Source organism: Flavobacterium sp. LC2016-23 (genome assembly GCF_009674775.1).
Classification (GTDB): domain Bacteria; phylum Bacteroidota; class Bacteroidia; order Flavobacteriales; family Flavobacteriaceae; genus Flavobacterium.
This window is the reverse complement of the sequence record NZ_WKKE01000010.1, coordinates 1-115343: the sequence shown is the minus strand read 5'-3', so window position 1 is coordinate 115343 and position 115343 is coordinate 1. Positions and strand designations below refer to the sequence as shown.

The window sequence follows — 115343 nt, the reverse complement described above, 5'->3', positions numbered from 1 at the left end:
AAATAGGCGCTACTGTATAATCAATCACTTCAGTCTGCGTAATCTGACAGGCTTTGGCAATGGCCTGATCGGTATTTTCGACCATTAATTCTTCACCAAAAACATTAATATGATGCTTGGTTCTTCCCGTCACGCGAATTCGGTAAGGGTTTAAAGATGTAAAACGGACCGTATCTCCAATTAAATAGCGCCATAAACCGGAATTAGTGGTAATGACAATAGCGTAGTTCTTGTTCAGTTCAACATCAGCCAGACGAATTACTTTCTGGTTTGGAGTTCCAAAAGTATCCATTGAAATAAATTCGTAGAAAATTCCATAATCCAGCATTAATAACAAATCGCTTGAGTTATTCAGGTCCTGAATGGCAAAAAAGCCTTCTGAAGCATTGTATATTTCGTAATATTTGAAATCTTTGCTGGGTAATATTTTTTTGTATTGTTCTTTGTAGGGAGAAAAACTTACGCCTCCATGAAAATAGACTTCAAGATTGGGCCAGATTTCCAATAAGCTTTCTTTTCCGGTATTTTCCAGCACTTTATTCATTAGTACCAGCATCCAGGAAGGAACTCCGGCAAAACTGGTTACATTTTCGTTTTTTGTTTCATTGATAATTGCAGCAATTTTAGCTTCCCATTCACTCATCAGGGAAGTTTTATTACTTGGCGTGCTGCTAAATTCAGCCCAGATGGGCATGTTTTCAATCAAAATGGCAGAAAGATCCCCAAAGAAAGTATTGTTGTTTTCATAAATCTGAGAGCTTCCGCCCAAGCGAAGACTTTTTCCCAAAAACAATTCAGAATCCTCATTATTGTTCAGGTATAAACAAAGTAAATCTTTACTTCCTTTATAGTGACAATCTTCCAGAGCCTCCGTGCTTACCGGTATAAATTTACTTTTGGCATTCGTAGTTCCGCTTGATTTGGCAAACCATTTGATCGGGGTTTCCCAAAAAACACCCTGTTCGCCCTGACGTGTTCGCTCAATCAGAGGTTGTAACTCTTCGTAAGTAGCAATAGGCACTCTTTCAGCAAAAGTCTGATACGAGTTGATGGATGAAAATTCATATTGTTTCCCAATAATCGTATTTTCAGAAGCGGTCAGTAAGTTATGCAGCAATTCTTCCTGAACTTCATTCGGATATTTTAGAAAGAGCTCTATTTGATGAATTCTTTGTTTTAGAACCCAGGATGCAAATGAGTTGATTATGGATAAGGGCATGGGAATTTTAGATTTTAGATTTTAGATTTCCGATTTGGATTAAAAAACAGGAAATTTAAAATTTGAATATCGATATACAAATATTAACTTTGGCGTTGTATCAAAAATAGTGTTTTTTTACAAAAAACAATTTATTTAAGGAAAAGATTACGTTTCAAAATTTAAACTTTTAATAGTAATCTGAAATCTAAAATCAGCAATTCAAAAATCAAATGACATACCAGGGAGTACTTACCAAAATGCAGACAGAAATCGGAAATCCTATCCAGTATTACCTGGTTTTTGAAGACAGTTTTCTCAATATGAATCAATTATTAAATAAAGAAATTGATATCAATTTTGTCGGTTACCAATGTTTGAATTGCAATAAAAAAAAGAAAATATTCAGACAGGGTTTTTGTTATGATTGCTTTTATTCCAGCCCGGCCGTTGGCGACTGGATTATGAGACCCGAATTAAGTACCGCGCATTTAGGAATTGCAGATCGTGATTTAGAATATGAACAAAAGGTGCAATTGCAGCCTCATATTGTGTACTTGGCGGTAGCAAGTGAAATAAAAGTCGGGGTAACACGCAAAACACAGGTTCCAACCCGGTGGATCGATCAGGGAGCGAGTCAGGCCATCGCAATTGTTGAGGTTCCGAATCGGTATTTGGCAGGAATCACCGAGGTTGCCTTGAAAAGTCACTATACGGATAAAACCAATTGGCGAAAAATGCTTCAGAATGAAACAGAGACTTTTGATTTAATTAAAGAAAAAGAAAAAGTGGAAAGTTTAATTCCGGCAGAAGCTAAGGAATATTTTTATAGCCAAAAGAATGATGTATATGAATTGCAGTATCCAGTTTTAAATTTTCCGGCAAAAGTGGCAAGTCTGAACCTTGATAAAACACCATCCTTTAATGGAAAATTAACTGGAATTAAAGGGCAGTATTTGATTTTTGAAAACGGAACGGTTTTTAATATTCGCAGTTCCGAAGGATATGTTGTTACTGTAAACGTCTAGGTTTATGGCTGAATCGTCTGCATTTATAGACTGACGGTATATTGTTTTCCTGTTTATATAATCGTTTTACTATTTTTAAATCGCTTTCAATAAGTTGAGTATGTGAATGTTGATACATTACGTTACAATTTTGTAATAATTACTTATTGAAAGAATCTAATTTTAAGAAAAAAAAGAAACTAGCTTTGAGTTAGTTCAATTATTGATTTTTTTTTCGAATTAAGTGAAGATTTAAGAATGTTAAGCGATTTAATAATATGGGTGTTTTAAAAAATATAAATGTTTTCAGACGCAGTTTAATGCGCAATCTTACTAAGAATATTGGGAAGTCCAATTTTCAGGGGGATATTGTTTTGCTGGATAAAAATGATATTAAAAGAGTTTTAATCTGCAGACCTAATGGAAGATTAGGAAACTTATTATTGATTACACCACTCGTTCAGGAAGTAACAGAGATATTTCCAAATTGTAAAGTCGATTTGTTTGTTAAGGGAACGTTAGCTCCCATAATTTTTCAAAATTATGATGCGATTGAAAAAGTAATCGACCTGCCTAAAAAGCCTTTTAAAGATTTGCTCAAATACGCGAAGGTGTGGATCTCCATAAAAAGGCAAAAATATGATATCGCAATCAATGTCGATCAGAATTCTTCTTCCGGACGCCTGGCAGTGCAGTTCTCTAATGCCAGATATAAATTCTTCGGAGATTCAGACGGAGAAATGCAATCTGTAAAAAAAGATTACGACCACATCGCAAAATATCCGGTATACAATTTCAGAAACTATCTGACCAAACTAGGATTACCGAAAAGCAACAAAATAATAGCTTCTTTAAATCTCAAATTAAGTTTGTCTGAATTCGCGGAAGGCAAAAAGACGCTGAACAGATTGATAATAAACAATTCAAGAAGAACGATCTGTTTATTTACGTATGCCACCGGAACAAAATGTTTGCCGGAAATTTGGTGGGAAGATTTCTATAAAGCGCTAAAAAAGGAATATGCCGACTATAATATAATTGAAGTCTTACCTATCGAGAATGTCTCTCAAATTGGTTTTCAGGCACCCACATTTTACAGTAAAGATATTAGGGAAATAGGAGCATTGATAGCAAATACAGATGTTTTTATAGGAGCTGACAGCGGAATGATGCATTTGGCAAGTTCTGTATATACTCCAACAGTTGGTTTGTTTTCGGTTTCAGAACTTAAAAAATACGAGCCTTACGATAATTGCAGTGTTGGGGTTAATATCATCAAGCATTCCAAAAAAGATTATTTTAAAATACTGAATAAAATTCTCAATAACGGAAAATTGAAAATATATTCAAAAGCAGTTTAAAATAAAAGTAAAACAAAAAAATGTCAATCTATTAGATTGACCTTTTTTTGTTTTTGCTTAATTACTATTTTTTCTTCTTAAACAAACCGTTCAATAAATCACTTGCTTTTTTGGTAGCTTCCTGAGTGTTTTTTTCTTTCTCAGTTGCTGCCGCTTTCGTAGTGTCTTTTGCTTTTGTGTTTTTGTTAATTAAATCCGTAAGTGCAGAAGCCCCTTTTTGAGTCAGTTTCTCTTTTTGCTGCTTTACTAACTGAGTGGTTAAACTGCTCACAGCACTTTTCATATCCGTTGAGATTTTCGGATTGGAAAAATTACCTGTAATCATCGCATTTACCGGAATGTTGTCCAGTTTTGCTGCATCTGCAGGCGACATTTTAGCAATTAAGGCATTGGCTTCAGTTCCTAAATATTTAGCCGGAACATCTAATTTTAAGTTGTAATTCATCGTTTGATCAAAACCATGTGTTCCGCCCACAGTAATTTTAATATCCTGGTATTTAATATCAAATGGTTTTACATTTACCTTTCCGTTGTCAAAAGTCAAGGCCATTTTCAAATCATTTAAGTTCAGTTTACTGGCGTCAAGAAACTTAATATTCGAAGTCAGCGAATTCAATACAGTCGAATTTTTACTGTTTAAGGTAGTCGAAAGCAACTGGCCCAGTAAATCTCCCGAAAGCGATTTTAAATCCGGAGTTAATTCTTTGGCATCTAAATTTCCGTTCAATTTAATCGTTGAATTCAATTTTCCATTGATGATTCCTGCTAAAGGAGCAATTTTTTTCATCATGTCCAGCTGCGTAAAAGTCTGAGCAATATCAACCTGATTGAACCCTAAATTCATATTAAAAGTCGGTACTTTCTCTTTTGTGGAAACAGTACCTGTTAATCCTATTGAGCCTCCGAAAATAGAAGTTTTAAAGTTTTCTAAAGTTGCTTTTTCATCTTTCACAATTAATTTTCCGGATACATCTTTTAGTTTCAGGTTATCATACAAAACAGTTGTTGCTTTTGCATTGATGGTACAATTTAAAAACGCCGGAATTTTCATGGCTTCCGATGGTTTTGCCTCCGTTTTAGTGGTTGCAGGTTCACCTGAAGTCATAAAATCGTCAACGGCAAGTTGGTTGGAACTCATGTTGAAGTTTCCTTTAAGTTCTTGTTTTTTGAACATAAAACCGTAGAAATTTTCCAGTACTCCATTAATACTGATATCACTTTTCCCCGTAGTAGCATCAAATCGTTTCAGGTTGATTGTGCTTGGGTCAAATTGTACCAAAGCCGTGCTGATGTTCATTGATTTGTTGTTTTCATCTGTGTATTTAAAGCCTGACAAACTCATTGTTCCGGCATTTTTGATATTTTCATACTGGCTTTTTTCTACAGAAGCCATATCAAAATTAGTCGTTACATCGGCTTTCAGAATACCGGCCAAAGGTTTGTCAAGTTTGATCGGATACGCTTTGGAAAGATTCGCCAGATTGATCGTTCCTTTTAAGGCGGCATCTACGATAGGATTTACGGTGATGTTTTTCACATTTGCTTTAGCGCTGAAAACATCCTGATCAATTCTGAAAGATAGCTTGTCTAAATTAACGTAGGTGTCATTCAGAATACCGGTTTCATTAATGATTTTAGTGTCAATTACAATATTCTGAACAGACTTTGGTAAGTTCGGATATTGAAAAGAAGCATTGTTGGAAGCAATTGCAATGTTGAATTTCGGTACAGTAGTATCGGTTAATTCGCCTTTTGCAAAACCTGCTACCGTAAAATCTCCTGTGGTTTTTACACCGTCTAAACCGGAAGCATAAGCCGAAGGAATCAATCCAAGGAAATTGGTAAAGGATGAAGTTGGCGTTTTAAATTTCAAATCATAAACCTGACCTTTTTCAACCATCTGAATGAATCCGTCAAATTCTAATGGCAACTGGTTGATTAAAGCTTTGTTTTCTTTAAAAGTATATTTGCTTTTTTCTAAATCAATTCCCAAAACAGCGTCTAAAGTCAGGGATATATTTTTCATGTAATTGATTTTATCCATATCCAGAGAAACTTTAGCTGTGGATTTGGTCACTAAATCAAGTTTTGAATTGGTAAAATCTCCGGTTCCTTCGTGATTTAAACTGTCAATGACCATTCTGATTTTAGAACCCTGATCGATATACCTGAAAGTGAAATTTTCGATCTTATAGTTTTGAATTTTTAAAGCAAGCGGTTTGCCGGCTTCTTCTTTTTCTGTTTTTTCTTTGTCCTTCAATGCAATATCAAAGTTTCCGACACCATCTTTATTAAAAATAATATTGATCAGACCATTTTCAGAACTTATGCCCTGAATGTTCAGCGGTTCGTCTTTTCCTTTAAAAAGTTCTTTGATACTCATCTTCAGGTTTAATTTACCTAACGAAACCAAAGTATCTCCTTCAAAAGGCGCTTTGTTGATGATGACTAGCTTGTCAATTCCAACCGTAGCATTAGGAAAGTTTTTGAACAAACTTAAATCGGCATCTGCAAAACTCACTTTAGCATCTACACTTTCGTTAATAGCTTCTGAAATTTTCGCCTTTATCTGATCTTTGAAAAAATAAGGAATGGCGAAGAGCGCGGCAATAAATACCACGAGGACGATGGCTGTGATTTTTAAAATTTTCTTTAACATAATTAATTATAGATTTGAGGATTAAGGTTCTTAATTGGAATGCTATTCTTGCAAAAATAGACTTTTATAGTGGAGTTTATTTCAAAATTAATATAAAAAACAATAGCCTGCCTTAGATCGAATTTCGATTATGGCAAGCTATCAAAAAAAAATAAATTAATTTTCTATGTTTTTAAAACTTTATGAAAGAGATATCTTTTGTTTTATCTGTTTTGTAATTTTTGGCTAAAATAGAGAAGAGTGGTGGTTAAAGATGTTAAGTACAAATTAACTTTTGGTTAATTAAAATGAAAAATCCGTCTGAGAAAGACCCGGACGGATTTAGGTTGTATGTTTTTATTATTTTATTGAATATTTAATCCGAAAGGTAACATGGCCTGAACTCCTTTTTGTTTTTGAAATCTTTTAACCTGTTCGATAATCATGTAATTTTCTTCACCGATTTCTTCTTTAATAAAAGCCTCTTTGGATTTTGCAAAAGGTAAATTTGATAGTAAATCGTCAAATGATTTTTCGTATTCCGGATAATTCTGGGTACTGTACGATTTTATTTTGGCGATTCTCGCCGCTTCTGCAATAGCATCATTCAGTCCGCCGATTTTATCTACCAAACCAATTTTTATCGCTTCAGAACCGGACCAGACTCTTCCCTGTGCAATGGCATCAACCTGAGCAAAAGTCATTTTTCGACCCTCGGCTACATGCGTTACAAAAGTTTTATAGATGTTTTCTACACCTTCTAATGTAAAGGCTTTGAATTTTTCGTCAATTGGCACAAACGGACTGTAGTTGGCTGAATTTTCGTGTGTTTTTACCTGCTCGGTATTGATCCCTAATTTATTCGCTAAAGGGCTGAAATTTGGTAAAACTCCGAAAACACCGATGGAACCTGTTATGGTATTGCTTTCTGCGAAAATGGTATTCGCATTACAAGCGATATAATAACCTCCTGAAGCGGCATAATTCCCCATAGAAACGACAACTGGTTTTACTTTTTTGGTGATTTCAATTTCTCTCCAGATCAGATCAGAAGTCAGTGCACTTCCTCCAGGGCTGTCGATTCTTAAAACAATAGCTTTTACATCCTCGTTTTTTCGGGCTTCCTGCAAAGAACGGCGCATGGCACCTTCACCAATTACGGTAACATCACCTTCGCCACTCTGAATTTCGCCCTGAGCGTAAATAATGGCAATCTGATCACTTGAAGTGTTTGTCAGTGCTGTTGTGATATTGTTTTGAGTGTAATCTAAAATGGAAATTTTATGATACTCCTCATCGTCTGCCACTTTTAGCTTCTTTTTGATCGCGTCATGATAAACATCCTCATAAGCCACAATGTCAACCAGATGCTGTGCTTTGGCCATTTCGGGAGTTCTGGCTAACAATCCGTCTGCGATTTCGTTTAGTTTCGCTAAAGGAATGTTTCGGCTTTTTGAAATGTCACTCGAAACGGTGGACCAGATCGAATTTAAAAGAGCGGTTACCTGTTCTCTGTTGGCGTCGCTCATTTTGTTTTCCAAAAAGGGTTCAACGGCACTTTTGTATTTTCCATGACGAATCACCTCCATATGGATTCCTGATTTATCCTGAAAATCTTTAAAGAACATAACTTCAGACGAAAGACCTTTGAAGTCTAGGTCTCCGGCAGGGTTTAAATAAACGGTGTTGGCAACAGAGTTTAAATAATATTCTTTTTGCGAATAGGTGTTAGCATAAGCCCATACAAATTTGCCTGATTTCTTGAATTTTTCAAGCGCGTTTCTTAAATCTTTATATTGCGCCAGTCCTAACGATGACTGATCATTTAAGATGGAGATTCCTTTAATATTACTATCCGTTTCGGCAGCTTCAATAGCATGGATCACATCGGTTAAACCAACTCCTTTCTGGTCCGAAAAGACCGTTACCCAGGGATCTTTATATTTTCCTGCGTAATCATTTTTGATTTTCTTCAAATCTAATTCTATCACAGAATCAGCTTTAACAGAAACAGTCTCATCTCCTCCAAAAATGGCACCGATAAGAATTACACCGAAAAAGAATAACATAATGAATACAAAAATACCAATCACTGTGGCAACTACATTTCCTAGAAATTTCATAAAATATATTTTATTAATAAGTATTAAAAAGGGCTGGTTTGTTACAAATATAATTGAAAATATCACATTTATTCTTCTGATAAACAAGATTGTTTTTGGAATATAATACTTTGTTAAAGTGAATTTCAGATGAAAAATACTATTTTTTCCCTTTATCTAAAAATAGTATCTATTAAAATAATGTAATTAATTCTGAAATAGTTTTAGTTAATTTGCATTTATTATGAAATCACAGCATCAGGTCGTATTAGCAATAGGCAGTAATCAGGGAAATCGGTTAGTAAACATCGAAAGTTGTATTCAACTTATACATCAGGAAGTGGGAACTGTCATTAAGGTTTCAAAGCTTTACGAGACGCCTGCCTGGGGTTTTGAAAGTGATGCTTTTTATAATTGTGCGTTGGTGATACACACCAATTCTTCAGCACAAAAAATACTGAATCAGGTTTTAAAAATCGAAAAACAATTAGGACGAATCCGTTTGAATCAGGAAGGTTATCAATCGCGTCTCATTGATGTCGATCTGATTGTATTTGATAACGAAATTATTAAATCGGAGAAACTGGAAATTCCACATCCGTTAATGCAAAACAGGAAATTTGTATTACTCCCGATGAAGGATTTAAAATTAGACTGGAAGCATCCCGTATTTCAAAAAACGATAACCGAACTACTGGCAATTACACCCGATGACAGTCTTTGTACCGTTGTGCAGGATTTAGAAAATCCGTTGCAGGAAATTCCGCTTGAGACCTTTAATTACATCGCCTTTGAAGGAAATATAGGAGCCGGAAAAACGACTTTGGCGCATAAAATTGCTGAAGATTTTAATGCAAAAACCGTTTTGGAACGTTTTGCAGACAATCCGTTTTTACCTAAATTTTATAAAGATCAAAACCGATATGCCTTTCCGCTGGAGATGTCTTTCCTGGCCGACAGATACCAGCAATTATCAGATGACTTAGCGCAGTTTGATTTATTTAAAGATTTTATAGTAGCCGATTACCATATTTTCAAATCATTGATTTTTGCTAAAATTACGCTGGCTGAAGATGAATATCGCTTGTACAGAAACCTGTTTGATATTATTTATAAAGAAATGCAAAAGCCTGATTTGTATGTTTATTTATATCAAAATACAACAAGATTGTTAGAGAACATTAAACGACGCGGCCGTGCTTACGAACAGAATATTTCAGCAGAATATTTAGATAAAATCAATGTTGGATATTTGGATTATATCAAATCCCAAACCGATCTAAACGTTTTGATTATTGACGTTTCCGATCGTGATTTTGTAAAAAAACACGAAGACTATCTTTTTATCCTGAATGAAATTAAAAAGAAAATGGCGTAACTGATTTTTATCTTTTCAAGGTAAAATGACCTCTTATAACAGGTTTCGTATTGTCTATTCTTAAGGCATACCAATAATCGGAAGCGGGTAGAGGAATTTTATTGAAAGTCCCGTCCCAGAACATTTTAGAAGCAGTTAATTCTGTCAGGAGTTTTCCGTAGCGGTCAAAAATAGTGACTTGTGCCTGAGGATAATTTTCCATCCCGTTTACTTCCCAAACATCATTAAAAGTATCATTGTTCGGAGTGAAAAAAGCAGGGAAAACCAGAATAACAAAATCTTGTGTAGTTCCCTCGCAGCCATTTTTCTCCCTGATATAAGCAGTTTGTAATCCACCCGGCACATCGTAAAAGGTATTGGAATCCTGAAAAGTAAACCCGTCAACAGAATATTCATAGTACTCTTCTTCTTTGGCCAGATAAATAGTAGCGGTGGTTCCGTTTGTTTCTATACGGTCAATTTTAGGGATCAGATGTTCCTGAACCGTTATCGTCTTTGTACTTGGACAGTTTTCAGGAGCGGGACTTTTAACTTCAACCGTGTAAGTTCCTCCCGTAATTACTTTGATGGTCTGGGTTGTTGCGCCGGTAGACCATAAATACTCCATTCCGGTAATTCCTGCATCCAGAATTACATCGCGACCCTCACATAACGGAATATCTTTCTCCTCTGTAACTGCAGGTGGGGCATAAATAACAATGTCAACAGGAATACGGGTACTGTTTATGCAGCCATTGTTTGAAGCTTCGGCATAATAGGTCGTATTGGTTGTAATGGTTGGTGTAGAAAAGTTAACACCGGTGTAGATGCTTGTGTTTCCAGTAGCGGTCGTAAACCAGTTTATGGTGCCAATATTAGAACTGGCTTGTAAAGCGACGCTTCCAGGCCCACATCTGGATACGATTGGATTTGTCGTAGTCGGGATATCCGGAGTTGGGTTTACGGTAACCGTAACGGCTTTTCTTTTGGCTTCACAGCCCGGATCAGCATAATAAATTTTCGTGGTATTTAGAATTGGAGTCGTAAAACTGCTGCCTGTTCCTAATGATATTCCGCCTGTAGGAACATCATACCAATTAATGGTTATTCCGGTTGCGGGTGCTGTGGTTATGGTAAAACTTCCCGAATCACAGATAGGCTGCGGCATAATAGGCTGGACTTCCGGAATGGTAATTTTGGTACTGGCGGCAATCTGCAAAGGCAATTCACCCGGCATTCCGCCATATTCCACCACAAATCCTTTCGGTTGATAGGGGTCACCGGAATTTAATGATCCTGTATTTGATAAATCATTCCATGAGCCTTTTATACCAATTCCGGGTTGCGTTACATGGGCATAATCTTCATTTCCTCCCTGGTCGTTAGGCTCGCCGTTATTCCAGAAAGTATAAATCATTTTGGTGCCTGCTTCCGGTCCGGTAACCCATTTCCAGGTGCCTTCGGTTTCGGAATCGCTGCCTCCAATCCAGCCTGTTCCGGATGCCTGTTCGCCAATTAATTGCGCCTCATCAGCAGATAAAATGTTGGCTAAATATCCCTTAAGGCCATAATAAGTACTTACTTCGGCAGCGGTTTTTGCCGCAGTCCAGGTAATGCCAATACTCGGAATAAATAAATAATAATGTTGTGTAGAAGGAAGGTAATTGGCTTGCCCGATGGTAATCGAAAAAGTTCTGGTTCCGGAAGCAGTGGCTGATGAATTCGAAAAAACAACGTCTCTTACAGCCGCTTCAAGATCTGAATATAAAACGTCAACTCCAGTCGGACTTGATAATTTTAATTTTCCGGCAGTAGCATCCCAGCTTGTTACAATTGACGGATGAGATGCGGGATTTGAAAGTTCAAGTTTGTCGAAACCGCCAGAATAACCGGAGGAAACCTGAATATAAAGTGCTTGTGTGCCCGTTTCTGCAGGATCATGATTGATTGTGATACCTGTAACAATGTTTAGTGTGGTTTGAGGGCAGTATGTCTGATCTCCTGAAGCTAAAAGAACGGGCGGGTCAATAGCTGCCAGGTTTCTTTTTGCAGATTTTATAGTGTCTTTTACATCATGTGCGATATTTCTGTTAAAACCATTGGTTTTTCCGCGCGCATCTGATGAATAAAAACTTAAAACAAAAAATATAATAGATATTGTTGCAAAATTGATACTTTTCATTTTATAAAAGTATCAATTTTCTAACGATAAAAAAATATATTTCTATTTCGGCCAGTTTAGCTTCTGAAATAAATCCCAAACTACAATTCCGGCACTTACAGAAATATTTAAGGAATGTTTGGTGCCCAGCTGGGGAATTTCAATACAGCCATCACAAAGGGCAACTGCTTCCTGTGCCACGCCATACACTTCATTTCCAAAAACCAATGCATATTTTTGATCTTTGGTTACTTTAAAATCCTGAAGAAAAACGGCACTTTCAACTTGTTCAATCGCAAGCGTTAAGATGTTTTCTTTTTTAAGATTTTCGATAACTTCCAGTACATTTTCGTGATGTTCCCAGGCTACAGTTTCGGTAGCGCCAAGGGCTGTTTTGTGAATTTCTTTATTGGGAGGAGTAGCTGTAATACCGCACAAGATTATTTTTTCAATTAAAAAAGCATCTGCTGTTCTGAATACAGATCCAATATTGTGTAAACTGCGAATATCATCCAATACTAAAATAAGGGGTGTTTTTTCGGATTCTTTAAAATCTTTAATCGATTTTCGTTCCAGCTCACTATTTTCAAGTTTTCTCATTTGGGTTGAATTCAGGTCATAAAAAAAGCTTCCAAAGATAAGGAAGCTTTTTCAATTATTTTAGATTGTTTTTTCAGATTAGCTTTTTACTGGATCTGGTAAAACAGTACCTTTAATAGTAAGTACTTTTGTTGGTTGTCCTTCAGCATTTGAAGTAACAGTAACCGTTTTTGTAAAAGCACCAACTCTGTCAGTAGCATATTTTACACCAATAATACCTTTAGCACCCGGAGCGATTGGCTCTTTTGGTGTAGTTGGTACAGTACAACCACAAGATCCCTGAGTGTTAGTGATGATAAGTGGTTTAGTTCCGTTGTTTACAAAAACAAATTCACGTTTCCCGTCAGCATTGTGAGCGATGGTTCCGTAGTCAATTGTTTCAGTTTCGAAAGCCATTCCTGCTCCTTCAACTTTAGCTACTTTAGAAGTTGCTTTTTTAGCACTTTGAGCATTAGAAGCTGTAATTCCAGCTACAGCCAACATAGCGAATAAAATTATTTTTTTCATCTTTTATAGAGTCTTTTTTAATTATGAACAAATCTATATAAAATTCTTATATCAGTGCTTAAAAAAATCTTAAAATATTTTAATTTTTGTTGCTCTTCAATATTCCTTCAAAATATTATAAATTCGCTGTCATAAATTTTTCATTTAAAATATAATAATTTGGCAGCGAAAGAGAAAGTGGTGAAGGAAACACCTTTAATGAAACAGTACAATGAAATCAAGAGAAAGTATCCTGATGCCTGTTTGCTTTTCAGAGTAGGTGATTTTTACGAAACCTTTGGAGAAGACGCCATTAGAGCTTCTAAAATTCTGGGCATAACATTGACCAAACGTGGTGCGGGTTCTGAAACCGAAACGGCTTTGGCAGGTTTTCCCCATCATTCGATTAATACCTATTTGCCAAAATTAGTAAAGGCGGGACTTCGTGTGGCAATTTGCGATCAGCTTGAAGATCCGAAAATGACCAAAACCATCGTTAAACGGGGTGTTACCGAACTGGTAACTCCGGGCGTTTCTTTAAACGATGAGGTTTTGCAGTCCAAAACAAACAACTTTCTGGCCTCTGTTTATTTTGCTAAAAATAATATAGGGATTTCTTTTCTGGATGTTTCCACTGGAGAGTTTTTAACGGCTCAGGGAAATGCGGAATATATTGATAAATTATTACAAAACTTTAATCCAAGTGAAGTTCTGGTTCCGAAGAATAATAAAGGTGATTTCAAAGACGCTTTTGGGGATGATTTCCATAGTTTTTATCTGGAAGACTGGATTTACAAGGAAGATTATGCTTTAGAGACGTTAACCAAGCATTTTCAGACGGTTTCCTTAAAAGGATTCGGTGTGGAAGAACTGAAAGAAGGAGTTGTGGCTTCCGGGGCTATTTTGTATTATTTGTCCGAAACGCAGCACAATCGCGTTCAGCATATCACCGCAATTCAGCGTATTGCTGAAGATGCCTACGTCTGGATGGACCGTTTTACCATTCGAAACCTGGAATTGTATCACAGTTACAATCCAAATGCTGTGACACTTTTAGATGTAATTGACAGAACGCTTTCGCCAATGGGAGGGCGTTTGTTAAAACGCTGGCTTGCTTTACCGCTCAAAGACAGTGCTAAAATAAAAGGCCGTCATGATGTTGTTTCCTATCTGAAATCGAATCCGGAGGTTTTGCATACGATTCAGTACCAGATCAAGCAAATTTCAGATCTGGAACGCCTGATTTCGAAAATTGCCACTGGAAAGATTTCACCTCGCGAAATTGTGTATCTGAAAGAATCTTTAGATGCTATTATTCCAATAAAAACCCTGGCGCTCGAAAGTCCGCAGGAAGCCGTAAAGGTAATTGGAGATAGTTTGCATGCTTGTGATTTATTAAGAGAGAAAATCAAAACAACTTTAAACCAGGATGCTCCGGTTGCCATTGCAAAAGGAAATGCTATTGCAAAAGGAATCAGTGAGGAATTAGATGATTTACGGGCCATTTCGACATCCGGAAAAGAATATTTGGAGGGAATTGAAAAAAGAGAGTCGGAGCGAACCGGAATATCTTCTTTGAAAATTTCATTTAATAACGTTTTCGGATATTATATCGAAGTTCGGAATACACATAAAGATAAAGTGCCGTCAGAATGGATTCGTAAACAGACGCTGGTCAACGCAGAGCGTTATATTACGGAAGAATTAAAAGAATACGAAACCAAGATTTTAGGAGCTGAGGAGAAAATCTATAAAATTGAAACCGATCTTTTTGAGCAACTGGTAGCCTGGATTGCCACTTATATCAAGCCGGTTCAGATGAATGCTTATTTGATAGCGCAATTAGACTGTTTGTGTTCGTTTACGCAGCTGGCTGTAGAAAATCAATACGTATGCCCGGAAATCGATGAAACTTTTGAACTGGAAATCAAAAACGGAAGGCACCCGGTAATCGAAAAGCAATTGCCTGTAGGTACACCTTATATTGCTAATGATGTTTTCCTTGACAGGGAAACGCAACAGCTGATTATGATTACAGGACCGAACATGTCGGGTAAGTCGGCTATTTTGAGACAAACAGCCTTGATTGTCCTCTTGGCTCAAATGGGAAGCTTTGTTCCTGCTGACAGTGTCAGAATGGGAATCGTTGATAAGATTTTTACGAGAGTAGGGGCTTCCGATAATATTTCGATGGGAGAATCGACTTTTATGGTCGAAATGAATGAAACGGCTTCTATTCTGAATAATATCTCAGATCGAAGTCTGGTGTTGCTGGATGAGATCGGAAGGGGAACCAGTACCTATGACGGAATATCGATTGCCTGGGCTATTGCCGAATTTTTGCACGAACATCCGTCAAAACCAAAAACGCTGTTTGCAACCCATTATCATGAGTTAAATGAAATGACAGAATCGTTGCCGAGAATTCAGAATTATAATGTTGCCGTAAAAGAATTGAAAGATACGGTTCTTTTTATCCGTAAACTCGTAAAAGGCGGAAGTGCCCATAGTTTTGGAATTCATGTCGCAAAAATGGCCGGAATGCCCCAGATTGTAATTTTAAAAGCGCAGAAGCTATTAAAGAAATTAGAAAAGAACCATTCAAGTGATGCCCTAAACGGAATAAAATCGGCTAATGATGAAATACAAATGAGCTTCTTTAATCTGGATGATCCGCTATTGGAAGAGATAAAAGAAGAGATTATGAGTCTTGATATAAACGCGATCACCCCTGTTGAAGCGCTAATGAAGCTGAATGAGATCAAAAGAATGCTGGTAAAGAAATAATTTTCATATTTAAAGTTTAGGTTATCAGAAGGTTATAAAATAAGTGTAATTTTTTTTCAAAAAACGCTTGTATAACTCAATAAATGTCTTAAATTTGCAACCGCAATACAGAACAAGTCAGGTATTGCGGTTCTTACTAGAATTTGAAACGCGAAAATAGCTCAGTTGGTAGAGCGCGACCTTGCCAAGGTCGAGGTCGCGGGTTCGAGCCCCGTTTTTCGCTCAAAACCATATAATGCTCGGATGGTGAAATTGGTAGACACGCTGGACTTAAAATCCAGTGAACAGCAATGTTCGTGCGGGTTCAAGTCCCGCTCTGAGTACTAAAGCCTCTTCTTTTGAAGAGGCTTTTTTTATTTGTGGAAATTCTGAGTTTCTAAGACGGTAGGGTTCTAAGGGTTTGCTCCAATAACTATGGGGTGTAAATCAGTAATCGAGGATTTAGCAGTCTAAAATCAACAATCTAAAATCAACAATTCTAAATGGGTGCCTTTGTAATCAGTAAAAGATTTAATGATGAATATAAATTTGTTTTTACTTCCAGGAAAGGAAAAGTAATTTTTACAAGTTTGAGTTATGAATTGAAATTTGAATGTGAGGAAGATATTGAGAAATTTAAATTGAGTATAGATCAGGCAAGATTTTTAAAATTTAAAGGCTCTGGAGGCAAGTATTTTTTTAAGCTGATGTTAGGGGAGGTTCATTTCGCAACAAGCCGTAAATACACAACAGAATTGCTTTTGCAGAAAGGAATCAAGGAAATTGTTACTTATGCGTCAAGATCAGAGATTTTGGATTTCTCGTCCAGTGAATCGATTTTTGAGGATGAAGAAGTGGTTGAAGATGAAATGGAATAAAAAAAGAAATTCCAATAAAAAAAATCCAAATTCAAATAGTGTGCAGTTGCTTGTTTTGTAAGAATAATAGGTTTAAAATTCCAAATTCCGGTAATGCAATTTGTGTTGTTGGAATTTGGAATTTTTTTATATTGGAATTTTTTAAATTTTGAGCAAAAAAAAACCATCTCAAGGATGGTTTTAAAATTTTTAGAACTTAGGTTCTAATTATTTTTTTACTTCTTCTACTTTAGCAGCAGCAGAGTCAACTTTAGCAGCAGCAGAATCAACAGTTGCAGCAGCAGAATCAACTACAGCAGCAGCAGAATCAACAGTAACTGCAGTAGAATCTACAGCTTCAGTAGCTGGAGCATCAGCTTTTTTACAAGATACAACAGTTAAAACAGCAACAACAGCTAAACTTAAAAATACTTTTTTCATCTTACTTTATTATAAAAGGTTAATTATTAATTCGTGGCAAAGATATAAATTTTTTAATATGTAAAATATTTTTTTATTTTTTTTTTAAAATATTTTCATTGCTCACGAATATCTTATTTATCAAATAATATGCCAAAATGCTAAAATTATGTTATATTATTGTATTTTTTGTATAAATTATTTTTTGTTGAATATTCAATAAGGAAATTAGCTTTTTTGATTCTCTTCCTGGTGATATATTTTGCTTTTGTTTGATTATTCTGCAGGCATTAAAAGCTAAAATAAGCTCTTTTGAGACGCTTTTTTATAATTTACGACTCAAAACTCAGCTTTTGTTCTTTTGAGTTGTTAAAAAACGATTTTCATAACACAGTCTGTTGCTCCTTTATTGTCCTGAATAAATGACTTGCAAATTTGAGATTTTTCTTTAAAAAACTTTTCATCTGAGGTTAATCGATCCAGGTTTTGTTGCAGCTCCTGTTTGTTGTTAATAACGATGCAGCCTCCAAGTGTAACCAGTTGTGTAGCTTCGGCAAAATGGGAGTAATTCGGGCCAATGATAATTGGAATGCCAAACGTAGCAGGTTCCAGAATGTTGTGAATACCCGGGTTTCCAAATCCGCCTCCAACATAGGCTATCGTTGCATAACTATAGATCTTTGTGAGTAAGCCAACGGTGTCGATGATGAAGACATTGTAAGTGGATAAATCAGCATTTCCTTTTTCGGAAAATAAGATGCTTGATTTTGTGATTTGAGACTTTAGGCTTGCAATTTGATCTGTTTTTATATTATGCGGCGCAATAATGAATTTCAGATTGTCAGAAGACTGATTGATATATTCCGCTAATATTGCTTCGTCTTTAGGCCATGAACTGCCAATAACAATGGTAGTCTGGCTGTTTTTGAAGTCTTCAATAAAATCAAGTGTATTGTCTCTTTCTAAGATGGTATTGACACGATCGAAACGGGTGTCGCCGGAAACAATTACATTGTGGAATCCAATCGCTTCGATTTTTTGTTTTGAACTTTCGTTTTGTACAAAGAAATAAGTGAAAGTCTTCAGTGCTTTTCGGTAAAATCCGCCATACCACTTAAAAAACATCTGGCTATCCCTGAAAATTCCGGAAATCAGATAAGTGGGTGTTTCGTTTTTTTTGAGCTCTTTTAAATAATTAAGCCAAAATTCATATTTAATAAAAAATGCCAGTTCGGGATGTGCTAATTTTAAAAAACGTTTAGCATTCTTTTTGGTATCTAAAGGCAGGTATAAAGTGATATCTGCTACGGTATTGTTTTTACGTACTTCGTATCCGGAAGGAGAAAAAAAGGTAACAATGATTTTGTGTGCGGGATGTTTTTCTTTGATTTTTTCGATAACCGGTAAACCTTGTTCGTACTCTCCAAGGGAGGCGGCATGAAACCAGATGGTTTTGTCTGTAGGTTTTATTTTTTCTTCCAAAATGGTAAAAACATCTTTTCTTCCGTTGATAAAGAGTTTGATTTTCGGACTAAACAGTGCTATAATTTTAAGAAAAAAGGCAGCAATATAAACGGCTAAATTGTATAGAAAAAGCATGTGTGTGATTTTGGTGCTAAAATACGTTTCTTTCGATTATTTTCATTGTTTGAAGGTATTAAATAACTATTTTTGTGCTTCGTTTTGAAGATTGAATTCCGAAAACAAATCTTAAGTTTTAAAATAAAGAAAGATAAATGAAAAAAATTCAAATGGTTGACTTAAAGAGTCAATACGAAAAAATAAAAACAACGGTTGATGCTTCAATTCAGGAAGTTTTAGATACAAATACTTATATAAACGGACCATTGGTTCAGCAGTTTCAAAAAAATCTTGAAAACTATTTAGGGGCGAAACACGTGATCCCTTGTGCCAATGGTACTGATGCCTTGCAGATCGCAATGATGGGGCTTGACTTAAAGCGGGGTGATGAGGTTATTACTGCTGATTTTACCTTTGCAGCTACCGTAGAAGTAATTGCTTTGTTGCAATTAACTCCGGTTTTGGTAGATGTTGATGTTGCCAATATGAACATTGATATTGAAGCGATAAAAAAAGCAATCACACCAAAAACAAAAGCAATTGTTCCGGTACATCTATTTGGTCGTGCAGCAAATATGGACGCCATTATGGAAATTGCCGAAGCACATAATTTATATGTAATCGAAGATAATGCACAGGCAATCGGCGCTGATTATGTTTCTAAATCAGGAGTGAAAAATAAAGTTGGGGTGATAGGTCATGTGGCTGCAACTTCCTTTTTTCCATCTAAAAACTTAGGTTGTTACGGAGATGGCGGAGCAATTTTTACCAATGATGACAAGCTGGCCCATATAATCCGTGGAATCGTAAATCACGGAATGTACGAACGCTACCATCACGATGTAGTAGGGGTAAATTCACGTTTGGACAGTATTCAGGCAGGAGTTTTAAATGCAAAATTACCTTATCTTAATGAATATAATGAGGCGCGTCGTCTGGCGGCAACAAAATACAATGCTGCTTTTGCAGGTCATAAAAACATAATAACACCGGAATTTAATGCCGATGCTAATGATCATGTTTTTCATCAATATGTTTTAAGAATTGTGGATGCAGATCGTAATGCGCTAATGCAGCATTTGCAGGATAAAGCAATTCCATGTGCGATTTATTATCCAATTCCATTGCATTCACAAAAGGCTTATGCAGATGTTCGTTATAAGGAAGAACAATTTCCGGTAACCAATCAATTGGTGAAAGAAGTAATTGCTTTGCCAATGCATACTGAACTTGACGATGAGCAGATTAAATTTATTACAGACAGCGTAATCGAATTTTTAAAATAAATAAAACTAAATTATAAACTATTAGCCATAAAACAACCACAAAATGAAAGTATTAGTAACAGGAGGATTAGGATTTATAGGTTCGCATACTGTAGTCGAATTGCAAAATGAAGGCTTTGAAGTGGTGATAATTGATGATCTTTCTAATTCTTCCGAAAATGTTTTAAAAGGAATTGAGAAAATTACAGGAAAACTGCCACTGTTTGAAAAAATAGATTTGAGAGAAAAAACAGCGGTTCAGGATTTCTTTAAAAAACATGATGATGTTACCGGAGTTATTCATTTTGCGGCTTCAAAGGCAGTTGGTGAAAGTGTTGAAAATCCCTTATTGTATTACGAAAACAACATTGGTACCTTAGTTTATTTATTACAGCAATTGCAACAAAAACCAGAGGCAAGTTTTATTTTTAGTTCTTCTTGTACCGTTTACGGTCAGGCCGAAAAAATGCCAATCACAGAAGATGCACCGGTTCAGGCCGCAATGTCTCCTTACGGAAATACAAAACAGATTGGAGAGGAAATTATCACAGATACTGCTAAAGTGACTAACATAAGTGCTATTTTGTTGCGTTATTTTAATCCGGTTGGTGCGCATTCAAGTACTGAGATTGGTGAATTACCATTAGGAGTTCCTCAAAACCTGGTTCCTTTTATTACACAAACCGGAATGGGATTACGTCAGGAATTATCAGTTTTCGGAAATGACTATCCAACTGAGGATGGAACAGCAGTCCGTGATTATATTCATGTGGTAGACTTAGCAAAAGCACACGTTATAGCGTTGCAGCGTTTGTTGAATAAAAAGAATCTGGCGAAGGTCGAGACTTTTAATTTAGGAACCGGAAAAGGGAGTTCAGTTCTTGAAGTAATCAAAAGTTTTGAAAAAGTAAGTAATACCAAATTACCCTATAAGATTATGCCACGCCGTGAAGGTGATATCACGGAAGCCTATGCTAATACAGACAAAGCAAATAATGTTTTGGGATGGAAAGCACAATTAACATTAGATGAGGCAATGGCCAGCGCCTGGAAATGGGAACAAAAAGTACGATCGTAGAGGAACACAGCAGTGTGTCTTTGCTGCAAACAAAAAATCCCGAATTATAGTAGTATAGTTTGGGATTTTTTATTTAAAAAAGGAATTTAAGTATCATGAAAAAAAGTTTAGATTATAAATTAATTTTTGCCTTAGCGGCCGTTGGAATTGTTTGGGGAACTACCTTTTTAGGAATTAGGGTTGCGGTAGAAACAATTCCGCCATGGTTTGTCACTTCTATACGCCAGGGATTGGCAGGATTGATCGTAATGATCATTTTATTGTTTAAAAAAGAACTGAAATGGATTGGCTGGAAAAATTTAAAACACCAGCTTGTTCCGTCTGTACTAATGATCGTTATTGCTAACGGGTTTACAACTATTGCGGAGCAGAGTTTGCCAAGCGGATTAGCATCTGTAATTAGTGCCATGTCGCCGATACTTATTTTTATAGGCAGTATTTTGTTTGGCTTGCAAAAAGCAAGTTTAAAAGGATTTGTGGGAGTGATTATTGGATTTTCCGGTGTTATTTTTATATTTAAAGACGGACTTCATTCCTTTTTAGATGCCGATTATAAAATAGGAGTACTATTTATGATTCTGGCGATTTTGGCTTGGGCAGCCGGAACAATTTATACCAAAACACATGCTTATAAGTCTAATAATATTGCACTTAATTTGTTTTATCAATTTACAATGGCATCTTGTATTCAGCTTGTTTTGGCTTTTATCTTTTCGCCAAATCCGGATGTAAGCTCATGGAGTTCAGGAAGTATTTTTGCTTCTTTGTATTTATCTGTTTTCGGATCAGTAATTGCATTTTTCTGTTATAATTATGCTTTAAAATGTGTTACGGCAGTACAGGTTTCTATTTTGTCTTATGTTAATACGATTATTGCCGTTTTTTTAGGCTGGCTGCTTTTAAATGAAAAAATTACAGTCGATTTTATCATCGCGACGGTACTTATTATTTTAGGGGTTTTCATTATTAACTATAAAAAGAAAGAGAAGAATCTCGCTTAGATACGCATAGTCACGCCTGGTCCGGTTTCAAAACAAATCCCAAATAATCAATCCAGATTATTTGGGATTTTTTGATTTAACGAAATTGTCGTAAATTCGTTATCTAAAGATGTGGATTATGAATGAGAAGAATGAAAATCAGAAAAATAATAAGGTTGAAGAACCTGCAGTACAATACGAAGTTCAGAAACTAAAATTCAAAGGAATTGATTCTGCGACTTTTGATTTTGATGCCAAATTTGCAAAAGGGTTAACACCTGAGGAATTTAAAGCTGAAATGTCCAAAAGAATAAAAGCATATCCTTGGAAAAAATAATTTTCGAAAATGATGTTCTGGAATATTTTGATGATTTAGTATTTACGCTTTTTAAAAAAGAATATTTTGGTTTTGCTCAATCAGCTCAAAATTATGCTGATAAAATAGTAGATTTTGTAATTTCAGGTATCTCAAGTTTTCCTCACAAGAAAACCCCTGAAACACTACAATATTTAGGTTCACATTATATTTTTTATAAACCCAACCCTAAAACGACCTGGTACATATTTTTTGAAAAAAGGAATCAAAATTACCTGATAACAGGAATTAGTAATAATTACTGTCCTGAAGCTAAAGACCTATAAAAACAAAACCTCATAAATTTGATTTATGAGGTTTTGTTTTGTGTATAGCTTTTCACTGACTACTAAAAATTAAGCATTCGCAGTAACAGCTTCCTTGTCAATTTTGTTAATCAGACCCGCTAAAACTTTTCCTGGTCCGACTTCAGTAAATAAAGTAGCGCCGTCAGCGATCATTTGTTGTACCGATTGCGTCCATTTTACCGGAGCAGTCAATTGAATAATTAAGTTCTTTTTGATTTCGTTTGCATCAGAAACCGCACTTGCTGTTACGTTTTGATATACCGGACAAACAGGTGTAGAGAATGTCGTTGCTTCAATTGCGGCAGCTAATTCTTCTCTTGCTGGTTCCATCATTGGGGAATGAAATGCTCCTCCAACAGGTAAAATCAAAGCGCGTTTTGCTCCGGCAGCTTTCATGGCTTCGCAGGCTTTTTCAACAGCACTTGTTTCTCCCGAAATAACCAATTGCCCGGGACAGTTGTAATTGGCAGCAACCACAACCCCGTCAATAGAAGCGCAAACTTCTTCCACAACATTGTCTGCTAAACCTAAAACAGCAGCCATTGTTGATGGTGTAATTTCGCAGGCTTTTTGCATCGCTAAAGCACGTTGTGAAACTAATTTAAGACCATCTTCAAAAGACAAAGTTCCATTGGCAACCAATGCTGAAAATTCTCCTAAAGAATGTCCCGCCACCATTTCCGGTTTAAAATCTTCACCTAAAGTTTTGGCTAAAATAACCGAATGTAAAAAAACGGCCGGCTGTGTAACTTTTGTTTCTTTCAGTTCTTCGGCAGTGCCTTCAAACATGATATCTGTAATTCTAAAACCTAAAATCTCATTGGCTTTTTCGAATAGTTCTCTGGCTAAAGCCGATGTTTCATATAAGTCTTTGCCCATTCCTGTAAACTGTGCGCCCTGACCCGGAAATACGTATGCTTTCATTTGTCTAATTTAAGATTGAATTTTTTTTAAATTGAAAAATTAGTTTCAATTGAAAGGCAAAAATAGTACTTTTTTAGCTTGTATAATTCTTAAACATATAAATCCATACTAATCTTGAAAATCGGAGATTGAATGAAGTACATAAAGTAATTACAAGCGCAATAATCGGAATGATTCTTAAATCGAAATTTTTCTCGAAGAAAAACTGTGCCACACAATACGTTGCAATTCCCTGGGCAACTGTCAATCCGTAATTTACATACATGGCACCAAAGAAATAACCGGGTTCTTTTTGAAACTTATAGTTACAATGACTGCAGTATTCGTTCATTTTTGGAAAACCGAAATTCAGGAAAATATTCTTGTCTTTGAAAACTTTTCCTTTATGACAATTCGGACATTCATTTTTCAAAATATGGACTAGTGTACTTGACATGATTTTGTTGTTTTTGTTTATACAAAGGTATTTTAGAAACTATTAAAAGTCTTTTTTATATCTTCGCTGATTATAGCACAATAAAGACATTTGTTATGAAAAAATATCCAGTTTATAGTGTTCAAAATTTTAGTTGTAACGATATTCACCGTGATTTCTACGTGAATACTTTTAAGGAGCATCTAAAAAGCCACAGTTTTGTCGAAGAGCCGCATCGGCACGATTCGTATTTGATGGTATTTTTTACAAATGGCTCCGGAATTCATGAAATTGATTTTGATCGTTTTGAAATAAAAAAAGGAAGTTTGTTCGTTTTACAGCCCGGGCAAATGCATCACTGGAGTTTGTCGGAAGATATAGAAGGGTTTGTAATTATTTTTTCGCAGGAACTTTATAATCTGTACTTTGGGCAAAAAAAAATCAATGATTATAACTTTTATAATTCGATTTTGAATAGACCTGAAGTGGTTTTTGAAACAGATGAATTCTCTAAAATATTGCCCTATTTTGGTTTATTGATCCAGGAGATTAATCAAAATAATGAATGGCAATTGGATAAAATGCTCAATTTATTAGATTGCATTCATATCGAAATTGCCCGTAAGTACGGACAAACCTATTCGCATCAGACACATTCCTATAATATAAAAATCAGCGCATTTGAAATACTTTTAGAACAGCATTTTAAAACTCAGAAACTGCCGTCGTTTTATGCGGAACAATTGCATATTACCTTAAAGCATCTGAACAGAATTTGCAATGAAATTTTACAAAAAACAGCCACGGAAGTTATTATGGATCGCGTAATTCTCGAAATAAAAAGAATGCTGACCGATAAACAGTTAGCTGTAAATGAAATCGCCTATGCTGTTGGTTACGAGGATTATTCGTATTTCTCCAGAGTCTTTAAAAAACAAACAGGAATGTCGCCAACGGAGTTTAGAAATATAAAATAAAAAGTCTTCGACTTCGCTCAGGTTGACAATCGTATTTGGTTAGAAGTGAGCTATATGTCAGGCTGAGCGGAGTCGAAGCCCTTTGTTAGAAAGGATTGGTTTTCTCTGTAAATGTTTCGGTAAAAATATAGATTCGTGCTAATTCGTGCAATTCGTGGCAAACCCAAAAAAAGCCTGCACTTTCTAAAAAGTACAGGCTTTTAACCAACCAAATTAAAACCTAATATTCTGATTATGCTTGTTTAGCAAATTGTAATTCAATGTTCAGTTTTACTTCTTCTCCAACTAAAACACCACCAGTTTCAAGAGCAGAGTTCCAGTTTAGTCCCCAGTCTTTACGGTTAATTTTTCCTTCAATACTTAAACCAACTTTTGTATTTCCCCATGGATCAGTCATGATTCCGCTGAAGTCTACCGGAAATGTTACTGATTTAGAAACACCTTTAATAGTTAAGTCTCCGGTGATTTCGTAATCTCCTGCATCAATTTTTTTGAATGAAGAAGATTTGAAAGTTAATTTTGGATTGTTTTCAGCATCAAAAAAATCAGCGCTTCTTAAATGTCCGTCTCTGTCTGCATTAGCAGTATCGATAGAAGCAATATCACCTGAAAATTCAATTGCAGCATTTTCGAAGTCATTGTCTTCTGTAGTAATTGTTGCATCGTAAGTTCCAAATTTTCCTGAAACATTTGTAAACATCATGTGTTTAACTTTAAAACCAATTTCTGAATGTGTTGGGTCAATTGCCCATTTTGTAGTTGCCATAATTTTTATTTTTAAATAATTAATTTCATTTTGATAGGACAAAGTTACGCTGGTAGTGGCGGTATCGCACTTAACCTAGATTAAGAAATGAAAAATCGATAATTTGAAATTTACTTCTTTTGCTGCTAATTGCCGGATGAAGAATGTTTTTTGTTTCCCGCAGATTTTGCAGATGGAGCAGATCTATTTGGTAGAGTTCGTTTATAAATGATCTGCTTATACTGCTAATTTTTTCTAAAAAAATCTATCTAAGCAAGGAATAAAAATCCGCTCAATCTGCAAAATCTGCGAGAGACCTTTTTCATTCGACCTGTTTTTAAATTTAATGACCTTTTTCAAAGTCTCGGGGTGATTTCGTGAAAGCTGTAAAAAAAAAACGATAACAATCTGATAAACAGATTTATTATCGTTTCCTGAAAAAAAAGTATCTGTTGTTTATGAATTAATAGTTCATCGGAATATCCATCAATAAAAATTCCGCATCAGTGTTTGCCTGTATGTTTAAAATGTCCGTCCCTGAAATTCCAACTGCATCGCGAGTGTTTAATTCCTGACCGTTGATTGTGACGTTGCCTTTTAGGACAAAAGCGTAAACGCCGTTTCCTTCTTTTTTAATTTTGTATTCAGCAGTTACTCCGGCATCAAAATTCCCCATGTTAAACCAGGCATCCTGGTGAATCCAAACACCTTCGTCATCTGCATTTGGGGATAGGATTTGAGATAATTTATTATGTCTGTCGGCAACATCCAGCGTGATTTGCTGGTAACGCGGATCTACATTTCTTTTGTTTGGAAACAGCCAGATTTGCAATAATTTAGTTTGTTGGTCTGCATTTGGATTGAACTCACTATGCTGAACACCGGTTCCCGCACTCATCACCTGAATATCGCCATTTTTGATGATTTCGGTATTTCCCATACTGTCTTTGTGTGCTAAATCACCTTCCAACGGAATGGTAATGATTTCCATATTATCGTGAGGATGCGTACCAAAACCCATTCCTCCGGCAATGGTGTCATCGTTCAAAACGCGAAGTGCCCCAAACTGAATTCTGTCCGGATTGTACCAGCTTGCAAAACTAAAACTGTGATAAGCGTTAAGCCATCCGTGATTTGCATTTCCTCTGGTTTCTGCTTTATGTACTACTATATTTTCCATGATCTGTGTGTTTTGTTATTTTATGGTACAAATTTACGACCAACATGGAAGAAAAGCACTTAATGTAGATTAAGAAAAGATTCTGAGGTTCAAAGGAGCTAAGATTCTAAGGTTTTTTTTGAAGCAGAAATTTTGGTTTTCAAAAGGCGTGTAGTCCCGCTATTCGTTTCAATCTTTTGCGCCTCCCGATAGCTATCGGGACGGCACAAAAGGATTTCCACTCCTATCGGGGCTAAATTATAGGTTTTATTTTTTATAAGAAGGTGCAAAGGTTAAAAGTTGCAGAGGTGCAAAGGTTTTACCGTTCAGTTTGTCATCTCGACGAAGGAGAGATCACATTAGAAACTTCGATCCAACGATCTCCAATCTATGTCGAGCCACTTGTGTGATCTCTCCTTCGTCGAGATGACAAGATTGTGTTGAATTATTATTTGAAAGTAAAAAACCTGAATTATTTAATCCTAATCAATTTCCCTTTTCCGACTACTTCATCAAGATAATTTGCAGCTGAACTGTTCTTATCATGCATATAAAACAGAATAGTATCTTTTTGGATCTGATCTTTTGAAATGCTTATAATTAAATCAGTATTTATGAAATTGTCTAATAGTATTTTCTTACCATAAGAGATTTTTCCTTTTGGCAAATACTTGTTATCAAACACAAAAACACTATCCTTAAAAGTAATTTTATCTTTTTGGATGTACAAATTATTGTCTTCTGTTAAGTAGCTATAACGTCCGGTAAGTTTTTCTGTTTCCTGGTTTAAGCTGATAAAAAGCAGCGTTATTATTATAGATAAATATTTCATAATTTTCTAACTGTATTGATTAATAAACTGCTGTACCACAAAATCCGTGTTGTCATGGCGTTTTTTCATTTCCAGCGCAATTGGAGGAGCAGCTCTTTCTAAGCAATCTTTCACGGAGCAGGTTTCGCACGTAACACCAACAATTCGTTTAACAAGAGGTTTTGCTTCAATGAATTTAAATTTCTTTTTCATTGTTGGGTTAATTAAAATTCCAACAGAAATGCTGCGAATATTGTTTTCTACAAAAGGATCTTTCGTAGCCGATGAAAAAACCAGATATTCATTTCCGCTATGCACATAACTGGAAATCTGAGCATCAAAAAAATGAGGTTTGTTTTGCCTGATGGCTTCGTCTATCGTTTTTACCGAAACCCATCTTCTGCAGTAATGCTCATTAGTTTCGTTTGCATGAGGTTCCTGCTGGTTGGTGATGTGTAATTCTTTTTTGATTTGATATACATCAGAGCCAATTCTGTGAGACATTCTCAAAAAGAATAAGTTTTTCAGATGGAAATCTTTAGGCAGTAAGTTGGTCAGTCTCTGATAAAAGGACTCCGGAGAAACTTCAAAACTTTCGATTAATGCTACAAATTCTTCAGGATTTGGTTTTTCATTTTGTAAAAAATCATTGATTTTGCTTACTACCAATTGTCTCGGCAGTAATAAAGCGCCGGCAAAATAAGAAGCATAAAAATTATGTAAAACCTGATCGAAGTTTTCAAATTTAATCCAGCTGAAAGTCAGTAAACGGTCTGAAATTTTCAAGTAATTATAAGCAATTTCTTTTGCCAGGATAAAAGCTTTCTGTGGATGGTCAATTTCTGTTGAAAGTAATAAGGTTTTGCTTTTTGGAACATAAATAGAACGTAAATCTTCCAGCGCTTCCTGATCTGTAAAAGCGATTTCGTTGATGGTATAATCAAATTCCTCTTTAAGAATGGCTTCCAGTTCTTCAATGGTAATTTTAGAATCTAAATTGATCTGAAATGATTTTGAAAAAGCAATCACTTTATCTTCAAGATCTTCAAAATAATTGCTGTGTGCTTCCTGATACGAACGTAATGCGGCTAAAAAGAAACTTTCCCGGCTTAGATTATAGTGTTGTGCGATTTCAATAATGGTACTAATAAACGCATTGACTTTGGCAGGGGCATTGGCAATAATGTCAATTAAATCTGCTTCCTGAATGCCAAAAAGTTCTAATGGAATCTCTTTTAAAATACCTGATTTTAAAATTTCTCCAATCGGAGCGAGATTGTTATCGAGTTTTAAAGACACCATTTGATCGTAAGGAACTTCCAGATGTTCGCACAAAAGCAAAATTTTATCTGTTTTTGGATATTTTTTACCCTTCTCAATTTCGTTTAAGTACGATTTTGAAAGATTTGTCAATTTGGCCAGGCCAAAAAGAGAAAGGTTTTTGTGGGTGCGGACTTGCTTCAGTTTTAACCCGAAGATAAGCTTTATATAGTCTTTTTCGATATCCATAAATCAAATATAGGTATTTAAAAAATAATCGCCAAAAAATTATTTTTAATATTTAGCGAACGTTCGCTTGTTTTGTAAAAAACTTTTTTCTAATATTGTGGTGTAGAAATTATTAGATGGAAAAGTGATTTTAAGTGAATGTCTTTATAAGTCATTAATAGATGAAGTCAAAACCTGTTTAATTAATTAGAAATTAAATTCACAGCTATGAAAAACCAATTAGAGATTACCGGGACGGCAATGGAATTTTTGGCCGGAGAGAACCTTTCTTATCCAAAGATCTGGACAGAAGAAGCAATTGTTTTTATAACCGATTTGCATCGAAAATTCGAATCGCAACGAAAAATATTGTTGTTGCAGCGCGATCAAAAACAAGTTTTGTTTGATCAGGGCGTCATGCCTTCTTTTCCTTCAGAAACCAAAAACGTCAGAGAAAGCAATTGGACAGCTGGAGAAATTCCAAAGGATCTGCTGGACAGAAGAGTAGAGATTACAGGACCTGTGGATCGAAAAATGATCATCAATGCATTGAATTCAGGAGCGAAAACGTTCATGGCCGATTTTGAAGACAGCACTTCTCCGACCTGGCAAAATTTGATGGACGGACAAATGAATTTAATTGATGCCGTAAAAAAGACAATTTCTTATACAGATGCCGCTAAAAATAAAAGTTATCAGTTAAATGAAAGAACCGCGACATTAATCGTTCGCCCAAGAGGATTGCATTTGAATGAAAAACATCTTTTAGTCGAAGGAAAAGAAGTTTCGGGTTCTTTGGTCGATTTTGGATTGTATGTTTTTCATAACCACAAGCAATTATTGGAGAATAACTCCGGGCCGTACTTCTACATTCCGAAATTAGAGCATTATCTGGAAGCCCGCTGGTGGAATACGGTAATCGATTTTACCGAAGATTATTTGAAATTAAAAAGAGGCACCATAAAAGTGACGGTTTTGATTGAAACCATAACCGCAAGTTTTCAGTTGGATGAGATTATTTATGAACTGAAAGAACATATTGTAGGGTTGAATTGCGGGCGTTGGGATTATATTTTTTCCTACATCAAAAAATTCCGCAGAAATCCGAAGTTCATCGTGCCGGATCGCGATCAGGTAAATATGACTTCGCCTTTTATGAATGCCTATTCGAATCTGGTGATTCAGAGATGCCATAAACGTGGAATTCATGCGATAGGCGGTATGGCAGCCCAAATTCCGATTAAGAATAATGAAGACGCCAATGCTGTTGCTTTTGCAAAAGTGAAAACCGATAAAGAGCGCGAGGTTCGAAACGGTCACGACGGAACCTGGGTAGCACATCCGGATTTGGTTGCAATAGCAAAAGAAATTTTTGATAAAGGAATGCCAACTCTAAATCAAATTCATATTAAAAGAGAGCATCGAAAAATCACGGAAGCAGATTTGATTGAACCACCAATCGGAATCATAACGGAAAACGGAGTTCGTAAAAACATCAATGTTGGTGTTTTGTATCTGGCTTCATGGCTCAACGGCCAAGGTGCGGCGGCGTTGCATAATTTGATGGAAGATGCAGCCACTGCCGAAATTTCGAGATCACAATTGTGGCAATGGCTTCAGAATAAAGTGGTGCTGGATAATGACAAACAGTTGAATCTGGCGTATTATCACGAACTGGCTTTGGATGAATTCGATAAAATAAAAACGGAATTAGGCGAAGAGAATTACGAAAAAAGACAATTTCCCCTGGCTGAAAAAGTACTCGAAAGATTAGTGGTAAATACTGATTTTGTTGACTTTTTGACTATTCCTTGTTATAAATACTTGTGATCTCTTTTAACACATAGAATATAATTCTACATAAAATCTGCTCAATCTGCGTCATCTGCGAGCTAAAAATTTGTCTCGCAGATTTTGCAGATCAGGCAGATAAAATGAGGATGAAAAGATCTGCGCAGATCTTTATAATATTATCTATTTAAGTCCAGTTAAAACTGAATACTTATAACTGTGACTGAAAACTATTTTACTTACTAACCAACTTAACTATATTATTTATGAAAACAACAGAAGACAGAATTCAGGAATTGATTAACGATTGGATCACGAACCCAAGATGGAAAGGTGTTGAACGTCCTTACACGGCTACAGAGGTGGTTACACTTCAGGGTTCTTATAAAATTGAGCATTCTATTGCCAAAATGGGAGCGGAGAAATTATGGAGAAAGTTAAAAAGTCAGGATTATGTTGCTGGTTTGGGTGCTTTAACCGGAAATCAGGCGATTCAGGAAGTGGACGCCGGTTTGGAAGCGATTTATTTGAGTGGGTGGCAGGTTGCCGCCGATGCAAATCTGGCGGGAGAAATGTACCCGGATCAATCCCTTTATCCGGTAAATAGTGTGCCTATGGTGGTTAAAAAAATTAATAGCGCCTTATTGCGTGCCGATCAGATTCAGGTGGTAAATGAGGTTGAGGATAAAAAGGATTATCTGGTTCCGATTGTGGCTGATGCCGAAGCCGGATTTGGAGGGAACTTAAATGCTTTCGAATTAATGAAATCGATGATTGAAGCAGGCGCTTCAGGGGTTCACTTTGAAGACCAGTTAAGTTCTGCTAAAAAATGCGGGCATTTAGGTGGGAAGGTTTTGGTACCGACTCAGGAAGCAATCAATAAACTAATAGCAGCGCGTTTGGCCGCAGATGTAATGGGGGTTTCGACTTTAATTGTAGCAAGAACTGATGCCGATGCCGCTAATTTGCTGACCAGTGATGCTGACCCGAGAGATGCCAGATTTATTACCGGTGAAAAAACCAATGAAGGGTTCTTTTATGTAAAAAACGGTATCGATCAGGGAATTGCCAGAGGTTTGAGTTACGCGCCCTATGCTGATTTGATCTGGATGGAAACCAGTAATCCTGATTTGGTGTATGCTAAAAAGTTTGCTGATGCCATGAAAAAAGAATTTCCGGACAAGATGCTGGCGTACAATTGCTCTCCGTCTTTTAACTGGGCTGCAAAATTATCAGTGGCTGAAATGGAAACATTCAGGGAAGATTTGGCTGCCATGGGCTATAAATTCCAATTCATCACTTTGGCAGGTTTTCATGCTTTAAATACGAGCATGTTCGAATTGTCTAAAGCCTATAAAGAGCGGGGTATGGCAGGTTATTCTGAACTGCAGGAAAGAGAATTCGCCTTACAGAAAAATGGATTCAGAGCAGTTAAACATCAGGCTTTTGTGGGAACGTCTTATTTTGATGCCGTTCAGAACACGGTAACGATAGGGAAATCAACCACAACAGCAATGAAACATTCTACTGAGGTAGAGCAATTTTAATTCAATAAAAAAAACCGGTTCTTCATTGAACTGGTTTTTTTTTTGCCACAGATTTAAATGATTAAAAAAAAGGTTGCCACGAATTACACGAATTCACACTAATTTTAATTCAATTTTTGAACCATGTAATTCGTGAAAATTCGTGTAATTCGTGGCGAACAAAAAAAAATATTTTAATCTGTGTGTAAAAATTATTTTTTCAAAAGCCTGGCTTTCATTTTGCTGAAAAATTCAGGCGTAACGCCAATAAACGAAGCGATTTGTTTTTGAGGAACTTTATGTACTAATGTTCCGTATTTGTTGCAAAATTTCTCGAAACGTTCTTCCGCAGGCAGGCTTAAATTATCCATTAGTCGCTGTTGATTGGCGACCAGGGAATTTTCGATCAGAATCCTGAAAAAGCGTTCTAATTTTGGAATCTCAAGATATAATTGTTCCTGATTTTCTTTCGATAATGAAACGACTTCTGCATCTTCTAAAACTTCTATAAAAAGCTGTCCGGGTTTTTGTGAAAAAAAACTGTACATATCACTCATCCACCATCCGGCGCAGGAAAATGCGAGAACATGTTCGACAATATTATCATTGATATTGAAGCTTCTTAAAATTCCGGAATTGACAAAATAGGAATGTTTGCAAACCTGGCCGGAACTTAATAAAATAGTTTTAGCTTTATAAAAAGTCGTTTCTGTTTTCGATAAAAACAGGGCTTGTTCTTCAGGTGTCAGTGAAACATGTTTGGCGATGTTTTCAAGAATTAATTCCATTATTTTTGTTTTACCAAAGTGAATGATGTCGCTTTGAAACGATTGTTTTCTACTTTTCCGGTAACTTCAGCTTTGCGGATGGCATTGCAGAAACCGTCTTTTGCATGCGCATCTCCATGCTCATCAATAGTAGTTCCGTCAACAAAATAGGCTTTTCCATCAATGCGGACCGCTAAATTACAGCCGTTGCCTTTCATTCCAAATTGACATTCGCCACAAGCGGTTTCAACGATCTGAGATTTTTCGGTTGTTTTTTTATCCTGGGCCTGAGTTGCAATTCCAATAAACAGGAATAACATAAATAGTACTTTTTTCATTTTTAAGAATTTACGGTTATTAATTTTGAAGTTGCTTTGGCGCGTTCTGTGACTTCTTCAATTGGAGTTGCCAATGAATCATGACTTAAAACAACACCCATTCGGCGATAGGGTCTTGACGTTGGTTTGCCAAAAATCCTGAAATCGGTTTTAGGTAACGCGGCTACTTTTTCGATTCCGGTAAAGGTTGGATGGGCTGAATCTTCAGAAGCTAAAATTACGGCGCTCGCCCCCGCTTTTTCCAGAGTGATTTCAAAAATGGGCAAGCTTAAAATAGCACGCAAATGCAGTTCGAATTCATTGAAATTCTGAGTGCCGGCTAAAGTCACCATTCCCGTATCGTGCGGGCGGGGCGAAAGTTCAGAGAAATAAACGCCTTCATCAGTCAGGAAAAATTCAACACCAAAAAGGCCCGCGCCTCCGAGTGCTTCGGTAATTTTTTCCGCCATATCCTGCGCTTCGTATAAATCTTTATCTGAAACTTTTGCGGGCTGCCAGCTTTCCTGATAATCACCGCGTTCTTGTCGGTGCCCGATTGGAGCGCAAAAAAGCGTTGGATTGTTATTCTGAGCAATGGTCAGCAGTGTAATCTCCGAATGGAAATTTACAAAAGCTTCTACAATAACCTCAATAACATCACCACGGGAACCTGCAACGGCATATTGCCATGCTTTTTCAATATCACTTTCGGTTTTTATAGTCGATTGTCCTTTTCCGGAAGAAGACATTAAAGGTTTTACAACACACGGAATTCCGACTTCCTGAACGGCTTTTTGCAACTCTTCAGCGGAAGTTGCGTATTGGTATTTGGCTGTTTTAAGTCCAAGTTCTTTTGCAGCTAAGTCGCGAATGGCTTTACGATTCATGGTAAAGTTCGCCGCTTTGGCAGAAGGAACTACGGTAATGCCTTGTTTTTCATAGTCATAAAAACGTTCGGTGCGAATGGCTTCTATTTCGGGAACTATAAAATCGGGTTGGTGTTTGGCTACGATTCGGTCAAGCGCTTCACCATCCAGCATGTTGATGACTTCAAATCCGTGTGCCACCTGCATTGCCGGAGCATTTTCGTAACTGTCAACAGCGATTATGGTTTGTCCGATTCGTTGTGCGGCAATGACAAATTCCTTGCCTAATTCGCCTGAACCGAGGAGTAGTATTTTCATTTTGTTTGATTTAAAGCTTGAGTGTTTTGGCTTGCTTTTACAATTAGTAAACTGCTTAAAAAGGTTAGGATCATTAAAATAAATGATAAAAACAAAATTATCAATATCGAGAATATAATTTGATCTAAAAATTGTGATTGTAATGGAGCAGACATTCCACTTGCAAATTTTCCGATTATATAAATTGTGAAAAGAGTTATTATAAGTTTTGAGCTTACGCCGAATGAAAATTGGGAGCAAGCTTGAAAATAACTGATTTGGTTTAATGAAGGGCTTATTTTTTGGGCTGATTTCCAAAAAAGAAAAACCAGGAATAACGGAAAAAGGATTCCCCAGAAGATAGGATTCCAAAAGGTACCAAAATCAGATATCTGAATGCAAAGATCAATAAAAGAGGTTTTTAAAAATATTAATAATGGAAAAATAGCGCATACCAAAAATCCCGCAATAATTGCATATTTTGTAATGCTGTTTTTTGTTTCCATTTAAAACTAGTTTTGAGAGTAAAGATAAAAAAAATGGAATTTATTCTCACGCAGATTTTGCAGATTCAGCAGATTTTAATTTAACCGCAAAGTACGCAAAGCTTTGTTTTGAAGTAAAAATAAAAAGGTTCGCAAAGGCTTTATAATAAATCTTTGCGAACCTTGCGTAATTCCTAGCGAACTTTGCGGTTAAATACTATTAATGAAAATGATCTTCCTCTATTTCAAATTCAGCATCTTTTTCCCAGATTTCCATTTCGCAGGGTTTGCAGTTGAATTTTAGTTTGTATTCAAGCTCACCTTGTTTTAAAACCAATGGTTCTTTTACTTTAACGCCCATTATATCTTTTTGGTGTATCGGACATTTTTTCAATTCGTATTTGATACAATATTTAGTTGTCATTACACGGGATTTCCCCGGATCCCATTGTAACTCGAATGCTTTTTCGATTTCGGTTACACCGTGACGTTCGTAGAATTTACGTGCGGTTTTGTTTGAAACATTATACATGAAATCTAACTTCGTTTCCGGATATGGATGCGAGGTTTTTACTAATTGATGTTCTTCGCGTTTGTAATTTGCTAAACGAATTTGGGTCAGCTGATCATAAACAGTTCTTCGCATTTCGTTAATTTTCGAAATAGGAAGGAACCAGTTTTGAGAAAACATGATAGTAATTTCATCGGCATTATAAGGAGTGAAACCTGTTTTTGCCAATTGCGTTTTGATGTTTTCTTCAATTGATTCGCCCGTTTTAGTCTGCTCTTTTGCATGTTCTAAATGGACAGTGCTTACATTTCCGTCCTCATCGGTTGCGATTAATTCAAAACCTGTTTCGGTTTCTGTAAGTAGTAGGGTAGTACTCAATTTTCGAACAGCGCTGTCTTCTCTCTCCACAATTTTGATGAAAGCGGCATCGTTGTTACGGTAAATGAAAGTTCCGTCTTTTACTTCTTTTAGAACATTTGGATATATTTTACCGTTTTCGGCTTTGTTTACGTAGATTCCGTCGGCTTCGTTGTTTTCGTTAATGAAACAAAGTCCGTCACCGTTGTTTAGTAATTCACCGTTTTCGATTTCGTAAGCGTTTCCAACAGTTCGAATTAATTTACCAATATATTGTCCTTTTGATTTTGGGCTTTCCCAGGATCCAATACTGTTGTTTCTGTCGTTTACAAAATAATCGGTGTAACCACGATTAAAGGTTCTGTTTAAAGAAGAATCGAAAGTATAGGTACATGTTCCGGAAGAAGCTTTGGTGTATTTATCGCTTCCTGCTCCTTCTAAAAAGCGGTCTAATTTCTGACGTAAAAAGGATACATTATTTTTAACGTAAACTACGTCTTTAAGTCTTCCTTCGATTTTAAAAGAAACAATTCCGGCTTCAATCAAATTCGGAATCTGATCGGAAATATCTAAATCTTTGATCGAAAGTAAGTGACTGTTTTTGATCAGAGTCTCTCCGTTTCCGTCGATTAGGTTATAGGGTAAACGGCAGTTTTGAGCGCAGGAACCACGATTGGCGCTGCGTTCTCCGTTGGCCACACTCATGTAGCAGTTTCCGCTGAACGAGACACATAAAGCTCCGGTCACGAAAAACTCTAATTCAACATCAGCATGATCGTATATTTCTTTGATTTGATGCAGGTTTAATTCGCGTGCTAACACTACACGTTTTATTCCGGCATCTTTCAGGAATTTAATTTTGTCGGCATCACGATTATTGGCCTGTGTACTGGCATGAAGAACAATAGGAGGCAGCTCCATTTCCATGATCGCCATATCCTGAATGATCAGGGCGTCAACACCAATATCATACAATTCGTATATCATTTTGCGACAGGTTTCTAATTCATTGTCGTACAAAATGGTATTCATTACTACAAAAACCTGAGCATTAAACAAGTGTGCATATTGTACCAAAGCAGCAACATCTTCAATAGAATTGTTGGCATTTGATCGTGCTCCAAATTGAGGCGCACCAATATATACAGCATCGGCACCGCTATTTATAGCGGCCATTCCTCCAATTAAATCTTTAGCAGGAGCTAATATTTCGATCTTCTTCTTCATTTCTAAAACTTTAGGCTTTTGTGGTATTCACGGAAAAAAGTCTGCAAAGTTCTTATAAAAAATTCGGGATTACTAATGTTGAAGTGACTTTTTTTGAAATAGTTAACTAATAGGGAAAGATGATATTTAAGAGTGATAATTTTAGCCGCAGTTTTCAGTGTTCAGTCTCAGTTATCAGTCTCAGTGTTCAGAGACTGATAACTGAGACTGATAACGATTCACTACGCAGAGACTGCAAATTTCTTTTTACTTAATTCGAAGTTTTAGTCTAGGGGAAAAGTATATCCCAGAGCAAATACCCCTGATGATTGTTTAGCTGCCGGGTGAAAGTAGCCCGAAATAGCAATTTCAAAATTATTTCTTCGGCCAATGGCTAATCCAATACTAAAAGGAATATGCAATAAGAGGTCGCTTTTGTTAAAATTAACGGCGGGTGTAATGGTTTCGAATTTACCTACTGACGTACCGATACCTCCTTCAATAAAAGGTGCTACCCAGGGAATTGGCGCACAGAGACGAAATTTACCTCCAAGTAAAAAGGCATTAGTTGTTACTTTGTATTGCGGTTGATTTCGTAAATTCTGATTTTTATCAACGGATGTAAACAGGGCTCCCGCGTAAGGACGTATGCTAAGCCATGATTTTAATCCAATGATATATTCTCCCTGAAAATAAAGGCCACCTCCTATGACATCTATTTCATCCTGACTGCCGTAATCTTCAAGGTAATACGAACTGCTTGATGCAAAACCTATTGATGCTTTTATGGCATTGCCCGTTGCCTGGGCCTTTGTTTGGTCAGGAGATAGAATTGTGAGAAGTGTGCAAATAAAAATACTGCGTAAAGTTAATGCCATAAAATTTAGTTTTTCGTTTAGAAATTGGTCGCGACGAAAATAAGATTTATTTTTCAGTTTCGGCCAAAAACAAAAAAACTACCCAGTTTAATAACCGGATAGTTTTTCTTCTCAAAAAAAAGTCCCATTTATTAAGACAATCTTTTCGCTTTAATTTTTGTCAAAGTGTTTTCAATACTGTTCAATTGTTTTGAAATAATAGCAATCTGACTGGTTTCAAGTTCATTTTTCGCCAAAGCAGATTTGTATTTATCGATAGCAGCTTCTTCACCTGTTACACAAGCATTGATGATCGCTTCTGTATCTCCACTTGTGAAGGATGATTTAATATCAATCCAGGCACGGTGTATGGCTCCTAACGGACCTCCACCAGCTGTGTCAGTCGATTTTCCAAGTTTGTTGATTTCGTCTTGTATTTCTACAATAAACAACGCACGTTCGCGGGCATACTCTAAAAAGTCAGTTTTGATTGCAGGACTATCTACGTGTTCTGCAGCATTTGTATAGCCTAGTTTTCCATCTTCAAGGATTGAAACTAATCCTTCTAAGGTATGAACTGCTTCTTTTGTGGTTTCATCTGTATGTATCATAATAAATAATTTTTAATTAATGTATACTACAAAGTTGGGGTTTTATGAAGCGTTCTGTCTTACAGAATTTTAGATGTTATTTATAATATTGTAGAATGGGAATTTTGAAAGTGGGTGTTTATGAAAATAAGATTTCCTTGTTCCCAATTTGGGTTAGGGATAGGAGCGGTATCCTTTTATGAAGTGAAACGAAATAAAAGATATAGCGGATAGCCCGGCCAAAGGCAACCCCAAAAAAAAAGCCTTAGAAAAATCTAAGGCTTTGGTATGTAAAATAGAAGTTTGAATTAAGCCAAAGCTTCTTTGATTCTTTTTAAAGCTTCTTTTAAGATATCGTCGCTTGTAGCGTAAGAGAAACGAATACAATCCGGATTTCCGAAAGCGTCTCCTGTTACTGTTGCTACGTTGGCTTCTGCCAAAAGGTACATCGAAACGTCGTTCGCATTTTTAATTTCAGTACCTCTCAGCGTTTTTCCGAAGAAAGAAGAAACGTCAGGGAAAACATAAAAAGCGCCTTCCGGAACGTTGATTTTTATGCCTGGAATTTCTTTTAAAAGTCCAACTACTAAATCCCTACGCGTGTGGAAAGCCTGAACCATATGATTCAATACGCTTGGATCAGCATCTACAGCCGTAATGGTAGCGCGTTGTGCCACAGAGTTGGCTCCTGAAGTTACTTGTCCCTGAATTTTGGTACATGCTTTTGCAATAAATTCCGGAGCTCCGATGTAACCAATTCTGTATCCTGTCATGGCGAATGCTTTCGCCACTCCGTTTACAGTGATGGTTCTTTCTAACATTCCTGGGATTGAACCGATGCTGCAGAAAGTGCCTGAGAAATTGATATGCTCGTAGATTTCGTCAGCCACTACGTATATATTTGGGTATTTTTCTAAAACTTTTGCCAGCGCTGTTAACTCTTCTCTGCTGTAAACAGATCCGGATGGGTTACAAGGCGAACTGAACCACATCATTTTTGTTTTTGGCGTGATGGCAGCTTCCAGTTGTTCCGGAGTAATTTTGAAATCCGTATCTACAGACGTTGGAACCTCAACCGGAACTCCGCCGGAAAGTTTTACAATTTCGAAGTAAGAAACCCAGTAAGGTGCCGGTAAAATAACCTCGTCACCATCGTTTAACATTACCTGGGCAATGTTGTATAAAGATTGCTTTGCTCCTGTAGAAACTACGATTTGACTTGGTTTGTATTCTAAATTATTATCTCTTTTGAATTTTCTGCAAATTGCTTCTCTTAATTCTAAGTAACCTTCTACCGGTGAATAGGTGCTGTAATTTTCATCTACTGCTTTTTTAACAGCTTCCTTAATAAAGTCAGGAGTATTAAAATCTGGCTCGCCTAAACTTAAACTGATGATGTCTTTTCCCTGTGCTTTTAATTCGCGTGCTAAAGCAGCCATTGCTAAGGTTTGCGAAGTTGCTAAGTTGTTGATTCTGTCCGAAAGAATATGATTCATTATAAAAATTTTGAAGGTCCTTAATTTTCTGCGCTAACTAAGGAAGGTTAATTATTAATAGGTTTTTTTAGTTTTATACGGATAATTCAGGTTTCATTCCAAGATCTTTCAAATGCTTGTAATGCGCAAGTACAGCGCCTCTCATCGTTCTGAATTCGTAATAAGGCAGGTTGCATTCTTTTGCAGTCTGTTTTACAATTTCAGCAATTTTGCTGTAGTGAATGTGACTGATATTTGGAAAAATATGGTGTTCGATCTGATGATTTAAACCTCCTGTAAACCAATTGACAATTCTGTTTTTAGGAGCAAAATTTGCAGTAGTATACAATTGGTGAATGGCCCAGGTGTTTTCCATTTCTCCTTCTTCATTCGGAATCGGATTTGAGGTTTCTTCCACTACGTGTGCCAGCTGAAATACAATACTTAAAATTAATCCTGCGGTATAATGCATTACGAAAAATCCAATAACCACTTTCCACCATGTTACGCCTAAAATCATCGGCAAAGCCATCCATATTAAAACGTATATTATTTTAGTGATTACTAAAACCGTCCATAATTTAGCAGGACTCTGAGGTGTTCCGTAGGATAGTTTTCTTTTCAGATAGTTTTTCATTTGCTTGAAATCGGTTGTTAAGGCCCAATTGAAAGTCAGTAATCCGTATAAGAAAAAAGAATAATAATGTTGAAATTTATGAAAACGATGCCATTCTGCATTTTGTGTAAAACGAATAATTCTTCCGGCATCCAGATCTTCATCATGACCGTGAATATTGGTGTAAGTATGGTGAAGTACATTGTGTTGTACTTGCCAGTTGTGTACGTTTCCGGCTAAGATGTAAATGCTTCCGCCCATGATTTTATTAATCCATGATTTAGAAGAGTACGATCCGTGATTTCCATCGTGCATCACGTTCATTCCAATTCCGGCCATTCCAACTCCCATCAGAATGTTTAATAACAATTGTGCCCAAAAAGGCATGTCAAGTGTTAAGATCAAAAAGTAAGGTGTCAGAAAAATCGCAAAAAGAATAATGGCTTTTAAATGCAGCTTCCAGTTTCCTGTTTTCTGAATGTTATTTTCCTTGAAGTAATTGTTTACTCGTGAGTTAAGGGTTCTGAAGAACTTCAGATTGTCATGCTTGGCAAATGTTGGCGCAGTGTTATTCATAATTAGTTTAAATAGTTCTCAAAGGTAATTATTATAAATTTTCAATTTGCAAAATTGAGTTAAATATTTCAATCGTAAAGTATTACTTTTGTTAAAAAAATAGAGCAATGGATGAGATTCTGAAATATTTTCCTGATTTGACCGATATTCAAATCGAACAATTTCAAAAACTAGACTTTTTATACCACGACTGGAATGAAAAAATCAATGTTATTTCCCGTAAAGATATTGATGCCTTATATACAAAACATATTCTGCATTCCCTTGGAATTGCAAAAATCATGAAGTTTGAACCAGGAGCAACGGTGCTGGATGTTGGAACAGGCGGAGGATTTCCCGGTATTCCGCTGGCGATTCTTTTTCCGGAAACCCGTTTTTATCTGATTGATGTTATTGCTAAAAAAATAAAAGTAGTGCAGGGTGTTGTTGATGCTCTGGAATTAAAAAACGTAAAGGCAGAACAAAAGCGTGCCGAATTGGTAAAAGGTGATTTTGATTTTATTGTAAGTCGCGCCGTAACTAATATGCCCGATTTTGTTTCGTGGATTAAAGACAAAATCAAGAAGCAACACAAACACACTTTGAAAAACGGAATTTTATATCTTAAAGGCGGTGATTTAACAGAAGAATTAAAAGATTTTCCCAAAGCAACTTTATATGATTTGTCGACTATTTTTGAAGATGAATTTTTCGAAACCAAAAAAGTAGTGCATTTGCCTTTGAAGTTTACAGTTTAATTATTGACCGATAAAAATCTTAAGATTTATTAAATTAAAAAGCCGAATTTGATTTACAAATTCGGCTTTTACTATTAGCTTTGAAATTAAACCATACTAAACCTAAGGATAAATTATACCTCTTTTACGGATTGGCTTTTAGATTGAAATTTATCTTAATTTGCTTTCAGTTCTTTAAATTGTTCCGTGTACACATCTTTTACCTCTACTTCAGTATTGTCTTTTAACCTTCGTATTTTATATGATATTGGAGCTGATGAAGAAACTAAATCTGAAGGGGTAGGGGCTTGTAAAAACTTTACAAAGCTATTATAATCGGTTACCTTGCCGCCTAAATCAATGGGTCCTCCCACAATCATAACTTTTATTTTATTTTGTGCAAATAATTTTTTAAACTCTTCGGAGTAGTTTACATCCAGACCAATATCTACAACTTTTAAGGCCACCCCGACAGATGCTTTTACCATTGTGTTATTATAAGACTCATTTTTAGTGGTTTCAATTAGTATATACGCAACACGGCCATAATCTACGTTACTTACATATACGGGTTCGTGTGTTCCAAAATTGTTGGCACTAATATCTCCATCAATCCAATCAGTATAATATTTTGGATCTATAGTCATACTATACAAACGCTGTCTGACTTTTACCATCACATAAGATTTGGTATTAGCGGAACCGCTATTTTGACTATAGCCAAAATTAGCTTTGACTAAACCGCCCAATACATTTACATTTAAATGCGCATCAAGTGCTTTTTTAAAACTGTCTTCAGTTGTAATTTCGTCACTTTGATACTCGTAGTATGTAGGTATAGCATTATAGTCAATAAGATTTTTATTTTTGTTCACTAAAATATTTGTTGCATTTGTTATCTGGCTGTAAGCAGGCAAAATATTTGCGCTAACGGATAGATCACCTCTTAAAGACATAGATAAAGTAACGGGCTTAAATGCGTTTTTTAGCACAAGAGGATCATAAGTTGCATTTATAAAGCTTGATCCGCGTAGAATACTGCCAGGATAGATAACGTCTAAATTTGCTTCGTTTATAATCGAAAGAGGATATAAGGTTGTTTGTTTTTCTACTGTTGTAAGATATACATACTCGTTGTTTCCTGTAGTTGGGTTTAATTCTTGTACTCCTGTTTTTTTTGAGCTGATCGTTTTGTCTGGTTTAGCTGCAAAAGTTACAGGTTGTAAAGAGTTTAAATTGCTTCCTGTGCTGTTTTTAGTATCATCATTGCTGCAGGAAATAAGTAAACCTGTGCCAATTATTAATGCTAAAGTTATTGTGCTTTTCATTTGCTTTTTCATAGTTTGGTTTTTTAAGTTATTATTTTTGAATAAGGTTTAGATTATGATAAGTGATTATGTTATCAGGTTCATGATTTCTTTTTTGTGTTATTTTAAGTTCTGATAATATCCAGTTCGGTACAACCTGAGCGCCTTTTTGCGTATTTACTTTCCCACTAAATGTCATTGCCTTATTGATAGAAATACTTCCATTGTATTTATTTCCGTTATATAATGCTACATATGTATTTTCTTTGGAGTCGCTGTCGGTGAGATATGTATCATTTGTCTGGTCTCCATCGTCTATAGTAAATTCGTAATAACGGCTGTGTTTTGAATTAGAAAAGAGGGTAGAATTATCTGTTTGTTCGTTCCATGTATATACTTCAATTTTTACGGCAGAAAATAGTATTTCCTGAGTAAATCCTGCAACATACTTATTTGCTGACATTTTACGTAATTCGTATTCTTGTGTGAAATTCCCTGGCTTTAAAATGGAAACAAAAAAGGAGGAATTTGGTCTTTTGATGATGATACTATCCGTAGTTTTCTTAATAAGAATATTGTCTTTTGCAGAAGAACCGTCAGCAGAAGCAGCTACTTTTATTTCTTCCTGAAAATTATAGTCCAGTTTATTGTGCTGATGTTTTGTTGCGTCTGTTGTAATTGGTTTAAGGACATATTGTACATCCGGACTAGTGTCAAAATCTTTGATTTTGACATCAAATTTCAGCAGTTCTCCGGTTTGAATATTGCTCCAGTCAATCCTTTCAATGTTTTTAGCTAAAATAAAATCAGCTTTGTGATTTCGAATTTCTGATTCTGAAGGACTTTCATCAGTACAACAAGAAGATAATAGTATTAGATAAATAAAAAATAAGTGTTTTTTCATTTTGTTTGATTTTTCTTGCGAAGAAATAGCTTTTAGTTGTATTTGATAGACCCAAAAAGACATTAAAGTATTAAGATAAGACAAAAGCTAAAATTTGATTTATTACAGGTAATTCGGCATGATTTTTTAAAAAGCAAATAACCCGGAAAACTTATTAATTCTTTCCGGGTTATTTTTTCCAATGTTAGTATTTCTCTGCTTAGAAAAAGCGTTGTCTCTTAGAAGCTTTGTCTTTAACTTTTATTACGGCATTTTCAAGTTCATTATTTCCATTCAAAAGTCTAAAAAATAATCAGGATTAGAAGTTTAAAAATCGCCTGATTATGACAATTTGTTTAATCTGCTTTAATTTTCATCTAAAGAATATTCCGCATTGGATTTTCAATGTAGAATTTACCCATTTACAAACTTTTTCTTTTTGTTGCAAAATGGATTTCTTTCGTAATCTATATTTAAAATAAAATCATTTAAGGCTGATTTTGTTGTCTCATTACAGTAGTCAAACATGGAATCGAAGAAAAATTCACGACAAATGAGTGCTTCACCGGACGAGTCATAAACTGCATCTTCAGAAAATGTAATTTCTGTATTTTGGTTTGGAAATTGAATGATAAGTTTAGAAATTATGCCTTCAAACCATTTGTCAAATTTCTTTTTTTTCGGCGTTACATGTCGTACTAAAAGTACCAATCCTGCCAATTCGCTCTGAAGCATAAAGGATCCTTTTTTGTACAATACATCAATCATCCTGACATTCATAAGCGCAATCCATATCGGGCCGTTTATAAAACCGGAAGCAGGAATGTCTAATTCTGCATCAAACAGAAGGGGTTTGCTGTTTTCAGGGTTTTCAACAGAATACCATAATGTTTCAATACGGTGGCGTATGTCATCAGACATTGTGGTGTATTCTTTAAAATACCAGTAAATCCATTCGAGTAATGAGGCAGTCAGCCCTATTGCGGCTTTGTGACCAATCCTGTTTAGTATTTGGTCGAGTTCTTCATTTCCTTCCAACGGATCCAATAATCCGGACATGATTTTTTCATTCCACTTGTAATCAATGATGTGGTTGATACACTTTGATTTCTGAATTACTTCGGGTGCTTTTTCTAAATTTCTCATATTCATACTCATTTATTAAAATTAATTTCTGTTTCTAAATATTGTATAATCCTGCACAGATGTTTAGTTTTAGAATCAGGGACAAAATTATCCTTAGTAATCTTTTGAATATGTCTGTAAAAGTTTTTAAAATAATAAAATAAGGTTTTTTTTTCTATTATAAATGATTAATATTTAATAAAATAAGAAAAAGATTACTTTTATATCGAAGTTGAAAAGCAAGTAAGAAAATAATTTTAAACAAAAAACCCCGCAAATTTCAAAATGATTGAAACTTACGGGGGTGTATTTATTAGTGTTTTTTTCGAATATTATCCTAAAAACGGGTATCTGTAATCTTCCGGTGTTACAAATGTTTCTTTGATTGTTCTTGGAGAAGCCCAACGCAATAAGTTCAATGCAGAACCTGCTTTGTCGTTAGTTCCTGAGGCTCTTGCCCCGCCAAAAGGCTGCATTCCTACAACAGCTCCTGTTGGTTTATCATTAATGTAGAAGTTACCTGCAGCGTTTTGTAATTTGGTCGTTGCTACTTCAATAGCATAACGATCCTGGCTAAATACTGCTCCGGTTAAAGCATACTCTGAAGTCGTATCAACCAGTTCTAAAGTTTCTTCCCATTTCGCATCTTCGTATACATAAATGGTAATTACAGGTCCGAATAATTCGGTTTCCATTGTAGTGTATTTAGGATTTGTAGTTACAATAACGGTTGGTTCAATAAAGTAACCTACAGATTTATCGTAATTTCCTCCAACAATAATTTCAGCATCAGCATCTTTTTTAGCCTGATCAATATAACTGGCCAATTTATCAAAAGAACCTTCGTGAATTACTGCGGTAATAAAGTTTCCGAAATCTTCCGGAGAACCCATTTTAAAAGATTTTACATCGGCAATTAGTTTTTCTTTAACAGCTGGCCATAAACTTTGCGGAATATAAGCTCTTGAAGCTGCAGAACATTTTTGCCCCTGATATTCAAATGCACCACGGGTAATTCCGGTAGCTACTTGTTTAACGTTAGCGCTTGGGTGTGCAATGATGAAATCTTTACCGCCAGTTTCCCCAACAATTCTTGGGTATGTTTTGTAGTGGTGAATGTTGGCGCCAATTTTAGCCCAGATATCTTTAAATACATGAGTAGAACCTGTAAAGTGAATTCCTGCAAAATCACGACTTGCCAAAACAGTATCGGTAATCATTAAAGCATCACCAAAAACAACGTTGATAACGCCATCAGGAACACCTGCTTCTTTGAAAACCTCGATAATAATTTTTGTAGAAAATACCTGGCTGTCACTTGGTTTCCAGATTACCACGTTACCCATCATAGCTGCACTGGCAGGAAGGTTTGCAGCAATTGCCGTAAAGTTAAAAGGAGTAATGGCGTAAACAAAACCTTCAAGAGGTCTGTATTCTAAACGATTCCAAACCGTAGAATCTGATTTTGGCTGATCGTTGTAAATTTGTGTCATAAATTCTACGTTGTAACGTAAAAAGTCGATCAATTCGCAAGAGGCATCAATTTCTGCCTGATGAATATTTTTAGACTGACCGATCATAGTCGCTGCATTAATGCGGGCTCTGTACGGACCTGCAATAAGTTCTGCTGCTTTTAAAAAGATAGCAGCACGTTGTTCCCATGCCATGTCTGCCCATGCTTTTTTAGATTCAAGAGCATTAGCTATAGCTTTTTCGATATGTTGTTTTTCAGCTAAATGATACGTTCCTACGATATGTTTATGATCGTGAGGAGCTGTGATTGTTTTCGTATTTCCAGTTTTAATCTCTTCACTGCCGATATAGAGAGGAACATCAATTTTAGAGTTCCACATTGCAGTATAAGCTGCCTGAACAGCTGCTTTTTCCGGTGAATTGGGTGCGTATCCTTTTACAGGCTCGTTTACCGCTTTTGGTACATGAAAGAATCCTTTTAGCATGTTATTTAAAATTAGATAATTAGACAATTTAACGGTTAGAAGATTTGATTTGTTACGAATACTCTAACGCTGCACAAAAGTACAAAGGATAAATTAATAATTTGATAGTTTTATGAATAAGATAACTATAAGGAATATAGTTTTAACTAAGATTTAATTTAAAGCAAACGGAGCACACATTCTGAAGGTAGGAACGATGACTTTGAATGTTTTTGTAGTCGTGAAATTAATCATGTTAAAATAGCCTTTCATAGCCCCATAAGGAGAAGATAATAAACAGCCGGAACTATAAGTGTGGTTTTCGCCAGGTTTCAAAACTGGTTTTTTGCCAATAACACCTTCACCGTCAACAACTTCAATGTCATTTAGGGAATCGAAAATTTCCCAGTGACGAGAGGTCAGCTGAACAGAATCTTTACTGTGATTTTCGATTGTTATAACGTAACTAAAGGCAAAATGAATCTTGTAGTTTTTGAAGTAAGTACCTTCAAAACTAGTTAAAACAGATATTTTTATGCCTCGTGTTATCTGAGAAACCATACTAAAGTAGTATATATGTGTGCGTTATAGTTGCAAACTTACGAAAAAAAATCCTTTGACCGAAATCCTTTAACAATGTTTTTAGTTCGTGATATTGACGGAGTTAGCGGTTCCTTTTCCAATAACTCTTTCATAACGATCCGAACTTTGTTTGTAATAAACCAATATGATGTAGTCGTTTTCGGTCTGGTAGAAGTTTCCGTCAATCGCATTTTCGTAATCAATGACTCCTTTTTTATCGGCAATCTGATATTCGAAATTGGTAAACCCCTGTTTGATCATTACCGCTTTTTCATACACCCCTTTATCGGCATTGTAATCCATTTTGTATTCCGGAGTTAAGCTGTAATTGTTAAACATCCCTGTTATGTAAATGTCTTTATTTAATCGGAACGCAGGGGCAGAAAGCGTAAAATAGACCCAGGCATAATCAGCTTCAATCTGGTTATTGGAACCGTTTATGTTTTTAACCACAAAATTTCCGTTTACATCCTGATTCAGCGTATAAATCTGATTGGCTCTTGCCTGATTGGTATACAAATACGAATTGTAAATATCACTGTTAGAACCTACCTTCCCAACATTATTGCTTGCTGACCGGATGTCTTTATTCTCAAAGTATAGGAACTCATTTCCCGCCCAGAACTGTGTTTCTTTATCATACTTGTAAACCAATTGATTGCCAATTGTGTACTGTGGTACAATGTTTTTAATGCTTGTGTTAAAATCACCATTTTGCAGCAAAAGCACTTTTACATTTTGTATAGGTGTCTGAAAAACAATGTCATTGGAGACTATCGAAAAATCAAGATTTTGTTTGTAGTCGATATTGCTGAGGTTTCTTGTTCTTTTTACCTGGGCGGTTACGGTCGAATGTTCTTCATATAAAATAAATTTTCTCGAAAAAACCACTTCTCTATCTTCATTTAGAATTTTCAACATGTAATTGCCTGAAATTCTCAGCTGACTTGTAAACTGGTTAGGGAAAGCAAGTCTGTAATGTGAATAAATCTGAAGGGTATTAAAGGAATTGGAATAGTCGGTAATTCTTTGGTTATCAAACCCACGGATATAATCTGTTTTCGGAATATCGGTTGGTTTCCAGTTGTAATCGCAATGTGTAATATCAAAATAATAATTGGCTTCACTGCCAAATAAATCATCAAATTGTAATTCAAAAGTGGAACCTAATTCAAATATAGGAACAACATTTCCGCCATTCTGAACAAACGAAACCGTTTTAATATTATAAGGAGGCGGAACTTCGTTTTGTACTTCCTGTGCAGTCACCGAAGCAAAAATGAAAAACAAAAGCAGGTTCCGAAACAAAAATTTTGACATCTTATTAGGTTGTAAGATTGTAAATATAAGAATTTATGCCATGTAATGAGAGGTGAGCTGCAATTTATTAAGAACCCAGAATGTATTCCAGATTAGCTTCGATTTCATCATTAATATAGCTTTCTTCCAAAAGGGAATCGGATAACAGCTTTTTGTTTTCCTGCAGTTTTATTATTTTTTCTTCGACTGTGTTTTTCGAAATAAACCGAACCACATTTACTTTATTTAATTGTCCAATTCGATGTGCTCTTCCAACTCCTTGTTTTTCAGCAAAAGGATTCCACCAGGGATCTAAGAACAAAACATAAGAAGCTTTGGTGATGTTCAGTCCGACACCACCTGCTTTGAGCGATATAAAAAATAATAAACGATCTTCTTTTTCCTGAAACAGATTTACCTGACGTTCTCTTTCACTCGCAGGAGTTACGCCTGTAATTTCACAAAATCCGATCTTATTTTCTTTGCACCAATTCGTGTAAAAAGTCAGATTGGTTACAAATGAACTGAAAATGATCGTTTTTTGCCTCTCTTGTACTAAAGTTTCCAGATAATTGGTAACTGCAAGATATTTTCCCGAATCAATTTCGGAATCCTGATCGACCATTTTGGGATGATTGCTCAGCTGCCTTAACTTCATCAGCGTATTGATAATGCTGATTTTATCAGCACCGGATCCATCTGTTTTCAGTAAAAAATTCCGGGCTTTTGATTTTTCTTCTTCATATAATTTTTCCTGTTCAGGGTCCATATCACAATAATAAACCTGTTCTGACAGTTCGGGTAAGTCTTTTAAAACCTGTTCTTTGGTTCTTCTTAAAATATAAGGCTGAATCAGGTTTTTTAACTCAGACAGACTATTCTCGTCCTGCTTTTTCTCAATCGGAGTTTTAAAATTTTCTGCAAAAAAAGCATAAGTACCCAGAATGTCTGGGTTTATAAATTGCATCTGCGACCATAAATCGTCCAGTGAGTTTTCGATAGGCGTGCCACTCAGCGCCATTTTATGAGCCGTATTTATTTTAGTTATGGCTTTGAAAATTTTGGAATTTTTATTTTTAATGTATTGGCTTTCATCCAGAATTAAATAACGGAAATTGTATTTTTCTAAAATTGAAATGTCACGATGCACAATATTGTAACTGGTGAAAATTAAATCTGAAGTTTCTAATCTGCTCACTAATAATTTTCTGTCGTTACCCACATACTGCATTTTTGAAAAATGCGGTGTAAATTTCAAAGCTTCATTATACCAGTTAAAAACCAGTGATGAAGGCAGGACAATCAGGGCTTTCAAAGGTTCTCTCTCAATAACAGTTTCGTTTTGAAACAAATCAAAATTCGTGGTTTTAGTAGTAAATCCTAACTGTTCCTGCACGGCAACCAGTACGGCTAAAGTCTGTAATGTTTTTCCAAGTCCCATATCATCAGCCAGACAAGCGCCTAAATTCGAGTTAAAATGACCTAAAAGCCATTTTACGCCTTCAATTTGATAAGGTCTCAAAGTTGCTTTTAGCAAATCAGAAGCGGTGTATTCTGCTTCGTGAATTACATCGTTCTTGATTTCCGGAATCATATCCAAAGCAGTAAAATTACTTTTGCGCAAAAGAAGATTTCCATCCTCTGTTTTGGCCAGTTTGGCCAGGGAACTATATTTGCTGAGCCATTCCAAAGGAATGAGGAAATAGCTTCCGTCAGGCAGTAAAAAGAGCCTTTCCCTGCTTTTTATATTGGGAATAATTTCACTGAAGCTGATCGTAAAAGTGCCAATGGTAATGATTATTTTAATGTCAAACCAATCTTCTTTTGTCTCCTCTTTTGAAGCTGAAATAGTGTGATTTTGTGTAGTGATTTCTCTACTTTCCAGTTTTAAATTCCGGATGGTAAACCCTAAATTTTCCAGCTCTTCTTTGTGGTTAATAACGAATTGGATATTAAGGTACGGATCCGGATTTTCCAAATCCAAATTCAATCCAAATAACTCATTTTTGATTTTTACTAAACCAATTTCAAGTAATTTGTCTGTATATAAAACTTCATCAGGACTGCGTTTGAACTGAATTATTTTCGGTTCATTGGCAATACTGAAATCAACAAACGAATGTGTTTTCTTTGTTTTGCCGGCATCAAACAAATAGCCATTATAATCAAAATAAAGGTTGAGGTAATAACAGTTTTTGAAAAAATCATAAACAGGCTGAATCGAGCAGGAAACGATTTGATCACGATGTTCGATATCGAAACCATTGGCTTCGATATCTATTTTTTTTGCTATTTGAGGAATAAAATTTTTAAAATAATCATCCACTAATTTTGAAGGTATCTCGATGGATTCCTTCTTTAGGAAAGGGGAAAGTTTTTTAGTGTTAAGCTCTTTTAACTGTCCTAATTTTTTATCGACAATTAACCAGCCCGGCTCATCCAGCAATATATAGATACTGCTGTTTAGTGGTAAAAAAGTGGTTTCGTTTTCTTTTAAAGATAACGTATAGGTAATTCCTTCAGCGTGTTTGTCAAACTGAATTATGGGTTCAAAACAAAGCGGATTTACAGCAACTCTCGAGCGATAAAAATCCTTTTCAGCTCCCATATTAAGCGATAGCGGAAATTGCTCCTGTACAATTAAGATGTAAAATGAATCTAAATTTATTTTTAAATGCTGGCGAATGGCAAAATCAATTTTGGAATCTTTTTGCAGGTCAGCAATTGTTTTTGCCGATTTGATTTTTACACTGAATTTTTTGAAAATAAACTCAGGCTTTAAAGCTTCACAAACCGTTAGTATTTTTTTTGTATTGGAATCTAAATTTTCAAAAACGATTCCAAAGCTCTCCAGTACATCTGGACTTGCTTTTTTATTGAGATACTTAATTTCACTGGTATTTTCAACAATGTAAGCTGTTGGAATATAAGTATTCAGATTTTTGTCAAAACTGATGTCAAAACAAAACTGAAATGATTTTGTAAGATCCAAGGTCACGGTTTAATTCTGTTGGAATTTGGGATTTCTTTACCATATAAGTCATGTAAGGAATTATAAGTTTTTGCTTCAGGCTTAAATGTACGTACATGACTTATATGGTTTTAATAAAAGTCAGATGGTTTAGTTTTCCGGTTTAAAACAGAGTGGAATAATTTCCCCTTTTGCCAGACAATATTTTTCTACCAGTTCGGGTGCGATTTTATTGGTATAATCTTCTTCGATTACGATAAACCCAATATTTCTTAATTTGTCAAAATAATCGCGGCCGTACACACGAACGTGATCGTATTGCCCGAAAATAGCAGCACGTTCTTTTTGATCTGTGATAGAATCATCAGCAAACGTAGTCGCTCTCGATAAATCCTGTGGAATCTGAAGTATGGCCATTCCGCCCGGTTTTAGCACACGATACAATTCCTGCATGGCTTTGGTATCATCGGGAATGTGTTCCAATACGTGATTGCATAAAATCACATCGTATTCGTTATCCTTAAAAGGTAAATTGCAAATATCTGCTTTTACATCTGCCAACGGCGAAAGTAAATCGGTTGTGGTGTAATCCAGATTTTTCTGCTTGCGGAATCTTTTATAAAAAGCCTGTTCCGGAGCAAAATGGAGCACTTTCTTAGGGGCCGTAAAAAAATCGGTCTGGTCGTTTAAGTACAGCCAGAGCAAACGGTGTCTTTCTAATGAAAGTGTGCTTGGCGAAAGTACATTCGGACGCTGCTTGCCATATCCGTAAGGCAAAAACATCCTGAAACTTTTTCCGTCAATCGGATCAGTGTATTTATTTCCTTTTAAGGAGAGCGCCAAAATCGGACGGGCTACGTAACTCAAACGAATTAATAATGGGCGTGGTATTGTGTTAAGTACTAGTTTAAAAAGTTTCTTCATGGGGCGTTTCACGGAGTTTCACAAAGTTAGCACAGAGCTTCACAAAGTGTTTATAAATCTTTTGATGTTGTTTTTTAAAATTTTTGAGTCAAAATTAATAAGAAGCCCTAACGGATAATTACCAAGCTTTAAATAGGTTAAAATTTGGGCAAAATGTACATCTGTAAATGCTTCAACTGTTTTTAATTCAATAACTATTTTGTTTTCGATCAGTAAATCAATTCGATATCCATGATCTAGTTTTATATCTTTATAAATTATGGGTAATGCTTTTTGTTTTTCAACAATCAAACCGGAATTTACAATTTCATAATACAGGCATTCCTGATAAGCGGATTCTAATAAACCGGGTCCAAGTTGTTTATGCACTTCAATTGCTAAACCAATAATTTTATAGCTAATTGCATCTATTTCTTCACGTGATTCCGTGTTCTCTTCATACATTTTACAGGCTTATAAATATTTTTGTGAATCTTGGCGTATATCTTTGTGAATCTCTGCGTAATAATTATAAAACCAACGGCACTTTTCTAAATTCATCCTCTTCAGTGCTTTCGATTCCTAAAGCTTTGTAGATGTAATAGAAAGTCGATAAAATTTCCGGTTTTCCGTCAATCAGGGCAACGTCGTGTTCGAAATGGGCGCTTGGTTTTCCGTCAGCAGTCAGGATTGTCCAGCCGTCTTTTAGCTGTTTGATGTTTCTTGTTCCCATGTTTATCATCGGTTCAATAGCAACTACCATTCCTTCTACGAAAAGTTTACCGCGACCTCGTTTTCCGTAGTTTGGCATCTCCGGTTCTTCGTGCATTTTCTGTCCTAAACCATGACCTACCAATTCGCGAACAACTCCGTAGCCATGAGATTCCGTATATTTTTGAATCGCATTTCCAACATCTTCTACGCGATTCCCGGCCTTAAATTCCCTGATACCAACGTAAAGAGATTCTTTGGTCACTTGTAAAAGCTTTTTAGTTTCCGGAGCAACGTCTCCAATTTCAAAACTATAGGCATGATCTCCGTGATATCCGTTTTTGTAAGCACCGCAATCTACAGAGATAACATCACCGTTTTTTAAAGGGGTATTGTTAGGGATTCCGTGTACGACCTGTGCATTCGGGCTCATACAAAGTGAATTCGGGAAATCATATAAACCTAAGAAACTAGGTGTTGCACCGTGATCACGAATGAATTCTTCGGCTAATTTGTCAAGATATAGTGTGGTAACGCCTTCTTTGATTTCAGAGGCAATCATTCCTAATGTTTTAGATACGATCAAGGCACTTTCGCGCATTAATTCAATTTCTTCACGTGATTTTACAATAATCATAATTTCGGATTTTCAGTTGGCAAAAGTACAATTTTAATATAAATTTTTCGCCACGATTTTCACGAATTACCATGAATTGAATATTAATATAAAAATTGAATTTCAAGAATTGTATTGTATTCAAAATTCACGAATAAAATAATTAGTGATAATTAGTGAAATCTGTGACAACCCTCTTTAATTCTCATTGGTTTCTTAAAAACTCAAAGTCTTTTTGACCTCATATTTGAAAGAAAAAACGTAAATTGGTAGTAAAAACGGTTACAATCATGAAAAATGCTATAGATCACGATATATCAAAAGTAAAAGCTTTAAAGAGAATGAAGAGAAATGCACTGGCACTTTTAGGTGTTGCAGTTCTTTTATTTATCATCGCTATTTATTTTAAAATTCCAATGTTACAGGCCTTTAGCGAAGCAGCAATGGTGGGCGGAATTGCCGACTGGTTTGCTGTCGTTGCTTTGTTTCGCCATCCGCTAGGGATTCCGATTTGGCATACGGCTATCATTCCAACTAAAAAAAATGAGATCGGGGAGAATCTGGGCAATTTTGTTTCAGAAGAATTCCTGAATCGTGAAAAATTAGAAATTAAACTGGAAGAATTCAACTTTGCCACCAAAGCTTCCGATTGGCTGTCGCAGGAGGAACATGCCAATAAAATTGCCGATTTGGTTGTCGTAAACATAATTCCCGGTATTTTGAAAACAATAAAAGATGAAGATGTAAAAAGATTTATACAGGTGCAGTTTGCTGCAAAACTGGAATCCATAAATTTTGGGAACTGGGTCGCGCTGGCGTTGGAACCCTTGCAGAAAGGAAATGTAAAAGAGCAGCTGCTGACCAATCTTCTGGAAGTGATGAGCGGGGAATTAAGTAATAATAAAGATCTCATTCGTAAAAAAGTAAAAGAGTCAACGCCCTTTCTGAGTTTTGGCCTGGCTGATAAAAGTATTTCAGAAGGGGTTTTTAATGGATTGCAGGAGTTTCTGGATGAAGCTAAAAACCCGGAAAGTGCCATCAGGATTAAAATAGACGAATATGTCTACAATTTTCTGGATAAAGTCAAAAACTCCGAAGAAATGAGAGTGAAAATCAATACCATGATTCTGGATTTTGCCGGAAAAAAAGAAGTTCAGGATTATATCAACGGAATTTGGGATGAGATTAAGTTATCCATAACAGCTGATTTGGAAAAAGGAGAGGAGTCTTCTATTAAAAACAATATTTCCGGTCTGATTCAGAGTTTTGGAAACGGACTTAAAGAAGACCAGGTGATGATTGATAAAATCAATAATTTCATCAAAAACGATTTGTTGTCGGTTCTTCTGAACAACAAAAAAGTTATTGGAGATCTGATATCCTCCACAGTAAAAAGCTGGGACGGAAAAGAGGTGTCTGAAAAATTAGAATTGGAAATAGGGAAAGATCTTCAATATATCAGAATCAACGGAACTTTGGTGGGCGGATTAATAGGTATCGTCATTTATAGCGTCGAATGGATGTATCACTATTTTTTGGTTTAATACCTTTATTTCAAGACACGAATGTCCGGCTGAGCGAAGTCGAAGCCCTTTCTGCGTTAGAAGCCGTCGACTTTCCTCAGGGTTACATAACGGAATCATAGAAACAAAAAAGAGACAAATTCTAAAATCTGTCTCTTTTTTTATGCTTCAAAAAGTGTTTTTTACAATAGCGAATGACAAGTCATGGCAGCCGGCTGCTGAATGCCCATTAATTCTAAAATAGTCGGAGCGATATCTCCTAAAACACCATCGTTGATATTTTTCAGTTGTTTGTCAACCAAGATAATAGGCACCGGATTGGTGGTGTGTGCTGTATTTGGGCTTCCGTCAGGATTAATCATGGTTTCGCAATTTCCGTGATCGGCAATAACGATTGTGGTATAATCATTGGCCAAAGCAGCTTCGATAACTCCTTTTACACAGGCATCAACCGCTTCACAGGCCTTGATAGCAGCGCTCATGATTCCGGTATGGCCCACCATGTCACCGTTAGCAAAATTCAGGCAGACAAAATCAACCTCACCTTTATTTAATTCAGGAACAAGCGCGTCTTTTAATTCGAAAGCACTCATCTCAGGCTGTAAATCGTAAGTGGCTACTTTTGGAGAGTTTCTTAAAATTCTTGATTCGCCTTCAAAAGGAGTTTCTCTTCCTCCCGAAAAGAAAAATGTTACGTGTGGGTATTTTTCTGTTTCAGCAATACGAATCTGTTTTTTACCCGCTTTTTCTAAAACTTCACCCAGTGTTTCGGTGATGTTATCTTTATTGTAAACGACTTTTACGTTTTGATACGTTTCATCGTAGTTGGTAAGCGTAACATAGTACAAGTTTATTTTGTGCATGTTTTGCTCGTGAAAGTCTTGTTGCGATAAAGCTTCGGTAAGTTCGCGTCCTCTGTCTGTTCTGAAATTGAAGAAAATGACAACATCACCTTCAACAATAGTTGCCAGGGGTTGTTCCTGCTCATCAACCATTACGATTGGTTCAATGAATTCGTCTGTTACATGATTGGCATAACTGTTCAAAATGCTTGCAACCGCATTGTGAGACGGAGTTCCTTTTGCATTTACCAGCAAATCATAGGCTAGTTTTACACGTTCCCAACGCTTGTCACGATCCATTGAATAATAACGTCCAATGATCGAAGCAATTTTTACCGGAGTATCTTTAATATAATCTTCTAAATCATGAATGTATTTTGCTCCCGATTTCGGGTCAACATCACGACCATCTGTAAAAGCATGAACAAAAACATTTTGTAAGCCATATTCCTGCGAAGCGTCAATTAAGCCGCGTAGGTGAGATGTGTGGGAGTGAACTCCTCCATCAGAAACTAATCCTAAAAAATGTACTTTTTTATTGTTTTCCTTAGCGTAGGTAAAAGCATCAACAAGAACCTGCTCTTTAGCAAGAGTCTGGTGTGCTACCGCTAAATTTATTTTGGCTAAATCCTGGTATACAATTCTTCCTGCTCCAAGATTCATGTGGCCTACTTCGCTATTTCCCATTTGTCCTTCAGGTAAACCAACGTTTAAGCCATCAGTTCTAAGTTGGGCACTGGGATAATTTCGGTAAAGACTGTTTATAAAAGGAACATTTGCATTGTCTATTGCAGATACTTTAGGGTCAGGAGATTTTCCCCAACCGTCTAAAATCATAAGGATTACTTTCTTGTTCATTATTTTTTTGTTTTCTACAAAGATAAACCATTTATAAAATGCAGCGGTAAGCGCAGGTTACAATTGTGTTTTATAAAATGAACTGTATTTAAAAATACTAATTTAATTATAGAAGTCTTTATTTTTTAAAATTAATTCAGACTAAGCTCTGTTTCTAATCTTATTTTTGACGGCATTATAGTCAATAAAATATTTGACACTTACAGAAAAAATGTGTTTTAACGTATCATTATTCAGTAAATTGGTAACACTGGATTTGAATTCCTTATCAATAACACGTTCAAAATTAGAAGCATTATTTCGATACAGAACCGAAAGCTGGCTTCCCGGAGCAAACCACCAGGAATACGATAAATCGGTATTCCAGGAATAAAAACTGGAATTCTTATTGGTGGTGTATACCGGATAAGGTGTTAAAGTTCCGTCAGACTCCAATTGCAGAATGTCTTTGTTCTCTGCGTATGACCAATATTGGCGAACGGACAGATTAAGAGTCATGGCACTGTTTAAAGCATATTTTCCGCCCAATATGTTCGAATAGGTAATGACATTTCTGTTGGCAAAAACAATATCTTTCGGTGTGTTTTCATTGTCGTCGTTGTCAAAACTGTCAATGTATCCTTTGTTGTTATTTTTTCTGAAGAAGCTAAAGGTATAGGTTAAGAGAAGCTTGTCGCTAAAACGATATCTGGGACCAATATCAAAACCATAATTCATTCGTTCGCTTTCATCAAAAAAGGTGATGGAAGGATTTAAATCGAGTGCAAATTTATGATTGTAATTGGTCGAAATACTTCCCCATGTTTCTATTCTTCCCGGAACAATGACATACCGGTTATCTGCCCTTGGTTCGTAATAATCATTTCCCTCTGTGTAAACGGTTATCCCGGTTCCATAATAATTGTTTTTAACCGTTGTCAGGTTAAGATTGACATTTATATCGCTTTCCTGAACTTTTCCGGACTCTTTATTAAACTCAGCATACATATTATAATTGAGTTTAAAGCTATTGAAAAGCTTTGTAGGGTTTAGGATTCTGTAATTGGCATTTCCGTAAAAGTTATAATAATTAGTATAGAAATTAATTCCAAGATCATTGGGGTCAAAATTTTTCGTAACAAAATCGGTACCTACGCTATAGCGGTATTTTCCGCTGGTTTCGGCGAAGCCAATTGTGGTGTAAAGTCCTTTTGTATCTTCAGTGTCATTGATAGTGCTGTACTTGATGTTTCCGGATAAATTATAAGTGTTTGCTTTTGTGTTTAAGTCCCAGGCCAAACCGGACACATTAGAATCCCTGAAATGAGCATTTCGCGTCACATTCGTATTGATAAAGGTAACTGATGAGTTTTTACGAAAGCGCTGGTCAAGTACCAAAACATTATAGTTCATTAAAGGCTCTACAATCTCTTTTCTGGTTTCTCCGGTGATCGTATCCTTTATTGTGGCAAACGTTTTTTCTGTTACGGCATTTAAAATCCCGACTCCAAGTCCTTTTTTGGTTCGTCCGGAAACTTTTAAAGCATTAATAAGATTTACAGTTTGCGGATTTTCAATTACCTCTTCATTCTTCTTTAAATCCGGTTCAACAGAAGGTTTGCCGCCAATCCTTCTCGAGTAAAACAGCCCTCCCTTGTTAAAGAGGTCGGTTCCCTCCGTAAAAAAGGCTCTGTTTTCGTTGAATTGTTGTTCAAACGGACCCAGATTCAAAATCTGATCATCGTATTTTGCCTGTCCAAAATCAGGAATCAGAATGGCATCAAGCGTAAAGGCATCGTTAATCCCGTATTTGATATCCATTCCGCCTTTCATAGTACCGTACGTTTTCTGGCCATCAGAAGCGTTCAGATAATAAGAAGCATAAGGCATAAGAAACAATCGGGTAGGAGGTTTGATGTTTTCAATTCCTTCCAGATTACCATTTTGTTGTGTAAAAGTGCCAATTTTGGTGTCAATTAAGTTCCAGGTATATTTTTTTCGCTCTCTTTTTATTTCCCTGAAAAAATTAATTCCCCAGGTTTGTTTGTTTTCTTCCGAAAATCGCAAAGCAGCATATGGAATCTTCATTTCTACCGTCCATCCTTTGTCTGTAAGTACTGCTTTACTGATCCAGATGGCATCCCAGGAATAATCTTCACCGTTGGCATCTGTCATGATACAATCCCCCTGCACATCAGCAGCAGATACAAAAAACTCGAAATTTTGCTGACCGTCATTAAAGCCGTTTATAAAAACACCAAAAATATCGGCCGTTCCGAAATTATCTCTTTGTGAAATTTCCTTTAAGATTTTATTGGGCTCATCGTCGTACATAACCGCACCAATATAAAGGGCGTCATTATTGTATAAAACTTTGATTTCTGTTTTTCTTCCCTCAGGAATAGGTTTTCCGTTATCAGGCTCAAACATGACAAAATCGGTAGCTGTAGCTGCATTTATCCATTCCGGCTCCTCTAATTTTCCATCTATGGAAATGCTTTGCAAAATTTGCTGTGCCTGCAAAGTTTTCTTTTGACTGTAAGAATGCAATGAGAAAAGAAAGAGAGTAAGAAATACTAATTTTTTCATGTGGTTTTTAAAACGTAATTTTTAGAATAACTGATTGCCGGACTAATAGACACTCTTTTTTCATAATTGTTACACTTTAATCTAGAGTATTATGAGGAAACAAATTTATACTATTTTCAGAAAATGTTATAGAATTAAAATCCCGATTTTTCATTTTGTAAGTAAATATTTGGTAAAAATAACGTTTTTCCGCTTTTTTGCTAATTTTTTGTTTCAGAATTGTTAAAGTTTAAACAAAACTGCATTGATTAACAGAGTTTTATTTTGTCCCCTGCATTTTTTGTCTATTTTTGTCTTGCCCAAATTTTTTATTAACCTAAAGGAATTCAATGATTTACAAAATTTATCCATTAATGGTGTTTTTACTATTGTCTTTTGGTAAAGATTCAAAAAACACAATCGATTTAAAAAAGGTAACTGCAAAAAGTATTGCGAAGGTTGAAAAACTGACAATTGATACTAAAATTGAGAGTGTGTACAGCACTTTAAAAACCAACAATTATTCGTTACCGGAACTTAGGACTTTCTCTGAAGCTTTAAAAGGTTTTTACTTATTGAAAGAAAGGGGTCTTGTTCAAAAAGATATTTTAACTTTAATTGATTTTAGTTTATCATCAAACATCAAACGTCTTTGGGTGATTGATCTGACTACGAATACAATTTTGTTTCAGTCTCTGGTTGCGCATGGCAGGAATACAGGAGAAGAATATGCATCAACATTTTCGAATTCAAATTCCTCTTTTAAAAGCAGCTTAGGGTTTTATGCCACAGGTGAGATTTACAATGGAAAACACGGAGCATCATTGCGTTTAGATGGTCTGGAACGAGGTGTTAATGACAATGCCCGCGAAAGAGGTGTTGTTGTGCATGGTGCTGATTATGTGTCGGAATCTTTTATCAATAATAATAAAAGATTAGGAAGAAGTCAGGGATGTCCTGCTCTTCCGGTTGAATTGACTGCAAAAATCATTGAAGTGATCAAAAATAAATCGTGTTTGTATATCTACCATCCGTCAAGGAGTTTTGCGATGGAAGAAAAGCTAATTTCTTAGTTTAGCATACAAATCCGAATCTAAATTATAAATATCAGCTCTGAAAATGAGCTGATTTTTTTTGCTCCATGCGGTCCAGTACCATTGATATAAAGCGTATTTTTTTTTGATTTTGAAACTCATTGTTTTTTTAGAAGCGATAATAGTATCAATTCTGTCCTGAGGCCAATTTCCTTCTTCATCCAAAATATGCTGTGCAAGTTCTAACGGATTTTCGACACGCACACAACCGGAACTCATAGAACGATTATTTCTTTCAAAATAATTACGATGATTGGTATCATGCAGGTATACACTGTGATGGTTTGGGAATAATATTTTCATCAATCCTAACGAATTGTTATAACCGGGACTTTGTACATAACGGTATTTGCCGGGATTTTTTTCGTTCCAGGCAGCAGGTTCTACTACATTTCCTGAGCTGTCATAAATAGTAATGTTCTTTTTAGTCAGATAGTTTCTGTTGCGTTTCATGGCCGGTACAACATCTTCTTTCAGGATTGTAGGGGGAACGGTCCAGGTAGGGTTAAAAACGACTGTTTTGAGCTTAGAGGTTATAACGGGCGTTCTTCTCTTACTGGTTCCTACTACTACATTTCGTACCAGAGTAGTGTCTTTATTTTCAACAACATTTAAGCTGTAGTCCGGAATATTGATTATAAAATAGTTTTCGGCAAATTCATTATTATACCATCTCCAGCGTTCCAAATTGGCAATAATCTGTTCTTTTCTTTTGGTTTTGGAAAAGTTTAAAGCACGTATTGTTCCCGCTCCGATCACGCCATCAGCCGCCAGACCGTGTCTTTCCTGAAATTTTTTGATCGCCTCAAAAGTTTTTTGATCGTAAATTTTGGTCAGGCTGTCCCTTCTTCCGGACATATCTTTCCAGAATAAAAGTCTTTTTTTGATATTTACTAAAGCAGGATTGGTGTCATGCAGTGTTATTTTTTCAGTAGATTCTATCTTTGCGATATTGTCATCCGGAAAAGTATTAATGATCTGAAGGGCCTTCAATAATTGTTTGTATGTATCTGATTTAGATTGTAAATTGTCCACAATACTGTCCAGTTTGTTTTTGTTGAACGCTTTTATCAGTGCATTGTTTACATCAAAAGGTTTCTCTGCCAGATCCCAATTGCCATATAACTTCTTCGGGTCTAATTTTCCTTTGTACAAATGGGTCAGGTACAATTCAAAATTATAAGTAAGTAGTATGTCATACGTGGCTAAGTCAGAATCACTCAGGGAACTTAATCTTTTCTCCAGTTTTTGCAGTTTTTCTATTTTGTAATCGCCTGGATTTAAGCCTAATTCGTCTGATTTTTTTAACAAGGAAAGAATGTAGGTTCTTTTTTTAAGATTTCCCCAGACCGTTTTATTGTCAGAAGAATTGTAAAATTGTTTGAGTGTTTCGCTTTTAAAAGCATTAATTTTTGCAGTATCGATTTGAACTGTTCTTTCATCAGTGAGTATGATTGCAGGCTGGTTTTTTTTGAGAACGGGAACGGCTTTTGACTTGTCGTCTTTACAGCCGATCAGAATGCATAATACCAATAAAAAAGAAAGTTTCTTCATATTATAATTTTTTAAACATTAAATAATGTTCGCCAACATCTTTGATATCAAATGCTTCGCCAACGGTTTTGTAATTCATTTTCTGGTAAAATCCAACAGCAGCTGTTCTCGCGTTAAACCAAATCAGATCCATATTTTTTTGCAGGCAATAGTTTTCGCAATGTTTGACCAGAGCTTCGCCAATTCCTTTTTTCTGATGTTGCTCCAAAACTGCCATTCCGCGAATCTGAGCCTGATTTTCCCCGGCAAAGGTAGTGTTGATTTTTGAGTATAACGAAATAATTCCTATTAACTCATTGTCAAAAAACAGGCCAAAATGATGAGTGGTTTCTAAATCATCTCCTTCGAAGGTACAACTTTCCAGAGGTTTTCCTTTTCTTAAAACAGGATGGCGTACAATATAAGTTTCTTTTGATGGTATTTCTTTAATGGTATTCATGATTTGTTGAAATAAAATAAATATATAACTTTTTAATTTTAAATAGGTTATGGAAAATTGTGATTTTTAATTGATTTTTTTTCAAAAAAAGCTTGTTTTGAACTTAACTTATTTTTTATATTTGCACCAGTAATGCGAAAGTAGCTCAGTTGGTAGAGCTCCAGCCTTCCAAGCTGGTTGTCGCGAGTTCGAGCCTCGTCTTTCGCTCTAAAAACCGAAGCTTAATTGTTTCGGTTTTTTTATCAAAGTTAAATAATTATTGATTTTTATTTTTTTAAATGATTTAATTGTTTACATTTGCACCCTGTTAATGCGAAAGTAGCTCAGTTGGTAGAGCTCCAGCCTTCCAAGCTGGTTGTCGCGAGTTCGAGCCTCGTCTTTCGCTCTTCAAAATCCTCAAACAAATTGTTTGGGGATTTTTTTTTTTGCTTTTTTTTTAACCATATAAGTGATGTAAGTTATTATAAGTTTTTTTTGTCAGCCTTACTTAAATGAATTTATATGACTTATATGGTTTGAAATTAGTTTAGATTGCTGAGGTCACTTTCAGTTATTAGTTCCTTCGGATCTTGATTTTTTAAAAATAAACGAGCAGAAAGATCTCCTTTTAAAGTGATCTTGCTCCCTTTTACTTCCAGCCAGCTTCCTTCTCGTAATCCTAATACAGGTATGGAATTGAAGGCGTGGAATTCTTTAATTCTCGTTTCACGTGTTTCTCCCATATGTTTGGATTGTGTTTCGGGATCTAAATAGTGCGGATTTAGATTGAAGGGAATTAATCCCAAAGTCTGAAAACTTGGAGGGTAAACAATAGGCATGTCATTGGTCGTTTGCATCGATAAACCGCAAATATTGCTTCCTGCGCTGGTTCCTAAATAAGGTGTTCCGTTCTTTACCGTTTCAGAAAGAAACTGCATGAGGTTTTGTTGGTACAATTGTGTGACCAGCAGAAAAGTATTTCCGCCTCCTGTAAAAATACCTTCCGCATTTTTTATAGCGTTTTCAGGATTTTCAAATTCATGAATCCCTTTTACGGCAATATTGATTGTTGCAAATGCGATGGCTACCTTTTCAGTGTATTCGTCGTGTGTGATTCCGCCCGGTCTCGCAAATGGAATAAATAAAATGCTTTTGCAGTTGGTAAAATGTTGTTGTAGCGTAGGTAGTAAGTATTCTAAATAGCTGCCTCCATGCAGGGTAGAGGTGCTGGCGATGATAATGCTTTTCATAAAATTTTAACTCATATTGATGCCGCTAAAGATATTAAAATCTCCTTTTTTAAGCTGGTAATTCAAAGTTTAATTAACATATTTTTACCATGACGTTAATATTAAATTTGGAAGACATTACGATATTTTTACACTTTTAAGAATAAATCTAATTTTTTTATTTTGACTGATAAGTTTTTGTGTTTTTTAATTATTGTTTTGGGCCAGACTGTGTGGGGACAAAATCAGGAACGTATCATTATTAACGGAAAGATAACGTCCAACACCTATGATCTGGAAGGAGTTTATGTGGTAAATGCAGAAACAGAAAATATGGTTACGACTAATGCTGACGGGACTTTTTCGATCAAGGCCAGGGCTGGGGATACGCTTGTTTTTTCTTCCATACAATTTAAAGAAAACAGAACGGTACTGACTCAGGAAAATTTTTCGGATCTCAATTTTACTGTAAAGTTAAGCCTGGTCGTGCATCAGCTGCAGGAGGTTATTGTTCGAAATTATAATAATATCAATGCAGTTTCTTTGGGAATTATTCCGCAGGGGCAGAAATCCTATACAGAAGCAGAGAGAAAGTTACATACGGCTACTGCTTTAAATCCTAGCGCAAATGCCGGTACAATGGCCGGAGGATCGATTTCAGCAGATCCTTTATTGAATTTTTTCTCAGGCAGGACGGCAATGCTGAAGAAAGAAGTGGCAGTAGAGAAGAAAGAATTTTTTATGAAGCTTTTAGAAAGTATGTTTAGCCTTGATCATTTTGTGAACAGACTTTCGATTCCTGCTGAATATGTAAAGGGATTCGAGTATTACGCTGTCGATAATGATAAATTTACGGTTGTATTGAACTCTAAAAACAAAACATCAACTGAATTTTTGCTGGGCGAATTAGCGGTGAAATATAAAGAAATACTTGCGATTGAAAACAAATAATATTGTACTGGCCCTGTTTTTAATGATTGCCGAAATTACTTTTGGTCAATCGCCTGCGCCAAAAGAAATCCTGGGACAGATTTTAGCGGAGTCTGTAACAGTTGAAGGAATAAACATTATCAATAATAACAGCCAGGTTTCAACGGTTTCAGATAAAGAAGGCAGATTTTCTATTGTGGCGAAAGAAGGCGATGTTCTGGTTTTTTCCGCGGTTAATTTAGATCCGGTCAAACGTCGCATTACAACAGAAGATTTAAATCAGGCTTTGCTTGTTATTAAAATGGCAGCCAGTGAAGTGGAACTAAAAGAAGTAATTGTAAATGAAAATGCCAATATTACCGCTGAAAATCTGGGGATTATTCCGTACGGACAAAAAAAATATACGCCGGCTGAAAGAAAAGTATATACAGCAACTTCAACCTCGGTAGATAACTTGCTGAATGCTATTTCGGGTCGGACTACTATGTTGAAAAAAGAGGTTAATGTAGAGAAAAAAGAAGCTCTTTTTAGAAAAATAGAATATCTTTTTGAAGAGGATTATTATACGAATCGCTTGAGAATTCCGTTGGCTGATATAAAAGGATTTCAATTATATTGTGTGGATGATGCCGAATTTGCTGTATCTTTGAATACAAAGAACAAAACAATGAGCATGTTTTTGATCACCGAACTAGCCAGGAAATACTTAATAATTCTAGAAAATGAAAAATAAATTAGGAATACTTATTGCGTGCTTATTTTGTCAAATCGTTTTAGGTCAGAGCAATTCAAGAAAATCATTACACGGTCAGGTCACCAATGATTTTCTTGCCATAGAGAGTGGTTATGTAATGAATATCAATGCAAATGTCAGAACGTTTATCGGAGCCGGCGGATTGTTTGATATTATGGCAAAGCCAAAAGATACTTTGTTATTTTCGGGTCTGGCGTTTCAGTCAAAAAAGATCGTCTTAACAGAGAAAGACTGTTCTCAAATACTTTTTTTAGCAAAATTAGATCTGGTAAACAATCAGCTGAAAGAGGTTGTGGTTCATAAAGATTTAAAAGTAAAATCGCTGGATGGCGGGTCCCAGAAATTTGTAGACATGCAATTCGAAGATGACAGGCAGTCTACGGCGAAAAATACGGTAATGTACTCCGATCAGACCATTAAATACGGAACTGATTTTGTTCGTATTTTTAAAGATGTAAAGAAACTGCTTCGTAAAAAAGAGGATGTAGAGGAAGATGTGATTTCTGATATTGCATTTGCGGAATATGCGAAAGATAATTTTACGCCTGAATTTTTCAGCAAAACATTAGACTTAAAACCGGACGAAATTGAGCTTTTTTTAATGTATTGCTCCAACGATGCCGAATCAAAAAAATATTTAAAACCGGATGATAAATTCCAGTTGATGGATTTTATGGTCAATAAAAATAAAGAGTTTAAAAAAGCTACTATTATTCAAAAATGAAAAATAAATTAGTTTATCCTTTAATCGGGATCTTATTTTTATCACTTTCGGCGTTTACTTTTCATAAATTTTACATGGGTGTTTTTCAGGTCAATTATGTGGCCGAGAAAAAAATGATCCAGATTACTTCCCGCATTTTTGTTGATGATCTGAATAACGGAATGGAAAAAAAGTACCACAAAAAAACCTTCGTGGGTACAGAAAGGGAAACTCAGGCAGACGTTGATTTATTAAAAAAATACCTTGCCGATAATTTTTCGGTAAAGACAGACGGTCAGTTAAAAACCATTACTTTCCTGTCTAAAGAAGTAGAAGCAGGTGATGTTTTAGTTTGTTATTCGCGTATAAAAGACATCGATAAGTTCAAAACAATTGAAATTTCGAACTCTGTTTTGGTGGATTGGAATGGTGAGCAGCAAAATATTACACATGTTTCAGCATTTGGAACCAAAAAGAGTATTCTCTTTACGGAATCTTCAAGGAAAGAAGTGTTAAAGTATTAATTGATAGGTAGAATTATCATATTAATTGTTATTTTCACAACCTCAAAAAAAACCAAAAAAGCATTTATGAAGAAGCTTTCTTTATTCTTACTTTTCCCTGCTATGATGATAGCTCAGGAGAAGTCAACACCTGTTGCTCCCAAACAACAAGGTAAATATGATACGAACAAATTTAGCCAGATGTATGATTTACTGGCAACACCTAATATGTTTCGTACCGCTTCCGGGGCACCGGGACCTGCGTATTATCAACAACAGGCAGATTATAAAATTGATATCGAATTGGATGATAAGAATTCAAAACTAACAGGTTCTGAGGTAATTACCTATTCGAATAATTCTCCGGATAGTTTAGAATACTTATGGATTCAGCTGGATCAGAATCAGGCTAAAGCAAACACTCAGACTTCTTTGGCTGAAAGTGAAAAAATAAATCAGGTTTTGGCAATTGACGGTTTTTCCGGTAAATATCTGAAGAAAGATTTGGAGCGTGGATTTAATATCGAACAGGTGAAAGACGCTAAAGGAAATCCAATGTCCTACACGATCAATGAAACCATGATGCGTATTAACCTGACCACTCCTTTGAAGCCGGGTGAGAAAATTTCACTTGCTATAAAATGGTGGTATAACATCAATAATTATAGAAAAGAAGGTGGGCGTTCCGGTTATGAATTATTTGAAAAAGACGGAAATAAATTATACGTAATTGCACAGTTCTACCCAAGAATGGCTGTTTATAACGATGTTGAAGGCTGGCAGAATATGCAATTCTGGGGAAGCGGCGAGTTTGCACTTCCTTTCGGAAATTTTGATGTAAACATTACGGTTCCTGCAGATCACGTTATTGATGCAACGGGAGAGTTAACCAACAGAGCCGAAGTTTTTACAGCGGAACAGGTAAAACGTTACGAACAGGCTCAGAAATCATTTGATAAGCCAGTAGTAATTGTAACGCAGGCTGAAGCTGAAGCTGCTGAAAAAGGGTTTTCTGATAAGAAAAAAACATGGAAATTCAGTGCTAAAAATGTACGTGATTTCGGAATTGCTTCGTCAAGAAAATTCATTTACGATGCAATGGCTGTAAAACTGGGTGGTAAAATTGTTATGGCAGAATCTGTTTATCCTAAAGAAGCAAATCCGCTTTGGGGAGAAACTTCAACCATGACAGTGGCACATACTTTAAAAAGTTATTCCTCACATACTTTCGATTATCCTTATCCAAAAGCGGTTTCTGTTTCTGCCGAAGACCAGGGAATGGAATATCCGATGATTTGCTGGAATTTTGGTCGTCCTGATGAAAATGGAGTGACCAGTAAAGAAGTTAAAAACGGAATGATTGGGGTTGTAATTCACGAAGTGGGCCACACTTTCTTCCCGATGATTGTCAATTCAGATGAGCGTCAGTGGACCTGGATGGACGAAGGTTTAAATTCTTTTTTAGAATATTTGGCAGAACAGGAATTAGATCCGAATTTCCCGTCTAGACGCGGCCCTGCAAAAAATATTGTTCCTTACATGAGTGGTGACCAGAAGTTTTTAGAACCAATTATGTCAAACTCTGAAACCATTGCGCAGTTTGGTAATAACGCTTACGGAAAACCGGCTACAGGACTTAACATGTTAAGAGAAGTGATTATGGGGCGAGAGCTGTTTGATTATGCTTTCAGAACATATGCCAACAGATGGAAATTCAAACATCCGACTCCGGAAGATTTCTTCAGAACTATGGAAGATGCTTCTGCGGTAGATTTAGACTGGTTTTTCAGAGGATGGTTTTATTCAACAGATTTTGTAGATATCGGAATCAAAGAAGTGAAACAGTATTATGTTTCTGAAACGCCAACAGCAGATATTAAAGACGTGAAAGTTAGAAAAGGACGTTTCGGATTCGAAAAAGGACCATTTGTTTACTTAGTATCCGGAGATAATGCCGAAGTAAATACGGATAAGAAAAAAGCATTAAAAGTAGAAGATGTAAAACTATTGGCAGATTACGTAAATCAGACTTTTTCGGCGGAAGAAAAGGCAGGTTTGAAATCACCTAAGTATTTTTACGAAGTAGAGTTTAACAAACCGGGCGGAATGATCATGCCAATTTTGGTAGAGATCACTTACGAAGATGGTTCTGTGCAAAACTTCCAGTATCCGGCACAAATCTGGAGAAAAAATAATGATACGGCTAAGAAAGTATATGCAACCGAAAAAGCGATCAAAAGTATTCAGATTGATCCAAAATTAATGACTGCTGATATTGATGTAACCAATAATTCCTGGCCAAAAGTAGAACAGAAGTCAAAGTTTGACTAAAAATTAAAAAGTTAACTACCGGGTTCACAAAGCTGCTAAGCTAGTACTGGAAAAATTTCCTTTACCTATCTTGTCAGATCTTTGTGAACTTTGTGGTTAAAATAAATAGGTTAAGTTATGCTTTTTAAGTAAATTTTAAAACTCTCAGCTGCAAAATTTAATATCTTTGTGGCACACAAAAATAAAAGATATGTTTGGTATAGGAGGAGGAGAACTAGTTTTTATACTGTTTATAGTACTAATGCTTTTTGGTTCAGACAAAGTGCCGGAAATTGCGCGTACGATGGGTAAGGCCATGGCCCAGTTAAAAAATGCTACAAATGACATTAAAAGTGAAATTCAAAAAGGGGCAGAGGCAAATGGCCTTGATACAAAATCTTTGACAGATATCACCGGAAATATCAATGCACAGATTAACGATGCAAAAACCAACTTGTTAGGCGATACTACAAATTTATCCGGTAATCTATTAGGAGATACCGCTACAGAAATAAATAAAGTAAAAGAAGATATTGATTCTATCTCAGGACCTGTAAAACGCCAACTATAATGCTCGAAAAAATACAAGAATTGGATACCCGTCTTTTTGTGTATCTTAATGGTTTAGGTTCTGAAAATTACGATAAATTATGGCTGATCATTACAAATCAATTGTATTGGACACCTTTTTTTGTATTCCTGTTTTTTATTATTTATAAAAAAATTGGAGGAAAACAAACCTTGTATGTACTGCTTTTTATAGCTGTTTTAATTGCTTTTACAGATCAGACAACCAATTTGTTTAAACATACATTTGAGCGTTTGCGTCCCTGCAATAATCCTGAAATCAAATCTTTTATCCGAATTGTTCAGGTTAGGACGTCCTTTAGCTTTTTCTCAGGTCACGCTGCCAATACAATGGCTGTTGCCACCTTTTTATACTTAGTTTTAAAACGCCATTTTAAATATTTGGGACTCCTGTTCCTGTGGCCTTTAATTTTTGCTTACAGCCGCATATACCTTGGATTGCATTATCCTGGAGACATACTTACGGGATATTTCTTTGGAGCACTTTTCGGGTCTTTGATTTATTTGGTGTATAAAAAATTAAAGCCTCAATATTTTCCGGAAACTTTTGAAAAAAGGTTCTAAGGTCCTAAGATTCTAAGGTTTTTTTTAAGAGCAATTTAAGTTAGATTTGTCATTTCGAGGAACGAGAAATCACATCCAGTGCTTCTACAGCAGGACGTTATTATGTTAAGTCATTTCTCTTTCCGCGAAATGAAACAACTTAATTTTATAAAACTCTACTCACCGTCAAACCATCACGAATTGGCAACAAAACCGTTTCAACTCTCGGATCGTTCTTCAAGAGTAAATTATATTCTAAAAGGACTTTTGTACTCACATCATTCGGATGCACCGGTTCCAGGATTTTACCGCTCCATAAAACATTATCAGAGAGAATAATTCCGCCCTTATTCATTTTCGGAACAATCATTTCCCAATAGTTGAGGTAATTTTCTTTATCGGCATCGATAAAAACCAAATCAAATTTTACATCCAGAGTCGGAATGATATTGATAGCTTCCCCCAAATGTTGAAAAATTTGATTCCCCCATAGAGATGCATCAAAGTACTTTCGTTGAAAATCAACTAATTCTTCTTTAATATCAATGGTGTGTAATTGACCGTTTTCCTGCATTCCTTCACAAAGGCATAAAGCGGCGTAACCGGTATACGTTCCAATTTCCAGGATATTTACGGGGCGGATCAATTTAGAAAGCATGCTTAAAACGCGGCCTTGAAAATGCCCGCTCAGCATTCTCGGTAAGAGTATTTTCTGATACGTTTCCTTGTTTAATTTCGCCAGTAATTCCGGTTCGTTTTCAGAATGTTGTTCGATGTAATCTTCTAATTCCTGGGATATAAAATGCATGGGATTTCTTCTAAATTTAAACCACAAAAATACAAAAAATATCGGCTAACTTTTTGGCATAAAAAAACCATTCGTAATTACGAATGGTTTCCATTTTGAATTCTAAAAAAAAATTATTTTTTCAAAGCCTCATTTACTTCTTTAGCTGTTTTTACAGTTCCGTCTTTGGCTGCTTTGGCTGCAGCTTCAACTTTATCTGCGCCTTTTTTAGTGGCATCTTTTACATCTTCAGCTGCTTTTTTAGTAGCATCTTTTACGTCTTGTGCAGCATTTTCTGAAGCTTCTTTGGCTTTAGCGGCAGCATTTTCTGCTTTAACCACAGCACTGTCTTTTACTTCTTCGATATCATTTGTTAATGTATCTACTTTGTTTCCAAGAGTTAATTCTTCTTCAGGTTTCGTTTCTTTTTTATCTCCGCAGGATTGTGCAGTGAATCCCAATAAAGCAATAAGAGCTAAGCTTAAAATTTGTTTTTTCATGATTAATTAAATTTTTAAAGTTGATAAAATATAAAGGTTATAAAGCTGAAAAAATAAAAGTACAAATTTTAAAATTAGGCGCTCTTTGTAATCGTATTTTTCTTTTAACAGCAAGACAATTCCCGTGCCAAATTTTTAAGTTTTGTAAAGTTGAGATATATTTTTTTGAAGAAGAACGATAATAGTATGGATAAGATGCTTTTGCAGATTCTAATCCTTGTACAAATAAAAATTAATTACAATATCATCTTTCACTTTTATTAATCCAGCCATCTTTATCGGAGGTTCCAGACCAATGTCGGAAAACTTAAGATTCAGTGTTCCCTGAATTTTGTCGTTAGCAGTGTATAGATAAAAGTCTTTGTATTTTAATGTTTTATCCGTAATAAAAAAGCTTAAACTGCATTTGTAATTCTTGCCAAACTGTTTTATATCTGTTATAGCAACGTTACTATTAGGGAATTCGGTTGCTTTAACAGTACCTTGTAAGTCTCTGGTCATTATTTTATTACGACAATCAAAATTAGTCATTTTGATAGCGGTATTAAAAATGTTTTTTTTATTTGAATTCAGGAAAATAGTATCTTTTGTAGCAAAGATACTGGAGCAATTATAATGGCCCACAGTTGATAGTCCGGTAATTTCTATTTTAATTTTATTTATTACCAAAGTGGTATCATCTGCGAAAAAGCTGGGTTTAGCACTTCCTAATAAAAAGAAAGTTGCTAAACCCGTGATTAAAAAGATACATCTTTTGAACATTTTATCAGAATGAAATTACTGCTTCAAACATAAGTCCTTTAAAGTTGCCGCCAAAAAGATCGTTGGGTGTTGCTCCGTTAAACTGAGAGAAGTTCTTGTAGTTTTGATCTACATACTCCAATTTTGCCAGAATGTTTTTAGTCATAAACCACCCTGCTGCACCTTCAAATCTGTTTATCTGAATGGACTGATTACTTGCATTCGAAAGTTTTCCGTCGACTAAGTTGTATTTACCACCCACATAAAATCGTTCATTTTCTCCAAAACGATATACTAAGTCTCCTACATATTGATTTATTTTACGAGAAGCATCAGTTCCTTTGAAATCACCGCCGGAGGTAAATTCTAAAGTTCCAAAAAACTCAAGGCCTTTATATTTGATAAAAGGGTTTACCATGTATGAGGTTGCCCAGTTTCCGTATCCGGGATTAAATCGTCCTGTGTCCTTGTTTGCTGTTGGATCAAAGTTGTTTGCAACAGTACTGATTGTAGCTCCTGTAGCCGGGTTTATAATCGCATATTCAGGATGTGTCATTACACCATAAAAACGACTTCCTGCTCTGTCAGAAGAATATAAATTTCCGCTGGAATTGGCCGTATGATAATAAGATCCGGTTAACCTGATTCTTAAATCCTGATTAATTTGTTTGTCCCAGCCTAATTTTGCCAGAATAGAAGGGCTGATAGTGGTGTTGGAATCTGGTTTTGTGGTTGTTGCCGGTGCTGGAACAATTTCCTGCACATTTTGGTTTAGTTTAGAATTCGTAACTCCAATCATACTCACAAATCCTGATCTGTTATAGTAAACTTCGGCTCCCATTTCTGTACTAAAGGCATCCATGATGTTATTTCCGACGAATGGATTCATAAGTGCATTTCCGTTGTCGGATCTTCTAAAGTGAGCGTCACCATAGTTATTCTCCATCTGACCAATCTTAATTGTGGTATACTGCATAAAATCAGCCAGGAAATCTTTTTTGATAAAGTCCAGTTTATCAATTTGCAAATAACCTCCTTTAACCCAGGTTTCATTATGGTGTCTTGAGGCCAGGTAAACATCTAAGTTAACGCGTACACCATCATATAGTTGGGCACCAATCGTGAAATTGGCATTGGGTAAATTAAAATTGTTTTCCAGATTGTTTAATCTGTAATTTGGTGCAGAAGCCAGGTTCTTTTGATCGTTAAACGAATTTAAAGCCTGAAACTGAAGTGCAAAAGCCGCTCCCATATCGACACTGATTCCTTTGTAAGAAACCGTATCTTTTTTGACATCAAATTGATTAATTCCTTTCTGATTTCTTGGAATTTGATTCTGGATATGCCCAAAACTTACTTGTGCAGTAATGCTAAATGTGCTTACTAATGCTATAAACAGGATATATATGTTTTTCATGGCGTTTATAAATTAAAGTTCAAATTAAATTTTAAGGTTAGATCCTGTCCCGTTTTTATGGTTCCAAGCAGCGCGGTAGGTGATTTCATTCCAAAATCCGTAAAAGTGATTTTATTAGAGCCCTGCAGGTTTACCCCTTCTTTCGTAATAGTTGTTTTTACAGTTGTTTTAAGAATTTTACTAACACCGGCAATAGTATAGGTTCCGGTTAATTCCCAAGTGTTTTCATTTACTTTTTCGGCAGATTTCAGGGTATATGTAATGTTTTTGTTTTTATCTGTTTTTAAAGTCTTATAAGCCACTTTGTCCATGCTTTTTTTGTCGCTTTTTATGCTTTCTGCTAAAAGGGTGACAGACAACGATCCAATATCCGTTAATTTCGAATTGGTAATTGTAAAACCTGCCGTTCCTGTTCCCGAACCTGATTTCATTTCCCAGTCATGTAATGTTGAAGTTCCGGATACAGAAAAAGCTGATTTAGCATTTAAGGTATACGATTTCTGCGCCGATACAAATGAGGTAATTCCTAAGAATGCCACTATAAATGCGAATAGTTTGATTTTTTTAGTTTTCATTTTGTCATGTTTTTGTTTAAAAGAATTGATTTATTTAGAATTAAAGCTTCTATCTTAATCCAATTCAAAGGTCTGCCCATAAAACAATCATTTGTATGATAAAAATCATTGTATAAATTGTATTAAAAATCTTAATTATTAACGACAATGTTTTTTTCTGTCAGGCAGTTCGGATTGCAGAAGAAAATGAGATTCAAAATCCCTGTTTAAAAAAAGCAAGTCTCTGTACCTTTAGTGCAGAGACTTGCTTTTTTAGTTATTCAAAAATTGCGTTAACTTCTTATTTCAGGATTTAAATTCCTATTTGATAACTAGAACATTTTCATTTTTAGCATAGTCGGTTAGAGTGATATTAAACAAGACGGTTAATTCTTTACCTGCTTTAACTACCCCAAGAGCAGCTGTTGGCGGCGTCATTTCAAAGTCAACAAAGGTCATTCGGTTAGAGCCTTGTAATGTAAAGGTGTCATTATCATTGCTTGTTATTCGTATCTGGGTTTTGTAATCTTTACTAACACCCGCTATGGTATAAGTTCCGGTAAGCATCCAGGTGGTTTCGTTGATTTTGTCGGCAGATTTTAAAACATATCTGATATTTCTGTGCGTTTTGGTATCTAAAGATTCATAAGCCACATCGTCCATGCTTGTTTTACTGCTTTTGATGCTTTCTGCTAATAAGGTAATCGTTAAATTTTTAATATCTGTCAGCTTAGAATCCGTAATCGTTAAAATGGCGCTACCTGTTCCTTCAGTAGATCGCATTACCCAATCGTGTATGTTGGAAGTACCTGCGACTTCAAAAGTTGATTTTGCAACGCTATATCTTCTTTGTGCGTTTACCTGTAATGACAATGTGATTACTATTGCCCATAAAATTGATTTGATCGTTTTCATCTGTATGTGGTATTTAGTTAATTCAGCTTGTTTTTGAGATGATATAAACAGCTTCTTTTTTCTTGTAGCAAATTTATTACGATTGAATAGGAAGAGAACTGATAAAAATCATGGTTAGAACTTTATTAAAAACTTATAATAAAAAGGTAAAGAAGTGTTTTTGGAGAGGTGTTTTTTTTCTGAAAAGGTATTTATGTAGCTTAAAGTGTTGATTGTTATAGATGTAATGGTTTTTTTATTTGAATTAAGTTTCCTTTTTAATTTTCAGGAACTTTCAAAGAATAAAAAAATAACAACCTGCAAAAAGAAAGTGAGCAGGCAAAGGTTTTAGATTCAATACAGCAGTAGAAATTTTCAAAAAAATGTTTCCGTCTTCTTGGTTTTAAGTAAGAATGGTTATAAAAATCAGGAAAAAATAACAAAAGTGATTAACTTTGCACCATGCAAATCGAGAAAAAAGACATACGAGCCTTATCAAAAGATCAATTACGGGATTTTTTTGTCGCTAATAACGACAAAGCTTTCCGTGGCAACCAGGTTTATGAATGGTTATGGAGTAAAGGAGCACACAGTTTTGAGGATATGACCAATGTAGCGAAACCTACGAGGGCGATGCTGGAGAACAATTTTGTCATCAACCACATTAAGGTAGATACCATGCAGCGCAGCAGTGACGGAACCGTAAAAAATGCTGTTCGTTTACATGATGGTCTTGTGGTGGAATCGGTTTTGATACCTACCGAAACCAGAACCACAGCCTGTGTTTCGAGTCAGGTGGGTTGCAGTCTGGATTGTAATTTCTGCGCGACAGCAAGATTAAAAAGAATGCGAAACCTGGAACCGGGAGAAATCTACGATCAGGTGCTGGCCATAGACAAAGAAAGCCGACTGTATTACAATCATCCGCTTTCGAATATTGTTTTTATGGGAATGGGGGAGCCTTTGATGAATTATAACAACGTAATCAAAGCGATTGATATGATTACCTCACCGGAAGGTTTAGGAATGTCGCCAAAACGAATTATGGTGTCAACCTCCGGAATTCCAAAGATGATTAAAAAAATGGCCGATGACGATGTCAAATTCAAATTGGCAGTTTCCCTGCACTCTGCGATAGATGAGATTCGTTCCCGAATCATGCCTTTCAGTAAAAACTTTCCTTTGGCAGATTTGCGGGAAGCATTGGAATACTGGTATAGAAAAACCAAAACCAAAATCTCTTACGAGTATGTAGTCTGGAAAGGAATTAACGACGATAAGGCTTCAATTGATGCTCTGGTTAAGTTTTGTAAATATGTGCCCTGTAAGGTCAATTTAATTGAATACAATCCAATCGACGATGGTGAGTTTCAACAAGCTTCAGAAGAATCTATTATGGCTTATATAAAAGCCTTAGAGCATATTGGAGTCGTTTGTAAAGTGCGCAGAAGCCGCGGAAAAGACATTGATGCTGCTTGCGGGCAACTGGCAAATAAAGAAGGATAAATTTTCTAATTTTAAAATAAACAAAAAGCATTAAAAACGAGAGTTATTCTTGTTCTTAATGCTTTTTTTGGGCAAAAAAGGATTCTCATTGTTTCGTTCACTTTGTTTCCGTAATAAAAGCAGAGGCCAGTTTTGGTATTAAATTGAGGATGTATTGACTGCGTTTTCTTAATTATTCTGTAAATTGTTAGTATACTAACCTAAAATAGAAACGTTTTTTTATTTAAAATAGTATATTTGAAATCGAAATGAATATTACTTCTCAAATAAAACAGCCTATCTTTAACGAGATGGAACTTTTCGAAAAAAAGTTCCACGAATCAATGACTTCGAAGGTCGCATTGCTCAATCGTATTACCTATTATATTGTAAACCGCAAAGGAAAACAAATGCGTCCGATGTTTGTTTTTCTAACTTCAAAAATGGTTTCGGGAGGCCTGGTAAACGAAAGAACCTATCGCGGAGCATCCGTAATTGAGTTGATTCATACGGCGACTTTAGTACACGATGATGTGGTGGACGATAGTAACCGCCGCCGCGGATTTTTCTCGATCAATGCGCTTTGGAAAAATAAAATTGCGGTTTTGGTTGGAGATTACCTGCTTTCAAAAGGACTGCTGCTTTCTATCGATAATGGAGATTTTGATTTGCTTCGAATTATCTCTGTTGCGGTTCGCGAAATGAGTGAAGGAGAATTGCTTCAAATCGAAAAAGCCAGAAGGCTTGATATTACAGAGGATGTTTATTACGAAATCATCCGGAAAAAAACCGCGACACTTATCGCGGCCTGCTGTGCACTTGGTGCAAAATCGGTTATTGAAGACGATATTCAGGTAGAGAACATGCGCAAGTTTGGAGAACTCATCGGAATGGCATTTCAAATCAAAGATGACTTATTCGATTATAGCGAAGAAGCCATAGGAAAACCAACCGGAATTGATATTAAAGAGCAAAAAATGACTCTGCCTCTGATTCATGTTTTAAACACCTGCACCCCTCAGGAAAAAAAGTGGCTGATCAACTCCATTAAAAATCACAATAAAGACAAAAAACGCGTCAAAGAAGTGATTGCCTTTGTAAAGGATCATAATGGTCTGGGGTACGCCGAAAACAAAATGGTCGAATTCCAGCAGGAAGCACTTTCTTTACTTCGGAACTTTGAAGATTCCGAATACAAAGACGCTTTGATTTTGATGGTGAATTATGTTATTGAGCGAAAGAAATAAGACGGAGCAATTAAGTGAATTTCTTTTACTTTAAAACTCCTTATACTTTCAATTCCAGTTTCATCATGATGTCCGTCTGTTCATCATTTCCTAATCTGAAAATGTGTTTGTCAAATGCTGTAAAGCCATTTTTCTTGTAGAAACGCAGTGCTCTGTGATTTTCTTCCCAAACACCTAACCATACATAATTTACATTTTTGTTTTTGGCAACCTGAATTGCTTTTTCGTAAAGGGCCTGTCCTACGCTTTGGCCATGATATTCTTTTGGAACATAAATTCTTTCGATTTCCAATGCTTTGCTATCCTTCAATTCGGTTTGGGACTCTCCGAAGTTCAGTTTTAAATATCCGATTACCGTATCGTCCAGAACAGCGAAATAAAATTCAGAGTTGGTGTTGTGGAGTTCAACTGTTAGTTTTTCTTTTGAAAAATGCTCGTCTAAATATTTTTTCATATCCTCTTCAGAATTGTATCCTGAAAAAGTCTCGGAAAAAGTTTGTCTGCCTATTTGCTGTAATTGATCAATATCGTCTAGGGTTACTCTTCGGATGGTAATATTTTTCATTTTATGCTGAAGTGTTTCTTTATGAGATTGTAGCTGTAATTTCGACAGTTTTATTACATTCAAAAATATCAAATTAGGAATCACATTGCAAACGAAAGAAGAACTTTAGATTAACTTTGGTGAGGAGTTGTAATATTTGTCTAAAAATAATTATTTTTTTTAAATTTTTATAAATGCTTTTATTTATTTGATTGTAAGGTTTTTAGTGTTGGTATTTGGAGTTTTTTTTCATATTAATCGGGATTGGAATTTAAATTTTTTCACCTTCATGCAACCATTTTACAACTTCACTCGTCTATGCTAATAGAAGACTATTCCAAAAACAAAACCAGAACGCTTATTAATGAAAATTATTCGTTTACATCAGGAAGAAACCGAAATCATAAAGTTGGCCGTCGAAAATAACCGACAGGCACAACAGCAGATCTATAGTCGGTTTTCGCCAAAAATGCTGAGCGTTTGCCGACAATACATAAAAGACATTCAATTGGCCGAAGATGTAATGATAACTGCCTTTATGAAAGTGTTTACGAACTTAAGCAGGTTTGAACACAAAGGAAGTTTTGAAGGCTGGATCCGCCGAATCATGGTTAACGAATGTATATCGTATTTAAGAGTTCAGAAGAAAGTAAAATTTGCCGAAGATGAGATGTATACAGAAGAGAGTTTTAATGCCATCGACAGTCAGTTTTCAACAGATCAGATTCAGTTTTTAATAGACGCTTTGCCTGATGGTTATAAAATGGTTTTCAATTTATATGCTATCGAAGGTTATAAACACAATGAAATTGCAAAGATGCTGGGAATTAATGAAGGAACATCGAAATCGCAATTATCGCACGCCAGAAAAATGCTGCAAACACAAATTAATATTTTAAAAAAACAAGATAATGGAACCGAATAATTTTGAAAAGGATTTCCGTGAAAAACTAAATCAGCGTAAGATTGAACCGAGCGACAAAGCCTGGGACCGATTAGATGCCATGCTGAGTGTTGCCGAAGAAAAGAAACCAAAAAAGAAAAACAGATGGCTGTATATCGCGGCCAGTATTATTGGATTTTTATTGGCAGGGACTTTCTTTTTGAATCAGGAAAAAAATATGGAGATTCCGAAAACGCAAGTAGTTATCGAAGAAAACATTCAGAAAGATTCTGTTGTAAAAAAAGGTTTTAAAGCGGCGGATTCTACTAAAGATCAAATTGCAGTTTCAGAAAAAGAAGCCCTTCAGAACGCGGAAAATTCAAAAACAGAAGAAAAAATTTCAAATCAAAATCTACCTAAAACAATTAAGAATACAGTAAATCCAATAGCGGAGGTTTCAATCATCAATCAAAATAATCAAAACAATCAGCAACCAGCATCAGGCAACTATCCAATCAATATGTCTGAAAAACCTAAAAACGAAACGCCAGAACAGTTGTTAAACACAGCTCAAAAAAGTGTGATTGCAGAAAATTCTGTCAAACCTAAAGCGAAAATTAAAATTAATGCCAGCGATTTGCTAAATCAGGTCGATGGTGAACTGGAGCTTTCGTTCAGGGAAAAAGTAATTACCAGAGTCAATAAAAACTATCAAACGGTAAAAGTGGCGCTGGCTAACCGAAATCAGCAGGAATAAACCATAAACAATTAATAAACATCATCAATCACAATCAACAATCAATTTTTAAAAAATCAATCAATCATGAAAAATTTTACTATTTATTTCGTAATCCTCGTTTTCTTATTTGTAAGTAAGGTACTGGGGCAGGAAACTTTTGAGTCAAGAGCAAAGCAAATTGCTGCTAAAATAGAGAAAGTAACCAAAGAAGAAAAGCAAGCGTTAAAAGAAGAAGTTGAAGCTGTAAATGTTCAGTTGTCGGAAGGGAAAATTACGCAGGAACAAGCGGATAAGCGCAAAAAAGAACTGGCCGAAGCCAGAGCCGTAATTATTGAAGAAAAAGTTACTCTGGCCCAAAATGAACTTAACGATTTGGTACAGCAAAAAGTAGACGGCAAAATCAAAGAAGGAGATTCAATCAAAAAACATGGTTTGGTGATTTATTGGAAAGACAAAGACTGGAGTGATAACAAAAGAAGCAAAGACTCCGTTCACGGCGAAAAAAGGACCACTTCACAATTTGTTTTCGCAACGGGGCTGAACAATACAATGGTTGACGGAAAACTTCAGGATTCCAGGTACAGTTTTATAGGTTCGCATTTTTACGAATGGGGTTTTACCTACAATTCAAGATTAATGAAAAACGATAATTTACTGCACGCCAAATACGGACTTTCGGTAATGTATAATAATATTCGTCCAACTGATAACCGCAGTTTTGTGGTAGACGGAAATCAGACGAATCTGGAAGTTAATCCGGTACATTTGAATGAATCCCGTTTTAGAAATGTGTATATCGTTTTGCCGCTGCATTTGGAATTTGATTTTACAAGACCAGGAAAAAGTGACGGAAAAACCTATTTCAGAACCCATAAAAGTTTCCGTTTCGGGGTTGGAGGTTACGCAGGAATCAATGTAAAATCAAAGCAAATCCTAAAATTTGAAGACGAAGATTTAAAATATAAAACCACGATAAAAGGCGATTATAACGTAAATAATTTTATTTACGGACTGAGTTCTTATATTGGTTATAAAGACATGAGTTTATACTTAAAATATGATTTGAATCCTTTATTTCAGGATAATTTAATCAGGGAAAATAATATTTCATTAGGGTTACGATTTGATTTGAATTAAGTATGAGTGAGTTTAGTTAGTTAAAAAGTGCTTCGAAAGAGGCGCTTTTTTTTATGTGAAATCGTTACATTTCAGGAAAGATTTTGTTTACTTTTACAGGCTCTCAACTTTAAAAATATTTTACGTTTTGATTTCACAAAGTACAATTGATTCTGTTTTTGAAACTGCTCGCGTAGAGGAGGTTATTGGTGATTTTGTCAATTTAAAGCGGGCCGGAAGTAATTTCAAAGGATTGAGTCCCTTCTCGGATGAACGCTCTCCGTCGTTTATGGTGTCGCCTGCAAAGGGCATCTGGAAAGATTTTAGTACAGGAAAAGGAGGGAACTCTGTTAAATTCCTGATGGAGCACTCCCAGTTTACCTATCCGGAAGCCATTCGGTATCTGGCCAGGAAATACAATATTGAGATTGAGGAAACAGAACAAAGTGATGCCGAAAAAGCCATGACAGATGTTCGCGAAAGCATGTATCTGGTCTCGGAATTTGCGAAAGAATATTTTCATAAAACACTTTTAAATTCAGAAGAAGGAAAAGCAATCGGACTTTCGTATTTTAAGGAGAGAGGTTTTACCAATGAAACCATCAAAAAGTTTTCTTTAGGTTATTCACCGGAAACCTGGGATGCTTTGACCAAAGAAGCTTTAGGTAAAGGCTACAAACTCGAATTTCTGGAAAGTACAGGTTTGACAATAGCCAGAGAAGACCGTCCTTTTGACCGTTTTAAAGGCCGTGTGATGTTTCCTATCGAAAGTATGTCCGGACGTGTTTTAGGTTTTGGAGGACGTATTTTAACGAATGATAAAAAAGCAGCAAAATACTTAAACTCGCCGGAAAGTGATATTTACCATAAAAGTAAAGTCCTTTACGGAATTTTTCAGGCCAAACAAGCGATAGCCAAACAAAACAATTGTTATTTGGTGGAAGGATATACCGATGTAATTCAGTTCCATCAGGCCGGGATCGAGAACGTTGTGGCTTCATCCGGAACGGCTTTAACGCCGGATCAGATCAGACTTGTCAATCGTCTGACCAGAAATATTACCGTACTTTTTGATGGTGACGCTGCAGGACTTCGTGCTTCTATTCGCGGAATCGATTTGATTCTGGAAGAAGGAATGAATGTAAGGGTTTGTGCTTTTCCTGACGGAGAAGATCCGGACAGTTTTGCACGAAAAAATTCTCATGACGATCTGGTTGCTTACTTAGAAGAAAACAGTAAAGATTTTATACAGTTTAAGGCATCGCTCCTCATGAAAGAGGCCAAAAATGATCCCATAAAAAAAGCCGATCTGATTCGGGATATGGTCGTTAGTATTTCGAAAATTCCGGATCGTATTCAGCGTGAAATTTATACGCAGGAATGTGCCCGAATAATGGATATTTCCGAGCAGGTATTGGTGAGTACTTTATCTCAGCTGATTCAGAAAGATATTGCGGAAGCGAATAAAAAGCAAAAGCAGGAACAAAAACCTTTTGAAGTTTTTAGAAACCAAAAACCAAATAATACAGGGTATTCAGGAGGAGATCCTGAAGATCCAAGAAACGGACCGCCTGAGGATTATCCGGGAGAGCCGGGATATACAGCGCCGCAGCAAACGGAAAAGGTGGATATATTATACCGTCTGGAGCGAAAAGTAATTGAAATTTTATTGCTTTACGGAGATAAAACAGAAGAATTTGAAGACGTACTTTTAAAAAGCAATGAAGAAGGAGAGATCGAAATGATTTCTGAAAAGAGGCAATATAAAGTACATCAGCGAATTTACCTGAGTTTGCAGGAAGATGAGGTAGAGCTTTCGAATAATTTGTTTCGTGATATTTTTACAGATATCATGGCTTTCTATCATCAGAATGAAAAATTCAGTCTCGAACAATATCTTATGCGTTTGCAGCCTGAGTTTGCTCAGGAAGTGACCGATATTTTGATGGAAGATGAAAAAGTGTCACTGCACAATTGGGAAGGGCAAAATATTTTTGCCAAAGATAAACAGGCGGGTATTGCACAATATGTGACTGAAACCATTATGTCTATGCGCTGGTATCTGGTTGATAAAATTATAGAAGAATTAAAAAGCTCTATACAACCTGATAATTCAGATAATACAGAGCTTTTGTCGATGGTCGTTGATTACTCAAAATTAGTTAATGCATTTTCGAAAAAACTAGGAAGAGTAATGTCGCGATACCATTAAATAATTTCTAAAGTCTTAGCTTTGTTTACTAAGTCAACTAAATTAGTAACATTTAATTTAGTCAATAATCTTAGTTTGTAAGTACTGATCGTTTTTTCGTTCAGATTTAAGATTTTAGAGATTTCATTGTTTTTCTTACCGTCACTTAAGTAACGTAAAACTTCAATTTCACGATTCGAAAGCTTTCTGTAAAGACGTTCGCTCTTGCTTTGTTTAGCAATAAGGGCCATGTTTTTGCGAACAGTTTCGTTGATAATGATTTTTCCTTCATGTACTTTAATAATAGAATGACCTAATGTTTCAAGTTTTTCTGTTTTGTGTACATACCCGGAAACTCCTGCTTTAATGGCATTCGGAGCATACATTTGTTCAGCCAGGTCGCTGAAAATCACAATTTTTGTCTTTGGGAAATTTTTTAGGATCGATTTAACTTCAAAGATGCTCGAAAGACCTTCTAACTCTAAGTCTAGAATTAGGATATCAATCTCCTTCGTCTGAAGAATATCTCTAACCATTGAAAAATTGCCGACATTGGCAACAATTGAAATTTGATCGTGGTCTTTAAAATAAGACTTAACGCCAAAGTGCGTAACAGGATGATTGTCTGCTAGACATACTTTAATCATAATTTTACCTTTTTAGAATTGTTCATGTTTTTTGGAACGGTAAAATTAATAAATAAATTCTGTAATTAATTACACACAAATGTTAAAAAGTTTTATTTTAACGTTTTTGGTATTAAACAAACCGGAATTGCATCCATTTTATGCTTGTTGCTGGTGTTTAAACGTTTATAAATTTCAAAGACAGATTTTTCTCTCCCGTTGAAGTCAGCTGGCGTCTTTCCTGACTCCGCGGCTATCATCGCCCATTCAAGTTCATCGTAACTGGCTCCTAATTGGTCTTCATCTGTCCTGTTGTCGCCAAATAATCCATCTGTAGGCGCAGCTGTTAAAATTGACTCCGGAATTGCTAAAAATGCTCCCAGAGCATACACATCTGACTTCATTAGGTCTGCAATTGGACTTAAATCGACGCCGCCATCACCATATTTGGTATAAAATCCTACGCCAAAATCCTCTACTTTGTTTCCTGTTCCGGCAACTAAAAGGCCGTTAATTCCCGCTAAATAATATAAGGAAGTCATTCGCAAACGGGCACGTGTATTTGCTAATGATAAACTTACTTTGGCATCGTCGTCTGTTTTCGGTACTGAACTCTTAAAAGCTTCAAAAACAGCCGTCAGGTCAGTTTGGGTACTTGAAACGTTCGGGAAGCGTTTTTTTAATTGCTCAATATGCTCTCTTCCTCTTGAAACCTGATTTTCTGCCTGATGAATTGGCATTTCCACACATAAAACCTGTAATCCTGTCTGGGCACATAAGGTAGAAGTAACCGCAGAATCAACTCCGCCCGAAATTCCGATTACAAATCCGTTTACTTTTGCTTTAACAGCGTAATCTTTTAGCCACTCTACGATGTGCTTATTTACTTTTTCTGTTTGAATGGTACTTTTTTTAGTCATAATAGGTCAAGTTTTAAGATACAGGAATGTATATTTGCAGAATTATTTTTTAAGTATAAATCATACTTGAATTCAAGCAACACAAATCTAATTAAAATAAAATGAAAATTTATCGCTTTATAGTGCTTCTGTGCTTGTTTTTTTTGTCTTGTGATCAAAAAAGCAAAGTCGAAAAAGAAGTTGAAGAAATCCCTGTAGATATTAAAGTGGAACGTTTTGACAAAGTGTTTTTTGAAACCAAACCTGAAGATTTAGCGAAAGTAAAAAGACAATATCCGTTCTTCTTTCCTCCGGGAAATGATGATAATGTCTGGCTTAAAAAAATGCAGGATCCGATCTGGAGAGAAGTGTATACGGAAGTTCAGAAAAAATACTCCAATTTTGAACCGGTAAGAAAAGAATTCAACAGCCTGTTTCAGCACGTAAAATATTACTTTCCTGAAGTCAAAATCCCTAAAGTAATCACAGTAATTTCCGAGATGGATTATAATGCCAAAGCGATTTATGCGGATAGTCTGGTGATTGTTTCACTGGAATTGTATCTGGGAAAAGAACATAAGTTTTATGAGTTTCCCAATTACCTGAAACAAAATTTCGAAGAAAGACAGATCATGCCCGATGTGGTTTCCAGTTTTGCTTTCCGAAAAATTGCAGCGTCAGGAGACAGAAGCCTGCTTTCTCAGATGATTTTTGAAGGAAAACAACTGTACGCAAAAGATTTACTTTTACCCGAATATACAGATGCTGAAAAAATGGGATACACACCGGAACAAATCAAATGGTGTGAAGAAAACGAAAGCTATATGTGGCGTTATTTTATAGAAAATGAAATGCTGTATAGCGATGATCCGAAATTAAATACTCGATTTATAGCGCCTGCGCCATTTTCGAAATTCTTTCTCGAAATCGACAACGATTCTCCCGGAAGGGTCGGAGCGTGGATTGGCTGGCAAATGGTCCGTTCTTATATGAAAAATAACAAAGCAACCCTGTCGGAATTGCTAAAAACGAATGCAAAAGAAATTTTCGAAAAGTCAAAATATAAACCTAAGAAATAATGTCAGATACAATAAACTCAGAAATTAAATTCAATATAGAATTAGACGAAAACCGTGTTCCGGAAAAATTAACCTGGACCGCTCAGGACGGAGGAGTTCAGGCAGAAGAAGCCAAAGCAATCATGTTGTCTATTTGGGACGCTAAAGCCAAGGAAACAATGCGTATTGACTTGTGGACGAAAGATATGCCGGTAGACGAAATGAAAATTTTCTTTCACCAGACGTTAGTAGCCATGTCGGATACTTTCAAACGTGCTACAGACGATGAAAAGATGTCGGACACCATGAAAGATTTCTGTGATTATTTTGCAGAAAAGCTGGAACTGACGAAATAAATCCTTTCAGGAAATTCCAATAAAGAAATTCCAAATTCCAAATTCCAAATTTGGAAAATCAATAAAAAAAATCCAAATTCCAAGCCTTCGACTTCGCTCAGGATGACAGAAAGTTTCAAAAATAAGAAATCCCAAATCCCAATCGTAAAATTGGAATTTGGGATTTTTTTATTGTAATTTTTTAAAATGTCGGAATTTGGAATTTTAAAAATTTGGAATTTAAAACTGACTGTTGTTTTTAAAAACCTCCTGATTTACTTCATCAATATAATTTAAAACCTCGTCTTTTCCGGTTTGTTCCGTGGCTGAGGTTACGAAATAATGAGGCATTTCTTCCCAGTTATTGGCGAACATCTGTTTTTTGTAAGCAGCGATATGTGAGTCCACTTTGGTCTTGCTGATTTTGTCGGCTTTTGTAAAAATGATGCAGAACGGAATTTCGCTTTCACCCATATACGACATAAACTCAATATCGATGGCCTGAGCTTCGTGGCGAATGTCAATCAGTACAAAAGCGCAAACCAGTTGTTCTCTGGTTTCGAAGTAATCCGTAATAAATTGCTGGAAAACCGATTTTGTTTTTTTAGATACTTTAGCGTAACCATAACCGGGCAAATCAACAAGGAACCAATTGTTGTTAATCTTAAAGTGATTAATCAACTGGGTTTTCCCGGGTCTGCCTGAAGTTTTAGCTAAATTTTTATGATTGGTAAGCATATTGATCAACGATGACTTACCTACGTTGGAGCGGCCGATAAAAGCATATTCCGGCAAAAAATCCTGCGGACATTTTGAAACTTCAGAATTACTGATAATAAACTCGGCGGTATTAATTTTCATGTTTTTTGTGTTTAAGACCTCCTTAAAGTCGAAAGTCAGATGCTATAAATTCTTTTTAACGAGCCACTCTTCAAGAATATTATTAAATTCCTGAGGATGTTCCATCATAGCAGCATGCCCACATTTGTCTATCCAGTATAACGTTGAATTAGGCAATAATTTATCAAATTCTTCTGCCACATTTGGAGGCGTTACAGCATCATTTTTACCCCAGATAATACAGGTTTCCACTGTCATTTTTGGTAAATCTTTTGCCATATTATGACGAATGGCGCTTTTGGCGATTGTCAGTGTTTTAATCAGTTTGATACGGTCATTTACAGTAGCATATACTTCATCAATTAACTCCGGAGTAGCTATTTTCGGGTCGTAAAAAACATCTTCAGCTTTCTTTTTGATGTATTCATAATCACCTCTTTTCGGGTAACTGTCTCCCATAGCGCTTTCGTAAAGACCGGAACTTCCTGTTATAACAAGTCCGGCAACTTTCTCAGGATATAATTTTGTGTGATAAAGTGCAATATGGCCGCCTAATGAATTGCCTAATAAAATAACTTTGTCAAAACCTTTGAAAGTGATAAAGTCTTTTACGTATTTCGCAAAACTCTTTACGTTGGTTTTTAAAATGCTCTGAGTGTATATTGGCAAATCGGGGATAATAACTTTGTATCCTTTTGTTGGAAAATATTGCGCTACAGCATCAAAGTTACTGAGGCCTCCCATTAAGCCATGTAAGATAACGATAGGAGTTCCTTCTCCAGCTTCATAATAGCTGTACTTGCCTTCTTTTTTGTAGTGTTTGTCCATTTAATGTAATGCCAATTTCAATTTGGACAAATATAGGGTTAAAAAAATAAAAATGAATTTTTGCCACCCTTTTTTAACTAGATAATTTTTGTCGAATTAGTAAGTGCTTAGAAGTCAGCTTTTAGGGGTGATTTCGGGGTTCGTATTGAATGTTAAAATATTTGCATAATTATTAGTTTTTTAAGAGAAAGGGTATGTATTTTTTGTAATTGTTAAACAATAATGTCTCTAAAATAATTTATATCTAACGTGTTGATTGTCTATGGATTAATCGTTTAGGGGTGAAAGTGGTTAAACTTATCAACAAAGTGGTATAAAGTGGTAGAATGTGGTATTTTTTTTTATATTTTTGCTGTACAACTATAGTAAAACATTTTCTTGAACACAATTGTAGGAACATATGAGTGTAAGGTCGATGCTAAAGGAAGGCTAATGATGCCTGCACCTTTGAAAAAGCAATTGGCTTCTTCTCTTCAAAACGGATTTGTTTTGAAGCGCTCTGTTTTTCAACCGTGTCTCGAGTTGTATCCGATGGAAGAGTGGGATTTGATGATGCAGAAAATCAACAAACTGAATCGTTTTGTAAAAAAGAACAATGATTTCATCAGGAGATTTACGGCAGGAGTGAAAGTGGTAGAAATTGATGCATTGGGAAGATTACTGGTTCCGAAGGATTTAGTAGCTTTTTCAGGTATTGCTAAAGATGTGGTGTTCTCATCTGCGGTTAATATTGTGGAGATTTGGGATAAAGATTTATACGAAAAATCAATAAGCGGCGAAGATATGGATTTTGCAGATCTTGCCGAAGAAGTAATGGGAAATATTAATGACGACGACAATGGAATATCATAATCCGGTTTTACTTCATCCGACAGTTGATGGTTTAAATATTAAACCTGATGGTGTGTATGTAGATGTTACGTTTGGCGGTGGTGGTCACTCGAAAGAAATTTTGAACAGACTTGGTCCAAAAGGAAAATTATTTGCTTTCGATCAGGATGAAGATGCGTTGGCAAATGCATTGCCGGACGAAAGGTTTACCTTAATTAATGAGAACTTCAGATTTATAAAAAGATTTTTGCGTTTTCACGGTGTTAAATCAGTAGATGGAATTCTGGCTGATTTAGGCGTTTCGTCTCATCAGTTTGATGTTCCGGAAAGAGGTTTCTCCACACGTTTTGATGCCGGACTGGACATGAGAATGAGTCAGAAAAATGATTTGAATGCGTATCGTGTAGTCAATGAATATGAAGAACAGGATTTACGTCGTGTTTTTTATGATTACGGAGAATTGAAAAACGCTCCGGTTCTGGCAAGGACAATTGTAGAAGCCAGAGAGCATTACCCAATCAAAACGACAGACGAACTGAAAGAAGTACTGGCAAAATATTTACCGGAAAGAGTCCGAAATAAAATACTGGCGCAGATTTATCAGGCGATTCGAATTGAGGTCAATCAGGAAATGGATGTTTTGAAGGAGTTTATCGAGCAATCGTTAGAAATTCTGAATCCGGGAGGAAGATTGTCGGTGATTTCGTATCATTCGTTAGAGGACAGACTGGTAAAGAGATTTATTAAAAACGGAATGTTTGAAGGAGAACCGGAACGTGATTTTTTTGGAAATTTCTCGGTTCCGTTTAAAACAATCGGAAAGCTCATTGTTCCGGATGATGCAGAAATTAAAATAAATAACAGAGCAAGAAGTGCAAAATTAAGAATTGCTGAAAAGATATAATTAATAGGTAAGATGAAAGGTGGAGTATTTAGCATATTAAAAGCAAGATTTCTGATTAACGATGACGCCGTGAAAAACTGGAGGTTCATTGTTTTTATCATTCTGCTCGCTATTATAATGATTGCCAATACGCAGCGATATGAGCAAAAGGTTTTTGAAATTGCAAAACTCAATAATGATGTAAAAGAATTGCGATCTGAATTTGTAGACCGACGTTCAGAATTAATGAAGTTGAAAATGGAGTCAACGATATCGGATAAGATGCTCGAAAAGCAAATTTTCCCCTCAACGGTGCCTCCGGTAAAGATAGAAGTCAAAAAAGAAGAAGAAAAAAGTTTCCTTAAAAGAATATGGCAGTAGACGATAAACATATATCCTACAGAATTTACCTCGTAGCAGTTTTCATCTTTTTGATGGCAATTGCTATTGTTGTTAAATTGACCAATATTCAATGGGTTGAAGGAGATTATTACAGAAAATTAGCCAAACAACGTACTGTTCGGAATTTTGTAATTCCGGCAAATAAGGGAAATATATATTCGGCAGACGGAAGTTTGCTGGCAACCTCTATTCCGAATTACGAGATTCGATTTGATGCCAAAGCACCAAAAACAGAAACTTTTGAGAAACATGTAAAAGCATTATCAGATTCATTGGCTACTGTTCTGGACAGACCAGGAGGTTTTTACGAAAAAGAACTGAGAAAAGCCCGAGAAAATAAAAACCGATATTATTTGATTGCACGAAATCTGAGTTATACGGATTATGTAAAAATTAAAGGATTTCCATTATTCAATCTAGGTGCTTTCAAAGGTGGAATTATCATCGAACAGGAAACAGTCAGAAAACATCCGATCGGGAAAATTGCAGAAAGAACCATTGGTTACGACCGAATTGATCCTGCCACAGGAGTAGAAGTCGGGAAAGGAATTGAATGGGCTTTTAAAAGTTACCTGAACGGAAAAGACGGTAAAATCCTGAAACAAAAAATTGCCAAAGGACAGTGGAAACCTATTCGGGATGTAAATGAAGTGGACCCAATTGATGGGTATGATGTGATTTCGACAATTGATGTATTTATTCAGGATATTGCGCACCACGCTTTGCTGAAACAGCTTCAGGATTACGAGGCAGATCATGGTTGTGTCGTGGTTATGGAAACAGAAACAGGTCATGTAAAAGCGATTTCAAATTTAGGAAGAGCAGAAGACGGATCTTATTATGAAACTACAAATTACGCTGTTGCAGAATCTCATGAGCCGGGATCGACTTTTAAATTAGTCGATTTAATGGCGATTTTAGAAGATAAAGTTGCAGATACAAGTACGGTTTACGATAGTCACGGTGGGCAGGTAAGATATTATGGACGTCCTGTTAATGATTCACACAGAGGAGGTTATGGGAAGGTTTCATTAGCGCGCGGTTTCGAACTTTCGTCCAATACAGTAATGGTTCAGGCGGTTTATGAAAATTATAAAAACAATCCATCTAGGTTTGTGAATCACATTAAGAGTTATGGATTAGATAAACCATTAGGATTGCATTTTAAAGGAGAAGGAAGGCCTTATATACCACAACCCGGAGACAAGCACTGGTCAGGAATTTCACTTCCGTGGATGGCTTTTGGATATGAAGTTTCAGTTACACCAATGCAAACACTGGCGTTTTACAATTCGGTTGCCAATAATGGCGTGATGGTAAAACCGCAGTTTGTATCTGAAATTAAAGAATGGAACAAAACCATTAAAAAATTCGATACAGAAGTAATTAATCCAAGGATTTGTTCACCGGAAACGATTAAAAAACTAAGAGCTGTTTTGTCGAATGTGGTTAAAAAAGGAACGGCCTCCAAATTGTATTCGAAAGATTTTTCGATGGCAGGAAAAACAGGAACAGCCCAGATGAATTATGGAGGAAAAGAAGGAAAATCAGCTTTGTATTATGCCTCTTCTTTTGTGGGATATTTTCCGGCGGATCATCCTAAATATTCTTGTATTGTAGTCGTTCATAAACCGAATACATCAAAAAATAATTATTACGGAGCAGACGTTGCGGGGCCGGTTTTTAAAAGAATTGCCCAAAAAATATTTACAGATGCGCCTTCCACCAATAAAATCAAACAACTGGATTCCAGGATTCCAAAACAGGAAAACAGTTATAACGAATATTACGCGAAAGCAGAAAAGAAAATAAAACAAATTCCTGATTTAAAAGGAATGCCGGGGATGGATGCCATTGCTTTACTGGAGAATTTAGGTTTAAAAGTAAAAGTAAACGGAGTAGGAAAAGTAAAAAAACAGTCGTTGCAGGCTGGACAGCAGATTAGTAAAAACGAAACCATAGTATTAGAATTATCGTGAAAATACTGAAAGACATATTATACAAAGTAGCTATTGAATCTGTAACGGGTTCAACGGATATCGATATACATAAAATTGAGTTTGATTCCCGAAAAATCGAAGAGAAAGATGTTTTCGTAGCAATCCGCGGATCACTTTCCGATGGTCATGATTTTATCGAAAAAGCAATTCAGTCAGGGGCTGTTGCCATTATTTGCGACGAGCTTCCGGGAACTCTTGAAAAAGGGATAACTTATATAAAAGTTTCAGATACCAATTCGGCTTTGGCTTTTATGTCGGCAAATTATTTCGGAAATCCTTCCGAAAAATTAAAATTAGTAGGGGTAACCGGTACAAACGGAAAAACAACGATTGCTTCTTTATTGTTTCAATTGTTTGAAAAAGCAGGTTTTAAAGTTGGTTTGTTGTCAACCGTAAAAATCATGGTAGATCAAACGGAATATAAAGCAACACATACCACTCCGGATTCAATCACGATCAATCATTATCTGAATGAAATGATTGAAGCAGGTGTAACACATTGTTTTATGGAAGTGAGTTCACACGGAATTCATCAAAAGAGAACAGAAGCTTTGCATTTTGTGGGCGGGATTTTCACGAATCTGTCACACGATCATTTGGATTATCATCCGACTTTCGCAGAATACAGAGATGTGAAGAAGTCATTTTTTGATTCACTACCCAAAACAGCTTTCGCCTTATCCAATAGTGATGATAAAAACGGAGCTGTAATGTTGCAAAACACAGTTGCCAGAAAATTTACCTATGCCTTAAAGTCGTATGCAGATTTTAAAGCACAGATTTTAGAAAGTCAGTTATCAGGTTTGTTGTTAAAAGTAAATGATAATGAAGTTTGGGTAAAACTAATCGGAACTTTTAACGCCTATAATGTGCTGGCCATTTACGGAACCGCCGTAGAGTTAGGAATGGACAGTCTTGAAGCATTACGTTTATTGTCTGATTTAGAGAGTGTTTCCGGGCGTTTTCAGTATATAGTTTCAGAAGGAAACATTACAGCCATAGTAGATTATGCGCATACACCGGACGCTTTGGACAATGTTTTGAAGACCATTAACGATATCCGTACCAAAAACGAACAATTGATCACAGTTGTGGGTTGTGGCGGAAACAGGGATAAAACAAAGAGACCTATTATGGCAAAAATTGCGACAGATCTTAGTGATAAAGCAATTTTAACCTCTGACAATCCAAGAAATGAAGATCCGGAGGTGATTTTAGATGAAATGGAAAAAGGGGTTGAGGCTCATAATTATAAAAAAGTATTACGAATTACCGATCGAAAGCAAGCCATTAAAACCGCTTGTCAATTGGCTCAGCCCAACGATATTATCCTGATTGCAGGAAAAGGTCATGAAACCTATCAGGAAATAAATGGTGTTCGTCATCATTTCGACGATATGGAAACCGTGAAGGAAATTTTAAATCAACTGGGGAAATAACAAAATCAAAATTTCAAATTCCAAAATCCAATTGAAACGTTGGAATTTGGGATTTAAGTTTCAAAATTGAAATTTAAAATAAAAGATATATGCTATACTATTTATTTGAATATTTAGACAAAACATTAGACATACCGGGAACGGGTGTTTTTCAGTACATCACTTTCAGATCAGCGTTGGCATTGATGCTTTCACTGCTTTTGTCTACGATTTACGGAAAAAGAATTATCAACTTTTTGCGCAATCAGCAAGTGGGTGAAACGGTTCGTGAGTTAGGTCTTGCAGGTCAGAATGAAAAAGCAGGAACTCCTACAATGGGAGGACTGATTATCATTTTCGCCACACTGGTGCCTGTTTTGTTATTTGCACGTCTGCATAATATTTACATCGTATTGCTTATTGTAACAACCCTTTGGATGGGGACAATTGGTTTTGTGGATGATTATATTAAAATATTCAAAAAAGACAAACAAGGACTGAAAGGAATTTTTAAAGTTATCGGTCAGGTAGGTTTAGGGATAATTGTAGGTGCGGTATTGTATTTCAATCCGGCTGTTACAGTACGAACAGATACCGGAAGAACAGATATTTATAAAAGTGCAAACACAACGGTAGTTTTACCTGCGCCTGTTGAAGAAAAATCAACGGCAACAACAATTCCTTTTGTTAAAAATAATGAATTCGATTATGCTGAAATTTTAGCTTTTACAGGTGAAGGATATGAAAAATGGGCCTGGCTGATTTTTATTCCGGTCGTTATTTTTATCATCACGGCTGTTTCTAACGGAGCGAATTTAACAGATGGAATTGACGGACTCGCCGCAGGAACCTCGGCCATATCCGTTCTGGCGCTCGGGATTTTTACGTTTGTTTCAGGAAATATAATTTTTTCAAATTATCTCAATATCATGTACATCCCCAATTCGGGAGAAATGACAGTTTTTATATCTGCTTTTGTGGGGGCGCTTATCGGATTTCTTTGGTACAATTCGTATCCGGCCTCTGTTTTTATGGGAGATACAGGAAGTTTAACCATTGGAGGAATCATTGCCGTTTTGGCCGTTGCAGTTCGTAAAGAATTATTGATTCCGCTTTTGTGTGGTATCTTTTTGGTAGAAAATTTCTCAGTGGTTTTACAGGTGAGTTATTTCAAATTTACCAAAAAACGCTTTGGCGAAGGCCGTAGAATTTTCCTGATGTCACCCTTGCACCATCACTATCAGAAAAAGGGATATCATGAAAGTAAAATTGTGACCCGATTCTGGATTGTTGCGATCATGTTAGCCATATTATCAATCGTTACTTTAAAATTAAGATAGATGAGACTGGTAGTATTAGGAGGAGGAGAAAGTGGCGTAGGTACTGCTATTCTCGGTAAGAAAAAAGGATATGATGTTTTTGTATCTGATTTCGGAAAGATAAAGGAAAACTATAAAGAAGTTCTTATCATTAACGGGATTGCCTGGGAAGAAGAGCAGCATACTGAATCCCTGATTCTGAATGCCGATGTGGTCATGAAAAGTCCGGGAATTCCGGAAAAATCACCCATAGTAAAAAAACTGATTGAAGCCGGAGTCAGCGTGATTTCAGAAATCGAGTTTGCAAAACCTTTTACGGAGGCTTTAACCGTTGGGATTACAGGAAGTAACGGGAAAACAACCACAACAATGTTAACGTATCATCTGCTGAAATCAGCAGGATTGAATGTTGGTTTAGGAGGAAACATCGGAAAAAGTTTTGCCTGGCAGGTAGCCGAGAATAAGTTCGATGCATACGTACTGGAGCTAAGTAGTTTTCAACTCGACGGAATTATAGAATACAGACCTGATATCGCCATAATTACGAATATTAGCCCGGATCATTTAGACCGGTACGAATATAAATATCAAAATTATATCAATTCAAAGTTTCGAATAACAATGAATCAGACCGAAAGCGATTACCTTATTTACGATGCAGATGATGAGGCAATTGCAGAATGGTTAAAAAACAATAAAACAAAAGCAAAATTAATTCCTTTCTCATTGTCTAAAAAATTCGATGAAGGGGCTTCTATAAATAACAACAAAATGGAAATAAAGATCAACCAAGAAGAGTTTACAATGGAAACAGAATACATTGCGTTAGAAGGAAAACATAACATGAAAAACGCAATGGCAGCAAGCTCTGTAGCAAAATTGATGCAAATTAGAAATGCAACAATACGCGAAAGTTTATCTAATTTTCAAGGTGTGGAACACCGTTTGGAAAAAGTATTAAAAATTCAGAATGTACAATACATCAATGATTCAAAAGCAACAAATGTAAATGCTACATTCTTTGCTCTGGACAGTATGAACGTTCCGACAGTATGGATTGTAGGCGGAGTTGATAAAGGAAACGATTACAACGAGCTAATGTCATTGGTCCGTGAAAAAGTAAAAGCAATTATCTGTTTGGGAATTGACAACAGAAAAATCATAGAAGCTTTTGGGAATGTTGTCGACATCATGGTCGAAGTAAACAATATGAACGATGCTGTAAAAACAGCACAGCGCCTAACAGAAAAAGGAGATGCCGTTTTATTGTCCCCGGCTTGTGCCAGTTTCGATTTATTCGAAAACTATGAAGATCGTGGAAAACAATTCAAGCAAGCAGTACACAATTTATAATTTTAGATTTTAGATTTTAGATTTTAGATTGTTTTCTAAACTTTTAAATCAAAAAAAGTTCTTGAGATGACGACGGAGGAGATGAAGGTGAGGACAAAAAAGTTCTCTTTGAAGATAATTGATTTAGCTGAAAAATTACCCGCCACATATGTTGTAAAAGTAATTGCAAATCAAATTGTGAGAAGCGGTACATCTGTAGGAGCTAATTATCGAGCGGTTTGCAGAGCAAGAAGTGATAAAGAATTTGTTTCTAAAATGAATATCGTTTTAGAAGAAGCAGATGAAACTTTATTTTGGTTAGAAATTATAAAAGAAAAAAATTGGAGTGATAAATCAGAGTTAGAAACAATCCTGAAAGAAGGAAATGAGTTAACATCGATTTTCGTCAGCAGTTTAAAAACAGTAAACAATAGAATTAATAAAAATATAAAACCGAAGGTTTAAAAACAATCTAAAATCTAAAATCAGAAATCTAAAATTATGAAAGAGCTGGTAAACAAACTAAAAGGAGATAGGGTAATATGGTCATTTGTGGCTCTGTTAGCGCTGTTTTCGTTTATGCCTGTTTTTAGTGCGAGTAGTAATCTGGCCTATATTGGTCACGGGACCGGAAATACACTGGGGTATCTTGTCAAACATCTGGCACATATTTGTATCGGATTTCTTATTATTTATTGGGTTCATAAAGTACCGTACCATTATTTCAGGGCCATTTCAAAGATAGCGTTGCCCGTTGTCTGGATCTTGCTGTTGTATACGTTGCTGAAAGGAACTGTAATCGCAGGGGCAAACGCAAGTCGTTGGATTCAGGTACCGTTTATCGGAATCACGTTTCAGACATCAACGCTGGCTTCTATTGTTCTGTTCATTTATGTTGCCCGTTATTTGTCAAAAACCAAAGAAGAAAATGAACCGTTTCAAACGTCGTTAGTACAGCTTTGGGTTCCGGTTTTTATAACCTTAGCGTTGATTTTACCGGCGAATTTCTCGACGACCGCATTGATTTTTTCCATGGTAATTATGCTGACATTTATCGGTAAATATCCAATAAAATACATTGCATTTATTATAGGATCAGGAGTTGCTATGCTGTTGTTTTTCCTTCTGATCGCAAAAGCATTTCCGGAATCGAGATTTTTCAGCAGGGTAGGAACCTGGGGAAGCCGTATTGAAAACTTTACGACAGATAAACCCGATGAAGATGATTATCAGATTGAAAAAGCAAAAATTGCTATTGCATCCGGAAGATTCGGAGGTTTAGGCCCCGGAAAAAGCGTTCAGAAGAACTTTTTACCACAATCCTCTTCCGATTTTATTTATGCCATTGTTGTAGAAGAATATGGTTTGGTTGGCGGTGTTTCGATATTGCTTCTGTATTTATTATTGTTGTTCCGATTTGTGATCGCATCACATAAAGCCACTACATTATTTGGGAAATTGGTAGTCGTCGGACTCGGTTTTCCGATGATCTTTCAGGCGATGATCAATATGGCGGTTGCAGTAGAATTATTACCGGTAACCGGACAGACCCTTCCGCTGATTAGTAGTGGAGGTAGTTCGATCTGGATGACCTGTTTCTCACTCGGAATTATCATCAGCGTAACGAAGAAAGAAGAAGAAATTGTAGAAGAGCAGCAGGAAAAAGAAAGAAGGAAAGAAGCACTTCAAAGACTGATTGATAAAGAACTGGCCGAAGAAGATTTACCTGTTGATGAAAGACAGGAAATCTATGAAGAAGAGCACATGTATTCCATTTCAGATAATTCCAGAAATCCAATGAATGCAGTTTTAAATAAATAAGATTAAAAAAAATACTTTTTAAAGCGAATAACTTTTAAAAATATGACAAATTATAAATTCATATTAAGTGGCGGAGGAACAGGAGGACATATCTATCCTGCAATCGCTATTGCTAATGAATTAAAAATACAATTTCCTGATGCTGAGTTCCTTTTTGTCGGCGCTCAGGATAAAATGGAAATGCAAAAAGTGCCTCAGGCAGGTTATGAAATAAAAGGACTTTGGATTGCAGGATTACAAAGAAAATTAACCCTGCAAAATTTGATGTTTCCGTTAAAACTGGCAACAAGTTTGCTGGAGTCACGACGAATCATCAAACAATTCAAGCCTAACGTGGTGATAGGTACAGGTGGTTTTGCCAGCGGGCCTTTGTTACAGGCAGCAGGAGGAGCAGGAATTCCAACCGTAATTCAGGAACAAAATTCATTTCCCGGAATTACCAATAAATTACTGAGTAAAAAAGCAAATGCAATTTGTGTGGCCTACGAAAATTTAGAGCGCTTTTTTCCTAAAGAAAAAATTGTTTTAACGGGCAATCCGGTGCGTCAGGATTTAATAGATATTGATAGTAAAAGGGATGAAGCAATTACTTTTTACGGCTTAGATCCCAATAAAAAAACGTTGTTGGTGTTAGGCGGAAGTTTAGGGGCCAGAAGAATCAATCAGTTAATCGAAAAAGAATTGCAAAATATGCTTTCACAAGATGTTCAGGTCATCTGGCAATGCGGAAAATTATATTTTGAAGATTATAAAAAACACAATCAACAGGCTGTAAGGGTCATTGATTTTATTGAAAGAATGGATTTTGTCTACGCTGCGGCAGATGTCATTATTTCACGTGCGGGAGCCTCCTCAGTTTCAGAATTGTGTATTGTTGGGAAACCGGTAATTTTTATTCCGTCACCCAATGTAGCCGAAGACCATCAGACCAAAAATGCCCGGGCCATTGTAGATGCAAAAGGAGCTATTTTACTGAAAGAATCAGAATTGGACAGTCAGTTTAGTATTGTTTTTGAAGCGCTGCTAAAAGATCATGGAAAACAAAAACAGCTCAGTGATAACATCAAAAAGCTGGCGATGCCAAATGCTACAAAAGTTATTGTAGAGGAGATTAAAAAATTGTTATAATGTAATTTTTTATCATAATTATAGAACATCAAACGAATTGAACTGTGCTATTTTAGGCATTTTTGATTCATAAACAAGAGAAAACACAAAGGCTTAAAGACTAGTTTTTTATATAAAAGAAACACCGTTAAGCTTTCAATAAATAATTAAATAAGTTTGGGGCTTAGCTCCTAAAACTTAATGCTTAAAGCAATTGAAATGAATTTAAATCAAATACAAAACGTTTATTTTATTGGTATTGGAGGCATCGGAATGAGTGCCCTGGCCCGTTATTTCAAATACATCGGGAAACAGGTTTCAGGTTACGATAAAACACCCTCAATGCTTACAAATGAGTTGATTGAAAGTGGTATTGATATTCATTTTGAAGATAATATAAGTTTGATCCCGAGTGATTACTATGTAGAGAATACCCTGGTGATTTTTACGCCGGCTGTGCCTAAAACACATTCCGAATGGAATTTTTTCATCGAAAGGCATTACGAAGTTAAAAAACGTGCTGAAGTTTTAGGGATTATTACAAAAGACACTTTTTGTTTTGCTGTTGCCGGAACGCACGGAAAAACAACGACATCAAGCATTTTAGGCCATATTTTGTATGAAAGCGGAGCTGATGTTACGGCTTTTGTGGGTGGGATTGTAGAGAATTACAATTCTAATTTAATCGGAAACGGAAAAACCGTTACTGTGGTGGAAGCAGATGAGTTCGACAGATCGTTTCTGCACCTGCATCCCGATATTGCCTGCATCACATCGATGGATGCGGATCATCTGGATATTTATGGTACCAGTGAGGCTATTGAGGCTTCGTTTGTAGAATTTGCTTCAAAAGTTGAGGATAAAAATAAACTGTTTATCACAAAGGAATTGCCTCTGGAAGGCGTTCAGTGTGCTATAAATGAAGAGGCTGTATACAAAGCCTTCAATGTTCGTATAGAAAATGCTAATTATGTTTTTGACGTGCAGACGCCATCAGAAACGATACAGAATTTGCGTTTTGGATTGCCTGGAAAGCACAATCTGATGAATGCATTGATGGCTATTGCAATGGCTAAAACTTTTGGCACCCCGACCGAAGCCATTGCAAGAGCTATTGGTTCATTCAACGGAATAAGAAGACGTTTTTCCTATCAGATCAAAACAGACCAATTGGTTTATATAGATGATTATGCGCATCATCCGACAGAAATAAATGCAGTACATCAGGCGGTTAGGGAGTTATATCCGAATCGTAAAGTACTGGCAATTTTTCAGCCCCATTTGTTCAGCAGGACAAGAGATTTTGCTGACGGATTTGCCGAAAGCTTATCTGCCTTCGATGAAGTGTTTTTAATGGATATTTACCCGGCACGCGAACTTCCGATGGAAGGGATTACATCAGAATGGCTGTTAGGTAAAATGACAAATTCAAACAAAAGAATTGTTGCAAAAAATGATTTATTAGCGTCCATCGAAGCCAGTGATGCGCCAATAATTGTGACAATAGGAGCTGGTGATATTGGTGAAATGGTTCCGTCAATTAAAAAAATGCTAAATGAAAATATTTAATTGGACAAATATTCGGTTAATTCTCATTTTTGGGCTGGTACTTTTTTTGTATTCGTTTGCCCAGCATCGAAACGGGAATAGAAAACTGAAGAAATCGGCCGTTGTTTTTGTAGGAGAAAATACGCTGTTTGTAAAGCCTGAAACGGTTAATAAATTGTTGATAGAAAATAAAACAGACGCTTCCAGTATCCGAAAAGATGAAGTAGATTTGAATAAGATAGAAAAAAACCTCGATACGCAGGACATGATTGAAAAGTCAGACGTTTTTGTAAGTATCGATGGTGTTCTGAAAGCGGTAGTAAAACAGAAGACTCCGATCGCCCGTGTTTACGATGGCGACCGGTCTTTTTATATTGACTATGAGGGAAATAAAATGCCTTTGTCGGACAATTTTACGGCGCGGGTTCCGCTTGTTTCCGGGGCAATAAATGAAAAAAATAACGAAGATTTAGCTACTCTGTTTCGCACAATTTATGACGATGCGTTTTTGAAAAAAAACATCATTGCAATTCAAATTATGCCTAATGGTAGCTTAAAAATGTTTAACAGAAATTATAATTACTTCATCGATTTTGGCAGAACGATGAATGTTGATAAAAAATTCAGAAACTATAAAGCCTTTTTTCAAAAAGCAGTTTTAGATAGTTCGTTATACAATTACAAAAAAATTGACCTTAGGTTTACGGAACAAGTAGTTTGCACAAAATAATAGAAAATGGAAAAAGATAACATTGCAGTAGGTCTAGATATTGGAACAACAAAGATAGTTGCCATGATCGGCAAAAAGAACGAGTATGGAAAGCTGGAAATTCTGGGTATTGGGAAATCCAAAAGTTTAGGAGTTGCGAGAGGAGTTGTAAACAACATCACGCAAACCATTCAGTCCATTCAGCAGGCAATACTTGAAGCAGAAAACAATTCAGGTTATAAAATAAAAGATGTGGTGGTCGGTATTGCCGGACAGCACATCAGAAGTATACAGCATACCGATTACATCAGCCGTAGTAATCCGGAAGAAGTAATTGGCGAAAATGACATTCAGCTTCTAATTGACCAGGTGAATAAATTAGCCATGTTACCGGGAGAAGAAATTATTCACGTTTTGCCACAGGAATTCAAAATCGACGGACAGTCTGAAATTAAAGAGCCTATCGGAATGTACGGCGGAAGACTGGAATCCAGTTTTCACGTAGTAGTAGGACAAGCCTCTTCTATCAGAAATGTGGGAAGATGTATTCAGAGTTCCGGAATCGAATTGTCAGGACTGACATTAGAACCATTAGCGTCTGCTGATGCAGTGTTAAGCCAGGAAGAAAAAGAAGCCGGTGTAGCACTTATTGATATCGGTGGCGGAACAACGGATCTGGCTATTTTTAAAGATGGCATCATTCGTCATACCGCAGTGATTCCTTTCGGAGGAAATGTAATTACCGAAGATATCAAAGAAGGATGTTCGATCATTGAAAAACAGGCAGAGCTTTTAAAAATAAAATTCGGATCAGCCTGGCCGGGCGAAAACAGAGACAACGAAATTGTTTCTATACCGGGTTTAAGAGGAAGAGAGCCAAAAGAGATTTCGCTTAAAAACTTATCTAAAATTATCCATGCCCGTGTGGTAGAAATTGTAGAGCAGGTTTTTGCTGAAATTAAAGCATACGGACACGAAGATCCGCGTAAAAAATTAATTGCAGGAATTGTGCTTACCGGTGGTGGCGCACAGCTGAAACATATCAAACAGTTAGTAGAGTACATTACAGGAATGGATACCAGAATCGGATATCCAAATGAGCATCTGGCTGGGAATTCAAGCGAAGAAATTTCAAGTCCGTTATTTGCAACAGCAGTTGGTCTTGTCATGAATAGTATCGAAAACAGCACGCAAAGTGCTGTTAGAATGGAACTTGTAAACGAGCAGCCGAAAGTGGTGTACAGAAATGTTAACACTCCGCCGCAACCGCCCGTACAGCAGCGATACGAAGTGGAGGAAAACTACGTTGAAAGAGTAGAAACTTTCGATGATCACAGAGAAGTCAGAAAAAATGTGACACAGGAAGAATCTACCGAAACAAAAATAAGAAGATCATTTTTTGATCGTTATGTCGATAAAATCAAAGATTTTTTAGATAACGCAGAATAAAAGAATAAGAAACGAAAAGGATTACTTTTTGCCCCAAGTCAAGAAGTAAAAAATGTATTTAATAAGAATTTCAAAACCAAAAAGATGATGAGCAACTCAGAATTTGGAAGTATTTCATTTGATTTACCGAAAAACCAATCAAATGTAATCAAAGTAATAGGTGTCGGTGGAGGCGGAAGTAACGCAATCAACCACATGTTCAAGCAAGGTATTAAAGGGGTAGATTTTATCGTTTGTAATACAGACTCACAAGCACTTCAAAACAGTGCTGTACCAAATAAAATTCAGTTAGGGATGAACTTAACAGAGGGACTTGGAGCAGGAGCAAATCCTGACGTAGGCCAGCAATCTGCTATTGAAAGTATCGCCGATATCGAAAAAATGTTAGACCGTGGTACTAAGATGGTATTTATTACCGCTGGTATGGGTGGAGGAACAGGTACAGGTGCAGCTCCGGTAATCGCACAACTGGCAAAAGAAAGAGAGATCCTGACGGTGGGTATCGTAACAATTCCTTTTCAGTTTGAAGGGAAAGTACGTCAGGAACAGGCACTTTTAGGAATCGAAAAATTGCGCAAGCAGGTCGATTCACTAATTGTGATCAATAATAATAAATTAAGAGAAGTATACGGAAATCTTGGTTTTAAAGCAGGATTCTCCAAAGCAGATGAAGTTTTGGCAACAGCCTCAAGAGGTATTGCTGAAGTAATCACGCACCACTATACTCAAAATATCGATTTACGTGATGCTAAAACTGTTTTGTCAAACAGTGGAACAGCGATCATGGGATCTTCTGTTGCTGAAGGTGAGAACAGAGCAAAAGATGCAATTGTTTCAGCATTGGATTCTCCGTTATTAAACGACAACAAAATTACAGGAGCCAAAAACGTATTGTTGCTTATCGTTTCTGGATCAGATGAAATTACATTGGATGAGATCGGAGAAATCAATGATCACATTCAGGCTGAAGCAGGATTTAACGCTAATATTATCATGGGAGTTGGTGAAGACGAAACTCTTGGTGAAGCTATTGCCGTGACTATTATTGCGACAGGTTTTGATGTTGAACAGCAAAATGAAATTGTAAATACAGAGCCTAAAAAAATCATTCACACGTTAGAAGATGAACAAAGAAGTGTTCATAATTTAACAAACAGAACGTTAACTTCTTTTGATTTAAATGCAGAAACTACTAGTGTCTCATCAGAACAAAAGATTGTTTTTGATTTGATGGAAGATACGGTTGCTCCCGTAACACCTGCTCCGGTTGCACCGGTGGCAGTTGCTCCGACAATCAATCAGGAAGAATTAGTGGTAATGTCAGAGTTTATCAAAAACCTTGATGTGACTTTCGAAATCGTTTCGCCAATTACAGATATCGATTTTAAAATCTCTGCGCCGGAAGTTCCCGCTTTCCAGGAAGTAAAACCTGTTCAGCAAAGAGTTTTCGAAAAAGAGGAACAAACCACTTTTTCATTCGATCTGCCTCTTTTCAGAGCAGAACCTGAAGTAAAAAGAGAACCGTCAGTTGTGGAAGACAATAAGATTTTGTTCGAATTAACGAATGATACCCGTAATATAAAAGTGAACGATCCGGTACAGTTTGTTCCGGTAACAGAACTTTCGGATAACGGAATCATCAAATATTCGCTGGAAGAATACATGGAAGTTGAAAACGACCTGATCACTTCAAAACCGGCTGAAAAAGTAATTGAAGATGTAGTTCCTGAAGAACTGAATATTACGTTGAAGCCAAGAGTTGATTTTGCTCAGGAACCGGCTTTTACCACAACAGATCATGTTTCTCCGTTAGAATTGACAATCGAAGAGACTTTGCGTCTGAGAGCGGAAGAAAGAAGAAAGAAACTAAAAGAATTTAATTATAAATTCCATAATAATGTTTCCAGAATTGACGAACTTGAAAAAGAACCTGCTTACAAAAGATTAGGGATCGATCTTTCAAATACACAGTCAAATACAACCAATTCAAGAATCTCTGTAGGTACTGACAGTAATAATGATTTGCAATTACGTTCCAATAATTCATTTTTGCACGATAACGTAGATTAATATTCCAATCATAATTATAGGATAACCCGAAAATTGGATTTAATTTTCGGGTTATTTTTTTTATCTTCGCACAGAATTTAGAAATTTGACTTTAAAAGTATTTATATTTAACAAATATTGTTGCCCTGAGCGAAGTCTAAGGTTAATTACCTAAAACGGCTTTGACTAAGTTTATCCTGAGCGAAGCCGAATGGACTCAGCCGGACAAATAATGTGTTACAGAAGTCATAATTTTAAATAAATAATCAATTTATAAGCCTTGCTGCTTATTTAAATAAAAAAATAAAATGAGTTTACAAATACAAATCATGGACGAGATTAAAACAGCCATGAGAGCAAAAGATACAGTAGCGTTAGAAGCATTAAGAGCGATTAAATCTGAAATGTTACTGGCAGCCACTGCTTCCGGATCTAAAGAAGAATTAACAGAAGACGAGGAAATTAAATTATTGCAGCGATTGGTAAAAACGCGTAAAGAAAGCGCCAGAATTTTTACAGAACAAAACCGTCCTGACTTAGCAGAACCGGAATTGGCTCAGATTGCTGTAATCGAGAAATTCTTACCTGCACAATTAAGCGAAGAAGAAGTAGAAGCTGTAATTGCAAAAATTATTGCAGAAACAGGAGCTTCCGGAATTGCTTCAATGGGTAAAGTAATGGGATTGGCTGCTGCACAATTAGGCGGAACTGCTGAAGGAAAAACAATTTCTACAATTGTAAAAAAATTATTAGTTTAGTAGAAATTTCAAAAAACAGAAATTCCAAATTCCAAGTTTAAAATTGGAATTTGGAATTTAAAAAATTGAAATTTTAAAATATTGACTGCGTAGTTCAACTGGATAGAATATCAGATTTCGACTCTGAGGGTTGCAGGTTCGAACCCTGTCGCGGTCACTAAACAAAAAACCTATTTCATCACGAAATAGGTTTTTTTAGTTTATTTTTTAGCAGTAACTCTTGAATCAGTTAAGAAATTGTTCCAGACAGCCAGAGGAATTGTATATGATGTTTGGTAACTTACGTCAAAAATAAAGGCTTGATTTTTTACTCTTAAAGTATCAACATTGAACCTTTTTAATCTTTTTCTTTGCTTGAATAAATCAATTATGTAATGAGTTTGTGGACAACAGCAATATCCTCCATTTCTTGTTGAATCAAACAATGAATCAAATTCTTTAATTTTTTTTACATCTACAATTCTATCCATTCTAACAAGTTTTGTAGTGTCCTGCGAATCCGTTTCTTTAATTTTATATAGAGAAATTTCTATTCTATCCATTTCTATTCTATCCATTTCTTTTCGCAAATTTTTAAAGTAATTTTCATGATAGTGTAGAACTGAATCTCTTGTATTTGTATTATGCTCTTTCTTTGGCTTTATAACTTCATCTTTTTTATTACAGGAGCTAGATAATATGGCAACCCCAATAATAATTACTTTTTTAAGTTTAATCATATGTACAAATTTGATGAATTTAGGAGCCAATTCCGGCCATCTACTGTGTCTTTTGCGGCGAACCCCGCCACAAAAGGATGCCGTTCCTGTCCGGGCAGGGCATCATCGTATCATTAGACCATTGTCTAAAAAAAATATATCGAATCAATGGAATTATCCTTTTCGGGAAAACAAATTTTCGACCACCCAGGCCGGACCAATCATTAAAAACTGAAGATCTTTCAGAAAAGAAGGTTTTTTACCCTCAATATTATGGCCGTAGAATTGTCCGATCCAGACGATTACAAACACGCCAATAGAGAACTCCCATAAAGGTAAAACCTGCCCAATATAATAATTTACAACCAGACAGATAGCAGAAAGAATTGCAATCTTAATCGCCATCGCAACTGATAACCGAATGTAAAAAACAAGTATAAGAAGCAGTACCACAACAGCCCAGTTTTCTATAACAGGGGCATTCAATTGCAGAGTAGCAGCAATAATACCACTCGGAATACTCATTAATAAACCAACAATCGAAAAGTAAATCGCCGGAACACAGACATAATGAATCGCTTTGTTCTTTGGATTCTGATGACTTACTGCATATTCTTCAAACCATTGCTCTAATGTTCTCATATTTTTGGATTTAGGTATCTAACAAAGCTATTGAATATTTTGCATTTTTAGCATTAGGGTGAATAAAACTATGCAACAGAAATTTCGGGTAGTTTTTTTGACGGCGAGATATTCACCTTTCAAAGATTAAATAGATTTTAAGACAAAGAATCAGCCTGATTTATTTTAATAGGTAAAATCTTTTTTTGTAATTTTATTCCTTCACAGTAAGAATCTGCAAAACAGCGTTCCAACCTTAAAACCCAATAGAATGAAACAAAGTCTGATTGTACTATTAGTACTGTTTTTAACCTCCTGTTCCTCCTCCAAAATTATCGAATTAGGAAGTGCAACAGCCACAAAAGGGATGGATGTCTCACAAAAAGCACAGGGAATTTATACAACGTTATCAGAGCAGTCAGCTATTGATAAGTCGCAGCAGGACAAAGTAAAAGTACTTACCCATCCAAGTCCTTCTACAATGGCATTACCGGATACCAAAGCCCCTGATTTTTCGAAACAATTACAACCACGAATACAGGCGTATCAAAATTTATTTGAGGTTTACAAAGCATTCTCGCTTTTAGCAGACCCAAAGTATTCGGACAAAACAAAAGAGGCGATGGCGGCCCTGCAGGATAGTTATGATGCGATCGAAAAAATGCCCGACTTACCGGCTGATGTCAAAACAAAACTGCCCAATGTTTTGAAAATGGTTGGAGAAGCCGTTCAGGCAAAAGAAGTGAAAAAAAATAATGAAATATTGTATGTCCTTTCCGAAGTATATTTAGAGTTATGGAACGCCGATAAACAAACCTGGAACGAATATATCGATCTGATTTATAATTCGTATGCGGAGGGACTCAATACCGTTGATTCCAAACGTTATGATGTCAACAAAATTTCTCAGAGCAATTCCGAGCCTTACAGTGACACTGCCACCATTATTCTGATGTACCGACTGCGAAACAGGGATGACATCATGAAGCAAAAAAATGATCTGAAAAAGCAACTCGTCACTTTCGGTCAGGCACTTGAAGAACTGACCAAAGCGCATGCTGAAATTGCCAAACAAAGCACAGACATCAGCACTGTTATTTCGTCCTTAAACAAAATCGAAGAACTTCTAAAAGACAAGTAAAATGCAGGAAGAATTAAAAAAATCATTATCAGAAGCGATTACCCAGTTTAATAACAGAAGAACGCAGCTCCTGCAGGATGCCTTTACGGAAGGAGGAGAACCTGCACTGGATAAACTGGTAGAAGAATACGATGCGCTCCGGGATGCGTATTTTGAAATTCTGAAAAGGGAACTGGATCAAAACAATCCCCGTTATACCCAGCTCACCACTGCGACAAAAGAGGAAGCTGATAATTTGGCCAGGAGCCTGAAAAAACTCAATAATGTAAATGAAATCCTTGCTTTAACCACTTCGGTTATTAACCTGGTCGGAAGGGTTTTAATTGTTTTGGCCCTATAGCAAAATGCTTCTGTTTGAAAGATAAGGAGTTACAAAACAAAGAATAATCTATCCTGTAATTCATTCGAAATTGTGAATATCTATTTTGGAATTTGTCGATTTTATGCCCGTTAAAATCTATCTTTGGCAACCTTAAAAAACAGAAGAAATGAGCGCAATTTGGTACGAATGCAAAGTAAAATATAGAAAGACCGATGAGACTGGAGGACAAAAAGTTACTACAGAACCGTATTTGGTAGACGCTGTGTCTTATACAGAAGCAGAAAGCAGAATCAATGAAGAAATGGCTGCCTATGTGAGTGAAGAATTTAAAATTACCAATATAAAAGTGGCTAATTATGCCGAGATACATCCTTTTGAAAATGCCGATCGCTGGTTTAAGTCAAAAGTTACTTTAATGGCTTATGACGAAGAAAGCGGTAAAGAAAGAAAAACCAATATGTATCTTTTGGTACAGGCCAATGATGTAAAAGAAGCTTACGACAATACCATTACGGTAATGAAAAACACCATGGGAGATTATACCATTCCGGCTATTTCAGAATCACCGATTATGGATGTTTTCCCGTATTTCAGTGGTGAAGAAGGAGAATTGGAACAACTGGAAAGATTTAATGCCCTGAAAGCTTCAAAACCTGAACTGGTTGCCGTGGGTGACATGGGAGAAACGGTAGAAGACCTTATTGAGGTTGAAAACTAATAATTCACAAGATTATACAACAAAAAAGAGGATCTAATAGTCCTCTTTTTTGTTTTTATATAAAGCAGTAGTGGCACTAAAGTTTTTTATTAAATGCTTATTTCTGATTGTACTCAAAAACAGTATCCCATAATTCATCGATTTTCACGAGGGCTTTATCCAGGGCAATTACTTCCCATTTTCCGTTTGTTTCTAAGCCAAGACCGATATTTTTTAGTTTATCTAAAGCGTCTTTTACATCAAAATCCAGGTTGGCCTGGAACTTTGTCATAAACCAGGATTCAATTTGATGATCGAGTTCTTCTGCCGTGAGCGGATTTGGACTACGGTCTAAAAAAGCATAAGCCAGTATGGTTTCCTTAAGCACTTCTTCTTCCGAAGAATTTAAGAGTGAATAGAAAGCGCCGCTGTTGTTTCCGAGATTCTTAAAGTAAAGACTGTCGGAAAGCATTTTTCCGTATTTGATTTTCTTATTGATAAAGTTGCTGTACTGGCGGAACAAGTAGGCGCATAAAATTCCCAAAGCAATTAAACCCTGATTTAGCGAAGCTTTACTGTTTAGTAAATCAATCGCTTCTCCGGACTGATACGCCGCGTACATGCCAATTAAAGCCGGAATTACCGTGGTACTCAATAACGAGATGCCACCTCCGATTCCGGGTACCCAAAAGAATAACTTATCTCTGGTGGACATTCTCGGAATGGCATTTGGGAATATCGTTTCAAGATCATTTTTAGGAACCCGTTTAAAAATCTTTAATCCGATAGACCCCGGATCAACAGGCATTTTTCCTAATTTTACTTTTTTCTCTTTTAGATAATCGGCTTCGTTATAATTCAGGTAAATCATCACGCGGTCATAATATTCGACTTCTATTTCCTTCTTCCAGAAAATAAATTTCTTAACCGTTTCTTTCGCTTTATGAGATCCGCGAACGTACAATTCATAATCTTTGAAAGCATTAAAATCGATAGAAAGATTCAGGCCAATCAAATCCGATTCCTTAAAAGCCCGGTCTAAAGTTTCCTGATCGATGCGGGTATAATTTCCGTGTTTTAAAACCGTAAGAAGGGTTTCCTTAAAAACCGAAAAATCACTTTTTCCAATAAACGATTCACGTTCTTTAGGGCTCAGGTCGGGATCGAATAAAGCATAATGCTGCTTCAGGTTTCGGTTCAGGTTAAAAGCCTCGTAATGAAAGTAGTGTTCGACAATATCGAAAAGCTTTTTAAAATCATCAACCTTTTTTTTATCTTCAGAGAACGTGGCTATTTGTTGTTCGAGCAAGAATTCCTTATTGAAGGGAATATAATTTTCTCGTGTCATATTCAGTGGGGGACTTTAATGGATGGGCTGTGGTTTCAAAATAAGAATTACAAATCTGAATTGTCTGCGTTATCTGTTTTTTCTGAAATTTTTGGCAACGGTTCGGTATTGATGATTCTGAAACGTCCGGGATATTTACCCCAGATGTTTTTTTTGTTGCCATAGTAGTCCATGTATTCCTCACAAACAAAAACGGCATGTGCCGTAGACCAGGCCACAACACCACAATATTCACTTCCGGAGAGTCGCTTTAAGGGTACTATTTGTTTGTCTTTTTCGAAACCTAAATATTTATAAATGGTAGGGGTGTATACCTCGCCGTCTTCTAAATCTTCTAAAGCCTTATCAAAAGTCGATTCCCTGTCAATAATTTGCTTGTATTTGGCCATCACGGCATAAGTCAGTACGGCGTAATCCTTTATTCTTTTGCTTTCCTCATTGGTTTTGATAAATACAAAACCGGCAGAAAATTTAGCTTTCTCCAGTTCGTCCTTTTTCAGCTGAAAGGAAGCATTGTTTTTTAATCGGATATAAAAGAGACTATCTGCTGTTTTTTCTGCTGTATAAAGATTATCCAGTCCATAAATATTTAAAGCGGCCTTAATAAAAGCAATCGACGAACAGTTGGTGCGCTCTCCCTGTTTAAAGCTTTCGAATATTTTATCGGAACTCAATTGCGAGTAACAAGTTGAGGAGGAGAATATTAAAAATAAAATGGTTACAAAAACAGCTTTCATTGTCCTAAGATTTTATAATTTTTTTTCCCTTTATAATTTTTCGAAAAGAGATTTTACAAATCTATGAAAACCAACTATTAGTTGGTGTTTTTACTTCTTTATTTTTCAAAGATTAACAATTTGTCAAAAGCTGAAAAAGCACAGGAACAGAAAATCGTTTGACAGTTTTTTCAGGAGAATTCCATTCGAATTTAGGGTGTATCGAATTAATTAACAACAGTTATCAATTGGTTCCCTACACTTATAAATTGGTGTATAAGACTACAGAAAATATTGTTTTACTTTATAAAAAGAACATCTTTTTAAGCCTTAGCTGCAGCAGCTTAACAGGGTGTTTTTTGTTCAGTTAAGATCAAAAAAATAATAACCTAAAAGAATTACAGGATGAAAGAAAATTTTAAGACAGCAGCAGCTGTAATTACGGCTGTGCTGATTGCTGCATTTTTTACAGGATGCCAGCAGGATGACGAAGTGGTCGCTGCGGGGAGCACAACAGTGTCTTCTGCCAAAGAATGGTTTAAAGAGTATGAAGGAAAGGGTGATAATTATGTTTACCTCCAGAATCTTATTTACGATTGGCCTGGTGCGATCGTGAAACAAGCTGAAGACGGTACTGAAACGATTGTGATCCCGATAAAAGAATTAAAAATAAACCAGTCAGAAATCTGGCAACAGCGCTTATACCTGTATAAATTACCCGATGGCAGTTACAAGGCCTCAGTGGTTGAAATCTATCCTGACAAAGCTGCCCCACAAGAAGACCAGTCTATGGAGGGCGGAAATTTCAACGGATATATCAGCGTCTGGGATCTCAAGAAAGGTTTTGTAAAAGCAGCCCAATTTAAGAACAATCACGCTGTGGAAGACGGGATTGTGGAAGTGTTGGACAGGGAAGATAAGGCTACTTACAAGGCGCTGCCAATGCCTTGCGAAGATTGTATGAGTGGAGGTGGAAGTAATACTACCGGTACTGTTTTAGGAGATCGGTTAAGAAGTGTTGTTGTAATAGGAAAATCTGGTAATTCTACGGGTAATTTCTCCAGCTATTATTACAGTCCAAGAAGTCCTGTTGTAAGCAGCGGATTCACGCCAGATTCTTATACGTCTAATCGGGGTGGTAGTGGTGATAGCAGCCCGGGTCTTCCTCCTGCAACGGTGGTAAATCCCTGTGATAAAATGAAAACACTAATGGCTAACCCTAATTTTATTGTTAAACTAGAGGAACTTCTTAAAAAAACTAATTTAAAAGTTGAGAATGGTTATTCGCAAAGTAAAAATGGTCCCTTTACACCCCTTACCGGAACTGCGAGTACGGAAAATTCAGATCAGATAAGATTTGCATCAGATGCGAATACAGTAGGCTATATCCATACCCATCTTGACCCTTATGAAAGAGTAAATGCAGCTGGCGAAACACAATCTGTTAAGCCGATAAAAATGTTTTCTCCCGGAGATGTAAAAGCGTTTGTAATTTTGCTTCTCAATGCCAGTAGGAACAACATTCCTATTGATAATATTTACGGAACAATGGTTTCCAGTTCAGCAACATATCAACTGAGGTTTACAGGAAATATAAATGATGTTATTTTAAAAGGCGGCAGTATTAATTGGAATGGTTTAGATGTTCTCTATACAGAATTAATGAGCAACAATAGTATCGAAAAAGGGTTTTTAAAATTTTTAAATGAGCAAATAGGGATTAACGGTATTGAATTGTATAAAATTGAAGCCTCTGGAAATTCTCGGAAAACATTGAATAATAACGGAAAAGTATCAACTATTAATTGTAATTAAAATAAACATGAAAAAAATATTCATATTAGGATTTATAATATTATCTACAATATCATGCAGAGCGCAAACAATCGTTCCTGTAGAAAAAATGGGAGATTATATTGATGCTGGAGATGGTATACCAGACAACACTTACCTAAAAGATGTAAATAATTTATTAACCAAGTTTGTAGGTACTTGGAAAGGAAATTACCAAGGTAAAGACTATACTTTATATATTAGTAAAACTACTTCTAAGTATGAGACAATAACTCGTGATCGGTTATTAATCCGTTATTTAATCACATCTAGTAATGGCAGTGTTTTAGAAAATACTCAAAGCATTCCCGATAATAGTCCGTATATAATTGCAGGCTCTTATTTCAGCAAGGATTTGGCCGTGTATGCGTTAAATTTTACTAGTAAAAATTCTCTGTGTGGAAATGCAGGAACAGTATTTATTCGTACCAAAAATGCAGCAAATACAATAATTTCATTGGGTTTTGAGCCAAATAAAATCATGATTTCTGAGGAAACCTGTCCCGGTTTTAAATTAGCAGAACTCACATTTCCACGTCAGAACTCAATAATGCTTACTAAACAATAGTTTGTGTCTAAAATCCTCAAATATTCTTGTATAATTGAGGATTTTAAAAAAATAAGACTATGAAAAAAATAATAATAGCATTAAGCATAATTTTAATTACTCTATCATGCAAAGCGCAACAGATAGTGCCTTTAGAGACAAAATTAGATGAAGCCCCAATAGGAACATATTTTAAGGATAGTAATGGTTTACTTACTAAATATATCGGAACATGGAAAGGTACATACGAAAATAAAAATTACACTTTTATAGTAACAAAATACAAAGACGAGTTCAGGGGTGTTTTTAGTGATAGACTATCAATTCGTTATTTAATCACTTCAAATGCAGGAGTAATTTTGCAAGATACCAGAAGTTTATCAGATGAGAATAATTTAGTAATAGCAGGCTTATATTTTGGTGAAAATTTTGGTTATTATGTATTAAGTTATTCTGGTGAGAATGCACAATGTGGTCAATCTGGCGATCTTTTCATTTCTACTTCAAAAGATAATAAACAAATGAAGTTATACTTAGCAACTTCTCATGACATAATAAATGCTAGTAAATGCCCTAAAGTGGCAGAACAAATATTACCAACTAAATCAATGTTTTTAAATAAACAATAGCAGTAAGTAAAAAACAGCTTTCAATATTTTGCAAGCTGTTTTTATTTACTTTAAAGTTATTTTGACTGAAAATCATCAACCACAATTATGAAAAATATTTTTTTAGTACTGATTCTTTCTTTGTTTTCGTACATAAATTATGCTCAGGATAAGCCTTTTATTCTTGAAGATTATGCGATCAAAGTAAGAGCGATAAAATCAGATCATAACAAAGTACTATGTACTGATACAACAAATTCTAAACGGATCGGTTTTGTCGCAGAGTTTGAGGTAATTAACGATGCTGACATCAAAAGGTTTGGTAATAGAATTTATGCCATGGATATTTGTTGTAACTATCACGGAGATGGTGTTTTTGACCCCGATCAAATTTGGGATTTAAAAATATCCGAGCAAAAGTATTATTTGAAAGAAATCAAAATAGTTAATGAAGAATTGCTTTACAAAAATGTTGGGAGCAAAAAATATTGGATTAGAGATTTGTCGCGAAAATATATCTTACATGAGCCACTAGTAAAAAAGGATAGATAAAGCATTGATTTTAACGTAGTCTGTTTTTTATTCCTAACGGCAAAAGTATTCGGCCAGACTCCGGCAACGCAAAGTAAAATAATGTATTTAGACGTTACTAGGCAGAAACAAATAGTAAAAACGACCAAAGACTAATGGTTCCTAGTCGTGCAACAAAAAGTGTAATAAAAGGGAATGCCCCGAAAAAGAAAGGAGGATGCTAAAATGAAAATAAATAAATCTATAGTA

General features: G+C 36.0%; 106 protein-coding genes and 5 tRNA genes (1 of these 111 running past the window's edge). 58 read left to right on the top strand and 53 right to left on the bottom strand.

Going from position 1 to position 115343, the window contains the following annotated elements; translation table 11 throughout:
• A protein-coding gene (locus GJU43_RS10380; protein ID WP_154340693.1) for a GH3 auxin-responsive promoter family protein crosses the window boundary here: on the bottom strand, positions 1–1219 show its 5' portion. The gene continues 305 nt to the left of window position 1, outside the view; only the first 1219 of its 1524 coding nucleotides appear in the window; it begins with the start codon at positions 1217–1219; the stop codon falls past the left edge of the window.
• Positions 1220–1431: 212 nt separating this feature from the next.
• Between GJU43_RS10380 and GJU43_RS10375 the strand changes: the two genes are divergently transcribed.
• Together GJU43_RS10375 and GJU43_RS10370 are read left to right on the top strand one after the other, a co-directional pair.
• On the top strand, positions 1432–2226 hold the full coding sequence (locus GJU43_RS10375; protein WP_154340692.1) for a DUF2797 domain-containing protein: 795 nt from the start codon (positions 1432–1434) through the stop codon (positions 2224–2226).
• A 257-nt stretch (positions 2227–2483) separates the two neighbouring features.
• The gene (locus tag GJU43_RS10370; protein ID WP_154340691.1) at positions 2484–3566 is read left to right on the top strand and encodes a glycosyltransferase family 9 protein; all 1083 of its coding nucleotides are present in this window, start codon (positions 2484–2486) and stop codon (positions 3564–3566) included.
• A 64-nt stretch (positions 3567–3630) separates the two neighbouring features.
• Here the strand turns inward: GJU43_RS10370 and GJU43_RS10365 are convergent, their stop codons facing one another.
• On the bottom strand, positions 3631–6225 hold the full coding sequence (locus tag GJU43_RS10365) for an AsmA-like C-terminal region-containing protein (RefSeq protein WP_154340690.1): 2595 nt from the start codon (positions 6223–6225) through the stop codon (positions 3631–3633).
• A gap of 344 nt (positions 6226–6569) precedes the next feature.
• Positions 6570–8327 carry a signal peptide peptidase SppA gene (gene sppA / locus GJU43_RS10360; RefSeq protein WP_154340689.1) on the bottom strand — a complete coding sequence of 586 codons (1758 nt, stop codon included), beginning with the start codon at positions 8325–8327 and terminating at the stop codon, positions 6570–6572.
• Between the two features lie 223 nt (positions 8328–8550).
• On the opposite strand from sppA, the gene folK reads away from it, so the two are divergent.
• Complete coding sequence (gene folK, locus GJU43_RS10355) at positions 8551–9684, top strand: 2-amino-4-hydroxy-6-hydroxymethyldihydropteridine diphosphokinase (RefSeq protein WP_154340688.1); 1134 nt, start codon at positions 8551–8553, stop codon at positions 9682–9684.
• A gap of 7 nt (positions 9685–9691) precedes the next feature.
• On the opposite strand, the gene GJU43_RS10350 is transcribed toward folK, so the two are convergent.
• The 3 genes from GJU43_RS10350 to GJU43_RS10340 all read right to left on the bottom strand — a co-directional run bounded on the left by GJU43_RS10350 (position 9692) and on the right by GJU43_RS10340 (position 12931).
• Complete coding sequence (locus GJU43_RS10350) at positions 9692–11845, bottom strand: T9SS type B sorting domain-containing protein (protein WP_154340687.1); 2154 nt, start codon at positions 11843–11845, stop codon at positions 9692–9694.
• 42 nt (positions 11846–11887) lie between these two features.
• A complete protein-coding gene (locus tag GJU43_RS10345; protein WP_154340686.1) occupies positions 11888–12424 on the bottom strand; it encodes an RNA methyltransferase in 537 nt (178 codons plus the stop codon).
• 78 nt (positions 12425–12502) lie between these two features.
• The gene (locus GJU43_RS10340) at positions 12503–12931 is read right to left on the bottom strand and encodes a DUF1573 domain-containing protein (protein WP_154340685.1); all 429 of its coding nucleotides are present in this window, start codon (positions 12929–12931) and stop codon (positions 12503–12505) included.
• A 159-nt stretch (positions 12932–13090) separates the two neighbouring features.
• On the opposite strand from GJU43_RS10340, the gene mutS reads away from it, so the two are divergent.
• From mutS to GJU43_RS10320, 4 genes are all read left to right on the top strand, one after another.
• Positions 13091–15697 carry a DNA mismatch repair protein MutS gene (gene mutS, locus GJU43_RS10335; RefSeq protein WP_195760036.1) on the top strand — a complete coding sequence of 869 codons (2607 nt, stop codon included), beginning with the start codon at positions 13091–13093 and terminating at the stop codon, positions 15695–15697.
• Between the two features lie 150 nt (positions 15698–15847).
• Positions 15848–15920, top strand: a tRNA-Gly gene (locus GJU43_RS10330).
• A 14-nt stretch (positions 15921–15934) separates the two neighbouring features.
• Positions 15935–16020: transfer RNA gene (locus GJU43_RS10325), tRNA-Leu, on the top strand.
• A gap of 159 nt (positions 16021–16179) precedes the next feature.
• On the top strand, positions 16180–16554 hold the full coding sequence (locus GJU43_RS10320; protein ID WP_154340684.1) for a DUF1508 domain-containing protein: 375 nt from the start codon (positions 16180–16182) through the stop codon (positions 16552–16554).
• A 207-nt stretch (positions 16555–16761) separates the two neighbouring features.
• Here the strand turns inward: GJU43_RS10320 and GJU43_RS10315 are convergent, their stop codons facing one another.
• Together GJU43_RS10315 and GJU43_RS10310 are read right to left on the bottom strand one after the other, a co-directional pair.
• Positions 16762–16974 carry a hypothetical protein gene (locus tag GJU43_RS10315; protein ID WP_127339320.1) on the bottom strand — a complete coding sequence of 71 codons (213 nt, stop codon included), beginning with the start codon at positions 16972–16974 and terminating at the stop codon, positions 16762–16764.
• Between the two features lie 348 nt (positions 16975–17322).
• Positions 17323–18552, bottom strand: coding sequence for a 3-deoxy-D-manno-octulosonic acid transferase (locus tag GJU43_RS10310; protein WP_154340683.1), 1230 nt, complete (start codon positions 18550–18552; stop codon positions 17323–17325).
• 137 nt (positions 18553–18689) lie between these two features.
• On the opposite strand from GJU43_RS10310, the gene GJU43_RS10305 reads away from it, so the two are divergent.
• The 5 genes from GJU43_RS10305 (at position 18690) to GJU43_RS10285 (ending at position 22499) form a co-directional block, all read left to right on the top strand.
• The gene (locus tag GJU43_RS10305) at positions 18690–19820 is read left to right on the top strand and encodes a DegT/DnrJ/EryC1/StrS aminotransferase family protein (RefSeq protein ID WP_154340682.1); all 1131 of its coding nucleotides are present in this window, start codon (positions 18690–18692) and stop codon (positions 19818–19820) included.
• A gap of 43 nt (positions 19821–19863) precedes the next feature.
• Positions 19864–20877, top strand: a complete 1014-nt coding sequence (gene galE, locus GJU43_RS10300; protein ID WP_154340681.1) for a UDP-glucose 4-epimerase GalE — start codon at positions 19864–19866, stop codon at positions 20875–20877.
• A 95-nt stretch (positions 20878–20972) separates the two neighbouring features.
• On the top strand, positions 20973–21878 hold the full coding sequence (locus GJU43_RS10295) for a DMT family transporter (protein ID WP_154340680.1): 906 nt from the start codon (positions 20973–20975) through the stop codon (positions 21876–21878).
• A 118-nt stretch (positions 21879–21996) separates the two neighbouring features.
• The gene (locus GJU43_RS10290) at positions 21997–22194 is read left to right on the top strand and encodes a hypothetical protein (protein WP_154340679.1); all 198 of its coding nucleotides are present in this window, start codon (positions 21997–21999) and stop codon (positions 22192–22194) included.
• On the top strand, positions 22182–22499 hold the full coding sequence (locus GJU43_RS10285) for a hypothetical protein (RefSeq protein ID WP_154340678.1): 318 nt from the start codon (positions 22182–22184) through the stop codon (positions 22497–22499). The genes GJU43_RS10290 and GJU43_RS10285 overlap by 13 nt, the downstream gene beginning before the upstream one ends.
• A gap of 69 nt (positions 22500–22568) precedes the next feature.
• Here GJU43_RS10285 and fabD read toward each other — a convergent pair whose 3' ends face one another.
• Both fabD and GJU43_RS10275 read right to left on the bottom strand, forming a co-directional pair.
• Positions 22569–23444 (bottom strand): ACP S-malonyltransferase, encoded by an 876-nt coding sequence (gene fabD / locus GJU43_RS10280; RefSeq protein WP_154340677.1) that lies wholly within the window; start codon positions 23442–23444, stop codon positions 22569–22571.
• A 73-nt stretch (positions 23445–23517) separates the two neighbouring features.
• Positions 23518–23880, bottom strand: coding sequence for a DUF983 domain-containing protein (locus GJU43_RS10275; RefSeq protein ID WP_154340676.1), 363 nt, complete (start codon positions 23878–23880; stop codon positions 23518–23520).
• Positions 23881–23975: 95 nt separating this feature from the next.
• Between GJU43_RS10275 and GJU43_RS10270 the strand changes: the two genes are divergently transcribed.
• A complete protein-coding gene (locus tag GJU43_RS10270) occupies positions 23976–24836 on the top strand; it encodes a helix-turn-helix transcriptional regulator (protein WP_154340675.1) in 861 nt (286 codons plus the stop codon).
• A gap of 232 nt (positions 24837–25068) precedes the next feature.
• On the opposite strand, the gene GJU43_RS10265 is transcribed toward GJU43_RS10270, so the two are convergent.
• The 4 genes from GJU43_RS10265 to GJU43_RS10250 all read right to left on the bottom strand — a co-directional run bounded on the left by GJU43_RS10265 (position 25069) and on the right by GJU43_RS10250 (position 29060).
• Positions 25069–25602, bottom strand: coding sequence for a YceI family protein (locus GJU43_RS10265; RefSeq protein ID WP_132037766.1), 534 nt, complete (start codon positions 25600–25602; stop codon positions 25069–25071).
• Positions 25603–26044: 442 nt separating this feature from the next.
• Positions 26045–26761, bottom strand: coding sequence for a pirin family protein (locus GJU43_RS10260; protein WP_154340674.1), 717 nt, complete (start codon positions 26759–26761; stop codon positions 26045–26047).
• Between the two features lie 451 nt (positions 26762–27212).
• Positions 27213–27572 carry a hypothetical protein gene (locus tag GJU43_RS10255; protein WP_154340673.1) on the bottom strand — a complete coding sequence of 120 codons (360 nt, stop codon included), beginning with the start codon at positions 27570–27572 and terminating at the stop codon, positions 27213–27215.
• 6 nt (positions 27573–27578) lie between these two features.
• Positions 27579–29060 (bottom strand): helix-turn-helix domain-containing protein, encoded by a 1482-nt coding sequence (locus GJU43_RS10250; RefSeq protein WP_154340672.1) that lies wholly within the window; start codon positions 29058–29060, stop codon positions 27579–27581.
• Between the two features lie 207 nt (positions 29061–29267).
• On the opposite strand from GJU43_RS10250, the gene aceB reads away from it, so the two are divergent.
• Positions 29268–30869 (top strand): malate synthase A, encoded by a 1602-nt coding sequence (gene aceB / locus GJU43_RS10245; protein WP_154340671.1) that lies wholly within the window; start codon positions 29268–29270, stop codon positions 30867–30869.
• A 227-nt stretch (positions 30870–31096) separates the two neighbouring features.
• Positions 31097–32377 (top strand): isocitrate lyase, encoded by a 1281-nt coding sequence (gene aceA, locus GJU43_RS10240; protein WP_154340670.1) that lies wholly within the window; start codon positions 31097–31099, stop codon positions 32375–32377.
• A gap of 191 nt (positions 32378–32568) precedes the next feature.
• On the opposite strand, the gene GJU43_RS10235 is transcribed toward aceA, so the two are convergent.
• The 9 genes from GJU43_RS10235 to GJU43_RS10195 all read right to left on the bottom strand — a co-directional run bounded on the left by GJU43_RS10235 (position 32569) and on the right by GJU43_RS10195 (position 41276).
• Positions 32569–33144: a Crp/Fnr family transcriptional regulator gene (locus GJU43_RS10235; RefSeq protein ID WP_154340669.1), complete on the bottom strand. Its 576-nt coding sequence runs from the start codon at positions 33142–33144 to the stop codon at positions 32569–32571.
• Positions 33144–33461: a DUF6370 family protein gene (locus GJU43_RS10230; RefSeq protein ID WP_154340668.1), complete on the bottom strand. Its 318-nt coding sequence runs from the start codon at positions 33459–33461 to the stop codon at positions 33144–33146. The genes GJU43_RS10235 and GJU43_RS10230 overlap by 1 nt, the downstream gene beginning before the upstream one ends.
• Positions 33462–33463: 2 nt before the next feature.
• On the bottom strand, positions 33464–34624 hold the full coding sequence (purT, locus tag GJU43_RS10225) for a formate-dependent phosphoribosylglycinamide formyltransferase (protein ID WP_154340667.1): 1161 nt from the start codon (positions 34622–34624) through the stop codon (positions 33464–33466).
• Entirely contained in the window at positions 34621–35109 is a 489-nt protein-coding gene (locus GJU43_RS10220) for a hypothetical protein (protein ID WP_154340666.1), read from the bottom strand. The genes purT and GJU43_RS10220 overlap by 4 nt, the downstream gene beginning before the upstream one ends.
• A 199-nt stretch (positions 35110–35308) precedes the next feature.
• A complete protein-coding gene (locus tag GJU43_RS10215) occupies positions 35309–37183 on the bottom strand; it encodes a U32 family peptidase (RefSeq protein WP_154340665.1) in 1875 nt (624 codons plus the stop codon).
• A gap of 263 nt (positions 37184–37446) precedes the next feature.
• Positions 37447–38040: a hypothetical protein gene (locus tag GJU43_RS10210; protein WP_154340664.1), complete on the bottom strand. Its 594-nt coding sequence runs from the start codon at positions 38038–38040 to the stop codon at positions 37447–37449.
• A 131-nt stretch (positions 38041–38171) separates the two neighbouring features.
• Positions 38172–38630 (bottom strand): PA2169 family four-helix-bundle protein, encoded by a 459-nt coding sequence (locus GJU43_RS10205; protein ID WP_154340663.1) that lies wholly within the window; start codon positions 38628–38630, stop codon positions 38172–38174.
• Between the two features lie 287 nt (positions 38631–38917).
• Positions 38918–40105, bottom strand: coding sequence for a pyridoxal phosphate-dependent aminotransferase (locus GJU43_RS10200; RefSeq protein WP_154340662.1), 1188 nt, complete (start codon positions 40103–40105; stop codon positions 38918–38920).
• Positions 40106–40178: 73 nt separating this feature from the next.
• Positions 40179–41276, bottom strand: coding sequence for an acyl-CoA desaturase (locus tag GJU43_RS10195; RefSeq protein ID WP_154340661.1), 1098 nt, complete (start codon positions 41274–41276; stop codon positions 40179–40181).
• Positions 41277–41383: 107 nt separating this feature from the next.
• Between GJU43_RS10195 and rsmG the strand changes: the two genes are divergently transcribed.
• Positions 41384–42013: a 16S rRNA (guanine(527)-N(7))-methyltransferase RsmG gene (gene rsmG / locus GJU43_RS10190; RefSeq protein WP_089354210.1), complete on the top strand. Its 630-nt coding sequence runs from the start codon at positions 41384–41386 to the stop codon at positions 42011–42013.
• A gap of 155 nt (positions 42014–42168) precedes the next feature.
• On the opposite strand, the gene GJU43_RS10185 is transcribed toward rsmG, so the two are convergent.
• From GJU43_RS10185 to map, 10 genes are all read right to left on the bottom strand, one after another.
• Positions 42169–43332, bottom strand: a complete 1164-nt coding sequence (locus GJU43_RS10185) for a thiol-activated cytolysin family protein (RefSeq protein WP_154340660.1) — start codon at positions 43330–43332, stop codon at positions 42169–42171.
• Between the two features lie 19 nt (positions 43333–43351).
• Positions 43352–44203, bottom strand: a complete 852-nt coding sequence (locus GJU43_RS10180; protein ID WP_154340659.1) for a hypothetical protein — start codon at positions 44201–44203, stop codon at positions 43352–43354.
• A gap of 393 nt (positions 44204–44596) precedes the next feature.
• The gene (locus GJU43_RS10175; RefSeq protein ID WP_154340658.1) at positions 44597–45328 is read right to left on the bottom strand and encodes a hypothetical protein; all 732 of its coding nucleotides are present in this window, start codon (positions 45326–45328) and stop codon (positions 44597–44599) included.
• 311 nt (positions 45329–45639) lie between these two features.
• A complete protein-coding gene (pruA, locus tag GJU43_RS10170) occupies positions 45640–47265 on the bottom strand; it encodes an L-glutamate gamma-semialdehyde dehydrogenase (RefSeq protein ID WP_154340657.1) in 1626 nt (541 codons plus the stop codon).
• Positions 47266–47418: 153 nt separating this feature from the next.
• The gene (gene apaG, locus GJU43_RS10165; protein WP_154340656.1) at positions 47419–47805 is read right to left on the bottom strand and encodes a Co2+/Mg2+ efflux protein ApaG; all 387 of its coding nucleotides are present in this window, start codon (positions 47803–47805) and stop codon (positions 47419–47421) included.
• 81 nt (positions 47806–47886) lie between these two features.
• Positions 47887–49146: a DUF5103 domain-containing protein gene (locus GJU43_RS10160; RefSeq protein WP_154340655.1), complete on the bottom strand. Its 1260-nt coding sequence runs from the start codon at positions 49144–49146 to the stop codon at positions 47887–47889.
• 67 nt (positions 49147–49213) lie between these two features.
• Positions 49214–52123 carry a DEAD/DEAH box helicase gene (locus tag GJU43_RS10155; protein WP_370455576.1) on the bottom strand — a complete coding sequence of 970 codons (2910 nt, stop codon included), beginning with the start codon at positions 52121–52123 and terminating at the stop codon, positions 49214–49216.
• 123 nt (positions 52124–52246) lie between these two features.
• Complete coding sequence (locus tag GJU43_RS10150; RefSeq protein ID WP_154340653.1) at positions 52247–53020, bottom strand: class I SAM-dependent methyltransferase; 774 nt, start codon at positions 53018–53020, stop codon at positions 52247–52249.
• A gap of 39 nt (positions 53021–53059) precedes the next feature.
• Entirely contained in the window at positions 53060–53464 is a 405-nt protein-coding gene (locus GJU43_RS10145) for a GxxExxY protein (RefSeq protein ID WP_154340652.1), read from the bottom strand.
• Between the two features lie 64 nt (positions 53465–53528).
• A complete protein-coding gene (gene map, locus GJU43_RS10140; RefSeq protein WP_154340651.1) occupies positions 53529–54347 on the bottom strand; it encodes a type I methionyl aminopeptidase in 819 nt (272 codons plus the stop codon).
• A 269-nt stretch (positions 54348–54616) separates the two neighbouring features.
• Here map and GJU43_RS10135 point away from each other — a divergent pair, with 269 nt between their 5' ends.
• Positions 54617–55870, top strand: coding sequence for a DUF445 domain-containing protein (locus GJU43_RS10135; RefSeq protein WP_154340650.1), 1254 nt, complete (start codon positions 54617–54619; stop codon positions 55868–55870).
• Positions 55871–56031: 161 nt separating this feature from the next.
• Here the strand turns inward: GJU43_RS10135 and gpmI are convergent, their stop codons facing one another.
• A complete protein-coding gene (gene gpmI / locus GJU43_RS10130) occupies positions 56032–57549 on the bottom strand; it encodes a 2,3-bisphosphoglycerate-independent phosphoglycerate mutase (protein WP_154340649.1) in 1518 nt (505 codons plus the stop codon).
• Between the two features lie 141 nt (positions 57550–57690).
• A complete protein-coding gene (locus GJU43_RS10125) occupies positions 57691–60117 on the bottom strand; it encodes a DUF5916 domain-containing protein (protein WP_154340648.1) in 2427 nt (808 codons plus the stop codon).
• 329 nt (positions 60118–60446) lie between these two features.
• On the opposite strand from GJU43_RS10125, the gene GJU43_RS10120 reads away from it, so the two are divergent.
• Entirely contained in the window at positions 60447–61169 is a 723-nt protein-coding gene (locus GJU43_RS10120) for a murein L,D-transpeptidase catalytic domain family protein (RefSeq protein WP_154340647.1), read from the top strand.
• Here GJU43_RS10120 and GJU43_RS10115 read toward each other — a convergent pair.
• Both GJU43_RS10115 and GJU43_RS10110 read right to left on the bottom strand, forming a co-directional pair.
• Positions 61158–62744: a murein L,D-transpeptidase gene (locus tag GJU43_RS10115; protein WP_154340646.1), complete on the bottom strand. Its 1587-nt coding sequence runs from the start codon at positions 62742–62744 to the stop codon at positions 61158–61160. The two genes, GJU43_RS10120 and GJU43_RS10115, sit on opposite strands and share 12 nt — an antisense overlap.
• A gap of 1 nt (position 62745) precedes the next feature.
• Positions 62746–63183: a GNAT family N-acetyltransferase gene (locus tag GJU43_RS10110; RefSeq protein ID WP_154340645.1), complete on the bottom strand. Its 438-nt coding sequence runs from the start codon at positions 63181–63183 to the stop codon at positions 62746–62748.
• Positions 63184–63317: 134 nt separating this feature from the next.
• Between GJU43_RS10110 and GJU43_RS10105 the strand changes: the two genes are divergently transcribed.
• Positions 63318–63390: transfer RNA gene (locus GJU43_RS10105), tRNA-Gly, on the top strand.
• 105 nt (positions 63391–63495) lie between these two features.
• A tRNA-Gly gene (locus GJU43_RS10100) sits at positions 63496–63568 on the top strand.
• 136 nt (positions 63569–63704) lie between these two features.
• Here the strand turns inward: GJU43_RS10100 and pepE are convergent.
• Positions 63705–64412, bottom strand: a complete 708-nt coding sequence (gene pepE / locus GJU43_RS10095; protein WP_154340644.1) for a dipeptidase PepE — start codon at positions 64410–64412, stop codon at positions 63705–63707.
• A 162-nt stretch (positions 64413–64574) separates the two neighbouring features.
• Here pepE and GJU43_RS10090 point away from each other — a divergent pair, with 162 nt between their 5' ends.
• The 7 genes from GJU43_RS10090 to GJU43_RS10060 all read left to right on the top strand — a co-directional run bounded on the left by GJU43_RS10090 (position 64575) and on the right by GJU43_RS10060 (position 70743).
• Entirely contained in the window at positions 64575–65342 is a 768-nt protein-coding gene (locus GJU43_RS10090) for a carboxypeptidase-like regulatory domain-containing protein (protein ID WP_154340643.1), read from the top strand.
• Positions 65329–66054: a carboxypeptidase-like regulatory domain-containing protein gene (locus tag GJU43_RS10085; protein WP_229655034.1), complete on the top strand. Its 726-nt coding sequence runs from the start codon at positions 65329–65331 to the stop codon at positions 66052–66054. The genes GJU43_RS10090 and GJU43_RS10085 overlap by 14 nt, the downstream gene beginning before the upstream one ends.
• Positions 66044–66799 (top strand): hypothetical protein, encoded by a 756-nt coding sequence (locus tag GJU43_RS10080; RefSeq protein WP_154340642.1) that lies wholly within the window; start codon positions 66044–66046, stop codon positions 66797–66799. The genes GJU43_RS10085 and GJU43_RS10080 overlap by 11 nt, the downstream gene beginning before the upstream one ends.
• A complete protein-coding gene (locus GJU43_RS10075) occupies positions 66796–67302 on the top strand; it encodes a DUF6702 family protein (protein WP_154340641.1) in 507 nt (168 codons plus the stop codon). Before GJU43_RS10080 ends, GJU43_RS10075 begins: the two co-directional genes overlap by 4 nt.
• 66 nt (positions 67303–67368) lie before the next feature.
• On the top strand, positions 67369–69612 hold the full coding sequence (locus tag GJU43_RS10070) for a M1 family metallopeptidase (RefSeq protein ID WP_154340640.1): 2244 nt from the start codon (positions 67369–67371) through the stop codon (positions 69610–69612).
• 190 nt (positions 69613–69802) lie between these two features.
• Positions 69803–70162 carry a twin-arginine translocase TatA/TatE family subunit gene (locus GJU43_RS10065; protein ID WP_154340639.1) on the top strand — a complete coding sequence of 120 codons (360 nt, stop codon included), beginning with the start codon at positions 69803–69805 and terminating at the stop codon, positions 70160–70162.
• Complete coding sequence (locus GJU43_RS10060; RefSeq protein WP_154340638.1) at positions 70162–70743, top strand: phosphatase PAP2 family protein; 582 nt, start codon at positions 70162–70164, stop codon at positions 70741–70743. The genes GJU43_RS10065 and GJU43_RS10060 overlap by 1 nt, the downstream gene beginning before the upstream one ends.
• A gap of 145 nt (positions 70744–70888) precedes the next feature.
• On the opposite strand, the gene GJU43_RS10055 is transcribed toward GJU43_RS10060, so the two are convergent.
• From GJU43_RS10055 to GJU43_RS10030, 6 genes are all read right to left on the bottom strand, one after another.
• Positions 70889–71530 (bottom strand): O-methyltransferase, encoded by a 642-nt coding sequence (locus GJU43_RS10055; RefSeq protein WP_154340637.1) that lies wholly within the window; start codon positions 71528–71530, stop codon positions 70889–70891.
• 113 nt (positions 71531–71643) lie between these two features.
• The gene (locus GJU43_RS10050) at positions 71644–72009 is read right to left on the bottom strand and encodes a hypothetical protein (protein ID WP_154340636.1); all 366 of its coding nucleotides are present in this window, start codon (positions 72007–72009) and stop codon (positions 71644–71646) included.
• A gap of 210 nt (positions 72010–72219) precedes the next feature.
• Positions 72220–72771, bottom strand: coding sequence for a hypothetical protein (locus GJU43_RS10045; RefSeq protein ID WP_154340635.1), 552 nt, complete (start codon positions 72769–72771; stop codon positions 72220–72222).
• 4 nt (positions 72772–72775) lie between these two features.
• Positions 72776–74167, bottom strand: a complete 1392-nt coding sequence (locus GJU43_RS10040) for a hypothetical protein (RefSeq protein ID WP_154340634.1) — start codon at positions 74165–74167, stop codon at positions 72776–72778.
• Between the two features lie 5 nt (positions 74168–74172).
• Positions 74173–74742, bottom strand: coding sequence for a YceI family protein (locus tag GJU43_RS10035; protein ID WP_154340633.1), 570 nt, complete (start codon positions 74740–74742; stop codon positions 74173–74175).
• A gap of 300 nt (positions 74743–75042) precedes the next feature.
• Positions 75043–75636 (bottom strand): YceI family protein, encoded by a 594-nt coding sequence (locus tag GJU43_RS10030; RefSeq protein ID WP_154340632.1) that lies wholly within the window; start codon positions 75634–75636, stop codon positions 75043–75045.
• 441 nt (positions 75637–76077) lie between these two features.
• Between GJU43_RS10030 and rlmN the strand changes: the two genes are divergently transcribed.
• Positions 76078–77121, top strand: coding sequence for a 23S rRNA (adenine(2503)-C(2))-methyltransferase RlmN (gene rlmN / locus GJU43_RS10025; RefSeq protein ID WP_154340631.1), 1044 nt, complete (start codon positions 76078–76080; stop codon positions 77119–77121).
• A gap of 248 nt (positions 77122–77369) precedes the next feature.
• Positions 77370–78347: a polyprenyl synthetase family protein gene (locus tag GJU43_RS10020; RefSeq protein ID WP_154340630.1), complete on the top strand. Its 978-nt coding sequence runs from the start codon at positions 77370–77372 to the stop codon at positions 78345–78347.
• A 40-nt stretch (positions 78348–78387) separates the two neighbouring features.
• Here the strand turns inward: GJU43_RS10020 and GJU43_RS10015 are convergent, their stop codons facing one another.
• Positions 78388–78912, bottom strand: a complete 525-nt coding sequence (locus GJU43_RS10015; protein ID WP_154340629.1) for a GNAT family N-acetyltransferase — start codon at positions 78910–78912, stop codon at positions 78388–78390.
• A 343-nt stretch (positions 78913–79255) separates the two neighbouring features.
• Here GJU43_RS10015 and GJU43_RS10010 point away from each other — a divergent pair, with 343 nt between their 5' ends.
• The 4 genes from GJU43_RS10010 to dnaG all read left to right on the top strand — a co-directional run bounded on the left by GJU43_RS10010 (position 79256) and on the right by dnaG (position 83841).
• Positions 79256–79816, top strand: coding sequence for an RNA polymerase sigma factor (locus GJU43_RS10010; RefSeq protein WP_154340628.1), 561 nt, complete (start codon positions 79256–79258; stop codon positions 79814–79816).
• Positions 79803–80531, top strand: coding sequence for a hypothetical protein (locus tag GJU43_RS10005; RefSeq protein ID WP_154340627.1), 729 nt, complete (start codon positions 79803–79805; stop codon positions 80529–80531). The genes GJU43_RS10010 and GJU43_RS10005 overlap by 14 nt, the downstream gene beginning before the upstream one ends.
• A gap of 66 nt (positions 80532–80597) precedes the next feature.
• Entirely contained in the window at positions 80598–81650 is a 1053-nt protein-coding gene (locus GJU43_RS10000) for a hypothetical protein (RefSeq protein ID WP_154340626.1), read from the top strand.
• Positions 81651–81777: 127 nt separating this feature from the next.
• Positions 81778–83841 carry a DNA primase gene (dnaG, locus tag GJU43_RS09995; protein ID WP_154340625.1) on the top strand — a complete coding sequence of 688 codons (2064 nt, stop codon included), beginning with the start codon at positions 81778–81780 and terminating at the stop codon, positions 83839–83841.
• On the opposite strand, the gene GJU43_RS09990 is transcribed toward dnaG, so the two are convergent.
• Complete coding sequence (locus GJU43_RS09990; protein WP_116752529.1) at positions 83838–84467, bottom strand: response regulator transcription factor; 630 nt, start codon at positions 84465–84467, stop codon at positions 83838–83840. The two genes, dnaG and GJU43_RS09990, sit on opposite strands and share 4 nt — an antisense overlap.
• Before the next feature lie 92 nt (positions 84468–84559).
• A complete protein-coding gene (gene nadE / locus GJU43_RS09985; protein WP_154340624.1) occupies positions 84560–85366 on the bottom strand; it encodes an NAD(+) synthase in 807 nt (268 codons plus the stop codon).
• Between the two features lie 101 nt (positions 85367–85467).
• On the opposite strand from nadE, the gene gldB reads away from it, so the two are divergent.
• On the top strand, positions 85468–86424 hold the full coding sequence (gene gldB, locus GJU43_RS09980) for a gliding motility lipoprotein GldB (RefSeq protein WP_154340623.1): 957 nt from the start codon (positions 85468–85470) through the stop codon (positions 86422–86424).
• Positions 86424–86759, top strand: coding sequence for a gliding motility protein GldC (gene gldC, locus GJU43_RS09975; RefSeq protein WP_154340622.1), 336 nt, complete (start codon positions 86424–86426; stop codon positions 86757–86759). The genes gldB and gldC overlap by 1 nt, the downstream gene beginning before the upstream one ends.
• Positions 86760–86978: 219 nt before the next feature.
• Here gldC and yihA read toward each other — a convergent pair whose 3' ends face one another.
• Entirely contained in the window at positions 86979–87599 is a 621-nt protein-coding gene (gene yihA, locus GJU43_RS09970) for a ribosome biogenesis GTP-binding protein YihA/YsxC (RefSeq protein ID WP_154340621.1), read from the bottom strand.
• Between the two features lie 42 nt (positions 87600–87641).
• Entirely contained in the window at positions 87642–88406 is a 765-nt protein-coding gene (locus tag GJU43_RS09965; protein ID WP_154340620.1) for an alpha/beta fold hydrolase, read from the bottom strand.
• A gap of 378 nt (positions 88407–88784) precedes the next feature.
• On the opposite strand from GJU43_RS09965, the gene GJU43_RS09960 reads away from it, so the two are divergent.
• The 16 genes from GJU43_RS09960 (at position 88785) to GJU43_RS09885 (ending at position 106189) form a co-directional block, all read left to right on the top strand.
• Complete coding sequence (locus tag GJU43_RS09960) at positions 88785–89258, top strand: division/cell wall cluster transcriptional repressor MraZ (protein WP_127339382.1); 474 nt, start codon at positions 88785–88787, stop codon at positions 89256–89258.
• Complete coding sequence (gene rsmH, locus GJU43_RS09955; protein ID WP_195760035.1) at positions 89233–90141, top strand: 16S rRNA (cytosine(1402)-N(4))-methyltransferase RsmH; 909 nt, start codon at positions 89233–89235, stop codon at positions 90139–90141. Before GJU43_RS09960 ends, rsmH begins: the two co-directional genes overlap by 26 nt.
• A gap of 12 nt (positions 90142–90153) precedes the next feature.
• Positions 90154–90501, top strand: a complete 348-nt coding sequence (locus tag GJU43_RS09950; RefSeq protein ID WP_154340618.1) for an FtsL-like putative cell division protein — start codon at positions 90154–90156, stop codon at positions 90499–90501.
• Positions 90492–92501, top strand: a complete 2010-nt coding sequence (locus GJU43_RS09945; RefSeq protein ID WP_154340617.1) for a penicillin-binding protein — start codon at positions 90492–90494, stop codon at positions 92499–92501. Before GJU43_RS09950 ends, GJU43_RS09945 begins: the two co-directional genes overlap by 10 nt.
• Positions 92498–93961, top strand: a complete 1464-nt coding sequence (locus tag GJU43_RS09940) for a UDP-N-acetylmuramoyl-L-alanyl-D-glutamate--2,6-diaminopimelate ligase (protein WP_370455573.1) — start codon at positions 92498–92500, stop codon at positions 93959–93961. The genes GJU43_RS09945 and GJU43_RS09940 overlap by 4 nt, the downstream gene beginning before the upstream one ends.
• An 89-nt stretch (positions 93962–94050) precedes the next feature.
• Positions 94051–95280 carry a phospho-N-acetylmuramoyl-pentapeptide-transferase gene (gene mraY, locus GJU43_RS09935; RefSeq protein ID WP_154340616.1) on the top strand — a complete coding sequence of 410 codons (1230 nt, stop codon included), beginning with the start codon at positions 94051–94053 and terminating at the stop codon, positions 95278–95280.
• Positions 95281–96612: a UDP-N-acetylmuramoyl-L-alanine--D-glutamate ligase gene (murD, locus tag GJU43_RS09930; protein WP_154340615.1), complete on the top strand. Its 1332-nt coding sequence runs from the start codon at positions 95281–95283 to the stop codon at positions 96610–96612.
• 66 nt (positions 96613–96678) lie between these two features.
• Positions 96679–97056: a four helix bundle protein gene (locus tag GJU43_RS09925; protein WP_154340614.1), complete on the top strand. Its 378-nt coding sequence runs from the start codon at positions 96679–96681 to the stop codon at positions 97054–97056.
• A gap of 36 nt (positions 97057–97092) precedes the next feature.
• Positions 97093–98412, top strand: coding sequence for an FtsW/RodA/SpoVE family cell cycle protein (locus GJU43_RS09920; protein WP_154340613.1), 1320 nt, complete (start codon positions 97093–97095; stop codon positions 98410–98412).
• Positions 98413–98454: 42 nt separating this feature from the next.
• A complete protein-coding gene (gene murG / locus GJU43_RS09915; RefSeq protein WP_154340612.1) occupies positions 98455–99540 on the top strand; it encodes an undecaprenyldiphospho-muramoylpentapeptide beta-N-acetylglucosaminyltransferase in 1086 nt (361 codons plus the stop codon).
• A 198-nt stretch (positions 99541–99738) separates the two neighbouring features.
• Positions 99739–101088: a UDP-N-acetylmuramate--L-alanine ligase gene (gene murC / locus GJU43_RS09910; RefSeq protein WP_154340611.1), complete on the top strand. Its 1350-nt coding sequence runs from the start codon at positions 99739–99741 to the stop codon at positions 101086–101088.
• The gene (locus GJU43_RS09905) at positions 101075–101797 is read left to right on the top strand and encodes a cell division protein FtsQ/DivIB (protein WP_132037697.1); all 723 of its coding nucleotides are present in this window, start codon (positions 101075–101077) and stop codon (positions 101795–101797) included. Before murC ends, GJU43_RS09905 begins: the two co-directional genes overlap by 14 nt.
• A gap of 6 nt (positions 101798–101803) precedes the next feature.
• Positions 101804–103225, top strand: coding sequence for a cell division protein FtsA (gene ftsA / locus GJU43_RS09900; protein ID WP_154340610.1), 1422 nt, complete (start codon positions 101804–101806; stop codon positions 103223–103225).
• A gap of 84 nt (positions 103226–103309) precedes the next feature.
• Positions 103310–105295, top strand: a complete 1986-nt coding sequence (gene ftsZ / locus GJU43_RS09895; protein WP_154340609.1) for a cell division protein FtsZ — start codon at positions 103310–103312, stop codon at positions 105293–105295.
• Positions 105296–105582: 287 nt separating this feature from the next.
• A complete protein-coding gene (locus GJU43_RS09890; RefSeq protein WP_154340608.1) occupies positions 105583–106032 on the top strand; it encodes a GatB/YqeY domain-containing protein in 450 nt (149 codons plus the stop codon).
• A gap of 83 nt (positions 106033–106115) precedes the next feature.
• A tRNA-Arg gene (locus GJU43_RS09885) sits at positions 106116–106189 on the top strand.
• Positions 106190–106232: 43 nt separating this feature from the next.
• Here GJU43_RS09885 and GJU43_RS09880 read toward each other — a convergent pair.
• The gene (locus tag GJU43_RS09880) at positions 106233–106751 is read right to left on the bottom strand and encodes a hypothetical protein (RefSeq protein WP_154340607.1); all 519 of its coding nucleotides are present in this window, start codon (positions 106749–106751) and stop codon (positions 106233–106235) included.
• Between the two features lie 153 nt (positions 106752–106904).
• Positions 106905–107372, bottom strand: a complete 468-nt coding sequence (locus GJU43_RS09875) for a DUF962 domain-containing protein (protein ID WP_154340606.1) — start codon at positions 107370–107372, stop codon at positions 106905–106907.
• Between the two features lie 250 nt (positions 107373–107622).
• Between GJU43_RS09875 and GJU43_RS09870 the strand changes: the two genes are divergently transcribed.
• From GJU43_RS09870 to GJU43_RS09860, 3 genes are all read left to right on the top strand, one after another.
• Positions 107623–108492, top strand: coding sequence for a hypothetical protein (locus GJU43_RS09870; RefSeq protein ID WP_154340605.1), 870 nt, complete (start codon positions 107623–107625; stop codon positions 108490–108492).
• 1 nt (position 108493) lies between these two features.
• On the top strand, positions 108494–108832 hold the full coding sequence (locus tag GJU43_RS09865; RefSeq protein WP_154340604.1) for a hypothetical protein: 339 nt from the start codon (positions 108494–108496) through the stop codon (positions 108830–108832).
• Between the two features lie 148 nt (positions 108833–108980).
• On the top strand, positions 108981–109532 hold the full coding sequence (locus GJU43_RS09860; protein ID WP_154340603.1) for a DUF4494 domain-containing protein: 552 nt from the start codon (positions 108981–108983) through the stop codon (positions 109530–109532).
• A 97-nt stretch (positions 109533–109629) separates the two neighbouring features.
• On the opposite strand, the gene GJU43_RS09855 is transcribed toward GJU43_RS09860, so the two are convergent.
• Together GJU43_RS09855 and GJU43_RS09850 are read right to left on the bottom strand one after the other, a co-directional pair.
• Positions 109630–110859 (bottom strand): TMEM143 family protein, encoded by a 1230-nt coding sequence (locus GJU43_RS09855; protein WP_154340602.1) that lies wholly within the window; start codon positions 110857–110859, stop codon positions 109630–109632.
• Positions 110860–110906: 47 nt separating this feature from the next.
• Positions 110907–111596, bottom strand: coding sequence for a hypothetical protein (locus tag GJU43_RS09850; RefSeq protein WP_154340601.1), 690 nt, complete (start codon positions 111594–111596; stop codon positions 110907–110909).
• A 384-nt stretch (positions 111597–111980) separates the two neighbouring features.
• Between GJU43_RS09850 and GJU43_RS09845 the strand changes: the two genes are divergently transcribed.
• The 4 genes from GJU43_RS09845 (at position 111981) to GJU43_RS09830 (ending at position 115115) form a co-directional block, all read left to right on the top strand.
• Complete coding sequence (locus GJU43_RS09845; RefSeq protein ID WP_154340600.1) at positions 111981–113390, top strand: hypothetical protein; 1410 nt, start codon at positions 111981–111983, stop codon at positions 113388–113390.
• A gap of 7 nt (positions 113391–113397) precedes the next feature.
• Positions 113398–113976 (top strand): DUF6705 family protein, encoded by a 579-nt coding sequence (locus GJU43_RS09840; RefSeq protein WP_154340599.1) that lies wholly within the window; start codon positions 113398–113400, stop codon positions 113974–113976.
• A 59-nt stretch (positions 113977–114035) separates the two neighbouring features.
• A complete protein-coding gene (locus GJU43_RS09835; protein ID WP_154340598.1) occupies positions 114036–114584 on the top strand; it encodes a DUF6705 family protein in 549 nt (182 codons plus the stop codon).
• Between the two features lie 87 nt (positions 114585–114671).
• The gene (locus tag GJU43_RS09830) at positions 114672–115115 is read left to right on the top strand and encodes a hypothetical protein (protein ID WP_154340597.1); all 444 of its coding nucleotides are present in this window, start codon (positions 114672–114674) and stop codon (positions 115113–115115) included.
• Positions 115116–115343: the final 228 nt, after the last annotated feature.

Coding starts and splice junctions, on each gene's coding strand:
- GJU43_RS10230 (WP_154340668.1), bottom strand. CDS start 33,461: ATGAAAAAAGTACTATTTATGTTATTCCTGTTTATTGGAATTGCAACT.
- GJU43_RS09905 (WP_132037697.1), top strand. CDS start 101,075: ATGAAAATATTTAATTGGACAAATATTCGGTTAATTCTCATTTTTGGG.
- GJU43_RS10370 (WP_154340691.1), top strand. CDS start 2,484: ATGGGTGTTTTAAAAAATATAAATGTTTTCAGACGCAGTTTAATGCGC.
- GJU43_RS10145 (WP_154340652.1), bottom strand. CDS start 53,464: ATGTATGAAGAGAACACGGAATCACGTGAAGAAATAGATGCAATTAGC.
- GJU43_RS09950 (WP_154340618.1), top strand. CDS start 90,154: ATGAAAGGTGGAGTATTTAGCATATTAAAAGCAAGATTTCTGATTAAC.
- GJU43_RS10055 (WP_154340637.1), bottom strand. CDS start 71,530: ATGCATTTTATATCCCAGGAATTAGAAGATTACATCGAACAACATTCT.
- galE (WP_154340681.1), top strand. CDS start 19,864: ATGAAAGTATTAGTAACAGGAGGATTAGGATTTATAGGTTCGCATACT.
- sppA (WP_154340689.1), bottom strand. CDS start 8,327: ATGAAATTTCTAGGAAATGTAGTTGCCACAGTGATTGGTATTTTTGTA.
- GJU43_RS10310 (WP_154340683.1), bottom strand. CDS start 18,552: ATGCTTTTTCTATACAATTTAGCCGTTTATATTGCTGCCTTTTTTCTT.
- GJU43_RS10205 (WP_154340663.1), bottom strand. CDS start 38,630: ATGATACATACAGATGAAACCACAAAAGAAGCAGTTCATACCTTAGAA.
- folK (WP_154340688.1), top strand. CDS start 8,551: ATGAAATCACAGCATCAGGTCGTATTAGCAATAGGCAGTAATCAGGGA.
- gldB (WP_154340623.1), top strand. CDS start 85,468: ATGAAAATTTATCGCTTTATAGTGCTTCTGTGCTTGTTTTTTTTGTCT.
- GJU43_RS09890 (WP_154340608.1), top strand. CDS start 105,583: ATGAGTTTACAAATACAAATCATGGACGAGATTAAAACAGCCATGAGA.
- nadE (WP_154340624.1), bottom strand. CDS start 85,366: ATGACTAAAAAAAGTACCATTCAAACAGAAAAAGTAAATAAGCACATC.
- GJU43_RS09990 (WP_116752529.1), bottom strand. CDS start 84,467: ATGATTAAAGTATGTCTAGCAGACAATCATCCTGTTACGCACTTTGGC.
- GJU43_RS10175 (WP_154340658.1), bottom strand. CDS start 45,328: ATGAGAAATTTAGAAAAAGCACCCGAAGTAATTCAGAAATCAAAGTGT.
- GJU43_RS09875 (WP_154340606.1), bottom strand. CDS start 107,372: ATGAGAACATTAGAGCAATGGTTTGAAGAATATGCAGTAAGTCATCAG.
- GJU43_RS09870 (WP_154340605.1), top strand. CDS start 107,623: ATGAAACAAAGTCTGATTGTACTATTAGTACTGTTTTTAACCTCCTGT.
- aceB (WP_154340671.1), top strand. CDS start 29,268: ATGAAAAACCAATTAGAGATTACCGGGACGGCAATGGAATTTTTGGCC.
- murC (WP_154340611.1), top strand. CDS start 99,739: ATGAATTTAAATCAAATACAAAACGTTTATTTTATTGGTATTGGAGGC.
- GJU43_RS10305 (WP_154340682.1), top strand. CDS start 18,690: ATGAAAAAAATTCAAATGGTTGACTTAAAGAGTCAATACGAAAAAATA.
- GJU43_RS10150 (WP_154340653.1), bottom strand. CDS start 53,020: ATGAAGAAACTTTTTAAACTAGTACTTAACACAATACCACGCCCATTA.
- GJU43_RS10350 (WP_154340687.1), bottom strand. CDS start 11,845: ATGAAAAGTATCAATTTTGCAACAATATCTATTATATTTTTTGTTTTA.
- GJU43_RS10185 (WP_154340660.1), bottom strand. CDS start 43,332: ATGAAAAAGCAAATGAAAAGCACAATAACTTTAGCATTAATAATTGGC.
- GJU43_RS10345 (WP_154340686.1), bottom strand. CDS start 12,424: ATGAGAAAACTTGAAAATAGTGAGCTGGAACGAAAATCGATTAAAGAT.
- rsmH (WP_195760035.1), top strand. CDS start 89,233: ATGACGACGACAATGGAATATCATAATCCGGTTTTACTTCATCCGACA.
- apaG (WP_154340656.1), bottom strand. CDS start 47,805: ATGGTTTCTCAGATAACACGAGGCATAAAAATATCTGTTTTAACTAGT.
- GJU43_RS09845 (WP_154340600.1), top strand. CDS start 111,981: ATGAAAGAAAATTTTAAGACAGCAGCAGCTGTAATTACGGCTGTGCTG.
- GJU43_RS10005 (WP_154340627.1), top strand. CDS start 79,803: ATGGAACCGAATAATTTTGAAAAGGATTTCCGTGAAAAACTAAATCAG.
- GJU43_RS09880 (WP_154340607.1), bottom strand. CDS start 106,751: ATGATTAAACTTAAAAAAGTAATTATTATTGGGGTTGCCATATTATCT.
- GJU43_RS10270 (WP_154340675.1), top strand. CDS start 23,976: ATGAAAAAATATCCAGTTTATAGTGTTCAAAATTTTAGTTGTAACGAT.
- GJU43_RS10295 (WP_154340680.1), top strand. CDS start 20,973: ATGAAAAAAAGTTTAGATTATAAATTAATTTTTGCCTTAGCGGCCGTT.
- gldC (WP_154340622.1), top strand. CDS start 86,424: ATGTCAGATACAATAAACTCAGAAATTAAATTCAATATAGAATTAGAC.
- murG (WP_154340612.1), top strand. CDS start 98,455: ATGACAAATTATAAATTCATATTAAGTGGCGGAGGAACAGGAGGACAT.
- GJU43_RS09965 (WP_154340620.1), bottom strand. CDS start 88,406: ATGGACAAACACTACAAAAAAGAAGGCAAGTACAGCTATTATGAAGCT.
- GJU43_RS10020 (WP_154340630.1), top strand. CDS start 77,370: ATGAATATTACTTCTCAAATAAAACAGCCTATCTTTAACGAGATGGAA.
- GJU43_RS10135 (WP_154340650.1), top strand. CDS start 54,617: ATGAAAAATGCTATAGATCACGATATATCAAAAGTAAAAGCTTTAAAG.
- GJU43_RS10315 (WP_127339320.1), bottom strand. CDS start 16,974: ATGAAAAAAGTATTTTTAAGTTTAGCTGTTGTTGCTGTTTTAACTGTT.
- GJU43_RS10265 (WP_132037766.1), bottom strand. CDS start 25,602: ATGGCAACTACAAAATGGGCAATTGACCCAACACATTCAGAAATTGGT.
- ftsZ (WP_154340609.1), top strand. CDS start 103,310: ATGATGAGCAACTCAGAATTTGGAAGTATTTCATTTGATTTACCGAAA.
- GJU43_RS10195 (WP_154340661.1), bottom strand. CDS start 41,276: ATGAATAACACTGCGCCAACATTTGCCAAGCATGACAATCTGAAGTTC.
- pruA (WP_154340657.1), bottom strand. CDS start 47,265: ATGCTAAAAGGATTCTTTCATGTACCAAAAGCGGTAAACGAGCCTGTA.
- purT (WP_154340667.1), bottom strand. CDS start 34,624: ATGAAAATACTACTCCTCGGTTCAGGCGAATTAGGCAAGGAATTTGTC.
- GJU43_RS10065 (WP_154340639.1), top strand. CDS start 69,803: ATGTTTGGTATAGGAGGAGGAGAACTAGTTTTTATACTGTTTATAGTA.
- GJU43_RS10290 (WP_154340679.1), top strand. CDS start 21,997: ATGAATGAGAAGAATGAAAATCAGAAAAATAATAAGGTTGAAGAACCT.
- GJU43_RS10210 (WP_154340664.1), bottom strand. CDS start 38,040: ATGGCATTAACTTTACGCAGTATTTTTATTTGCACACTTCTCACAATT.
- GJU43_RS10060 (WP_154340638.1), top strand. CDS start 70,162: ATGCTCGAAAAAATACAAGAATTGGATACCCGTCTTTTTGTGTATCTT.
- GJU43_RS10040 (WP_154340634.1), bottom strand. CDS start 74,167: ATGAAAAACATATATATCCTGTTTATAGCATTAGTAAGCACATTTAGC.
- GJU43_RS09925 (WP_154340614.1), top strand. CDS start 96,679: ATGACGACGGAGGAGATGAAGGTGAGGACAAAAAAGTTCTCTTTGAAG.
- GJU43_RS10000 (WP_154340626.1), top strand. CDS start 80,598: ATGAAAAATTTTACTATTTATTTCGTAATCCTCGTTTTCTTATTTGTA.
- GJU43_RS10050 (WP_154340636.1), bottom strand. CDS start 72,009: ATGAAAAAACAAATTTTAAGCTTAGCTCTTATTGCTTTATTGGGATTC.
- GJU43_RS10200 (WP_154340662.1), bottom strand. CDS start 40,105: ATGAATCATATTCTTTCGGACAGAATCAACAACTTAGCAACTTCGCAA.
- GJU43_RS10160 (WP_154340655.1), bottom strand. CDS start 49,146: ATGTCAAAATTTTTGTTTCGGAACCTGCTTTTGTTTTTCATTTTTGCT.
- GJU43_RS09840 (WP_154340599.1), top strand. CDS start 113,398: ATGAAAAAAATATTCATATTAGGATTTATAATATTATCTACAATATCA.
- aceA (WP_154340670.1), top strand. CDS start 31,097: ATGAAAACAACAGAAGACAGAATTCAGGAATTGATTAACGATTGGATC.
- GJU43_RS09860 (WP_154340603.1), top strand. CDS start 108,981: ATGAGCGCAATTTGGTACGAATGCAAAGTAAAATATAGAAAGACCGAT.
- GJU43_RS10365 (WP_154340690.1), bottom strand. CDS start 6,225: ATGTTAAAGAAAATTTTAAAAATCACAGCCATCGTCCTCGTGGTATTT.
- GJU43_RS10045 (WP_154340635.1), bottom strand. CDS start 72,771: ATGTTCAAAAGATGTATCTTTTTAATCACGGGTTTAGCAACTTTCTTT.
- GJU43_RS09835 (WP_154340598.1), top strand. CDS start 114,036: ATGAAAAAAATAATAATAGCATTAAGCATAATTTTAATTACTCTATCA.
- GJU43_RS10275 (WP_154340676.1), bottom strand. CDS start 23,880: ATGTCAAGTACACTAGTCCATATTTTGAAAAATGAATGTCCGAATTGT.
- GJU43_RS09920 (WP_154340613.1), top strand. CDS start 97,093: ATGAAAGAGCTGGTAAACAAACTAAAAGGAGATAGGGTAATATGGTCA.
- GJU43_RS09850 (WP_154340601.1), bottom strand. CDS start 111,596: ATGAAAGCTGTTTTTGTAACCATTTTATTTTTAATATTCTCCTCCTCA.
- GJU43_RS10255 (WP_154340673.1), bottom strand. CDS start 27,572: ATGAAATATTTATCTATAATAATAACGCTGCTTTTTATCAGCTTAAAC.
- GJU43_RS10375 (WP_154340692.1), top strand. CDS start 1,432: ATGACATACCAGGGAGTACTTACCAAAATGCAGACAGAAATCGGAAAT.
- yihA (WP_154340621.1), bottom strand. CDS start 87,599: ATGAAAATTAATACCGCCGAGTTTATTATCAGTAATTCTGAAGTTTCA.
- GJU43_RS10120 (WP_154340647.1), top strand. CDS start 60,447: ATGATTTACAAAATTTATCCATTAATGGTGTTTTTACTATTGTCTTTT.
- GJU43_RS10180 (WP_154340659.1), bottom strand. CDS start 44,203: ATGAAAAAACACTTATTTTTTATTTATCTAATACTATTATCTTCTTGT.
- GJU43_RS09865 (WP_154340604.1), top strand. CDS start 108,494: ATGCAGGAAGAATTAAAAAAATCATTATCAGAAGCGATTACCCAGTTT.
- GJU43_RS10340 (WP_154340685.1), bottom strand. CDS start 12,931: ATGAAAAAAATAATTTTATTCGCTATGTTGGCTGTAGCTGGAATTACA.
- fabD (WP_154340677.1), bottom strand. CDS start 23,444: ATGAAAGCATACGTATTTCCGGGTCAGGGCGCACAGTTTACAGGAATG.
- map (WP_154340651.1), bottom strand. CDS start 54,347: ATGATTATTGTAAAATCACGTGAAGAAATTGAATTAATGCGCGAAAGT.
- GJU43_RS10320 (WP_154340684.1), top strand. CDS start 16,180: ATGGGTGCCTTTGTAATCAGTAAAAGATTTAATGATGAATATAAATTT.
- GJU43_RS10010 (WP_154340628.1), top strand. CDS start 79,256: ATGAAAATTATTCGTTTACATCAGGAAGAAACCGAAATCATAAAGTTG.
- murD (WP_154340615.1), top strand. CDS start 95,281: ATGAGACTGGTAGTATTAGGAGGAGGAGAAAGTGGCGTAGGTACTGCT.
- GJU43_RS10125 (WP_154340648.1), bottom strand. CDS start 60,117: ATGAAAAAATTAGTATTTCTTACTCTCTTTCTTTTCTCATTGCATTCT.
- gpmI (WP_154340649.1), bottom strand. CDS start 57,549: ATGAACAAGAAAGTAATCCTTATGATTTTAGACGGTTGGGGAAAATCT.
- GJU43_RS10220 (WP_154340666.1), bottom strand. CDS start 35,109: ATGGAAACAAAAAACAGCATTACAAAATATGCAATTATTGCGGGATTT.
- GJU43_RS10215 (WP_154340665.1), bottom strand. CDS start 37,183: ATGAAGAAGAAGATCGAAATATTAGCTCCTGCTAAAGATTTAATTGGA.
- GJU43_RS10115 (WP_154340646.1), bottom strand. CDS start 62,744: ATGAAGAAACTTTCTTTTTTATTGGTATTATGCATTCTGATCGGCTGT.
- GJU43_RS10015 (WP_154340629.1), bottom strand. CDS start 78,912: ATGAAAAATATTACCATCCGAAGAGTAACCCTAGACGATATTGATCAA.
- GJU43_RS09830 (WP_154340597.1), top strand. CDS start 114,672: ATGAAAAATATTTTTTTAGTACTGATTCTTTCTTTGTTTTCGTACATA.
- GJU43_RS10035 (WP_154340633.1), bottom strand. CDS start 74,742: ATGAAAACTAAAAAAATCAAACTATTCGCATTTATAGTGGCATTCTTA.
- GJU43_RS10080 (WP_154340642.1), top strand. CDS start 66,044: ATGAAAAATAAATTAGGAATACTTATTGCGTGCTTATTTTGTCAAATC.
- GJU43_RS10260 (WP_154340674.1), bottom strand. CDS start 26,761: ATGGAAAATATAGTAGTACATAAAGCAGAAACCAGAGGAAATGCAAAT.
- GJU43_RS09945 (WP_154340617.1), top strand. CDS start 90,492: ATGGCAGTAGACGATAAACATATATCCTACAGAATTTACCTCGTAGCA.
- rlmN (WP_154340631.1), top strand. CDS start 76,078: ATGCAAATCGAGAAAAAAGACATACGAGCCTTATCAAAAGATCAATTA.
- mraY (WP_154340616.1), top strand. CDS start 94,051: ATGCTATACTATTTATTTGAATATTTAGACAAAACATTAGACATACCG.
- GJU43_RS10110 (WP_154340645.1), bottom strand. CDS start 63,183: ATGAATACCATTAAAGAAATACCATCAAAAGAAACTTATATTGTACGC.
- pepE (WP_154340644.1), bottom strand. CDS start 64,412: ATGAAAAGCATTATCATCGCCAGCACCTCTACCCTGCATGGAGGCAGC.
- ftsA (WP_154340610.1), top strand. CDS start 101,804: ATGGAAAAAGATAACATTGCAGTAGGTCTAGATATTGGAACAACAAAG.
- rsmG (WP_089354210.1), top strand. CDS start 41,384: ATGGATGAGATTCTGAAATATTTTCCTGATTTGACCGATATTCAAATC.
- GJU43_RS10250 (WP_154340672.1), bottom strand. CDS start 29,060: ATGGATATCGAAAAAGACTATATAAAGCTTATCTTCGGGTTAAAACTG.
- GJU43_RS10070 (WP_154340640.1), top strand. CDS start 67,369: ATGAAGAAGCTTTCTTTATTCTTACTTTTCCCTGCTATGATGATAGCT.
- GJU43_RS10030 (WP_154340632.1), bottom strand. CDS start 75,636: ATGAAAACGATCAAATCAATTTTATGGGCAATAGTAATCACATTGTCA.
- GJU43_RS10235 (WP_154340669.1), bottom strand. CDS start 33,144: ATGGAATTAATTCTTGAAAACATCGCCAAACATGTTTCACTGACACCT.
- GJU43_RS10075 (WP_154340641.1), top strand. CDS start 66,796: ATGAAAAATAAATTAGTTTATCCTTTAATCGGGATCTTATTTTTATCA.
- GJU43_RS09855 (WP_154340602.1), bottom strand. CDS start 110,859: ATGACACGAGAAAATTATATTCCCTTCAATAAGGAATTCTTGCTCGAA.